At 58.9% G+C, this 93,241-nt stretch carries 81 protein-coding genes and 3 pseudogenes (1 of these 84 cut by a window edge); 23 read left to right on the top strand and 61 right to left on the bottom strand.

Translation table 11 applies throughout. The features are described 5' to 3' along the window. The first annotated feature begins 201 nt into the window (after nucleotides 1-201). The 5 genes and pseudogenes from AC13RC_RS26330 (at nucleotide 202) to AC13RC_RS26310 (ending at nucleotide 5,892) form a co-directional block, all read left to right on the top strand. Nucleotides 202-780 (top strand): hypothetical protein, encoded by a 579-nt coding sequence (locus AC13RC_RS26330; RefSeq protein ID WP_488558997.1) that lies wholly within the window; start codon nucleotides 202-204, stop codon nucleotides 778-780. Nucleotides 781-828: 48 nt separating this feature from the next. Further along, the gene (locus AC13RC_RS26325; RefSeq protein WP_488558996.1) at nucleotides 829-1,521 is read left to right on the top strand and encodes a hypothetical protein; all 693 of its coding nucleotides are present in this window, start codon (nucleotides 829-831) and stop codon (nucleotides 1,519-1,521) included. 239 nt (nucleotides 1,522-1,760) lie between these two features. Continuing rightward, complete coding sequence (locus AC13RC_RS26320; RefSeq protein WP_488558995.1) at nucleotides 1,761-3,239, top strand: tetratricopeptide repeat protein; 1,479 nt, start codon at nucleotides 1,761-1,763, stop codon at nucleotides 3,237-3,239. A gap of 359 nt (nucleotides 3,240-3,598) precedes the next feature. After that, nucleotides 3,599-4,765 (top strand): annotated as a pseudogene (locus AC13RC_RS26315) (IS110-like element ISRel9 family transposase). 389 nt (nucleotides 4,766-5,154) lie between these two features. Further along, nucleotides 5,155-5,892 (top strand): hypothetical protein, encoded by a 738-nt coding sequence (locus AC13RC_RS26310; protein WP_488558994.1) that lies wholly within the window; start codon nucleotides 5,155-5,157, stop codon nucleotides 5,890-5,892. Between the two features lie 6 nt (nucleotides 5,893-5,898). Here AC13RC_RS26310 and AC13RC_RS26305 read toward each other — a convergent pair whose 3' ends face one another. The 8 genes from AC13RC_RS26305 to AC13RC_RS26270 form a co-directional block, all read right to left on the bottom strand. Then, nucleotides 5,899-7,320, bottom strand: coding sequence for an ISNCY family transposase (locus tag AC13RC_RS26305; RefSeq protein WP_488558993.1), 1,422 nt, complete (start codon nucleotides 7,318-7,320; stop codon nucleotides 5,899-5,901). Nucleotides 7,321-7,591: 271 nt separating this feature from the next. Next, nucleotides 7,592-8,563 carry an alpha/beta fold hydrolase gene (locus AC13RC_RS26300; RefSeq protein WP_488558992.1) on the bottom strand — a complete coding sequence of 324 codons (972 nt, stop codon included), beginning with the start codon at nucleotides 8,561-8,563 and terminating at the stop codon, nucleotides 7,592-7,594. Nucleotides 8,564-8,901: 338 nt separating this feature from the next. Next, a complete protein-coding gene (locus tag AC13RC_RS26295; protein ID WP_069613480.1) occupies nucleotides 8,902-9,792 on the bottom strand; it encodes a LysR family transcriptional regulator in 891 nt (296 codons plus the stop codon). 33 nt (nucleotides 9,793-9,825) lie between these two features. Continuing rightward, a complete protein-coding gene (locus tag AC13RC_RS26290) occupies nucleotides 9,826-10,167 on the bottom strand; it encodes a hypothetical protein (RefSeq protein WP_488558991.1) in 342 nt (113 codons plus the stop codon). Between the two features lie 23 nt (nucleotides 10,168-10,190). Further along, nucleotides 10,191-10,655, bottom strand: coding sequence for a nuclear transport factor 2 family protein (locus tag AC13RC_RS26285; RefSeq protein ID WP_472517239.1), 465 nt, complete (start codon nucleotides 10,653-10,655; stop codon nucleotides 10,191-10,193). 69 nt (nucleotides 10,656-10,724) lie between these two features. Next, nucleotides 10,725-11,273 (bottom strand): carboxymuconolactone decarboxylase family protein, encoded by a 549-nt coding sequence (locus AC13RC_RS26280; RefSeq protein ID WP_488558990.1) that lies wholly within the window; start codon nucleotides 11,271-11,273, stop codon nucleotides 10,725-10,727. Nucleotides 11,274-11,397: 124 nt separating this feature from the next. After that, nucleotides 11,398-13,455: a 2Fe-2S iron-sulfur cluster-binding protein gene (locus AC13RC_RS26275; protein WP_488558989.1), complete on the bottom strand. Its 2,058-nt coding sequence runs from the start codon at nucleotides 13,453-13,455 to the stop codon at nucleotides 11,398-11,400. Between the two features lie 59 nt (nucleotides 13,456-13,514). Beyond that, nucleotides 13,515-14,126: a glutathione S-transferase family protein gene (locus AC13RC_RS26270; RefSeq protein ID WP_069613476.1), complete on the bottom strand. Its 612-nt coding sequence runs from the start codon at nucleotides 14,124-14,126 to the stop codon at nucleotides 13,515-13,517. Between the two features lie 269 nt (nucleotides 14,127-14,395). Here AC13RC_RS26270 and AC13RC_RS26265 point away from each other — a divergent pair. After that, nucleotides 14,396-14,540, top strand: a pseudogene (locus AC13RC_RS26265) (aldehyde dehydrogenase family protein); the annotation flags it as partial. 21 nt (nucleotides 14,541-14,561) lie between these two features. On the opposite strand, the gene AC13RC_RS26260 reads toward AC13RC_RS26265, so the two are convergent. From AC13RC_RS26260 to AC13RC_RS26240, 5 genes are all read right to left on the bottom strand, one after another. Next, on the bottom strand, nucleotides 14,562-15,029 hold the full coding sequence (locus tag AC13RC_RS26260; protein ID WP_245300432.1) for a zinc-binding dehydrogenase: 468 nt from the start codon (nucleotides 15,027-15,029) through the stop codon (nucleotides 14,562-14,564). Between the two features lie 507 nt (nucleotides 15,030-15,536). Next, entirely contained in the window at nucleotides 15,537-15,776 is a 240-nt protein-coding gene (locus AC13RC_RS26255) for a tautomerase family protein (protein WP_069613475.1), read from the bottom strand. A gap of 12 nt (nucleotides 15,777-15,788) precedes the next feature. Further along, complete coding sequence (locus AC13RC_RS26250; protein WP_488558988.1) at nucleotides 15,789-16,439, bottom strand: DsbA family protein; 651 nt, start codon at nucleotides 16,437-16,439, stop codon at nucleotides 15,789-15,791. A 62-nt stretch (nucleotides 16,440-16,501) separates the two neighbouring features. Next, entirely contained in the window at nucleotides 16,502-17,215 is a 714-nt protein-coding gene (locus AC13RC_RS26245; protein WP_488559004.1) for an SDR family NAD(P)-dependent oxidoreductase, read from the bottom strand. A gap of 136 nt (nucleotides 17,216-17,351) precedes the next feature. Then, on the bottom strand, nucleotides 17,352-18,284 hold the full coding sequence (locus AC13RC_RS26240) for a LysR family transcriptional regulator (protein WP_069613474.1): 933 nt from the start codon (nucleotides 18,282-18,284) through the stop codon (nucleotides 17,352-17,354). Nucleotides 18,285-18,476: 192 nt separating this feature from the next. Here AC13RC_RS26240 and AC13RC_RS26235 point away from each other — a divergent pair. After that, nucleotides 18,477-18,738, top strand: a pseudogene (locus AC13RC_RS26235) (epoxide hydrolase N-terminal domain-containing protein); the annotation flags it as partial. An 8-nt stretch (nucleotides 18,739-18,746) separates the two neighbouring features. On the opposite strand, the gene AC13RC_RS26230 reads toward AC13RC_RS26235, so the two are convergent. Next, nucleotides 18,747-19,586, bottom strand: coding sequence for an SDR family NAD(P)-dependent oxidoreductase (locus AC13RC_RS26230; RefSeq protein WP_488558987.1), 840 nt, complete (start codon nucleotides 19,584-19,586; stop codon nucleotides 18,747-18,749). Nucleotides 19,587-20,624: 1,038 nt separating this feature from the next. Between AC13RC_RS26230 and AC13RC_RS26225 the strand changes: the two genes are divergently transcribed. The 6 genes from AC13RC_RS26225 to mug all read left to right on the top strand — a co-directional run bounded on the left by AC13RC_RS26225 (nucleotide 20,625) and on the right by mug (nucleotide 26,094). Beyond that, nucleotides 20,625-21,638 (top strand): HlyD family secretion protein, encoded by a 1,014-nt coding sequence (locus AC13RC_RS26225; RefSeq protein ID WP_488558986.1) that lies wholly within the window; start codon nucleotides 20,625-20,627, stop codon nucleotides 21,636-21,638. Then, the gene (locus tag AC13RC_RS26220; RefSeq protein ID WP_488558985.1) at nucleotides 21,631-23,181 is read left to right on the top strand and encodes an MFS transporter; all 1,551 of its coding nucleotides are present in this window, start codon (nucleotides 21,631-21,633) and stop codon (nucleotides 23,179-23,181) included. The genes AC13RC_RS26225 and AC13RC_RS26220 overlap by 8 nt, the downstream gene beginning before the upstream one ends. Before the next feature lie 220 nt (nucleotides 23,182-23,401). Then, a complete protein-coding gene (locus AC13RC_RS26215; RefSeq protein WP_488558984.1) occupies nucleotides 23,402-24,334 on the top strand; it encodes an aldo/keto reductase in 933 nt (310 codons plus the stop codon). Between the two features lie 110 nt (nucleotides 24,335-24,444). After that, nucleotides 24,445-24,819 carry a nuclear transport factor 2 family protein gene (locus AC13RC_RS26210; protein ID WP_488558983.1) on the top strand — a complete coding sequence of 125 codons (375 nt, stop codon included), beginning with the start codon at nucleotides 24,445-24,447 and terminating at the stop codon, nucleotides 24,817-24,819. A 47-nt stretch (nucleotides 24,820-24,866) separates the two neighbouring features. Then, entirely contained in the window at nucleotides 24,867-25,481 is a 615-nt protein-coding gene (locus tag AC13RC_RS26205; protein ID WP_488558982.1) for a TetR/AcrR family transcriptional regulator, read from the top strand. Nucleotides 25,482-25,524: 43 nt separating this feature from the next. Beyond that, nucleotides 25,525-26,094 carry a G/U mismatch-specific DNA glycosylase gene (gene mug / locus AC13RC_RS26200; RefSeq protein ID WP_488558981.1) on the top strand — a complete coding sequence of 190 codons (570 nt, stop codon included), beginning with the start codon at nucleotides 25,525-25,527 and terminating at the stop codon, nucleotides 26,092-26,094. 302 nt (nucleotides 26,095-26,396) lie between these two features. On the opposite strand, the gene AC13RC_RS26195 is transcribed toward mug, so the two are convergent. Further along, nucleotides 26,397-27,617 carry an ATP-binding protein gene (locus AC13RC_RS26195; protein WP_488558980.1) on the bottom strand — a complete coding sequence of 407 codons (1,221 nt, stop codon included), beginning with the start codon at nucleotides 27,615-27,617 and terminating at the stop codon, nucleotides 26,397-26,399. Nucleotides 27,618-28,141: 524 nt separating this feature from the next. After that, nucleotides 28,142-29,746, bottom strand: a complete 1,605-nt coding sequence (rtcR, locus tag AC13RC_RS26190; RefSeq protein ID WP_488558979.1) for an RNA repair transcriptional activator RtcR — start codon at nucleotides 29,744-29,746, stop codon at nucleotides 28,142-28,144. 302 nt (nucleotides 29,747-30,048) lie between these two features. Here rtcR and AC13RC_RS26185 point away from each other — a divergent pair, with 302 nt between their 5' ends. Then, a complete protein-coding gene (locus AC13RC_RS26185) occupies nucleotides 30,049-31,455 on the top strand; it encodes an RtcB family protein (protein ID WP_488559003.1) in 1,407 nt (468 codons plus the stop codon). Between the two features lie 771 nt (nucleotides 31,456-32,226). Here the strand turns inward: AC13RC_RS26185 and AC13RC_RS26180 are convergent. Together AC13RC_RS26180 and AC13RC_RS26175 are read right to left on the bottom strand one after the other, a co-directional pair. Then, nucleotides 32,227-32,760, bottom strand: coding sequence for a hypothetical protein (locus AC13RC_RS26180; RefSeq protein ID WP_113408901.1), 534 nt, complete (start codon nucleotides 32,758-32,760; stop codon nucleotides 32,227-32,229). Nucleotides 32,761-32,846: 86 nt separating this feature from the next. Next, nucleotides 32,847-33,713: an MBL fold metallo-hydrolase gene (locus AC13RC_RS26175; RefSeq protein WP_488558978.1), complete on the bottom strand. Its 867-nt coding sequence runs from the start codon at nucleotides 33,711-33,713 to the stop codon at nucleotides 32,847-32,849. 182 nt (nucleotides 33,714-33,895) lie between these two features. Here AC13RC_RS26175 and AC13RC_RS26170 point away from each other — a divergent pair, with 182 nt between their 5' ends. The 4 genes from AC13RC_RS26170 to AC13RC_RS26155 all read left to right on the top strand — a co-directional run bounded on the left by AC13RC_RS26170 (nucleotide 33,896) and on the right by AC13RC_RS26155 (nucleotide 37,561). Beyond that, entirely contained in the window at nucleotides 33,896-34,510 is a 615-nt protein-coding gene (locus tag AC13RC_RS26170; protein ID WP_113408903.1) for a TetR/AcrR family transcriptional regulator, read from the top strand. Between the two features lie 430 nt (nucleotides 34,511-34,940). Beyond that, nucleotides 34,941-36,383: an amidase family protein gene (locus tag AC13RC_RS26165; RefSeq protein ID WP_488558977.1), complete on the top strand. Its 1,443-nt coding sequence runs from the start codon at nucleotides 34,941-34,943 to the stop codon at nucleotides 36,381-36,383. Continuing rightward, nucleotides 36,380-36,925 carry a DUF302 domain-containing protein gene (locus AC13RC_RS26160; RefSeq protein ID WP_368518438.1) on the top strand — a complete coding sequence of 182 codons (546 nt, stop codon included), beginning with the start codon at nucleotides 36,380-36,382 and terminating at the stop codon, nucleotides 36,923-36,925. Before AC13RC_RS26165 ends, AC13RC_RS26160 begins: the two co-directional genes overlap by 4 nt. A 63-nt stretch (nucleotides 36,926-36,988) precedes the next feature. Next, complete coding sequence (locus AC13RC_RS26155) at nucleotides 36,989-37,561, top strand: TetR/AcrR family transcriptional regulator (protein WP_069613541.1); 573 nt, start codon at nucleotides 36,989-36,991, stop codon at nucleotides 37,559-37,561. A 233-nt stretch (nucleotides 37,562-37,794) separates the two neighbouring features. Here AC13RC_RS26155 and AC13RC_RS26150 read toward each other — a convergent pair whose 3' ends face one another. After that, the gene (locus AC13RC_RS26150) at nucleotides 37,795-38,493 is read right to left on the bottom strand and encodes a GntR family transcriptional regulator (RefSeq protein WP_488558976.1); all 699 of its coding nucleotides are present in this window, start codon (nucleotides 38,491-38,493) and stop codon (nucleotides 37,795-37,797) included. A gap of 90 nt (nucleotides 38,494-38,583) precedes the next feature. Here AC13RC_RS26150 and AC13RC_RS26145 point away from each other — a divergent pair, with 90 nt between their 5' ends. Then, the gene (locus tag AC13RC_RS26145) at nucleotides 38,584-39,693 is read left to right on the top strand and encodes a mandelate racemase/muconate lactonizing enzyme family protein (protein WP_488558975.1); all 1,110 of its coding nucleotides are present in this window, start codon (nucleotides 38,584-38,586) and stop codon (nucleotides 39,691-39,693) included. Between the two features lie 85 nt (nucleotides 39,694-39,778). Then, nucleotides 39,779-41,101: an MFS transporter gene (locus tag AC13RC_RS26140; RefSeq protein ID WP_488558974.1), complete on the top strand. Its 1,323-nt coding sequence runs from the start codon at nucleotides 39,779-39,781 to the stop codon at nucleotides 41,099-41,101. A gap of 265 nt (nucleotides 41,102-41,366) precedes the next feature. On the opposite strand, the gene AC13RC_RS26135 is transcribed toward AC13RC_RS26140, so the two are convergent. From AC13RC_RS26135 to AC13RC_RS25985, 31 genes are all read right to left on the bottom strand, one after another. After that, nucleotides 41,367-42,152, bottom strand: a complete 786-nt coding sequence (locus AC13RC_RS26135; RefSeq protein ID WP_113408910.1) for an SDR family oxidoreductase — start codon at nucleotides 42,150-42,152, stop codon at nucleotides 41,367-41,369. 47 nt (nucleotides 42,153-42,199) lie between these two features. Next, nucleotides 42,200-42,973 carry an SDR family NAD(P)-dependent oxidoreductase gene (locus AC13RC_RS26130; RefSeq protein ID WP_488558973.1) on the bottom strand — a complete coding sequence of 258 codons (774 nt, stop codon included), beginning with the start codon at nucleotides 42,971-42,973 and terminating at the stop codon, nucleotides 42,200-42,202. 11 nt (nucleotides 42,974-42,984) lie between these two features. Further along, nucleotides 42,985-44,319 carry a dihydroorotase gene (locus AC13RC_RS26125; RefSeq protein WP_488558972.1) on the bottom strand — a complete coding sequence of 445 codons (1,335 nt, stop codon included), beginning with the start codon at nucleotides 44,317-44,319 and terminating at the stop codon, nucleotides 42,985-42,987. A 12-nt stretch (nucleotides 44,320-44,331) separates the two neighbouring features. Beyond that, entirely contained in the window at nucleotides 44,332-46,035 is a 1,704-nt protein-coding gene (locus tag AC13RC_RS26120) for a thiamine pyrophosphate-requiring protein (RefSeq protein ID WP_488559002.1), read from the bottom strand. Continuing rightward, nucleotides 46,028-46,969 (bottom strand): allantoinase PuuE, encoded by a 942-nt coding sequence (locus AC13RC_RS26115; RefSeq protein ID WP_368518436.1) that lies wholly within the window; start codon nucleotides 46,967-46,969, stop codon nucleotides 46,028-46,030. Before AC13RC_RS26115 ends, AC13RC_RS26120 begins: the two co-directional genes overlap by 8 nt. Beyond that, a complete protein-coding gene (locus tag AC13RC_RS26110) occupies nucleotides 46,969-48,009 on the bottom strand; it encodes an NAD-dependent epimerase/dehydratase family protein (protein ID WP_488558971.1) in 1,041 nt (346 codons plus the stop codon). Before AC13RC_RS26110 ends, AC13RC_RS26115 begins: the two co-directional genes overlap by 1 nt. Nucleotides 48,010-48,044: 35 nt before the next feature. Beyond that, nucleotides 48,045-48,818, bottom strand: a complete 774-nt coding sequence (locus AC13RC_RS26105) for an SDR family NAD(P)-dependent oxidoreductase (RefSeq protein ID WP_488558970.1) — start codon at nucleotides 48,816-48,818, stop codon at nucleotides 48,045-48,047. Beyond that, on the bottom strand, nucleotides 48,815-50,248 hold the full coding sequence (gene hydA, locus AC13RC_RS26100) for a dihydropyrimidinase (protein WP_488558969.1): 1,434 nt from the start codon (nucleotides 50,246-50,248) through the stop codon (nucleotides 48,815-48,817). The genes AC13RC_RS26105 and hydA overlap by 4 nt, the downstream gene beginning before the upstream one ends. Next, complete coding sequence (locus AC13RC_RS26095) at nucleotides 50,245-51,516, bottom strand: MFS transporter (protein ID WP_488558968.1); 1,272 nt, start codon at nucleotides 51,514-51,516, stop codon at nucleotides 50,245-50,247. Before AC13RC_RS26095 ends, hydA begins: the two co-directional genes overlap by 4 nt. After that, nucleotides 51,513-53,609, bottom strand: coding sequence for a dipeptide ABC transporter ATP-binding protein (locus AC13RC_RS26090; RefSeq protein ID WP_488558967.1), 2,097 nt, complete (start codon nucleotides 53,607-53,609; stop codon nucleotides 51,513-51,515). Before AC13RC_RS26090 ends, AC13RC_RS26095 begins: the two co-directional genes overlap by 4 nt. Continuing rightward, nucleotides 53,606-54,481, bottom strand: a complete 876-nt coding sequence (locus tag AC13RC_RS26085; RefSeq protein ID WP_488558966.1) for an ABC transporter permease — start codon at nucleotides 54,479-54,481, stop codon at nucleotides 53,606-53,608. The genes AC13RC_RS26090 and AC13RC_RS26085 overlap by 4 nt, the downstream gene beginning before the upstream one ends. A gap of 3 nt (nucleotides 54,482-54,484) precedes the next feature. Continuing rightward, entirely contained in the window at nucleotides 54,485-55,498 is a 1,014-nt protein-coding gene (locus AC13RC_RS26080) for an ABC transporter permease (protein ID WP_488558965.1), read from the bottom strand. 76 nt (nucleotides 55,499-55,574) lie between these two features. Next, nucleotides 55,575-57,248 (bottom strand): ABC transporter substrate-binding protein, encoded by a 1,674-nt coding sequence (locus AC13RC_RS26075; RefSeq protein WP_488558964.1) that lies wholly within the window; start codon nucleotides 57,246-57,248, stop codon nucleotides 55,575-55,577. 251 nt (nucleotides 57,249-57,499) lie between these two features. Further along, nucleotides 57,500-58,501, bottom strand: a complete 1,002-nt coding sequence (locus tag AC13RC_RS26070; RefSeq protein WP_488558963.1) for a GlxA family transcriptional regulator — start codon at nucleotides 58,499-58,501, stop codon at nucleotides 57,500-57,502. Nucleotides 58,502-59,087: 586 nt separating this feature from the next. Then, complete coding sequence (locus AC13RC_RS26065; RefSeq protein WP_488558962.1) at nucleotides 59,088-60,029, bottom strand: ABC transporter permease; 942 nt, start codon at nucleotides 60,027-60,029, stop codon at nucleotides 59,088-59,090. 24 nt (nucleotides 60,030-60,053) lie between these two features. Continuing rightward, entirely contained in the window at nucleotides 60,054-61,565 is a 1,512-nt protein-coding gene (locus AC13RC_RS26060; RefSeq protein ID WP_488558961.1) for a sugar ABC transporter ATP-binding protein, read from the bottom strand. Between the two features lie 88 nt (nucleotides 61,566-61,653). Then, on the bottom strand, nucleotides 61,654-62,961 hold the full coding sequence (locus AC13RC_RS26055; RefSeq protein ID WP_173004636.1) for a sugar ABC transporter substrate-binding protein: 1,308 nt from the start codon (nucleotides 62,959-62,961) through the stop codon (nucleotides 61,654-61,656). Between the two features lie 332 nt (nucleotides 62,962-63,293). Then, entirely contained in the window at nucleotides 63,294-63,806 is a 513-nt protein-coding gene (locus AC13RC_RS26050; RefSeq protein ID WP_488558960.1) for a VOC family protein, read from the bottom strand. 100 nt (nucleotides 63,807-63,906) lie between these two features. After that, nucleotides 63,907-66,423, bottom strand: coding sequence for an ATP-binding cassette domain-containing protein (locus AC13RC_RS26045; protein WP_488558959.1), 2,517 nt, complete (start codon nucleotides 66,421-66,423; stop codon nucleotides 63,907-63,909). 70 nt (nucleotides 66,424-66,493) lie between these two features. Then, a complete protein-coding gene (locus AC13RC_RS26040) occupies nucleotides 66,494-67,561 on the bottom strand; it encodes a substrate-binding domain-containing protein (protein WP_488487304.1) in 1,068 nt (355 codons plus the stop codon). Beyond that, nucleotides 67,558-68,583: an ABC transporter permease gene (locus AC13RC_RS26035; protein ID WP_488558958.1), complete on the bottom strand. Its 1,026-nt coding sequence runs from the start codon at nucleotides 68,581-68,583 to the stop codon at nucleotides 67,558-67,560. The genes AC13RC_RS26040 and AC13RC_RS26035 overlap by 4 nt, the downstream gene beginning before the upstream one ends. Before the next feature lie 342 nt (nucleotides 68,584-68,925). Then, the gene (locus tag AC13RC_RS26030) at nucleotides 68,926-69,210 is read right to left on the bottom strand and encodes a YciI family protein (protein ID WP_488558957.1); all 285 of its coding nucleotides are present in this window, start codon (nucleotides 69,208-69,210) and stop codon (nucleotides 68,926-68,928) included. Between the two features lie 169 nt (nucleotides 69,211-69,379). Further along, a complete protein-coding gene (locus tag AC13RC_RS26025) occupies nucleotides 69,380-70,453 on the bottom strand; it encodes a maleylacetate reductase (protein ID WP_488558956.1) in 1,074 nt (357 codons plus the stop codon). A 9-nt stretch (nucleotides 70,454-70,462) separates the two neighbouring features. Next, nucleotides 70,463-71,344, bottom strand: a complete 882-nt coding sequence (locus tag AC13RC_RS26020; RefSeq protein WP_145324153.1) for an intradiol ring-cleavage dioxygenase — start codon at nucleotides 71,342-71,344, stop codon at nucleotides 70,463-70,465. 15 nt (nucleotides 71,345-71,359) lie between these two features. Next, entirely contained in the window at nucleotides 71,360-72,418 is a 1,059-nt protein-coding gene (locus AC13RC_RS26015) for an SDR family oxidoreductase (RefSeq protein WP_488558955.1), read from the bottom strand. A 4-nt stretch (nucleotides 72,419-72,422) separates the two neighbouring features. Next, nucleotides 72,423-73,406, bottom strand: coding sequence for a zinc-dependent alcohol dehydrogenase (locus tag AC13RC_RS26010; protein ID WP_488558954.1), 984 nt, complete (start codon nucleotides 73,404-73,406; stop codon nucleotides 72,423-72,425). A gap of 10 nt (nucleotides 73,407-73,416) precedes the next feature. Beyond that, nucleotides 73,417-74,430 (bottom strand): Gfo/Idh/MocA family protein, encoded by a 1,014-nt coding sequence (locus tag AC13RC_RS26005; RefSeq protein ID WP_488558953.1) that lies wholly within the window; start codon nucleotides 74,428-74,430, stop codon nucleotides 73,417-73,419. Next, nucleotides 74,427-74,711 carry a YciI family protein gene (locus AC13RC_RS26000; protein WP_112343044.1) on the bottom strand — a complete coding sequence of 95 codons (285 nt, stop codon included), beginning with the start codon at nucleotides 74,709-74,711 and terminating at the stop codon, nucleotides 74,427-74,429. Before AC13RC_RS26000 ends, AC13RC_RS26005 begins: the two co-directional genes overlap by 4 nt. An 18-nt stretch (nucleotides 74,712-74,729) precedes the next feature. Further along, nucleotides 74,730-75,497: an SDR family NAD(P)-dependent oxidoreductase gene (locus AC13RC_RS25995; RefSeq protein ID WP_488558952.1), complete on the bottom strand. Its 768-nt coding sequence runs from the start codon at nucleotides 75,495-75,497 to the stop codon at nucleotides 74,730-74,732. A 2-nt stretch (nucleotides 75,498-75,499) separates the two neighbouring features. Then, on the bottom strand, nucleotides 75,500-76,573 hold the full coding sequence (locus AC13RC_RS25990) for a zinc-binding dehydrogenase (RefSeq protein WP_488558951.1): 1,074 nt from the start codon (nucleotides 76,571-76,573) through the stop codon (nucleotides 75,500-75,502). 58 nt (nucleotides 76,574-76,631) lie between these two features. Continuing rightward, entirely contained in the window at nucleotides 76,632-77,432 is an 801-nt protein-coding gene (locus AC13RC_RS25985; RefSeq protein ID WP_152096339.1) for a glucose 1-dehydrogenase, read from the bottom strand. Between the two features lie 348 nt (nucleotides 77,433-77,780). Here AC13RC_RS25985 and AC13RC_RS25980 point away from each other — a divergent pair, with 348 nt between their 5' ends. Further along, a complete protein-coding gene (locus tag AC13RC_RS25980) occupies nucleotides 77,781-78,707 on the top strand; it encodes an NAD(P)-dependent oxidoreductase (RefSeq protein WP_488558950.1) in 927 nt (308 codons plus the stop codon). A 69-nt stretch (nucleotides 78,708-78,776) separates the two neighbouring features. Further along, the gene (locus AC13RC_RS25975; RefSeq protein WP_152096341.1) at nucleotides 78,777-80,498 is read left to right on the top strand and encodes an extracellular solute-binding protein; all 1,722 of its coding nucleotides are present in this window, start codon (nucleotides 78,777-78,779) and stop codon (nucleotides 80,496-80,498) included. Between the two features lie 65 nt (nucleotides 80,499-80,563). Here the strand turns inward: AC13RC_RS25975 and AC13RC_RS25970 are convergent, their stop codons facing one another. The 6 genes from AC13RC_RS25970 to AC13RC_RS25945 are packed head-to-tail and all read right to left on the bottom strand — an operon-like array spanning nucleotide 80,564 to nucleotide 87,468. Then, complete coding sequence (locus AC13RC_RS25970; RefSeq protein WP_488558949.1) at nucleotides 80,564-81,544, bottom strand: ABC transporter permease; 981 nt, start codon at nucleotides 81,542-81,544, stop codon at nucleotides 80,564-80,566. A gap of 50 nt (nucleotides 81,545-81,594) precedes the next feature. Further along, entirely contained in the window at nucleotides 81,595-83,115 is a 1,521-nt protein-coding gene (locus AC13RC_RS25965; protein WP_488558948.1) for a sugar ABC transporter ATP-binding protein, read from the bottom strand. Next, nucleotides 83,112-84,137, bottom strand: coding sequence for an ABC transporter permease (locus tag AC13RC_RS25960; protein WP_488558947.1), 1,026 nt, complete (start codon nucleotides 84,135-84,137; stop codon nucleotides 83,112-83,114). Before AC13RC_RS25960 ends, AC13RC_RS25965 begins: the two co-directional genes overlap by 4 nt. A 15-nt stretch (nucleotides 84,138-84,152) precedes the next feature. Beyond that, complete coding sequence (locus tag AC13RC_RS25955; protein ID WP_488558946.1) at nucleotides 84,153-85,259, bottom strand: sugar ABC transporter substrate-binding protein; 1,107 nt, start codon at nucleotides 85,257-85,259, stop codon at nucleotides 84,153-84,155. A gap of 55 nt (nucleotides 85,260-85,314) precedes the next feature. Beyond that, complete coding sequence (locus AC13RC_RS25950) at nucleotides 85,315-86,376, bottom strand: ketopantoate reductase family protein (protein WP_152096346.1); 1,062 nt, start codon at nucleotides 86,374-86,376, stop codon at nucleotides 85,315-85,317. Between the two features lie 57 nt (nucleotides 86,377-86,433). Next, complete coding sequence (locus AC13RC_RS25945) at nucleotides 86,434-87,468, bottom strand: ketopantoate reductase family protein (RefSeq protein ID WP_488558945.1); 1,035 nt, start codon at nucleotides 87,466-87,468, stop codon at nucleotides 86,434-86,436. Nucleotides 87,469-87,886: 418 nt separating this feature from the next. Between AC13RC_RS25945 and AC13RC_RS25940 the strand changes: the two genes are divergently transcribed. After that, entirely contained in the window at nucleotides 87,887-88,981 is a 1,095-nt protein-coding gene (locus tag AC13RC_RS25940; protein WP_113408944.1) for a LacI family DNA-binding transcriptional regulator, read from the top strand. A 28-nt stretch (nucleotides 88,982-89,009) separates the two neighbouring features. Here the strand turns inward: AC13RC_RS25940 and AC13RC_RS25935 are convergent, their stop codons facing one another. The 5 genes from AC13RC_RS25935 to AC13RC_RS25915 all read right to left on the bottom strand — a co-directional run. Then, nucleotides 89,010-89,783, bottom strand: a complete 774-nt coding sequence (locus AC13RC_RS25935; RefSeq protein ID WP_488558944.1) for an SDR family NAD(P)-dependent oxidoreductase — start codon at nucleotides 89,781-89,783, stop codon at nucleotides 89,010-89,012. Between the two features lie 285 nt (nucleotides 89,784-90,068). Then, on the bottom strand, nucleotides 90,069-90,710 hold the full coding sequence (locus AC13RC_RS25930; RefSeq protein ID WP_488558943.1) for a flavin reductase family protein: 642 nt from the start codon (nucleotides 90,708-90,710) through the stop codon (nucleotides 90,069-90,071). A gap of 19 nt (nucleotides 90,711-90,729) precedes the next feature. Further along, nucleotides 90,730-91,698 carry an ABC transporter ATP-binding protein gene (locus AC13RC_RS25925; RefSeq protein WP_488558942.1) on the bottom strand — a complete coding sequence of 323 codons (969 nt, stop codon included), beginning with the start codon at nucleotides 91,696-91,698 and terminating at the stop codon, nucleotides 90,730-90,732. Next, nucleotides 91,695-92,708, bottom strand: coding sequence for an ABC transporter ATP-binding protein (locus AC13RC_RS25920; protein ID WP_488558941.1), 1,014 nt, complete (start codon nucleotides 92,706-92,708; stop codon nucleotides 91,695-91,697). The genes AC13RC_RS25925 and AC13RC_RS25920 overlap by 4 nt, the downstream gene beginning before the upstream one ends. Then, nucleotides 92,705-93,241, bottom strand: the final stretch of a protein-coding gene (locus AC13RC_RS25915; protein ID WP_488558940.1) for an amidohydrolase family protein. It continues 969 nt past the right edge of the window; only the last 537 of its 1,506 coding nucleotides appear in the window; the start codon falls outside the window, past its right edge; its stop codon occupies nucleotides 92,705-92,707. The genes AC13RC_RS25920 and AC13RC_RS25915 overlap by 4 nt, the downstream gene beginning before the upstream one ends.

Raw genomic sequence — 93,241 nt, 5'->3', positions numbered from 1 at the left:
AGTGGCGTATTCAAAACCGCCGGGGCTCTAGTCGCCGCTGGGTGAAAGTTCAGTGGCAGGTCAGGTCGGGGAAATCACGGAAGAGCAACGAAAATTGCCGATAAAAGGAATATGGAACGATACCTTCCTTATTAATCGCATTGAGGAGGGATGGCTTCCGGAGAAGGATCTCCGCTGAGAACGAGGCCCTAGATAGAACCCATGCTGGGAATTTTTAAGAAAAAGAAGCCCGGAGTCGTCGTCGCAACATTGAACGCGCGCCTTCAACCAAAGGATCGCGCTGATATCGAAGACGCCTTGAATGCGGCCATGGTCAAAAACCGGTATGGCGTACGCGTGGCCGGCGGCGGTACCTTGATGGCGCCCAATGGAGAAGTCAGTGCTTGCGATATCGAGATCGAGCTGGATGATCTCTCCGACAAGATGATCGGTATAGTCATTCGCACTCTCGAAGCGATACTGGCTCCCAAGGGCTCCCGTCTGCTGATCTCCGACGAGGAGCGGCGGGTCGATTTCGGGGTACAGGAAGGATTGGCCTTGTATTTGAATGGAACCGACCTGCCGGATGAGGTCTACCGGGATTGTGACATCAATCATGTTTTTGCGGAATGCCAACGACTGCTGGAAGGCGTTGGAGCGGTAAACAGTCATTGGCAGGGGCAGCAAGAAACGGCCTTGTATATGTACGGATCGAACTTCACGATCATGCGGGAACGGCTGACATCCTTGTTGGAAACATATCCGCTGTGCCGACAATGCCGCGTTGAACGGGTTGCATGACGGACGGAGAAGGCTCCAAAGCCAAGCGAAGATCATAGGAACTTCAGCATGCATGCAAAACTCTTTGCCGCTATCGGGCTCGGCCTGATGACTGGCCTCCTAGCGGGATGCGCCGGAGGCCGCGATCCTGGCAAGGCGGCGGCTGAACATAGTGCCGCTGTCGCACAGATCGCATCGAAGAAAAGCCAGAAGGGAGCCTTGCTGCTCATCCGGATCGTGGATGGCAACATGATGGGTGACCAGTATTGCTCCGGCCATATTCGCCTGCGTCGGATCGACAATGGCAAGCCTGACAAAAATACGCCGTTTGAAGACATCTATTCCGCCGATCGGTGGCTGCTGCCCAATGAAAAGAAACCGAAGGATATGCGGGCTACTTTCCTGTATCGGGTCGCGGACGCCGCCTCCTATGCTCGGTCTTTCAGACCCATCGCCCCCGGCCGCTATGCCATTACCTATGCGGATTGCCAGTACGGCATCAGCCAATTCAGCAATGGGGTTAAGCTGGAGGCTGGAGGTGATCACAACTTCCTATTCAGCTACGTCAGCCCAATTGGAGGCGAGAGTACGATTACGATCGGTCAAGGTCAGATTGTCGATGCCGGCTATGTCCGTATTGCCGGGCGGCCTAGCAATCCGACCATCCTAGCCTCTGGGGCATCGGCTGCGGAGCGCGAGGTCATGCAGGAAGTTCTCCCAGAGATTTACACGTCAATCACATTCACAAAATTCAGCCAGTAGCTATCGGAATGCGGTTGTTGGAGAACAAGATTGTGGTCCAGTCAGACAACCGATGGATCAACGATCCAAAACAACTCGACCCAATCGGCTGAGGTTGACGAGGGAAGGCACTGAGACGGATCTGAAATATGGGTTCGTCGGGGTGCTCACCTAATTTTGGACCAAGGCCGACTTTCAACTTCCTGCCAGCTGAACAATCTCCATAAGGCTAAAGCATGATCCTGCGAAGATTATCCCTGATGTCCCTTGCCATCGTCCTGCTCGGGTGGAGTGACGCCTATGCCGGAGCGGATGACCTACCAACGCCGCAGCTCTGCTCGACAATGGATGATTGCACAAAGCTGATCGACAAAATAACGGACTCGACCCAACTCGCGCAGGCGCTTGCCGACCGATGCAGTTTGCAGTTCAAGCCGCTCTTGTTTCTATCTACCAAGGACTGCGACAGGGCGATCGCAATCGAGCCCAACCTCATCTCGGCCTACGAAGCTCGATCCCGCATCAATGCCCTTGTGGCGGTGACGGCGTCGGATCCGGCCAAGAAGCAGTCTGCTGCGCGTCAAGCTGAAGCAGACTTCGACAAGATCGTCGAGTTGGCACCCAACCAGGCTCGCTCCTATCTGCTGCGAGGCCGGTATCTGATGCTCGCAACGCGCTATGATTTGGCCTTGCGCGATCTTGATAAGGCAGCCTCCCTCAGCCCCGAGGAACCCCTTGTGTATTTCCAAAGATGCAGCGTTTACAAGAGCCTCGGCAAAGACGACCTTGCCCTGAAAGATTGCGAAAAATTTCTTTCAGTCGCGTCGCCGCAAACTGCAATCCTTACGACGATGGCCGAGATCTATCTTGCACGCCATCAGCTTGAACGGGCACTGCCTCTTACCAATCAGGCGGTGGAATTAGGTGTGGCCAAGGGCGACGTCGAGAATTTTGATCTGAGCAAAGCCTTGACGATGCGTGGGCGCATATATCTTGAGATGGGGGATCGGGAGAGAGCGAAACAGGACTTCGCTGCGGCAATTTCCGCCGCGCCGAGCGGCACGGAAGCCCGGGAAGCACTCGGAGCACTTCTCAACAAACATATTCCTTCGGACATGGACTGCAGTTTTGCCGCGGTCAATCCGAGCCGGGAATCCCAGTTGAATGCAATAAAGATCTGTACGGATTTGTTGGATGTCGCCGAGAGCACGTTGGCAAGAGATCAACGCGCCAGACTTTACATGGCGACGAAGCAGTATGATCTCGCTGCTGCTGATTTCAGCAAGCTGATCGAGGCAGATCCCAAAAATATCAGCAATTATCTGTTCACAGCGCAAGCCTATTACAAAGCTGACAAGCAGGATTTGGCCCTGGCTGACATCAATAAATCCCTGGAGGCGCAGAAGAGTGTCAAAGTATTGGATCCCGAGGCATCACGGCGCATGAATTTAATCCTTCGGGCGGAAATCGAAATGGCTTTAGGTCATCACGCCGAGGCTCTGCAGGATGTCTCGGAAGTGCTGGCGAAGACGCCTCAAGTTCCTGAGGCATTGGCGATTCGAGCTTGGCTAAAAACGCGACAAGGTGATCTGGCGGGAGCGAAGCATGACCTCGACCTTGCGATGGGAATAGAGACATTCATCTACCGCACGCGGTTCACGAAGGTGCAGGATGCGCTCGGACGGGGAGCACAAGCCGAAGCCGATGCCGCTTTCCACGATGCGTTTCGGGATATCTAGCGCTTGCAGACGGGCGACCTTTCTCCTTCAAAATGCTATTGGATTGTTGGAGGATCCGCTCAAAATGCATCGCAGCAGGGATTAGGTATGTCGCACTTTACGTCAACGTTCATCGTAACGTTATAACTGTCAAAGCTGGATAGGGCTGCGACGTGGTCAGCCGGTTAGAAACGCGACAACAGGGTCTTCTTGTTCTGACGATCAGCCCCCGGTCCGACCGGCTGGGCCGGGTTGAAAGGGCGGAGCGGGGGCGGGTAACGAAGCTCCCCTTCGGCTTTAGATCCCATGAGGAGTGAACAGCGGCCGCCGCTCTGGCAGAGTGAGGTTGCATCAAAACACTCGCTCAGGAGGAGCAGTTTATGGAACCTGCATCCATTCATCCGACCGCTGTCCGCATTGATCTTGGCGCAATTTTTGTATCATTGGAACTGAGCCGATCGACCTGATTGATCACTTCGTTGTCGCCGGGCAGTGGCGAGAAGATGTCGAAGCACGTAGTGGCCGGTGGCAATGTAGCCGAGCTGCTGGATCGATTTGAGCAGCTACAACAGAAGGCGCGGTTGAGAACAGGGAAGTTATTTCCCATCGTGACGATCCAAGAGGCAGGATTGGACGGCTTCTGGATCCACCGCGTGCTGGAGACTCACGGCATCGAGAGTTACGTCGTCGACGCAGCTTCGATCGCGACTTCCCGTCGACGTCGGCGTGCGAAGACCGACAAGATCGATGGAGAGGCTCTGACGCGCACATTGCTTGCGTTCAAGCGCGGCGAGCCTCGCGTCTGTGCGATGGTCAGAGCGCCAGATCCGAAGGACGAAGATCGGCGTCGGATTTGCCGGGAACGCAAAGTTTTGATTGCTGAGCGGGTCAGGCATGTCAATCGCGTGAAGGGACTACTCTTCGCTCAAGGCGTCAGCGGCTATCAACCGCTCCGTAAGGATCGCCGTCAGCGGCTGGAGGAACTCCAGACCGGAGATGGGCGCGAGTTACCGAAACACCTGAAGGCTCAAATCAATCGCGAACTCGACCGTCTCGAGTTGCTGCTGGAACAGATCGCTGCAGTGGAGAGCGAGCGTAATTCGCTCCTATCGATGGACGAGCAGCCAGCGGTTGAGGCAACCTCGCCCGCAGCGATGCTGCTGTCCTTAAAGGGTGTTGGCGCTGAATTTGCCGCCGTTCTTTGGACCGAAGCCCTGTCCCGGCATTTTGATAATCGGCGGCAGATTGCCGCCTATGCAGGTTTGACACCAACCCCATGGATGAGCGGGACCATCGACCACGAACAGGGTGTCTCAAAGGCAGGAAACCCTCGGCTGCGCACTACGATGATCCAACTGTCTTGGTTGTGGCTACGCAATCAGCCAGCATCAGCGCTTAGCCGTTGGTTTGTGGATCGGGTTCAGTCGAATGGTGGACGCTTAAAGAAAGCCGCGATAGTGGCCCTGGCGCGCAAACTCCTTATCGCGCTGTGGAAGTTTGTCACTGCGGGTGTTGTCATCGAGGGGGCTGTCATGAAGACCGCCTGACGACCCCAAAAGATTGCCGAATACACAAATCTTCCAGGACTGATCACTCCTGGCGGATCCAGGTGAGCGAACCGCCTCAAAGTCGGGCTTTAAATGCCGCGCTTTAGATTGGTCCCGTTCTCCTGAGCCTTGCCGCTACGAAAGCGGGATAATGGTGCTGCCGGGCAAAACGGCGACCGTATGTGAGTTTGAACCGGTGACGGAAACGTGCCGCGTCATGCAAGGTGGCTCAGACCATGGGTTCGATACAAAATCGAAAAGGCAAGCTATGAAACTATGATTGAACTTGACGGCGAAATCCTCATGTGAGCTTTCTCAGTAGCAATTCTTCTATCGCCGGCTGATACTCGTTTGCACCGCATGGGGCGAGTAGGGATCAAAGCGCAACGATGCTTCCGGAAATCAAGTTGCAGGGTGACGTCGATGTCGCCGCGCTGTCGCCACTTCTTCGCGGCATGCTGCTTGCGGTTGCTTATGCTGACGGTGAAGGTGGCATAGGATTGACGGCAACCGGCGCCATGAACCGCAAGTTCGTGCATTGGGCCGCTGTGAACTTCCTCTGGCCCGACTTTACAGCCGAAGACCTCTACAGCATGAACAAAGTGCTGAACGAAAGCGACATGCCGCCGCTCTGGGTCGTGCGGGACATGACCCGCCATCTGAAGCTTCTTCGCCGGAAAAAGGATGTGCTGCTGCCAACCAGACGTGGCCGCGAGTTCCTGATGAATCCGCAAGCCTTCTTCGATCGCGTCGCCACGGATTATCTCTATTCCTATGTCCACACCACCGAGCGCAAAGAAGAGGTCCAAGCTCGGTTACGTTGGTGGCGCATGTTCCTCAATCTTCTCAATATCAAGACGAGAGAGGGCTGCACGCCATTGGAGGTCGTGAAGATCCTCTATCCAGACATGGCACCTCTGTCCGACACCGAAATGACCCTGGAAGCCTGGGAGCTAAAATCCGATCTCCAATATGGTGTCCTTCGGCGCCTGTGCTGGCTGGGCCTGCTTTATGAGGCACGAGAAGGGCTCACGCTTCTTCAAGACGGAGCCTTCCACAAGACGCCGCTTTGGTCCGCCTGCCTGCAGCTGGAATCAGATACACAAAGCGACATCGGCGTGCACTGACGATCTTTATTCCGCCGTTGGTTGCCGCAACAACGCTTTCTCTCGCCGCGCAATCACCGCCGGATCGTTCATGTAATCTGTCCTCGGCTTGCGGCCTCGCTTCTGATAGCCGTTGGCTGTGCTGCCGTCCCGAATGCCGAACATATGATCCGTCTGTCCGGTGCGGCGAGGGCCGCTCTTGCTCCGCTGCTGTTGTCGTCCAGCCTGCATCTCGGCGACGATTGACAGCATGTCGTCCAGACGCTTGTTGTCGACGACTTCCGGCCGATGGACCGACCGCAGCTTGTCAAAGGTTCTGTAGGGTAGGGCAAAGCTCTCGTGCATGATCTCGAGGCGACCGTCCGGATAATCGCAAACAATCACCTTTTGGCCGGCCAAGGGTCTGGAAACGTCGGTCGGATCGAGAATGAATAGCACCTTGTCGTAGCGTAGCGTCAAAGCCTGCGACAGCGTGCGGACTTCCTTGCGGCACATGGCGCCATCAAGGTTCTCGTGATCGGCCAACGGCCGGTGCATGTCCTTCGGATTGCGCGGCTGTTTGCCGAAACGTGCGTTGAAATCCGTAATGAACTCAGCCGCATAGCCGTTGGCTTCCTCGATCGTGTCGATGCCGCGAAGCCGCATCTCCTTGACCAGCCGATCCTGCAATGTCTGGTTCGCACGTTCCACACGGCCTTTGGCCTGCGGGGTATTGGCGCAGATGATGTCGATGTTCAGCTCATAAAGCGCCCGGCCGAATTGTGTCAGGCCGCTCGTCCGGTCCTTCTCCGACACATGGGTCGAACGAAAGACGCCGTGCTTGTCACTGTAGAAGGCCAGCGGTTTGCCCCATTGCTGCAGATAAGCCTTCGTCGCATGCAGATAGTCGAACGTATTCTCCGAGCCAGCAAAGCGAAGATGTAAGAGCTTTCCAGTGGCATCGTCGATATAGACGAGCAGGGCGCATTTGGGGCCGCGGTTCTCGAACCAACAATGATGAGACCCATCGATCTGCACCAGTTCGCCAAAGCAATCACGTCGGCCGCGCGGCTGGAAAATCCGTTTTTTGCGTTCTCTGCGCGAGACCCAGATACCAGCCTCGGTCATCCATTGTCGCAGCGTCTCCTTGGCGACAGAGATCCGATGCAGCTCGATCAGCTTCTCACGTGCCAGCGTCGGACCGAAATCCAGATAGCGTTCGCGGATCAGATCCAGCGCCGCATTGCGAAACGCCTCGCTATGGCGCCGGTTGCTCGGGCGCGATCGCTTCTTGGAAACAAGGCCAGCCGGACCATCCCGGTCATAGGCCTGCAGCAGCCGATGGACCTGACTTCGACTGAGGTCGAGCTGTTCGGCAGCCTGGACAACGCTCAGGCGTTCGTCGCGGATCTTCTGGATGAGTTCGAGGCGATGCAATTCTTTCTGCGACATGGTGATCATAAAGGACATGACGACTCCGACCGCTCATGGTCTCGACCAGGCTGAAGGTCGTCATCCTTGCTCCCGACGTTGGCTTTGACCAGTGCGTCGATACACCAGAAGACTGCAGCAGGCGAGTTTGGCCCACCACCTCCCTCTCAAGACAAACGAAAATGCCTGCCGCGGGAGGAGAGATGCGGCAGGCGTATAGAAACAACTGAATAGCGATGGAAGCAGTTTGAGAGCTGCGGAGGAGGCTTCCTGAACCGCTTTCGGCCGGTGCGGGAGCCTCACTCCGATTTCACTTTGCAATCTTACGATCCAGGAAGCTCCTGATCAGCGGAGCCATCTCGTCCAGCTTGTCCTCAAGCGCAAAATGGCCTGTATCAAGGAGATAGAACTCTGCTTCGGGAAGATCGCGAAGATATGGGTGCGCACCTTCTTCCGGGAAAATCTTGTCGTTCTTGCCCCAGACGATCAACGTCGGCGGCTTGCGTTCGCGGAAGAATGCCTGGAATTGCGGATACAGGGGCAGATTGGTGCGATAGTCGTAGAACAGGTCGAGCTGGATATCCTTGTTGCCCGGTCGGTCGAGCAGCGCCTGGTCGTGAACCCAATTGTCGGGGCTGATCCGCGTCAGGTCTTTGACGCCATCGGTGTACTGGAATTTGGTCGTTTCAGGTGCAACGAGAGCAGAAAGCGCTTCCCGGTCCTTCTTCGCCCCCGACTTCCAGTAGGTGCGGATCGGGTTCCAGAAATCCCGGATGCCTTCGTCATAGGCATTGCCGTTCTGGACAATTAGTCCGGTGACGCGATCCGGATGCTTGAGCGCCAGCCGGTAGCCGACCGGTGCGCCGTAATCCATGACATACATCGAATACTTGGCGGCACCGAGCTTGGTCAGCAACGTATCGACGATATCGGCATAGTGGCCGAAGGAATACTCGAACTTGGTGTGATCGGGCGCGTCGCTCTGACCGAAGCCCGGATAGTCAGGGGCGATGACCCGGTAACGGTCAGCGAGCAGCGGGATCAGGTTGCGGAACATGTGCGACGATGTCGGGAAGCCGTGAAGCAGGACGACGACCGGACCGTCGGCCGGTCCGGCTTCGCGATAGAAGACGTTGACACCGTCGATTTCCACGGAGCGATAGTGAACCGTTGCAGATGCCTGCTGGGCGATCGCCGGCGTTTCGGCGAAGACTACGTTTGCGGGCGCGGTAATAAAGATGCTGGCGGATGCGAAAAGCAGGGCGGCAAGAGTACGAGACATTGTGGTTCTCCTCAGGAACGGTTGTGGGCGGTTTGTTGCCTGCAGCCAACATCGCTCTTTCAGCCTGGAAGGAGAATGTTCGTATTCGACAAGGGATTATTGCGTCTGGTGATATGAGTGCGGCAAAACAGGCGACCATTTGGATGAGCCGCTACGGTGGCGTCGGCGTGGTTAACGCCCTCCGACAGATCAAAGCTCAGGGGATCGACTTGCGGTGCGACCATCGCGCTTCGAAGCAACGCATGTTTGTTTCTTCGAACGGCGGTCCCACGCAAAGAGACGGGGGGCGGAAGCAGTTCGCTCCACGAGCATAGGCCAAGCTTGGTGATATTGAGGGGCTAGTTGAGAAGGCGGTTCTCGCGCAGCCTTGCTGCAGCCATATCGACGAAGGCGCGCACCTTTGCTGGAGCGTGCCGACCCTCCGGATGAAGGATATGGATGGGTAAAGGTGGTTCTTCGAATTCACTGAGGATGATCTGGAGCTCTCCAGCAACGAGGGCTGGGCCGATCTGGTAATTGAGAACCCTGGTCAGGCCCCACCCCTCGCGTGCCGACTGGATCGCCGCTTCGTTGGTGTTGCATTGCAAAGTCGCGTCAACGGATACTCGCAGATCGTCGCCAAACTTCCACTCAGGTGAAGCCCAGGCTGCAGTGGAAGCCGCGATACGGTGATCTTTCAGGTCCGCTGGCGATTTGGGGACACCAAAGCGCTCAAAATACTTCGGAGAACCACACATGACGCGACGGACTGTACCAACTTTCACGGCAGAAAGATTAGAGTCGGGGAGATGGCCGATGCGCACAGCGACATCGATGCCTTCCTCGACGATGTTGACCGGTCGGTCGATGAACAGCGTCTTCGCTTTCATCGTCGGATAGGTATCGAGGTAATCCGTCACGACCGGAAGAACGTACATTTGCCCGAACAGCGCGGACGCGGTTATGGAGAGAGTCCCCGTCGGCGTCGCGTAGGAACCGCCGGCAGCCGCCTCTGCTTCTGCGATATCGGCAAGGATCCGGCGACAATCTTCAAAATAGCGAACGCCCGCTTCGGTCATCTTCACCGAACGGGTGGTTCGCACGAGTAGGCGCGCGCCAATAAGGTCTTCGAGTGAGGCAACGGCACGTGTGACAGCCGGTGCGCTCATGAACATCTGGCGTGCGGTATCAGCGAAACTTTCGGTTTCGGCGACCTTTACAAAGATCCTCATTGCTTGCCAGCGATCCATCCATTCCCCCGAAGCACTTCAGTTTCCAAGACCTTAGGGGCTTGAAAACGTAGCCTCAAGAGGCACGGGATCATCCAATTGAGAATGGTAAGCCTGCGACATGAATTCTATCTCCGCACAGGCTTCCTCGGAAAGACCGGCCCGCAGTGCGCGCTGGTGCGTCTCCTGACAAACATTCAACGCAAGGGATATTGCGATCGACGTCTCGAAGTCGAAGCTTGAGCCCCGACGCGCCACGTCCATCTCGGCACCGGTCATGCCAAGGGCACGACCGGCTTCTTCTTGTTTTACAAGCTGCGATTTGCCCGCGTTGGTTCCCGTGAGAGCAAGCTCTATTGAAAGCCTTATGCGAGCATCGATTGACGAGCCGGCCATTTTTCCATCTCCTGCTCAGCCGCCTAAAATCCGAAATCGCTGAGGCCAGGATGGTCGTCCGGCCGGCGGCCCAGCGGCCAATGAAACTTGCGATCTGCCTCAGTGATCGGGTGTTCGTTGATGCTGGCATGGCGTTCCCGCATCAAGCCGTCTTCGGCGAATTCCCAGTTCTCGTTGCCATAGGCGCGGAACCACTGGCCACTATCATCGCGATATTCATAGGCATATCGGACGGCAATGCGGTTGCCAGTGAAAGCCCAGAGTTCCTTGATCAGGCGATAGTCGAGCTCCTTGTTCCACTTGCGGGTCAGGAAAGCCTCGGCCTCGGCGCGGTTCTTCGCGAACTCGGCGCGATTGCGCCAACGGGTATCGAGCGTATAGGCGAGCGCCACTTTGGCGGGATCGCGGCTGTTCCAGCCATCCTCTGCAAGACGGACCTTTTCAATGGCGCTCTCTCTGGTGAATGGGGGAAGCGGCGGACGGGACATGGTAAAATTCCTCTCAGGATGATGTGGAGCGGGAGGCGGTACGTCTGGCACCGCCTCCGGAGCCCGGCCTCAGGCAGCCGCGCGTTCGATGCGCGGGAAGTCAATCTCGGTGTCGAGGGCCTCGTTCACGTAGTTCGTGAAGGTGTTGAGGGCCACATGGGCGATGATCTCGAGGATCTCGGCATCGCTGTAGCCGACGTCACGGACCTTGGTAATTTCGGCTGGCGAGACGGAACCGCGAGCCACGGTCAGCGCCCGGGCGAACTCGACTGCAGGTGCCGCCTTGGCATCGTTCGATGTACCGCTCCGGTTGGCTGCAATCTCGCTCTCATCGAGCTTGGCGAACTTCGTGCCGGTGAAGGTGTGGGCCGACAGGCAATAGTCACAGCCGTTTGCTTCAGCCATGGCGAGTGCGACGCGTTCGCGAGTTGCCGGCGGCAGCTTGCCTTTGCCGAGTGCGCCCTGGAGCGACGTCAAGCCCGCCAACGCGGCTGGGCTGTTGGACACCAGCCGAAAGATGTTCGGAACGGAGCCGATCTGCTTCTGGATCGTCTCGAGGATCGGACGAGAGGCTTCTGGCGCATCGTTGATGGTGGCCGGTGTGGGAATGCGTGACATTGTATTCTCCTTTTTGGGTTGAGAGAGACGTCGCTCCCTTGAGATTGAATATGACCTGGTGGGGCGACTTGCTGAACATCGAAAGGGAACAAGGGACCGTTACGTTGGACGCAGCAATCGGCCCTTAGACAGCGAGCTGCAGGCCGCCTTCCTGGTCGGCAGGAACAGCGCAGCACAGGAGCACTTCGTCGGCGTCGATCTTCGCAGTGGGCTGCTTGACGTAAGCGACGGCGCCCTTGACGAGCTTCGTCCGGCACGTCCCGCAGTTTCCTTCCCGACAACTGAACTCGGGTTCGAGGCCGCGCGCCTCAGCGAACTCCAGAAGAGTGCCGGAACCAGGTGTCCACCGCGCCTCTTTCATGGAATTCGTGAACACGACGGACACAGGTTTTTCGGACGGCTGCACGGCGGGAGACATCAAGGCTGGCGACGGTTGCCCCGTGCGGACCAGCGACGACGGACCGAAGGCTTCAGCCTGAATGCGATCGTCAGCAATGTTGAGAGCCCGCAGTCCGTCATAGAGTCCTTGGGTGAACTGGGCAGGTCCGCAGAGGTAGAAATCGTAGTCGTTGAAGGGAAGGAACCGCGTCAGCATCGCCATATCGATCCGCCCGGCCGCGTCGAAGTCCCTGCCCTCTTCAGCATCGGTGGTGTCGCTGAGGACCCTGACCAGACGTGCGACGCCCTTGGTCGCAGCAATTAGTTCGGCGATCTCCTTGTCGAACGGTCGATCGGCCTTGGAGCGAGCCGCGTAGAATAACGTGACCGGACGTACACGCTGCTTGCGGAGCCCTTCATATACCACGTGCCGGAGCATTGCGAGCATGGACGTGATGCCGACGCCGCCTGCCAGAAGAACCGCCGGGCGTGTCGAGCGGGCGTCGATGCTGAAGTCGCCGGCCGGCGCGCGCGCCTCGATGACATCGCCAACGGCGATGCGATCATGGAGGAACTGAGATACCTGACCATCGCGCTTGACGCTGATGCGGTAGATCCCGTCGGACGGCGCGACCGAGAGCGTGTAGGTCCGAATGGTCGACTTTTCCTCGCCGGGCAGCTTGATGCGGATGGGCAGATGCTGACCGGCCGCGTGCGGAAGGAGCCCTGCGCCATCGCCTGGCCGGAGGTGGAAAGACTTGATCGTCGCGCTTTCATCGACGATCGCGGTGACGGTCATTGGCCGCCAGCTTTTAGCAAACTCTGCGGCGCGGAGACGGTCGACCACTTCGCTCCAGCTGCCCGTCATCAGGGAACTCGGGGACCAGCCGTCCTTCTGAAAAGCCCACCTCAGAGCCAGCGCATTGCGGCGCCGAACAATGCGCGTCGGCTTGAAGGTCCAAAACCGCTCTGCCCCCTGGAAGGCGGCGATCTCGGGCGAATCGAAGATGACTTCGGCTTTCCCCGTCATCTGGAGCATATCGCCGGTGGTGAAATCGACGAACAGCAGTCCTGCCTTTCCGTTCAGCAGGATATTGCCAAGCGTTGCGAAGAAGAGATTGCCGTCGAAATCCGGGATCGTCAGGACGCCGTCGTCACCGACGCGGACAAACCCGGCATTGCCGCCGCGGTGGGATACATCCACCTGACGCCGGTCCTCGCGATCCACGTACGACGTGACAAAGAAGGCGTCGGCTTCCCGAATGATCGCGCGCGCTTCGTCATCGAGGGCGGGCAGTTCCTCGACCTCACCGGTAAACGGTTCGCCTGGCTGGCGCTCGAATGCGAAGTCGCGCAGCTGAATGTAGCGTGGGCAATTTCCAAAACTCTGATCGACATCGATGCGAAAGCCTCCGTCGATTGTCGAGACATAGCCGTTCATACGGTTACGACGACGCGTGTGCATCTCGATGCCAAGGAGGCCAATCGGCAAGCCATCCGCCAGTCCGCCGCTCGCCGGGTCACTTGGATCTCGGGTCGCGCGGATGTCCAGCACGACAGGCGACGGTGACGACATGAACCCGGGTTGGCCCTCGATAAACGTCGCCCAGGCGTCACCCCTCCGATCGACACTTCCCAGGACAATAAACGGGAGTTGAGCGTAGAAGTCCCGGTGCTGGTCCGGCACGAAATCGCGAATGACACGTTGACCAACTGCGGCCATGCGTTCCTTTACGCCGAGCTTTTCCTGAATAAAGGTCTCGCCTTCATGCCACGTCGGCAGTTTTGTGAGCTTCACGGACATCTGCGTTCTCCAGAGAAAGAGGCGAAGAGCGTGCAAGGTGTCGCACGCCCTATCGTGGCTCAGGCGGCAAGGCCGACCGGCGTTTTGACGAAATCGACGAAACCCGGAAGTTGCTCGACCCGGCGCAGCAGAGCATTCACGGACGGATAGGGGCTGAGGTCGACATTGCCTTCCGGAGCGCGCGCGACATAGCTGTAGATCGCGACATCGGCGATCGTCGGGCGGTTGCCCGCCAGCCATTCCCGCCCTTGCAGATGGCTCTCGGTCCGGCCAAGGATGGTATGTGCACGCCCGATGACTTCTTCGGGATTGAACTTGGCGCCGAAGACCGTCACCAGACGCGCAGCTGCCGGTCCATAAGCAATCTCGCCGGCTGCAACCGAGAGCCAGCGCTGGACGTCCGCGGCCCCTTTTGCATCTTCGGGAAGCCACTCCGTCTGGCCCGACTTCTTGGCGAGGTAGACCAGGATCGCATTGGAATCAGAGATGAAGACATCGCCATCCGCCAGAACCGGGACCTGCCCGAACGGGTTCATTTTGAGGAAGTCGGGCTGTTTGTGGGCGCCAGATTTCAGATCGACTTCGACGAGCTCGTGGGGCATCCCGATCAGCGAAAGGAAGAGCCGGGCGCGATGTGCGTGACCTGACAGCGGATGGTAATAGAGTTTCATGTGATTGCTCCTGATTGAAGGCCGGGTTCGTTCCCGATCCGTGAACACAGGATGCAATGCCCGATCGCGCAGCTGAATACTCATGTTCGGCACTGGACTGTTACGCTGAGTGGAACAGTCCAGTAGCGCCATGATACTAGGTGAACTTGACATCCACCCCGTTGGGCGATCCCCCAGCTGAAGAGCGGGTCACGTCATTCCCGTTGCCCGCAGCTCCTTTATCAAGTCGATGAACCGACGCAGCTTTGCGGGGATATTGCGCCTTCCGGGATAGCGGCCGCGTCGTGATCAACGGGTGCAACCAGTGAGCCCCTCGCTCCATGCGGTGGCTTCAAGCAGCCGGGTGTCGGCCGCGAGCACGGCGTGTTCGGCCTCGAGTCGTTCCTCGAGCCAAAAGCCATCATCGCCTCATAAGCTGAGCTTGATGGGATCGCATCACGAGTTCTGAATTCGCAGCAGAACCTCACCGACAGCTTTCCCGCTCTCCTGCAACTCGTGTGCCTCGACCACTTCGTCGAAGGCATATGTCTGCCCGATCCGCGGAGCGCATGCGCCCGATGCGGCGCAGGCCGAAACCTCTTCGGCTGCCTGCCTCATCGCGGATTCCGGCATGGTGTGGACATAGACGAACCGGAATGAGAAACCGCCCAGCAGCGCCGGAAAGAACGGGATCGTCAGCTTTGCGTCTGGCGATTCCGTCGAATAGGCCGACACGACACCGTTGCGGGCGAGACAGGCGCTTGCTACGTCGATGTTCGCGGAGATATCGACGTCGACGATACGGTCGACGCCATGGCCGCCTGTCGCCGATCGTACTCGCTCTGAGACATCCTCGCCATGCCGGTTGAGCACAAGATCGGCGCCGGCCGCACGCGCGACCTCCGCCTGCTGCTCACAGCTCACCCGCGCTATTTGATGATAGGGTAAACGAACCGCTATTCATCTGTTTTGCATCCACGACAATAATAACACTTTCGTCGGTTGCCTGCAGAACGTGGTCAAAGCCGTTGTTGCTGCCATATTTGCCACCGTTCAACACAGTTAGCCCTGATCGACAGCAACGGAATCGACGAGTCGCTCAGTCAGCTGTCCGGTCAGATCCCCGTTCATCGGCAATGGCATTGGCCTCAACCACCTGAGCGGGGGTAAGACTAACGATGCCGAGACCACGATCGGTCGCTACAAATCCATCGTTGGCGGCCGGCTAAGAGGACGGTCGTTCGCAGCACAGCAGACGGAAATCTACCTCGGCTGCTAAGTGCTCAATCGAATGCTGGCATGCGCACGCCCAAAATCCGTCCGCTGCAGAAAAGCTGCCGCATACCAGCAGCATCAAAGATGGAAATCCCTCCTATCATTGATCGATGGCACCAACGCCGTCACAGTAGCGTTGCGGAGGAGCTAACGATCCTAGGAAGGCTTGGCGGCGGAAAGTTGCTTTCTGTATTCTTCGACGGGGAGGCCGCCCCAGCCCCAGTTTTCAAGATCGATTTCCTCGATGACAACGAAGGTCGATGCCAGCGGCTTGTTCAGGACTTCGAGCAGCACATTGCTGACGCCAGCAATGATCCGGGCCTTTTCCTCAGCCGTCACCGAGTTCGTGCCCGGCGTGTTGCCTTCTCGGGTGACTTGAATATTTACGATAGGCACGTGGACTTCCTTTCAATTGAGCGGCCGGGCCTGGAAGCCCATTGCCGACAGATGATGTTCTAGTGCGTCTACCGGGGCATACCCTGCCCCGACCCGCGCAAGCCTTCCATCCTTTTGAACGAAGAGGGTCGGAAAACTTGTCACGCCCAGTGCGCGCGCGGTGGCAAAATCCGTCGCCGCTTCGTCAACAGTGCTCTCACGGCGCCAGGTTTTTAGAAATTCCAACGCGGAGACCGAATGGTCGAGCGAGGTGAGTGCGACGCTGGCAACTGTGGCGAGAACTTCGCCGTCTGTTGTATCGAGAGCGTCGACGTAGAAAGCGTGCTGGAACGCGCGGAATACGCTCAGTATGTCCGCATCAGGCTTCAAGATTCGGGCCGCTACAACTGCTCTGCACACAGGTTCCGTGTCATAGATAAATCTTTCGCGGGCCAGCAGACCCTCCCGATTGAAAGGTAGACCGCTTGCTTCTTCGACTTTTGCCCAGTGATGCAGCCGGAATTGCTTGCCTGCGTCGTCCAGCAAGTCGGTCGCGCCTGCTCGCAGACCTCCAAGGATGATCCTCAAGGACGCTTCTGGGTGCCTCGCAAGTAGCAGTTCCATTTCCTTGCCGAAGCCGTAGCACCAGGAGCACATCGGGTCGGCAGCAAGAACAAGTTCCATGATCAGTCGCCTTTCGCAGGTGGACCCGGCGATCGGTTGCCGGATCCACTCCCAAACCTCGTTCACCAGCGACCAGCGTTCTGACCGCCGTCGACATGGAGGATTTCACCAGTTACAAATCCAGCGTCCTCGAGGAACAGGACCGCCTTGACGATGTCGCTGATCTCGCCCATGTGAGCCACGGGATGAAGACCGGAGAGGAACTCGTGCGTCTCGGGCGCATGCATGGGGGTCTTGATGATGCCAGGGGAAACAGCGTTCACGCGGACGCCCGACTTTGCATACTCAAGCGCTAGGCCCTTGGTCACGGAGTTAAGACCACCCTTTGTGAGCGACGCCAGGGCGGCAGGTACGCCTGCGATGGGCTGATCGACCAGGCTGGTGGTGATCGAGACGATGTGCCCTGCACCCTGCTTCAGCATCTGACGCGCGACGCGCTGTGTAATATGGAAGAACCCGGCGATGTTGACGCCGAAGTTGAGGTCGTAGTCCTCTTGAGTGAAGTCGATGAACGACTTCGCCGTGAACACGCCGGCGTTATTGACCAGCGTATCAATCCGGCCGAAACGTTCCAGCGCCTCTCGTACCACACGCTCTGCGGTTTCTTGCTTCGCGATGTCGCCGGCGATGGCGTGGACTCCTGAGTCAGCGCCAGCTTTTACCGACCGGGACGTCGCAACGACGTTATAACCTTTCTCGCGGTAGCCCCGCACCAAGCCCTCGCCGATGCCCTGTGACGCGCCGGTGATGATTGCAACTTTCTGAGTGCTCATGATGTGCATCCTTCTCATATCCACGGCCGTTTCTTTCGGTCGTGCAACGCCCTCGGCGTCGATGAATATGATTTAGATGTTCTCGCAGACCGGGAGAATTGCCACCATCAGGGCGAGACTGTGCCGCTATACGGCATAATCATGCCATTCCTTCAGCTTCGGAGGCAATGCGTCCTAATTCTGTCCTCAGCCGCGGAGCCGCGAAATCAACGAAAGCGCGCACCTTCGGGACCGTCATTCGGCCGGGAGGTGACAGCAGGTGAACGGGAAGCGGAGGAAGTTCATCGTCCGCCAGAACGATTTTGAGGCTTCCGTCTTTGACAAGATGAGAGACGTGGTAGGAATAAAGTCTCGTAAGACCTAGGCCGGCCGCAGCCGACGCCGCAGCCGCTCTCACGCTGTTTACAACGTATCTCGGCGTGAAATGAACCGACCTCGGAATCGAGGATCCTTTCGGGGGCGAAAAGCTCCACGATTCCAGTCCGAAATTGCTGAACGCGATGATGCTTTGCGCCGCTAGATCGGGAGGATCTTCGATGGCAGGCCGCCCAGCTAGATAATCTGGCGAGCCGACGACTACCCGCCGCACGTCGCCACCAATCCTGGTCGATATGTTCGACGAGTCCGGCAGATTGCCGATGCGCAGTGCGATATCGACGCCCTCATCCACAAGATTCACAAAGCGATCCAGCATTAGCAGCCTGACGGAAACTTTTTCGTGTAGGCGCAGAAAGTCGTCGAGGATAGGCCGTAGAACCTCCTCCCCCAATATTGGTGGGGCGGAAATTGTCAGCATACCCCGAGGAGAAGCTTGCTCGCCGACTGCGACAAGGAGAGCTTCTTCGAGATCAGAAAGAATTCGCCTGCAAACGACGACGTACCGCTGGCCCGCTTCGCTCAAATGCAGGCTCCGGGTAGTTCGATGAAGCAACTCGGTTCCGACATGCTTCTCGAGCATGCCGAGTGCACGGCTGATCGCGGTCGGTGAGCGCTTCAGCTTGCGGGCTGCTCCGGCGAGGCTGCCTTCATCTACGGCTGCAACGAAAACCTTCATCGCGTCAATGCGATCCATTCCTTACCCCGTGTTCTCCATTTGCCGTCCCCGGCCAGAGCATGGTCTTGGGATCGAGCACCTTGTACGAACGTATTGCCTCACCTTGGTGCAATGGAAGAAGTTTTGTCCAATGCAACGATGATTGATGTGACTAGAATAGCTGCCGAACGGGAGATCGCCAGCGACTTCAGCCAATGAATACAAGCCTGAACGATTGAGAAGCCAGCAAAATATTGGGTGGCGAGCACGATTGGCGGAAGGGCGAGGCTCGCCTTGCTGCCATGCTCCAATCCATCACGGAGATCGATTGGGTAGACATTCACTTTATCCACGGGAAATCGAAACGCGCGGGAGCCCTTCCGATCATCATCACGCACGGTTGGCCGGGATCGTTGATCGAGCGATGAAGATCGTCCGACCGCTCACCGGCGCCGCTGCTCACGGAGGCGACGCGGATGACGCGTTCGATGTCGCCAGCATTCATAGCTTGGCTTGTTCGACGGCGCTGAAGCGTAGCGCTCTGCCGTCTGCCGCGACTATGGCGTCCATCTCTTCTGCAAGCGCGTCGCGATCATCGACACCGCGCAGGAGACGGCCGGCAAGGGCATCGAAACGCCCAACGGCGATATCGGCAATCAAGAGAGCAGCCCGCGACGGTTCGATGTCGACACCGTCGTCAAAAAGCTTCTGGATCCCTGGCAGGTAGGTCTTCCCTGCCTCCGACGATAGCTGCAGTTCGGTCATTGCAGTCCGAACAAGACCGGGATCGACGGCAAAGGCGCGCACCCCGTGGCCGATGGTTGTGTCATTGAGACACTCCGTGAGACGCATGATGGCGGCTTTGCTGGACGCGTAACCGGAGCCGTGAGGAAAGCTGTTGCCCGTTCCGCCACCAACGACGTTCACGATTCGGCCGCTCCGCCGCGCCAACATCGTAGGAGCGACCGTGCGGCAGGTGTTGAATGTACCTCGCAGGTTGATCTCGACATCCCGCCACCAAACGTGGGGATCACAGTCCCAAATAGGACCAAAGCCCTGAAACGAGCCGTGGTTGTTGATGAGAATGTCGACCGGGCCTAATTCGGTTGCTACGCGAGCAAAGGCTTTTTCAACGGCGGCGAGGTCAATGATGTCCGTCGAAACAGCGATCGCTTGCCCGCCGTCTCCCTCGATGAGGGAGGCTGTTTCTTCAATCTCCGTCGCTGTTCGAGCCAGCACGGCGACCTTTGCCCCTTCCCTTGCCTGCTGTAGAGCGATCTCTCGACCTATTCCCCTACCGCCGCCAGTTACGATGGCGACCGTGTTCGAAAGGCGGGTCATGCTTGCTCCTATGGCGTTGTGAAATTGATCTGGATACACAAAACTATGCGTGCCTCGGTGGCTATGGCAATGAAGCCCTCCGTCATTTTTGGCTTGGAGCTAACCCAGTTATCGTTTCGAACCACAAAATCGCATAGCACTAGGCAGCGAGCGGGAAGCGCGGCTCGCGGGCGCGATCGTTGAAATCAGGAGCCTATTCGGTCGCTGCTGCTATGAGTTGACACGCCTAGTTGAGGTTTAATCCGTCCCTACCGTGGGTAGCGCCTACAGTCGGCGTCCTTCAACTAGCCGTTCTCTCCTTGAGCGGTTCTTTCTTGAGTTCGATCCAAACCGATGCATGGTCGCTGCTGTGAAGTGGTCGATCCACCGTCCGCTGTCGCGGACGTAACTCTGTGGGGACGCACTGGTAATCGAAGAATTTCGTTTTTAGATCACGCCAACAAACGCATACCTTCGACGGTTATCTCCGGGCATACATGCGGGTTTAGCCCGTCGGCAAAACGGACGTGGCTGAAGCGCTTGAGCGGCATGGGGCCGCGAGACCGGAGATAGTGGAGGTACCCGCGGGTTCCATGCGTCCGCATGTGAGGATCGATCTCTTCCGAGGCGTAGCAAAAGCAAACCAAACCACCTCCCCCGCGGCCAAACATGCGAGAGGTTTCGAAGCCTCTTGTATAAACGATACGTATCGTTTATATAGAATCTACACACGAGCTGCTTGGAAGTTCGATCTCTACAACGCACCAGATTGCCGCCCTTTCGAAAGCGCGCACGAATGAGAGAGACGTTCTCCAGGATTGCGCCCTCATCGCAGATGCGCGGAAAGGGCTGTGTGACGACGTTCTGTAAAGCGGACGCTGAGTCCGGACGGTGGAAAATATGATCAGGTTGCTGAGCAGGAACCAAGTAGACAAACGATCGGAAGAGCCGGCCATGACTGTGCCGGCCAATTCGCAGGCGAGCACACCAGGCGCACCGCCGTTCGCTCCGCAGGAACAGGCAAACTTGCGGACATTAATCGTCCCCGCAACCGCTATAATGATTGCGTTCGTTGCCGTCGCTGCTTCATCAACGCGCTGGGATACATGGGTAGCGACGAGAAGCGTTCAGTCCACGGACGACGCTGCGGTCTACTCGGACATATCCGCGGTCAGTGCCCGTGTCAGCGGCACCGTCGAGACTGTCTCGGTCGAAGATTACGCCCAGGTCAAGGCGGGCGATCTGATATTCTCCATCGACAGAAAGCCGTACGAGGTCGCACTTCGTGCCGCAAAAGCGAAGCTTGCTGCCGTCAGCGCTCAACTGGACGATAATGACATCGAGCACGCGTTTCAGCTTACGCAGATTGACGTCGCCATTGCGCAGCAGCAGGCGGCAGCCGCCGATGAGGTTGAGACGGACAAGGAGCGCCAGCGACAGACGAGGCTAGGCATTGATGGGAGAGTGAGTCCGGTCCAGAGTTTCGAAAAGGCGAGCGCCGCCCACGAGCGGGCACTTGCGAACGTGGCTGTTGCGCGTGCCAACGTCGCCGCCCAGAAGGTCAGGCTCGACGTCCTCGCCAGACAACGCGATATACTGAAAGCAAATCTCGATACGGCAGCATCAGATCTTGCCGCTCGCCAACTGGAACTCGGATACACAAACGTACGGGCACCAGTCGATGGTATCGTCGCCAGGCGAAACGCGCAGGTCGGCAATTATGTTGTCGCGGGCACGCCTCTGATCTCGATCGTCCCGCTTCCGAAGATCTACATCCTCGCGAATTACAAGGAGAATCAGCTGTCTAGGGTTAACGAGGGGCAGTCGGTCGATATCTCTGCCGATTTGCTGCCGGGCACGGCATTCCATGGAACAGTCTCAAAAATATCCCCTGCGACGGGATCAACCTTTGCCTTGCTGCCCGCCGACAACGCGACCGGCAACTTCACCAAGGTCGCGCAGCGTCTCACAGTTCGGATCGAACTCGACCCGGATCAGCCAAATTTCGATCGGCTTCGGCCCGGTATGTCGGTCACGACGCGCATCGACACCAGGGGTAAAGACCATGTCTGAGACCTTGCGTCGGCGTGACCTCCCTCGCCAACGCTACATTGCCGTGGCAATGATCATGGCATCGATATTGACAGCCTTCGACGTCCGCGCCGCCGGCATTGGGCTCTCGGATCTGCGTGGCGCCTTCGGGCTCGGCTTCGATGAGGGTGCGTGGCTGAGCACCTTCTCAACGGCACCCCAGATCCTCGTTGCTCCGTCGATCGGCTGGCTGATTGCGGTGTTCGGGGTGAAGCGGGTCATGATCGGTCCGACCATACTCTACTCAGTGATCTCAGTGGTCATTCCCTTCGTCCACGGCTTCGACGTCCTGGCCGCGCTCCATGCTTTGAGGGCGGCTTTCTTCGGCATGTTCGTCGGCGCAACACTGCTGACTGCGTTCCGCAACCTTGACCGCAAGTACTGGATCCTCGCCCTTTCATTCTACGTCCTGCGGATCCTGTTCGCGCAAAATCTCGGCCTCTATACGGCCGGCAGCTATTCACAGACAATCGGCTGGCAATGGCTGTACTGGCAAAGCGCTATCGTCTCCGCTATGATCGGCATTCTCTTCTGGTATGGGGCCAAGCCGTCAGCAACTGACCATACGCTTCTCAAACGCGCCGATTGGGGTGGCATGGCGCTGTTCGGGGTCGCGCTCACGACGCTCTATTTCGCGCTTGATCAGGGCAATCGGCTTGATTGGTTTCAGTCGGGCCTCATCGTATCCTTGCTGGTCGCGGCTGTTTTTCTGATAGGCGCGTTTCTGTGGCACGAGTCGTGGACCGAATTCCCGTGGGCGCATGTCTCGGTTCTTCGCACGCGAAACATCGCACTCGGGTTCGCCGCCATTGCGTGTTTCATGACGGCAAGCCTCGGCAGTTCGCTGATCGAACCGAACTTCCTTGTTTCAGTAGCGAGACTGCGCCCCGAGCAGATCGGGGATTTCGAAATACCGTATGCGATCCTCCTGCTGGGCGGCGCGACCTTCACTGCGGTGACGCTCGTGCGCAAGCTCAAGCAGCGCGCCGCACTGACGATAGGCTTTACGTGTTTCCTGCTGTCCGCATGGCTTGGTACCGAGTTGACGAGCCAATGGTCACCACCCGAATTCCGAATGATCATGATCCTCCAGACGTTCGGCGAAGAAATAGTCTTTCTTGCAGCAGTCGCGACCCTCTTCAGTAATGTCGACCCGACCCGAGCCATATCGTTGACGGCCTACGTCCAGGTCATGAGGCTGATTTGTTCGGAGACCGTCGCGGCGATCATGGTGACCTGGATCAGACAACGCGAACAATTGCATTCCTATCTTATCGGCCTGCACGTGACCGGCACGACGCCGGGATGGGGAACCACGCTGTCGCAACTTGCGTCCAGTACAAGGACAGGATCGCCGGCAGACGTTGCCAAGCGCGGGATTGGTGTTCTCGCCACGATCGTGCAACGAGAAGCCAATGTCGCGGCCTATATCGACGGGTACTGGATCACGTTCGCGGCCGCCATCACCGGATTGATCGTAGTTGCCCTCATGAGGCCCTCCCCTGCCCATCCGCTGACCACGTGACGTGAAAATGACGGCGTCCTGATTAGCGCGCAACGCTCGGGTTTCGAACCTGCGTCAACACCTGAAATCGTGTTAAGCTTGGCCAAGGAGCCATCGCTAGCAATCAACCAAGAAACTGAAGATGCGATGCCGTTCGTCCAGCTTTTGCAGGACGACAGACGATCTCAGCCATTCAATTTCGTTCTCAAATCGAAGGAGTAGGCCAATGGAAGCCCCAGACATGCTGCGCTGCAAGACGATCCCCCTTATCACAGGCGGTAAAGAAATGCCTGCCGTCGGGTTCGGTACCCTCATTCCCGACCCGGTCGCGACGAAGCAAGCAGTTAGGAAGGCCATATCCGTTGGATTTCGTCATTTCGACTGCGCCGAACGATATGGCAACGAGGAGGCGGTCGGAGAGGCAGTCGCCGAGGCGGTCGCCGGCGGGACCGTTCGACGCGAGGAGCTGTTCATCACGACGAAGCTATGGAACACGAACCACCGCCCGGAACGGGTGAAAGCCGCGTTTGACGCAAGTCTTCGACGCCTGAAGCTTGATTATTTGGACGCCTATCTGATCCATACGCCTTATGCCTTTCTTCCGGGCGAGGAACAGGATCCTCGAGACGAAAACGGTCAGGTCATCTATGATTCAGGGATCAGCCTGATCGAAACCTGGAACGCACTTGAAGAGCTTGTCGATAGCGGTCGTTGTGGGTCGATAGGCCTTTCGGACATCACCCTGGACAAGCTGAAGGAGATTGTCGCGAACGCACGCATCAGGCCGGCGATCGTACAGGTGGAAGCTCATCCCTACCTGCCCGAATGGGAGCTGCTCGACTATTGCCAGGCTAACGAGATCGTGCTGCTGGCATTTGCACCGCTGGGCCACGCGATGGAGCCCAACTTGCTTGCAGACCCTATCATCACCGGGATCGCCGAACGCCTCGGCAAGACACCGGCGCAAGTAGCGCTCGCCTGGGCCGTACAGCGCGGCACCGCCTTCCTGACGACGTCGACCAAGCCTCTCCGCATCGAAGAGAATTTCTCCATCTCAACCATTCTCGATCAAGAAATGACGCGGATCCGTTCCGACATCTCGACGAATATCCGGTTCAACAATGTCGTCGAAACAGGCGTTCCGGGTTTTATCCCTCGTGCAAATCCAAAATAGGCTACAGGCTAGGGAGGAGCGAGAATCGCCAGTCTTTCTACGGCGCGTCAGGCTTCGATGACCATCGGAGCCGATTTCAGGTTGTGCTACAGCAGGTAAAGGAGGCCAGAATGAATGACCAAACAGTGAGACTGGCGCTTGAGCGGCATTGGGCTGCTTCCGACGCTGGCGATTTCGATCACGAGCATGAAATCTATCGGGACGATGCATTGCTCGAATACCCGCAGTCCGGCGAGCGTATCCATAGTCGCTGCAAAATCCAGGAAAGCCGCTTCGTTCAGCCGAACCAGAAGCGGTTCAGCGTGCGCCGGATCACCGGCAGCGGCGACTTATGGGTTACGGAGTTCGTTCTGACCTATGACGGCAAACCGTCCTACGCAGTCAGCATCATGGAGTTTGATAGTGGGCTCGTTGCGAGGGAAACCCAATACTTTGCCGATCGGTTTGAGCCCTCTCCCTCTCGGGCGCATTTGATCGAAAGATAGATTGCCCGCCATTGATCGATGGTGGCGAGTTGGGATAGGTGCTGGCAATGACCACGAAGACAAAGACCCCGACAGCGAAAAAACGAACGTCGATCGGAGCGCGCCGCAACCCCGACGCCGAAGCGGCGGTGCTTGCCGCCGCCCGAGATCTGATTTCGGAAAGGGGTTATGCCGGGTTTTCGGTCGATGAGGTCGCAAGACGCGCCGGCGCCGGAAAAACCACTATCTATCGCTGGTATCCAACAAAGGCCGATCTCTTCATCGCCATCTATACGACCGAACGCTCGGCTTCCGTGCCTGTTCCCGACACCGGAAACCTCATCGACGATCTCGTGCAATACACCACGAGCCTCTGGCGATTCTGGGCATCACACCCGGCAGGAGCCGCACTGCGCGGACTGATCGCCGAGGCACAAGGCACTTCGGAAGCGCTCAGCGCCTTGCGTGATAGGTTTCTTCCGGAAAGGACGGCGGACGTCAGACGAATTTTGACGGACGCGGCAAACCGGGGTGAACTGCAGGCGCAGGAGGTTGATGACAAGATTTGTTTATGGGTTGGCTTCAGCTGGCTCAAGCTGCTGATCGGAGAGCTCCATAACGAGGAGGTTATCAGCCGGACCATGATGCAAATTGTCGGCCTTTCGAGCGGTACGAAGCAGTAATCGACATTATTGAGCGCAACCTACCGACTGGAGAGACTTAACGATGTCCTCGGCTACGGATCGTCAGCGGGATGAAGAGCCGGCGACAGTAGGGCTGTCCGACGTTCTTGACCTTCATCTTTCGGTCGTATTCTGTGGCCTGAACCCCGCGCTTTCGGCCGTCCGGGATGGCCACAATTTCTCGTCTCCCAGCAGCCGCTTTTGGAAGGTCTTATACCTTTCCGGATTCACGCCGCGCCTCCTGCGGCCCGAAGAAGAGGGGGAACTGCTCCAATACGGATGCGGCATTACCGCCGTTGTCTCCCGCGCAACCCGGAGTGCCAACGAGTTGACGGGAAGCGACTACAAAGAGGCAGCGCCTCTTTTTGAAGCGAAGATGAGGGCATTCGCACCGGCCAACCTTGCCTTTCTCGGGAAAGCCGCTTTTTTAGCGATCACATCGAAGCCCGACTGCGATTGGGGAAAGCAAAGCGGCCTTTTTGCCGAAGCACAAACTTGGGTCCTGCCTAACCCCAGCGGGCTCAACCGAGGTTTCAGCCTGGATCGCTTAACGACGCATTACCTTCAGTTGAGAGCGGAAATGGGGCCAGCGCGCCGGTGTGGAGACCTGTGAGCCCGAAACGAAATACCTTGTAGCGTGTGTTGCTCTTGATTAGATTCGAACCCACGGCGACGTGTATCATTTCTCTTTGCTGAGGCGACGCTATTGTGGATACGATCCTATTAACCAGCCTGATTCAAGCGCTGCCAAGTCTTCCAGTTTGGGCAGTATTCACCGCCTACGTGGCGATTGTCGGAAATCAGATCTGCTTTGGCTTGCTTTAGCACCCCTTACGGCAACAGGTCCATCTCAAAACAGGTTTGATGGACAGGCTGTGCCTTGTGCGCGATGATTTGCAGATTGTCGGATGATCATCAGCCCCATAAGGCGGACAATGGCGCTGCGGCCAACCTGTCGCCGAAGGGAACGAAATCGGTGCTATCGTACAGCACTACACCGTAGGCGAACCGGTCCTTGCACGCTTCGGCCAGGGTCCGCAGTCCGGCGAAGTCACCGGACTTCACCGTCGCTGAGGCCTTAACCTCGATCCCCACGATCATGCCATCATCGCGTTCTAGGACGATGTCCACCTCATGCATCTGTTGATCGCGAAAATGATATGGCGTCAGGCGTAAGTCGGACGCATCCGAGAGCTTCAGGATTTCGGCAAACACGAAGCTTTCCAGAAGCGCGCCAAATACGCTGCGGTCCGCCTTTGTGCGATCGAACGTCAACCCGCGCACCGCTGCGAGAAGGCCGGCATCAAGAAAATGTAGCTTCGGCGTCTTGGCGATCCGCTTAAGCGTGTTTGTGTACCAAGGCTGCAATGTCGAGACGAGGTAGACCTGCTCCAACAGTGCCACATAGCGCTGCCCCGTCTTGTGGCTGACATGGATGCTGGAGCCGAACTGCGAATAGTTGACCAACTGCCCCGAATGCTCCGCCAGCAGTCGAACAAATTTCGGCAGCTCGGTCAGCTTCTCGATCTCGGCGATGTCTCTAAGATCGCGGGTCAGAACAGATGTCAGATAGGACCGAGCCCAATCTTGTCGTCGCCGTTCGCTCTCGCGGCTAATCGCCTCGGGAAAACCTCCTAACAGCACGAGCTGGATGAGGTCGTCGCCGACAATCGCCTCTCGGTTTCCCTGAAGCTTCCCCTCAAATAGTCGTTCGAGGAACGTCGGCGTCTGACTTTTTATTTCAGCGCGAGCAAGTGGCAGCATTCGAATGGTTTCCATTCGTCCCGCTAGACTGTCGGCAACTCGCGGCAAGGTGAGCACATTGGCCGAGCCAGTCAGGAGGAAGCGCCCGGGACGATAGCCCTCGTCCACCGTCTTTTTGATCGCAAGCAGCAGATCGGGCGCGCGCTGGACCTCATCGATTATGGCGCGATCGAGGCTGCGAATGAAACCGGTCGGATCGGATTGCGCGGCATCGAGCGTCGTCTGATCGTCGAGAGTAATATAGGTCCGACCGGCCTCCCCGATTTTCCGGACAAGTGTGGTTTTGCCTGCCCGGCGCGGTCCTACGATCAGGACCACCGGGGTATCTGAAAGGGCTTCCTCCACCCGGTGCGCGACGAGACGTTCGTACATGCTTTCTCCGAATCTCTGACAGTTGGAAATTTGCACCATGATAATTGGAAGTCAACGTCATCACGATTGGAAATTACTAAACCGTGATCTGGGAATGACGTACGTCGAAAGTCTTCCCCTGACGCGTCGAAATTTCCACTGTGCTGACCGCCGTTCAGGGAGTCCCCTTGATCGCTACCCTGCCTACAAGGATCGTCAAGCGATACGCAGGGCATTTAGCCTGGCACCGGTAGAAATCCCCTTAGTCGTCTCCCGCAAGCGACAACGATCCGGCCAATCGTTGGAAGTGATCTCAGATGGCGCAGCTTGCTTCTTCTTACTGCTAAGTTAGCCGATAGCCCTGAAATGCCTCTGCCTTCAGTCCCTCCTACTTTTGCTCTTGAATGGATGCGAACCGTCGGCCCGGCTGCTTCGAACAACCATAAGCCTGCTAAGCCTTTGAGAATGTTATGTTTCCGACGAGGCGGACTTATGCAACTCGTCTTCCGGCTTTCAGATATAAGCACTGACGATCCTACGGTCGGTCACCGCCGTTTGACGTCCTCAAATCTGAGATCGAAGCGCGCAAGATATTTCGTCAGACGATCAGCGTCATTGCTGCTTTTCTTTTCCAATCGCGAGACCGCAAACAAGGCTCTGCCGGCAGCGCTCGCCGTCGCGTGCTCGCGGCAGGTCTGAAGAACGCTTGCAAGCTGCACTGCATCAAAACGATCGAGGCGGGCGGCAGCTTCTGCGCCCAGCACATCTTCGATGATCGCATCGGTCCCATTATTATCGGTCGCGCGGCGCCAAAACGCATTGAGGCGCTTGATTTCGTCATCGACGACTTCGGTGGTAATACGCCCGTGTGGCGCAAGCGTTGCCATACGCGTCACCGAGGCCGATAGATCGCGAAAATTGGCACTCCAGATGGCTTGTGCGCTGGTGGCAAACGCCAGATAGCGCTCCCGCGCCTCCTTGTTGAAGGTGACGTTCTCGCCTTCGCGCTCCAGATAGCGCCTCAGTTCGAAATCGAGATTGGGTTCTATGTCCTCCTTTCGTTCGCGCAGAGCCGGCAGCTGGAAGGTCCACAAATTGAGCCGCGCGTAGAGGTCCTCACGGAAGCGTCCGTTGCGAACATCTTCGCCGAGATCGCGATTGGTGCCGGCAAGCAACTGGAAGTCTGCCGCGACCTCGCGGTCAGCGCCGACGGGCAAGAATCTCTTTTCCTCGATCGCGCGCAGGCACATGGCCTGCTCGTCGAGACCGAGTTCGCCAATCTCATCGAGGAACAAGACACCCTTATCGGCGGATTTCAGGAGGCCCGCACGCTCACTGGCGGCACCCGTAAAGGCGCCCTTCACATGGCCGAACAAAGCTGACATGGCCTGATCGCCACGCAATGTCGCACAGTTGACTTCAACGAAAGGTCCGCTGATCTTCCTTTGGCTCTTTTTCAATTCGTAAATGCGGCGGGCAAGCTGCGACTTGCCGGCGCCGGTCGGTCCGGTGAGAAGGACGGGTGCGGTCGATCGGATCACCACTCTCTCGATCTCGTCGATCATCCTGTTAAAGGCGGCATTGCGCGTCGAAATGCCGGACTTCAAGAAGGAGGCTGCATCCTCCCGTTCCGACGCGAAACGTTTGGCGATCTCATCGTAACGGGAAAGGTCCAGATCGATGATCCGGTGCGTGCCGACAACATCCTGTTCCCCCTCCCGATCGCGCGGCGGCGAAAGCTGCAGCAGCCGGCCGGGAATGATGCGCGCTTCGGTCAGCAGGAACCAGCAGATCTGCGCCACATGCGTGCCAGTGGTTATGTTGACGAGATAGTCTTCCGTGTCGGGATCAAAACTGTAACCGCGGGCAAAGTCCCTGAGGTTTGTGTAGACCTCGGAAAAATCCCAGGGATCACGGAAGTTGATGACATTGCTGCGCACTTCCGTTGCCGGCGAGACGGTTCCTATGTCGCTGATAATGCGATGGCTGAGGGGCTGCGCATGATTGTCGTGGATCAGCTCCAGCCGGTCGATGAAAAGACCTGGCTGCTGACAAAGCGCGACCGTGGGTCGCCACCGGCTCCAGCGATTGTCCCATTTCCCGGCATCCAGTGTCGTTCCCAATATGCTGATGGCGACGCGCCGCTTCATGGCCTATCCAAAATTATAGATTCCTAGATAACAGGATAATATTCTTCCAAGGTCAGAATCCACAACCGTAGACTTCTTCAACGGAAGCAGAAATTTTTTCTCATTTAAAACAAATAGATATAAGAATTTCTAACGGCGCTTACGTTCATTTCCTCAAATTGGCACGCCTCTTGAAATGTATCTGGCACGAACCAACAGGAAGCGACTACCACGATCCCTGCAGGTTCATCACCCAAGCGGTGTCTGAAGAGAAGCAACCTAACAGAAGGACTGCAAACGCAGAAAAGACAATGACAACGGTAATGAGCGGACAGGATTTGATCGATGCCGGCATGAGCCAGGGAAAATGGTTCCGCCCAGCCCTCGACGCCGCCAACGCGGTGTTGAGCAAGGGCGGCTCGATGGCGGATGCGCTGGACGCGGCAAAGGCTTTCCAGCCGGGGCCAACGCTCGCCCTCCGGGCCGATAACGACATCGAGATCTATTCGAACATCCGCGCCGAGAACGCTTTTGAGCAGGATAATGTCGAAAAGGTCCACGCAACAATGCGGGCACTGGTGCGCACGCCGGTCGTCCGCTCCGCGGCAATCATGCCGGATGCCTGCCCGGCGGGTCCGGTCGGCACGATCCCGGTCGGCGGTGTCGTGGCGTCCGAAGCGATCCATCCCGGCATGCATTCAGCCGATATTTGCTGCTCGATGGCGATCTCGATCTTTCCAGGCATCGATCCGAAGTCGCTACTGGACGCTGTGCATACCGTGACGCATTTCGGCCCGGGCGGCCGTCCGCGCGGCGCACAGCTCAAGCCTTCGGAAGCGACGCTGTCGGCTTTCGAGCAGAACCCCTATCTACGCGATGGAGCGTTGAGCGCCGGCATCGAACACTTCGCGACCCAGGGCGACGGCAATCATTTTGCCTATGTCGGCACGATGAAGTCGACCGGCGAAACCGCGCTTGTCACTCATCATGGATCGCGAGCTCCGGGTGCACGCCTCTACGACAAGGGCATGAAGATCGCCAACCGGTTTCGCGGCCAGCTCTCGCCCGAGACCCACCGCGAGAATGCCAGGGTCCCAGCGGATACCGAGGAAGGCGACCTCTACTGGTCGGCCTTGCAGACGATCCGTCAGTGGACGAAGGAAAACCACTATGTCCTGCACGACATGGCGGCGGAAAAGCTCTCGGCCAAGATCGCCGATCGCTTCTGGAACGAGCATAACTTCGTCTTCCGGAAGTCGGACGGGCTATTCTATCACGGCAAGGGTGCAACGCCGGCGTTTGATAACTGGGCACACGATGCAACCGATCTGACCATCATTCCGCTCAATATGGCGGAACCGGTGCTGATCGTTCGCGGGACGAATGCCGCTCACGGTCTCGGCTTCTCGCCGCATGGCGCCGGCCGCAATATCTCGCGCAGCGCGCATATGCGGCAGTTGGCGGCGGAGTATGGGGCGGATTCGCGCGGGCTCAGCCCGAACAACATCGCGGCAATCCTGGAAAAGGAGACAAGCGGCCTCGATGTGCGCTTCTTCTCCGGCTTTGCCGACGTGTCGGAACTGCCGAGCGCCTACAAGAGCGCCGCCAACGTGCGGGCACAAATCGAACATTACGGCCTTGCCGAAGTGGTCGACGAAGTGATCCCGTTCGGGACCATCATGGCGGGTGACTGGCAGAAGAATGCGCCCTGGCGCAAGAATCGCCGGTAAGAATCGGGAAGGTAACCAGGTTTGGTTGCCTTCCCTCGAACGCAAACTGTCCGCGACCGCCGCAATGGACTGTGTTTATCGTCTGGCTCGTTGGTGGTCTCGGTCGCATCAGAGTATATCGCATTCACGTAAACGCGGGCTGCGGGTGGCTCACACTCTTGATGTGAGGGGAATCAAACCTCAATTTTCGCGTCGCATCGCGCATTATCAATGACTTAGGCATCCGATCCGGCATAGTCGGATGTATGGAACTTGCTGAGGTGTTGAATTGCGGCATGATTTAACCCACTTTTTCATTTCGCGTTGGCCCACAATATGCGAGCTATCATATTGTCGGCGAACATCATTTAAAGGTCCGATTGGACCACCGCGAAATGAAAAATGGGTCAGATTCTCGCGGTAATCAATACAATTGCTTGAGGGCGCGCCGAGTTCAGTTCCGTGCGCCCGACCAACCTCGGCCTTGGCTGGCAAACTCTGCTCGGGGAACTATGTTGCCACAGCCGGCCAGTCCTTCGTCGGATCCGCGACGTGCAGCTCATATTGTTTGGCGAATTCCATTTCAGTTGCCCTTTGCGATGGACCAAGCGACCAGCTCAAAATACCACAGGCTTACTTCCGCAAAAGAGATCAGTGTTGGACCTGAAAAGGCGCAAACCAGAACCGAACTCACCACCCATTCGTTCCACTCGGCAGGACTGCACCCGATGTTTCTGCCGTTTGATCTGGAAGGAGGCTCAAGGCTGACCGATACGACACGTCAACGGCCTACTATCCCCGATGAACGGCCCCAGGCGCAGGGCTTGCCGGTATGGGCAATATGATTTCCGAGGCGACTTTCCAGTCCTTCGCGACTTTCTTCCAGGTGATGATCATAAGGAATGGCTTGGGCGTTCCGTCCTGTCCAGCATAGGAGACGGTGATGTCCATAGGCGCATAGGATTCCGCGATATCGGGGGTCAATCCAATGATCTTAAGCTTCGAGAGATCAGGGGTCAGCACGACCGGACCCGAGGCGGCTATATCGTGCAGTTTCCGATCGATTGCATCATTGCCCCAAAAGCCTGCCCAGTTTCCTTCGGATGGAATGGCACTCTTCGCGACGAGAAGAGCGGACGGCGATTGCCAGAACATCGTGTGCAGGCTGCTGATGTCATGCTTGTTCGCCAGCTCCATGAGCTTATTGAAGCGCGATTCGATCGTGCTGACGGTGCGGCTGTCCAGCCGGTCCTTATTGTTCGCCGAAGCTGCAGTCGCGAAAACAGTTGCAAGAGTAACGGCAACTGCCAAGAGCATATTTTGCATTGGATATTCTCTTTTCGAATTGAGGTAATTGGACGTGTCTTGGATCACAGGGAGAGGCGGGCACGACGACCTACCCGTCTCCAGCCTCAAGCCTGCTTCTTCGCAATGTTCGCGGCTCCCCAGAGCGAGCCCACATTGACGCGATTGGGATAAAGCTGCAGCATTGCATCATAGAGTTCGCGCGCAGTCGTCGTCGCATCGTTCAGGCGATTGAAGTCGTGGATATATTGCCGCGTCTCACCGATGATGCGCGGGTCGTCAGGATTTTCCGGTACCTTGTGTCCTGCGATCACCGTACGAGGGGTAAGGGCTTCGAGCCGATCCAGCGCCGAAATCCATTCGATCCGGCTCTCGGTGGTGGTTTCGCCGAGATACAGGTGAATTCCGTTGTAGACGACGTCGCCGCCGACGATCAGACCCGCCGACGGCACATATAGGCAGGTCGACACCGCCGTATCGGTCCGCCCCGCGTTCACCGCCAACAGCTTATGCCCTTCTAGGTCCAGTTCATTGTTTTCCAGTGGTTGAGCCGCAAGCAGCCGATCGGGGATCTGTCCTGGAAAAAGCCTGCGCCAAAAATTCTCGACTGAAGCCGGCGACAGATGTTCGTGCATGGCCTCGACCACGGCGGGCGTCGCAACGGCCCTGGCGTTCGGAAAACGTTCGAGCAGTGGCGCCAGTCCGAAGAAGTGATCGCCATGCCCATGAGTGACATAGATGGCGGTCAGATTCTTGCGGCTGGCGGCAACCCAATCCGACAGCGTCTGTGTCTGTTCAATGGTGAGGAAGGTGTCGACAAGGACCGCATCGCGTTCGCCGCAAATCAGCGTTGATGAATTTGCCACCCACAGCAGTTCTTCGCGGCCGGGTGGTACGTCGCGGCTGAGGCCCGGGCGTTTGATATTAAGGGTCCTCCAGGAAAGTCCATCGTCTGAGGGTGGGTTTGCGGTCATGTTTCTCTCCATGATTTGAGGAAGGCGGCGGTTCTCGCTTCGAGTGTCGTGGACAAGGCTGCACAGTTATGCGTCAGGCACGGCGGGATGCTCTGTAGGAGATTGCGTTTCTTGACACCGGCTTGCCAGGTGTATTAATTACAAGGTGACCGGTCGGAATTAATTAGTCAAGGATGTATCGGATGAAATCTTCGTCACCCGGCCGGAGGGGCCCCAAACCGAAGCCCGGCATCCGCGATAACCTGGTTCAGGCAGGTTTGCGGATGTTTCATGCCGACGGATATGCCGCGACAGGTGTCCAAGGCATTGCCGAGAGCGTCGGCGTCCCCAAGGGATCGTTTTACAATCACTTCGCCAGCAAAGAGGTTTTCGGCGCCGAAGTCCTCGATGCCTATTTCGATCGAAATGAAGACAAGCTGCGCAGCATGCTTTGCGATGCGACAATTGCTCCCCTTGCCCGCTTGGCGGGTTATTTTGACGACAGGATCGACGCATTCAGGGCAGCCGGCTTCGTGAGAGGGTGCCTTCTCGGAAATATCAGCGCCGAGGTCGCGGATCACAGCGCCCTGATGCGCGAGCGACTTTCAATGCATTTCGGATCGTGGACGCGGTTTTTTGAGGCTTGTATCGCACAGGCACAGGATGAGGGAACCGTCGGTCGTGCCGTGCCTGCGACGCTTTTGGCCCGGTTTGTGTTGAACAGTTGGGAGGGCGCATTGCTGCGCATGCGGGCTGAAAAAAGTGATAAGCCTCTACTCGATTTCAAGACGGTCGTATTCGATCTTCTCCTGAAATAGCGCGCCGACCTCTGGCCCGCCCCCACGTACGCGTCAGGCGTCCAAATTGCAGGGTGGCGCACAGGATGTTTTGCAACTATTTGGTCGGACATCGCGGGCGCAGATGCCGCCAAGGTCCTCCCTTTGCTCCACCATGCCTGCCGCCAAAGGCGATGCAAGCCTGTCTCGCGTCATAGGTTGACGACACTTTCAACAGAAATCTTCGCATCTCCAGCACCATGCAGCACCTTTCATCGGGAGCGCCGCGGAAACAGCAGCCCCTAAAATCGCGCTCACGGAGGCACATGAGTTCATCGCCTCAACGGCTTATCTGAATAAATTTCGACCGCTATTGTATTACGATCATAATTCTATATTATGATCGTAATTCCATTGACTGGCGCTCTCATCCAGTGGGCGGCGGAATCAGACACTTAACGAGGAACTTTTCATGCAAACGGAAGTAATTTCAGGCGAGCCGAGCGAACTTGGCTTTACGGCAATCGGCGTCGTGCAGGCTGCTCGGGCAATGAGCGACGGCGACTTCTCAGCGGAAACCTACGCCGAAGCCCTTATGGCGCAGGCGCGAGAGAAATCGGAGCTCAAGGCATTCATCACGATCGATGAGGAGGCTGTCATTAAGGCGGCATACGCTGCTGACAAGGCACGATCTGCTGGCGCGTCCGACCCTTTGCTTGGTGTCCCTCTCGGTGTGAAGGACAGCTACCTGACGAATGGGTTGCGCACGACGCTCGGTGTCAACAATCTGAAAGACTTCATACCCACTCATGATGCGGGCGTGGTCAGTGCCATAAAAGAGGCTGGCGCAATCGTATTTGGCAAGAATAACCTCGTTGAAATGTCCTATGGTTTGACCGGAGACAATGGTCCCTACGGGCAGGTGAAAAACCCCCACACCCTTGATCGGGTGAGTGGTGGATCATCGAGCGGATCGGCCGCGGCTGTAGCCGCGGGAATTGTCCCTGCGGCCTTCGGAGGCGACACCATCGGTTCGATCCGAGTACCGGCATCACTTTGTGGTGTGGTGGGATTTAAGCCGACGACTGGTCGCTGGCCACGGAACGGTGTCGCTCCGATTTCACATGTTCTCGACACGACCGGTGTTTTCGCCCGCACAGTGGAAGATTGCGAACTGATTGACCAGATCATAACGAAGACTCCGCAATCGGCGGGGCTTATGCGCGGCGATCTTAACGGAGTGAGATTTGCATACGCCCCGAAGCAATATCTCGACCTGATCGACGCCGATGTCGGAGCGCGGTTCTACGAGGTTGTGCGTCGACTGCGCGATGGTGGAGCTGAAGTTATTGAGATCGATTTTGGCGACGAGTTTGCGGCGCTCGCCAACACAACGACCTGGAACCTTTTCTTCCGTGAAACAAGGGAAGCGATCGTCGGCTTTCTTCGCGACAACGATATTCCAACCTCGTTTCAAGAAATCTACGACGACCTGAAGCCCGGTTTGAGGGACGTCTGGCAGCATTTGGTGCTGCCGACCGGATCGAAATGGCTGGCTGCGGATGCCTATCACAAAGCCCTCACTATCGACCGGCCGCAGATCCAGCGACTGTTCACCGACGCTTTTACGAAAAGCGGTGCTGAGGCACTTATTCTGCCAACGACCCCGTGCACGGCACCAAAGATTGGAAAGGAAAATGAGTTCCTGATCGGCGGCAAACAAGTGACCTTCGCGGCGCTGGCGAAAAACACCATCCCGGCCAGCGGAGCTGGTCTCCCGGGCATCAGCCTACCCATGGGCAGAGTGAGCAACAACCTTCCGATCGGCCTTGAGATCGATGCTCCCGCTGGTGGCGATCGTCGCCTGCTGACACTGGCTCGCCGGGTTGAAGCGCTCGGTATCTCGTCTCTTTGAAGCGCGAACTCGGTCAAGGCGGCGCGCTTCGACCCACCACTGAAAAGGTTAAGCAAATGACGATTACGACAGACATCAAGACGATCAGCATCGACCATGTCACGATCCGTTCCGAGAAAGATTTCAGTGCCGTCAGGTCAAAGCTGGAGTCGCTTATCCCTCGCATTGACGACGGTATTTTCACCCTCTTGCGTTATCGGCAAACAGAGCGTGCGCTTCAAGAGCTCGAGGCTCTCCCATCTCTCTCGATTTTCGGCTTCAGGGATCATGGTGCGCTTCTACAGGTGGCAGGTCTGGAGCGTCAGTCGGTCCAGTACGACATTGGAAATCCGTTGACGGCATCGAAGATGACGCGGCATCGCATATCTGCGGGCCTCTACGCACCCGTCCGAGTCCTTCTGCGCGACGACACGGGCGGCGTTGCGTTTGAATATGATCGCCCGCTCACCGCCTTCGGTCAGTTCGAAGATTTACAGGTGGGCGAAATCGCCCAACAGCTCGACCGAGACCTGCTGGTTGCTCTTGAAACGGCAGCCTCCTGACGTATGAGAACCATATGCAGATCGCGATGAATCGCGTAACGCAAGCACTTCGGGAGACAACAGATGCGGTTTGAAAAGGGCCATAAAGAAAGCACGAGACGTCGCATTGTCGAGGTTGCGGCCAGGCGATTTCGCCACGATGGCGCGGCCGCCTCCGGATTGGCTGGGATTATGACGGAGGCCGGGTTAACGAATGGCGCATTTTATGCGCATTTCGATTCAAAAGAAGCACTCGTGAAAGAAGCCATGGTGAGTGCGTTGACACATCAGCGGGAAATTCTCGAGAAGGCTCTAAACGACCAGGTAGGTCTTGAAAGCATCATCCGCAGCTATCTCAACGTCGACCATATGCTCCGCCGCGAAACCGGGTGCCCATCGGCTGCGCTGTTGCCCGAACTCGCAAGACAACCGGAACCGACTCGCGAGGCCTATGAAGTTGAACTGAGAAAATATACTGATTCCCTCGCATCAGGACTTCCCTCTTCGTCTTCATCTCTCGCCCGTGATAAGGCAAGAGCGATTTTTGCGCTCATGGTCGGCACCCTGCAGATTGCCCGTGCTGTTTCCGACCCGTCGCAGGCGGCAGCTCTTTTGGAAGGCGGTGTCCAAGCAGCCCTTACTCTGGCAAAATCCTAAACGGGCCTTTCGGTGGCATCACTCCTCAGTACAAGCGCGGCTGTGCTCTCCACCATCTGGCCCCTATCGTCGTTGCGTCGCAACGACTGCCGCGCAAAGGGGCATGGCTCTACGAAGCACTGGGTATATCGTCATGGCTGGTTACAGCGGTCTCCGAGCCAGCACACCCGGTATGACGAGGCGCTGCTCGAAAAGATCAAGAACAGCGAGCGCAAGACCGCCGTGCAACGCAATTATCTTGCCTCGACATTTCGTGCTCGCCACAGCTGAAGCAGATCATCCATGGCGTGGGCAATATGTTCTCGCGAAATTTGCTCGGCGAGCGGTCCGTTATTAGTGCGAAACGCATCAATCAAACGACGATGTTCCTCAGCAATCTGGTGTGGTCGGTAGTTGCCATAACCCCATGCAGTGCGCATCGTGTTAAAGAAGATGCTGTGGCGCTGCATCAGCACCCCAGCTTCCTGATTGGGACGGATTGCCTTAATTGCATCGTGCAGTTGCGCATTCAACTGGACGAGGCGAGCAATGTCCATTGCACCTGCGTTGGATAGCGTTTGCTCATACCGGCTTTCGATTGCTTCGAGCGCCGCGACCTGATCCGCCGTCGCGACGGCAGCCGCCTGGCCAGTGATGTAAGATTCGAGCGCGATCCTGATCTCATTGAGATCTCTGAGGAACGCCTCGTCGATTGCTCTCACCCAGGCGCCTCGGTTGGGATGGATGACGATCCATCCCTCTGTTGCCAATTGCGCCAGTGCTTCGCGAATCGGTGCCGGGCTGAGCCTGTAACGTGCGGTCAGATCACTGATCTTCAAGCGTGCGTTCGGCGCGAGGTTTCCCTTCGCGATGTCCGAACGCATCGCATCGCGTACCCGATGATAATTGGGCACGCCCATCGCGTCGAATTCCGTCTCGGCATTTTCCAGCACAAGAATCTCCTATTTGCCGGTTGATATAGCCCGATGCTTCAGTTACGTTGCAATAAAAGATTATATATAATCTATAATGCGGAGCAATGTATGAAGATTGATCGCGTGGAAACCGTCCAGGTGCAGTGGTCGCCCTCCGACACGCCGGCAATGCGTAGCGCCTTCGTGCGTATCTATACTGATGACGGCCTTATGGGGCTCGGCGAAGCTTCGCCTATGCAAGGCGGCCGCGCCTCCCTTGCTATGATCGAGCATGACATTGCGCCTTCCCTTCTTGGTGCCGATCCGTTGGATCATGCCGTGCTTCAGGACCGTCTGGTGCACGGGCTGGTCAAGCTTGGTCCCGAGGGCGCCCTCGCCGGCGCGCTTGCGGCGATTGACATCGCCCTATGGGACCTTAAGGGGAAACTTCTCGGTCAGCCGATCTACAAGCTTGTCGGAGGTGCCTGGCGGACCACCCTGCCCTTCTACGCCTCGATCGGACGCAATAGCGTCGGTCAGCGCACCGTCGACGAAGTCTGCCGGGCTGTCGAAGAACGCATGCGCGACAATCCCGCGGCCATCAAGATTCGGTTCGATAATGATCGAACGCAGCTCGATCAGGATATTGCCGGCGACATTGAAAAGGCCCGCGCGGTACGCCGTTTGGTCGGCGACGGTTTCCCCCTGGCGTTCGACGCCAATAACGGCCTCTCCTTCGGCGGAGCAATCCGAGTCGGACGCGCTTTGGAGGAGCTTGGCTATTGGTGGTTTGAGGAACCGTTGCAGCATTATCATCCCAGAGAGCTCGGAGCGCTTGCTCAGAGGCTCGACATCACCGTATCTGCCGGCGAGCAAAGCTATACGACCTCAGCCATCCTGGAGTTGATCCAGTCGGGTGTTCGTATGGTTCAGCCCGATATCATCAAAATGGGCGGCATCACCGGGCTATTGCGTTGCGCGGCCCTCTGCAACGCACATGGCGTCGAACTCGTGCCGCATCAGACACAGCCAACCGTCGGCCATCTTGCCAATTTGCATGTCTGCGCCTCCCAGCTTCACGCGACGAAGCCTTGCGAATTGGACGATCCGAGCACGCGACGTCACACGATCTTCATCAATGCGCCCAAGCCAATCGCAGGTGTATTTCACCTGCCCACCGCACCGGGTCTTGGAATTGAGATTAACGAAACTGCGCTCGAGAAACTTCGAGTGCGCTAAAGACGGAAACCGGCACGTCCTTAGAAAAAGCAGCAGCGCGATCGAGCGCTGCGACATGAACATATGTGCCATATGGGAGGAAGATATGGATTCGGCCACACCGCCTGACACCCTAGCCATTATTGAACGCGAAACGATGCGCCGCGTCACTTGGCGGCTCGTGCCGATCCTGATGCTCGGCTATTTCTGTGCGAGCCTCGATCGAGCCAATATTGGCATGGCGGCCACCACAATGAGCCCTGCCCTCAATTTCTCGAATGCGGAGTTCGGCTTTGGCGCGGGCGTCTTTTTCTTTGGCTATCTACTTGCGGAGATCCCTAGTAATCTCATTCTCGAACGCTTCGGCGCACGCGTCTGGCTGACCCGCATCCTCGTCACCTGGGGCATTGTCTCCGCGCTGACGGCATTCGTCTGGGATAATTGGTCATTTTACGCGGTCCGCTTCTTACTCGGACTCGCCGAGGCTGGATTCTTTCCTGGGGTCCTGATCTACATCACCTGGTGGTTTCCGGCGCGATATCGCAGCCGCATCGTCGCCTGGTTCATGTCGGCCGGCGTCATTTCGCAGATCCTCGGACCGCCAATCGGTGGCGAGCTCATGCATCTCGACGGGGTTCTTGGCTTAGCTGGATGGCAGTGGCTGTTTATCATTGAGGCCGTGCCATCGATTATCACGGGCGCGTTGATCCTCTGGCTTCTGACCGACCGACCTAGTCAGGCACCGTGGCTCGGCACTCAGTCACGAGATTGGCTCGAGGGGCGCCTTGCTGCCGAACGGGCACAGCAGGAATCAGTACGCCATTTCACGCTCGGCGCCGCCTTTGGCAGCATAAAGGTGTGGCTCCTGACATTCGTTGAACTCGGCCACCAGTATGCTGGTTACGGCCTGGTCTTTTTTATGCCATTGATCGTCAAGGGCCTGGGTGTCGATCGCGACTGGATCGGACCGGTAGCGGCAATCCCTTACATCTTCGGTTTTGCCGCGATGATCTTGTGGGGCTACAGCTCCGACCGCACCGGCGAGCGGGTTTGGCATGCCAGTTCGACGATGTTCATCGTCGCGGCCGCGATGGTGATCTGTAAATTCGTTGGCGCCGATCATCCCGTGATCCTGATGATCGTCCTGACCATCGCTGTCATGGGAAATCAGTCCTTCGCCCCATGCTTCTGGTCCATTCCCGGCACAATGTTGACCGGTACGGCGGCGGCCGGCGGTATTGCTATGATCAATGCGATCGGCAACCTCGGCGGCTCGATCGGACCCTCAGTCTATGGTGCCGTCCGCGATGCCACCGGCAATACGAGCATTGCACTGCTTGCTCTGGCTGCCGGCCCGCTCCTCGGCGGGATTGTTCTTGTATTGATCGGCCATGACAAACGATTGGAGCAAGTACCCATTTCGCGCTGAGAACGATTCCGCAGGCTCCAAAGGGTCGACGCTGCAAGGCTACAAGCTCCGGCCTTGCAGGAACGTCCATCATTATTCGTTGGCGCAATATTGTCGTAGCAACGCTGAATGATTGCAAATAGCGGGATCTTTCCCAGATTGGCAGTAGTGGCGACGGCCTGTGCGGCGCTTCTCATAGCCAAAAGGATATAAGAGCTGGCGATATTACCCGATATAACCAGCCTTTTAACATAGCCAGCCGATTGGAATGCCGGAGCTACCGCATCTAAACGCTTGCAATCAGACCGCCATCGATCCTCAAAACACTTCCAGTAACATAAGATGCACGCGCACTCGCCAGGAAGGCGACGACATCGGCGTATTCCTGCGGGTCGCCGTAGCGACCGACGGGGATGGAGGCGGTACTTTGCGCCGAGACGTCCTCCACCGACCGGCCTTCGCGCTTGGCCTTCTGCTCATCGAGGAAGGTGATGCGCTGAGTGGCGATGCGGCCAGGCAGTACGATATTGACCGTTACGCCATCACGGCCGACCTCGCCGGCAAGGGTCTTTGACCAGCCCAGCAATGACATGCGCAATGCATTCGAGAGCCCGAGATTCGGGATCGGTGCGACGACGCCTGACGACGTCGAGGTGACGATCCGGCCCCACTTCTTCTCGCGCATCCTCGGCAGCACGGCATCGCTGATCGAAATGACCGACAGCACCATGCTGTCGAAATGCTTGCGCCAGCTCTCCGCGCTCTGGCCGGCAACGAGCGTCGGCGGCGGGCCGCCGGTCATGTTGACGAGGACGTCGACCGATCCGAACCGGGCTTCGATCGCTGAAAGGTTCGAAGTGATGATACTAAGGTCGGCAAGGTCCCAAGCGATCGCCACGGCGCTGCCGCCACGTGCTTCGATCTCTGCGACCGTCTTTTCAGCCGCTTCCCTGTTGATATCGGCCACAGCGACGCGGCTGCCTTCGGCAGCCAATGTCTTGGCAATCGCGCTCCCGAGGCCACCACCACCGCCGAGGACGAGCGCCGTTTTTCCCTTCAGTCCCAAATCCATATGTGTTTCCTTTCATTCTCCGGCAGACAGCCGGTTTTCGTTGAGGGTCAGCCAGCCATCCAGCCGCCGTCGACCATGAGATTGATGCCTGTCATATAGCTCGACATGTCGCTTGCCAGGAACAGAGCCGCGCCGGCGACATCCTCCGGGGCGCCGAGACGCGGCCAGGGCGTGCGGCGGCGTGAATAGTCGAGCGCATCGGGATCGTTGGCGACCCCCGGCTTGCCGGTGACGATTTTGCCCGGGGCAATCGCATTGCAGATAATCAGGTCGTCGGCATGATCGACCGCGATCTGGCGGGTCATCTGCACGATGCCGCCCTTGCTCACGCCATAGGGAAAATCGCCGGGGCAGGCGACCATGCCATGCTGCGAGGAGATATTGATGATGCGGCCGCGCACCTCGCCGACGGGCTCCTGGGTCAGGAATTGCTGCGCAGCTCGCTTGCAGCAATAGAAGAAGCCGGTGAGGTTGACAGCGATGACGCGAGCCCATTGCTCCGGTGTCGTTTCCAGCAGATTGGTCGATGTGTAGGTCGCCGCGTTGTTGATCATCACATCGAGGCGACCGAAATTGCGAACGGTTTCGCTGACGAGATGACCGACCGCATTCCAATCAGAAATATCAGTGTGCACAAACAGCGCGTTGCCGCCGCCGGCGCGAATGCGCTCCAGTGTCGTCTCGCCGCCCTCGATCGGCGCTTCGATCGTATCGGCAATGACGACGGAGGCGCCTTCAGTCGCGTAGCGTAAGGCGATGGCGCGACCTAGACCGGAGCTGGCGCCGGTAACGATGGCAATTCTGCTCTGCAGCATGGGCATCGGCTGGTTCCTCAGGATTCACGGGTGACGACGCTCCCGCGTCTTTCGGAGATAATTTTCCCGTCGCGAACGATCTCTTGGCCTCGTAGGAAAACGTGTGCAAGCGTCCCCGGTACGCTCCAGCCATCGAAGGGCGTATAGCCGGCGCGCGAGACCTGTTGGCCATTTGTAATCCAACTCGGCCGGCGGCGGTCGAGCACCACAATGTCCGCATCGAAGCCTGCGGCAATCACGCCCTTGGAACGACGCAGGCCGAAACGTGCGGCTGGATTGAAGGAGCACATGCGCACGAGGTCGCAGAGCCCGATGACGCGCTCCTCGACCAGCCGCAGCATGGTCGCGAGCAGAGTCTGAAGCCCCGGCATTCCGCCGGGAATGTCGGCGAATGCGGCGTAGGCCGCCGCCTTCTCGGTAGGGCTATGCGGCGCGTGATCGGTGCTGACGATATCGATCAGCCCCTCGGAAAGAGCGGCTCGCAGCGCCTCGACATCGATTGGGGTCCGGAAAGGTGGCGAGCCCTTCAGCTTGGCACCTGCCGTCTGGTATTGTGCATCGGTGAAGAAGAAATTCTGGGGCGTCGTCTCGACCGTTGCGTCCGCCATGTCGCGCAGCCGCCGCCAGGTAGACATACCGAGCGCCGAATTGACTTGTCGCACATGGATTCGGGCATTGGTTCCCGCTGCGGCCAGAATAGCGCGGGCCACGCCCGATGCCTCCGCTAGAGGCGGGCGGCTTTCCAGAAATGCTGCAATATCGCCGACATGATTGCGTACGCCGCTGCCGACCAATATTGATTGATCCCCAGGCGAGATGCCGATCAGTGTATCGCAGCCGGCAAGACGCCTGACGATCTGGGAGACGGCGTCGATGCTGTCGAAGAGGAAAGCGTCGGGAACGTCAGCCGTGAAGAGCTCCAGCGACACGGGACGCAGGTCCAGCAATCCGTCTAGCAGGCCGATATCTTGACTGATGACGGCCTGAAAGCCGACATCCACATGGATGCGTCCCCTAGCCATCTCCATCTTCGCGGCAAGCTGGTCGGCGGCCGCGGTCCAGGGATTGTCGGTCGGCATGTCGAGCACGGTCGTCACGCCGCCCAAGGTGGCGGCACGCGTGCCGCTATCGAAATCTTCCTTATGCGTCAGCCCCGGTTCGCGCAGGTGGACATGGGCGTCGACCAGACCAGGCAGGAGATCGGAGCCCTCGGCGTCCAGAACGGTGCGAGCCTCGGCCGTCTCGCCGGGCGAAAGAATGGCTGCGATCCGGCCGTCGCGGATGGCGACGTCGCACCTTGCCTCACCGTCCGCATTGACGATGGTCGCGCCTGATATGATCGTATCGAACATACCGATCACCCGTCAGCAGAGGCCCGGCAGGCGTGGTTCTTCATGGGTCACGACCTCGATCAGCGCCGCTTGACCCGCGCGGACCCTGGCAAAGGCACGCAGAAGCCCTGGACGAAGGTCCGCCGGTGACGTGATGCACTCGCCATAGCCGCCCAGCGCTTGCGCGATCGGCGCATAGCCGCCCGACATGCGATTGGCGCCGTATTTCTGAGTGGCGATCGGCATGCTGGCCGCGTAGCCGCCGAGCACGTTGTTGCGCATCACGACAGTCAAGATCGGCAGATTGCAGCGGATCGCAGTCTCAAAATCGATGCCAACCATGCCGAAGGCGGCCTCGCCCATCAGGTTGACAACGGTCGCCTCCGGCCGTGCCAACTTGGCGCCCAGTGCGAAGCCGAGGCCGCTGCCGAGCTGCGTCGTCTTGCCCCAGCCGACATAGCTGCCTGGCACGGTCGCCTCATAGAAAGGGCTGAACTGATCACGCGGATTGCCGGCGTCGTGGGTCACGATGGTCTTGGCCGGATCCACGGCGCGCATGATTTCCCAGACGACACGATAGGGCGAGATCGGCTCGCTGTCGGCGGTCAGGAAGGGCGTCCAACGTTCCATGAAGGCGGCGCGTATGCTGCGGATCTCTTCGGCAATATCGCCGCGATCCGGGATGGCCTGCCTCTCGCTTTTTACGTGCTCGATCATCTGTTGCAAAGCGGAGCGGGCGTCGCTGATGACACCCTGCGCGATCGGATAATCCTTGCCGAGATCGCCTTCATCGATCGTGACCTGCAGCAGCACTTTGTCCTTGGCGATCGGCAGGATGTAGTGAGAGCGGGTAAGGCTTGTGCCGAGCGCCAGCACCACATCAGCCTTGTCCATGAAGTGATCGACCGTTGCCGGCCGCGCGCGCCCCGCCGTGCCGAGCGCCAGCGGATGGTTTTCCGGAAAGCCGCTCTTGCCATTCGGCGTCGTCATGACAGGGATGCGCAGCAGCTCCGCAAAATCTACCAGCTCTTTCGAGGCCGAGGCAGCAAGCACACCCTGGCCCGCGAAAACGACCGGATTCTTTGCGGCGAGCAAGGCGGCAACCAGCTCGGCAATCTCACCGGCATCGGCCTGCGGCACGCTGCGGCGAGGCTTTTGATAGATATCGTGGGATGGATCGAGCTTTTCCGCCAGGAGATCGACGGGCAATTCGAGAAGCACGGGGGCCGGGCGACCATTGCGGAGACGGGTGATTGCCGAGTGCATCAGCTTTGGCAAATGCTCGACACGGGTCACCGCCTCGCACCATTTCGTGATGTGCCGAAAATTGCGGCTCGCCTCGAAATTCGGCGCCACCGCTTCCGATCCCCGCGGATAGCCCGTCGGCAGGAAGAGGATCGGCGCGCGGTCGTTGAAGGCCTGGGCGATGCCGCCGAAAGCGCTCTCCGCGCCAGGACCGTACTGTACTGTGACCACGGCGAGTTCTCGCCCCGCCGTCGTGCGAGCATAGCCCTCGGCAATATTGACAGCCACACGCGGCGTCCGGGTTATGACAGGCGGAATGTCGAGATGGGCTGACGCATCGAACAGTTCGCTGTTCGGAAAGCCGATGATCTGCTTGACGCCTTCCTGTTTCAAGATCGAGGCGACGACCTCAGCACCGTTCATGTCTTTCCTCCAACCGCTCACCGGTTCGCTGGGGTCCGCCAGCGGCACTGCTTCGGTTCCATCACGCATGACAGCCAAATGTTTCATGGTTTTCGAGCCAGTAGCGGGCAATATCCTCGCGGCGCATGAAGGCAGCTCCCGGCGTCTTCTGGACATGTTCGATGACATCGCGCAGGCCGGAGGCTCGGTTCGGCTGTCCTATCCAGCGCGCATGGATACCGATCGTCAGCATCCGCCCGCCGGTCTCGTGCGCTTCGCCGATCATGTAGTCGATGGCGGAGCGACAATCCTCGGTGAAATCGCGCGGATTGCTGTAGCCGGGCGCGATCAGATAGCGGCTGTCGTTCAGCGTCTTGGAATAGGGAACGACGAGCAGGCGCGTTCCGTCATGATCGATGAAATAGGGCAGATCGTCGTTGCAGGGGTCGGAGTAATAAAGGAAACCGCCCTCCTTCACGATCAGATCGCGGGTGTTGACGCTCGGGAAGGACCGGCAATTCCAGCCCATCGGCCTTCGGCCGGTCAGCTTCTTGTAGAGGGCGATCGCCTCGTGCAGCTGACGCTCCTCATCCTCGCGCTCGATGGTCGAATATTCGCTCCAGCGCAGACCGTGTCCAAGCAGGTCATGGCCGCGTGCATTCATCCATCCGACGACGGCGGGGTTTTTTTCCAGCGCGATGGCGCAGGCTGACACGGTGATCGGAACGTTGTAGCGATCAAAGAGGCGCGCCAGCCGCCAGACACCGGCGCGGCTGCCATATTCGAAATGCGTCTCGGTGCCGAGATCGCGCACCGGCGGGCTGTTTGGAATATTGTACTCGCCCCAATTGTCGTTGCGGCCGTCTTCCAGCCAGGAATATTCCGAGCCTTCCTCGTAGTTCAGCACCAGGTTGATCGCGAGCTTGACGCCACCGGGCCAGCTCATGAAGGGGGGCTTCGGGCCATAGCCAATAAAATCGCGCGCCTGGCGTTCCGTGTTTTCGGGTTTGACGGGTGCCGACATTATTTCGTCTCCTCGGATGCGCCTTCATTCGCGACGATCCAGTCCATGTAGTCGTGGAAGGCTTCCCTGGCGGGGCGCGGGCGCCAGTCCGTGTCGCGCTCGATGCGGGCGAGATCATATTCGCCCCACATGCCGTCCTTCAGCGTCGCGTCCTGGACGACGTTGGCGGTGTCGTGCGGGCTGACCTCGACCTTCAAATCAGGCACGCGTTCGCGTGCCCATTCGACGATGTCGCCTGTGGTCGAGGTGCGGCCGCTACCGATATTGTAATGGCGATAGCGAAGCCGCGGCGCCGTCAGCAGTGCCACGACGGCATTGCCGACGTCGGCGGAATGGACGTAGTCACCGACCGATTCCAGGCTGTTCGGCCGGATCACCTCGCCCGCGAGCGCCATATGTGCCACCTTGTTCGGAACATGGCGGAACTTGCGGCTCTCTGTCGCCCGATCCATCGTGCCATAGACCGAGGCGAGTCGGACGCTGAGCGCCGACAGGCCGAAGAGATCGGCATAGCGGTTGACCACCATTTCGGAGGCGAACTTGGAGATGCCATAAAGCGTCAGCGGCGCGACATAGCCGTCTTCCGGCAAGGGCTCGCCGGCCCAGTCCGGCCCGTGATGACGATAGACCGAGCCGGAGCTGACGTAGATGAAGCGCTTGACGGAGGGGCGGCTGCGCGCCCATTCGAGCATGTGAACCGTGCCCATCAGATTGACATCGACGATCCTGGCCGGCTCCTCGGCTTCCGGCTGACGCTTGGCCTCGGAAGCGCTTCCGCGCGAGATCGGCGTGATCGTCGCGCCATGCACGATGACGCTGATGCCGTGCTGATCAAGCGCGGTCGACCACTGCAAGGGGTCGCAGATATCAGCGGTGATGACCGAAAGACGATCGCGCACCGGCGCAAAATAGCGCTCGGCCATGGCATCGAGGTCGGAGCGATCGAGAATGACGGCGCGGGCCGTGGGATCGCGATCAAGCCAGGTTCGTGCCACGACGCTCATGACGAAGCCTGTGCCGCCTGTGACGAGAAGGGTCATTTCAAAATCCAATCCAGATCATTGCATTCATGGGTTCAGCGCACCGCATAGCCGCCATCGACGAGCAGGTCGGTGCCTGTTACGAAGGAGGCGTCGGCGGAGAGCAGGAAGGCGGTCGCGGCGGCAATCTCGTCGGACTGGGCGATCCGGCCGAGCAGATGCGCCGGGCCGAGTTGCCGGTCGGCGGCCTCGAGATCCGGCCAGCGCTGTAGAAGCCGGGGCGTTGCGACCGCGCCCGGCGACAGGCTGTTTACCCGGATGCCCTCATCCGCATGATCGATCGCCATGGCCTTGGCGAGATGGACGAGGCCCGCCTTGGCGGCGCAATAGGCGACCGCCTTGCCCGTTGCTACATGCGCGAATTGAGAAGCGATCAATACCACGGAGCCGCCACCGCCTGAGATCATCAGGGGCAATACGAACTTCGATACCAGGAAAGCCCCCGTCAGGCTGACATCGAGCTCGCGGCGCCATTGCAGTTCGCTGAGATCGACCACCGTCCCATCCAGCGATGGCGCAGCGGCATTGTGAACCAGGCCGTCCAGCCGGCCGAACCGGCCGCGGACCGTATCAACTGCGCGCTCCATCGAACGTCCGTCGGTGACGTCGCAACGCACGGCAAGCGCGCGCGAGCCGAGTTCTTCGGCCAGATTGACGGCGGCATCCTCCGCATGGTCGGCGCAGACGACGCTGCCGCCCTCGGCAAGGCAGCGCCGCGCGATGGCCGCGCCGATGCCGCTGGCGGCACCCATGATCAGGATGACCTTGCCGGCAAGTCGTGCCGTCATGGGATCGGAGTCCGAGGTCATGACGCCAGCACCCTGGAAAGCCCCTGCTGCGGCGGGAAGGGACGCAGGCGCGGGATGAACCGGCCGCGGCCGGGCCGCGACAGAACCTCGCCGTCGTTCCAGACAAGCTCACCCCGCGAGATCGTCATGACCGGCCAGCCGCGTACCGTCTGCCCCTCATAAGGCGTGTGATCGGTCGCGTGATGCAGCATGTCGTTGGTGATGGCGACGACGCGATCCGGGTCCCAGATGGCGATATCGGCGTCCGATCCGACGGCTATCAGGCCCTTGCGCGGATAAAGGCCGAAGAGGCGCGCCGGCGCAGCAGAGGTCAGGTCAACAAACTTCTGCAGCGAGATGCGACCGCCGTTGACGCCGGCCGAAAACAGCAGCGCCAGCCGCGTCTCGATGCCGGGAATGCCGTTCGGGATGCGGTTGAAGGGTGTGTCCGATCCGCCGGCGATCTTGTCGGCGTAGTTCCACGGCGAATGATCCGACGAGAACACCTCAAGCGTGCCGTCGAGAATGCCGCGCCAGATCTCCGGCTGGTTCGACCTGTCGCGCGGCGGCGGGGTGCAGACGCATTTGGAGCCCGAGAGATCATGCGTGTCGATGTCTTCGGCCGAGAGGAATAGATATTGCGGGCAGGTCTCGGCATAGACCGGCAGTCCGCGTGCCTTGGCGCGGCGAATTTCCTCGACCGCACCGCCTGCGGCGACATGGCTGACGAGGATCGGCGTTTCGACCAGCTCCGACAGGCTGATGGCGCGATAGGTCGCCTCGCGATCACCGATCTCCGAATGGGCCTTCTCGTGATAACGCAGCTGCGTCTTGCGGGCGGCGATGAACTTTTCCGTCAGCCAGCGGATGCAGGCATCGTTTTCCGCATGCACCATCACCATCGCCCCATGCGAGCGGGCGAGATCCAGCACGTTCAGGACCTCGTAGTCGTCGAGCTTCAGCCCGTCATAGGTGAGATAAATCTTCATCGAGGTGCAGCCCTCGGCGATCAGCGCCGGGATTTCGTCGCGCAACACCTCGGGCGAGGGATCGCCGACGATCAGATGAATCCCGTAATCGATATGCGCCTTCGGCCGAGCTCGCTCGTGATAGTCGTCGACGATGGCGCGCAGCGACTGGCCGCGCATCTGCATTGCGAAGGGGACGACCGTGGTCGTGCCGCCGCAGAGCGCCGAGAGCGTACCGGTATTGAAATCGTCGGCAGTGGCCTTTCCTTCCCAGGGCTGCTGATCCATGTGGCAATGGCTATCGACGCCGCCCGGCAGGACAAGCCTGCCCTCGGCCGAGATCTCGCGCTTGCCCTCGGGCAGACCCTTGGCGATGGCGGCGAATTTGCCATCACGAATGCCGATATCGACTTCGCGTGTCTCATCCGAAAGCACGACCCGGCCGCCGCGAATGACGAGATCGAAGGGAACATCTCTGCTCATTGGTTCACTCCGGAAGCAAGGCCATCGGGCGTCGCCTCCATAATTTGCGTGACGGCTTTGCGCCGAAGGTTGAAGCAGGCGCCGACCGAAACCAGCGCGGCGCCGCTGCCGAGCATGATGAAAAGCGCATAGGGCGCGACGTAATCCATGAGACCGGCGGCAATCCCCGGCGTCATGACGTTGCCGATCGAATAGAGCAGCAGCAGGCCCCCCGACGCCGACACCATATGACGGCTATCGATCTGCGAATTGGCGAATGCGATGCCGACGGGATAGATCGTCAGGGCGGTCGCGCCATAGAGGAAGAAAAGCATGAAGAGCAGCGGCACATAATGGTTGGCGAGCAGGATGATCGCCGCGCAGAGCGCCGCGGCAAGGATGCCCTGGACCAGCAGCATCCAGCGGCGATCCAAGCGATCCGAGAGCCAGCCGACCGGTGTCTGGGCTAGCATGCCGCCCATGCTGAACGCCGTCACCAACCCGATCGTGGTCCATGCAGGAAGCGCGATCTTGGCGCCATAGAGCGGCGTCAACGCAAAGACGTTCATGTTGGTCATGCCCGCCTGGAAGACGGCGATGATCGTGACCGGGGCCAGAACGGCGAGCTTCCACAGGCCGTAACGCTGATCAGCCGCGGTGACATCGGCCTGCAGGGGGCGAACGGGTCGCATCGGAAGCCCCGGCCAGGGACGTCCCACAAACCGGCAATAGAGCGTGCCTGCCGTAATCGTCAGGGCTCCCATCAGAAAGAGGTGCGGCGAATGCGGGCCTGCAGCCTCGACCAGCAGTTGGCCGAAGAGCACGGCGAGCGAGGTCATCATCATGTAAAGCGAGAAATAGGCGCCGCGATTGCGCTCATCGGCATAGAGATTGATCCAGCTCTCCGAGACCACGAAGAGGACGGCCATCGAGAAACCGCTGAGAAAGCGCAGGACAAGCCAGACGGGCGTCGCCATCGTCGCCATATAGCCGAAGCCGGCAAAGGCCGCGAGGAAGCTGACCGCAAGAAATGCGACGCGATGGCCGAGGCGGGCGACGAGAAGACGCGCCGCAAGGCAGCCGGCCAGAAATCCGATGGGGAAGCCGGTCAGGAGAAGCTGCACGACGCCAGGATCGATCCCGGGCTGGCTGAGGCTTAGCGAAACCGCGGTCGTCAGCAGGCTGTTTCCGGTGCCGATGACGCAGATCGCCACCATGACAGGCACCAGCGCGCGAAAACGCGCCGCCCTCTTCCAGAAGCTCGCCTCGATGGAGGTCTCGGAGCTCATCCCCCCTCCCCCATAGCCGAAACATAGATCGGCAGTTCGGCGCGCAAACGATCTTCCTCGATGTGGCAGGCGATCTGATGCGTCTCAGACATCTGCCGGATCGGCGGCGCGACCGTGTCACAGATGCCGCCGACCTTGCGATGACAGCGGGTGGCAAAGCGACAGCCTGCCGGCACCTTGACCGGGCTCGGCGTTTCGCCGGTCAGCCGTATCCGGTCGCGCGGCGCCTCGTCGAGATTGGGGCTGCGGATCGCCGAAATCAGCGCCTCGGTATAGGGGTGCGTGCCGCCGCCGAAGACTTCTTCGACAGTGCCCTGCTCCATGACCTTGCCGAGATACATCACGACGACCTTGTCGGCGACATGCCGCACCAGCGCCAGATCGTGGCTGATGAACAGCATCGTCGTGTGCTTCTCCTTCTGGATATCGAGAAGGAGCGTCACCACCGCCGCCTGCACCGAGACGTCGAGTGCCGAAACCGGTTCGTCGGCAACGATTAGCGACGGATCGGCGGCAAAGGCGCGGGCGATCGCGATGCGCTGCTTCTGACCACCGGAGAGCTGGTTCGGCTTGCGGTCGGCGACCGCGGGCGACAGGCGCACCATTTCCAGAAGCTCGCGCACGCGCTCCTCGATCGCCGCCTTGCCCTTGCGAATGCCGAATTTCTTGATCGAACGGCGGATGGAGAAGGCGGCCGAATGCGAGGGATTGAGGGTGCTGTCCGGATTCTGGAAGATCATCTGGATCGACTGCAGCATGTTGCGTGGTCGCTGCCGCGCCTGCAGCTCGGCAATATTCTCGCCTGCCATGCGGATCGAACCCGAGGTCGCACTGTCGAGACCGGCAACGATGCGGGCAAGGGTCGATTTTCCACAGCCGGACTCCCCGACAAGGGCGACGATCTCAGCCTTGCGAGCACCGAATGAGATGGCTTCGTTGGCCTTGACGGTCTTGTCAGCGCCGATGCGATAAAGCTTGGTGACGTCGGAGAGCGTGATCGCCTCCTGCTTCGGTACGACCTGGCCGACTTCCGCCGGCAGCCTTCCGACCGGCCGTTCCATCTCAGGCCAGCGGGCGCAACGGACCAGATGGTCGGCGCCTGCCTCGGTCAATGCGAGGCCCGGCCTGTCGCAGAGGCCGGCGGTGAAGCCGGCGCAACGCGGCGCGAAGAGGCAGCCCTCCGGCCGCTCCTGCGGCAGCGGAATATGGCCCGGGATGGCGGCGAGCGCGCGGCTGTGCTTGTCGCTGCCGATATCCGGGATGCAATCGATCAACCCCTGCGTATAGGGGTGGCGCGGGCGGCGGAAGAGATCGCCGGTCGTGCCCTCTTCCACCATCTCACCGGAATACATGATGCCGACACGGTCGCAGGTTTCGGCGATCAGGCCGAGATTGTGGGAAATGAACAGCAGGCTGGTGGAATAGCGACGGCGCAGCTCGCCGATCAGGTCAATGACGGCGGCTTCGACCGTCACGTCGAGGCCGGTCGTCGGCTCGTCGAGCAGAAGCAGCGAGGGGCGCGCCAGAAGCGCCATGGCGATAACGACGCGCTGCTGCTGGCCGCCCGACAACTGATGCGGATAGCGCTTCAGCATGTCGCCGGCGTCGGGCAGGCGGACGTCATCGAGCATGGCGGCGGCCATCTCCATGGCTTCCGCCTTCGTCGAGCCGAGATGCAGCAGTGGCACTTCCGCAAGCTGCGATCCGATCGTCTTGACCGGATTCAGCGCGCTCATAGGATCCTGATAGACCATGGCGATACGCCGGCCGCGGATCGTCCGCAGCTGCTTCTCCCTGGCGCCGACGAGCTCCCCGCCATCGAAGCGGATGCTGCCGCCGGCGATCATGCCTGTGTTTCCAAGATAGCCCATGATCGCCATGGCCGTCGTGCTTTTGCCACAGCCGGACTCGCCGACGAGGCCGTAGCTCTCGCCCGGGCGAACGGAGAAAGAGAGATTCGGCACCGCGACCACTGTCTCACTGTTGCCGCGGAACTCGATCCTGAGATCCCTGATATCGAGTAGCGGTGCCAGATCAGTGTTTGGAGCGTCGGGCATGGCGGCGCCTTGCAGGTTGGAGACGGACAGGTTCATGGCTTCCATGCCTCACGCATGCCATCGGCCAGAAGATTGAAACCGAGAACGAGGCTGACAAGTGCGGCGGACGGAATGAGCGACATCAGCGGCCAGACATTGAGAACGGTGACGCTCTCCTTGACCATCCCGCCCCAATCGGGGTTCGGTGGCGGCAGACCGAGACCGAGGAAGCCGAGAATGCCGATGGTGATGATCGTGTAGCCGATGCGCAGGCAGGCATCGACGATCAGCAGGCTGCGGCAATTGGGCAGGAGCTCGACGAGCATGATGTAGAGCGTACTTTCGGCCCTGAGCTTTGCCGCGGCGATATATTCCTGCTCCTTGAGGCCGAGGACCAGTCCGCGGGTGATGCGACCGATACCTGGCGACGAGGCGATCGTCGTCGCGATGACGATATTGAGCACGGATGGCCCGATATTGGCGATCAGGATCACGTAGATCACGAGCACCGGGAAAGCGAGGACGATGTCGGAGACGCGGCTGATCAGCGTATCGATCCAGCCGCCACAATAGCCGGCGACCATGCCCATGGCGATGCCGACGACCATGGCGACCACAACCGATAGCGGAGCGACGAAGAGTACGGTGCGCGCGCCGAAGATCAGGCGGGAGAGTACGTCGCGGCCGAGGATATCGGTGCCGAGCCAATGGGTAGCGGACGGAAAAGGATTGCCCATCGCCATCACATCCGAATCTGTCGGTGACGGCAGCGGCAGGAGCGGCGCGAGAATGGCTGCGGCCACCCAGAAGACGACGAGGAAGAGGCCAACCACGGCCGTCTTCGAATGGAATATCCGCATCCAGTTCGGCCGCGCCGCGCGCTTGGCCGATGTAATCTTGATGCCGGCGATATTGTCTTGGAGTGCCATGGCTTACCTCACCCGGATGCGTGGATCGAGCAGCATGTAGCCGAGATCGCCGAGCAACTGCGTCATGACGGCGACGGCGACGGTGATCAGCGTTGCGGCTTCTAGCGTCGCGATATCGCCGAAAAGGCTGGCATCGAGGATCAGCCGGCCGAAGCCTGGATAGGCGAAGACGAGCTCGGTGACGACAACGCCGCTGATGAGGAAGTTGATCTGCAGAAGAAGTACGGTGAAAGGCGCGATCATGGCGTTGCGCAGCGCATGGCCGAGCACCATACGGCGGGTGCTCATGCCCTTCAGCACGGCGGTGCGGATATAGGGCCGCTCCATGACGCCGATCATCGAGACGCGGATCATGCGGGCGACATAGCCAAAATCGTAGATGACGAGCACGGCAACCGGCAAGACGAACTGATAAGGCACCGGCCATCCGCCATCGCTGCTGAGCGGACTCGTCCCCGGAAGAATTGGCCAGAGAATGACGAAGAGCGTTACCAGGAAGACGCCCGATGCGAACTCGGGGATGGAGGTGAAGGTGATGCAGATGATCGAGAGCGTTCGATCGAGCACTCCGCCCTCTTTCAGTCCCGACAGGATGCCGAAGATGATCGATAGTGGCACGATGAGCATAAAGGCGAGGCCGGCCAGGATCGCGGTATTGCCGAGCCTGTTCCAGATCACGTCGTTGACCGGCAGCTTGTTCAGCGTGGAGTAGCCGAAATTGCCGAAATATTGCGCTCCGCGTGGATCCGTGAAATTGAGGCCCGTGCCCGGATCCTGCAGCGGATCCGGAATGGCGCCGAGAAGCACGCCGAGCCAGCGACCATAGCGCACAAGCAGCGGATCATTCGCCTTCAGCTTTTCGGTCAGGATATCGACCTGTTGTTGTGTGGCAAAGGGGCCGAGCGATTTTCGCGCCACGCTGCCGGGCGTAAATTCGCAGACGGCAAAGACCAGGAAGGATGCGCACAACATGGTGAGGAGCATCATGATCAGCCGTTTGAGTAGGAATTTCGACATTGCACTCTCAGTCTGGTTTTCTCGCGGGCTTCAAGGGATCGCCCGGACGAAACCAGGCGATCATTGCGCCGCTTGATCAGGCGGAGATCGCGTATTGGTGCGCGAAGATGTACTGCGAAGGATGGAGCTCAAAGCCCTTCACCTTCTTGTCCATCACAGTCGAGAAGACGCGCCAGAAAGGTTGAACGATCGGCCCATCATCCTGCATGATCAGCTCGATCTTCTCGATCACCTTGCTGCGCTCCTTCGGATCAAGAATGCCCTCAGCCTGGGTCAGCAGTTGGTCGAATTCCGGATTGGCATAGTGGGATTCGTTCCAGGCGGCGTTCGACCGATAAGCGAGCGACAGCGTCATGATGGCGAGCGGGCGATGGCCCCAAGCCGTCAAGCTGAAAGGGGCGGAGGTCCAGACTTCCCAATATTGGGCGCTCGGCAGCGACTTTATGTTGATTTTGACGCCGATGTCGGCGAACTGCTGGGCGAGCACCTGTGCCGTGTTGAGCTCCCAGATAGGATCCGGACGCGTGACCATGTCGAATTCGAAGCCGTTGGGATAGCCGGCGTCGGCCAACAGCTTCTTGGCCTTGGCGATATCGCGCGGATATTTCGGCAACGCCGCATATTCCGGATGCGACGGGGCGACGTGGTGGTCTTCTGCCGGCGTGCCGGCGCCCAGCAGGGAGGTCTGGATAACCTTGTCGCGATCGATCGCAAAACGCATGGCCTGACGTACGCGCTTATCCTTGAACTGCTCCACGTCAGGATGCATGCGAGCAACGACGGTCTGCGTCGTCTCTACCTTGTATACCGCCACATGCGGGAAGTTCTTCATGGAGCTGATCTGCACGGCGTCAGCTTCCGACAGGCCGTCAACCTGCTTGGATGCCATGGCCGCGATGCCGGCACCTGGATTGTCGCCGAGGTCGACGAATTCGAAGGTCGAAAGATAAGGGCCGGTGCCCCAGTAGTCAGTGCGAGCTTTATATTTTGCGCCCTTGCCGACTGTGTACTGCATCATCTCGAACGGGCCGGTGCCATTTGCATCGGGGCCGAAGGAACCATTGTCGGCCGGGTCGAGGATGAACATTGGATAGTGATAGAGATGCTCTGGAACGGCAATCTGCGGCGCGAAGCAGTTCAAGCGAACCGTGTAGTCGTCTACCTTCTCGATCGCGTTATCAGACCAAAGCTTGCTGGACTTCTTCGGATTGCCCTTATCGTCCTTCTCGCCGCCGTCATACTCCTGCACGAGATAGCCAGTGAACAGGCCTAGAACCGACGAGCCGACCTTAGGGTCACTGACCCGCTTGAGGTTCCAGACGACGTCATCGGCATTGAGATCGCGGCCGCCCTTGCGCCATTTGACGCCCTTGCGGACATGCAGCGTCCAGGTCTTCAGATCTTCGCTGACATCCCATTTTTCGAGAAGATAGGGATGGGTGATGTTGTTGCGGTCGGTGAAGGTAAGGTATTCGCAGACCTGCCGGATGACATTCGACTTTTCGGCGAAGTCGGCAAGATGTGGATCCTTGATTTCCATGCAGCGCATACCAATGCGCAGGTTGCCGCCCTTCGGCATGTCGTCGGCCTTGGCTTCGCCGAAAGGCTGGGTAACGCCAGCGAGAGAATAAGCGGTGGCAGCTGAGAGGCCAAGAAGGGTCGACTTGCGCAGGAAGTCCCGGCGGTTGATGCTGCCGTCCGAAAGGTCCTTAATAAGTGTCGGAATATACGAATGCTGATTCTTATCCACGAGGATGGTCTCCTAGTTCGTGCAAACTGTTCCCATTATTGTCTGAATGCGAAGCGGAGCGGGCTTTCCCGCCGCTTCGGCCTGCGCGGATCTTGTGTCCGTTTTCGCCGTCGAGACCAAATCTAGAGGCAATATGAATGCGACAGAATGCATTCATCCGACATGAAATATGCGCCAGGCGACATATTGCTGCATTGCACCAGTAACGTTGTTCTTAGCCAAAAGACAGGCAGAAATTGCAGGCGTGCCGATCACGCGCGGCGGGTGGCAGCAGGGCTTTCCTTGAAGTGCTGGCGATAGAAGCGGCTGAAATGAGACGGGGATTCGTAACCGCAGACGCCGGCGATATCGGAGACGCTGAGATCAGTATGGATCAACAGTTCCTTAGCCCGCGCCATGCGCAGATCAATGTAGAATTGCGACGGGCTTTTGCCGAGATGTGTGCGAAACAATCGCTCTAGCTGGCGCGGCGAGACCTTGACGCTCGCGGCAAGCTCCGCGATTTCGATAGGTTCCGACAAGCTGCTTTCCATCCGACGGATGACGAAACCGAGCTTGGCGTTCCTGATACCAAAACGGTCCTCCGGCACCATGCGCTGAACGTCGTCTTGGCGACGCATGCGGGGATGATTGAACTGATCGGAAATCTGCTCTGCAAGGTCACGACCCTCGATCGCGGCGATCAGGTAAAGCATCATGTCCAGGGTGACGGTGCCACCGGAGGACGTAATCAAGCGGCCGTCGACGGCGAAGATATCGTCTGTCGCCAGGCAATTGGGAAACTCGCTTCGAAACGACGGCAGTGATTCCCAATGTATGGCGCAGCGGCGCCCCTCAAGAAGCCCAGCCCTCGCCAGATAGAACACGGCGGTGCTCACGCCGCCGAGAACGCAGCCCTCTGAATAGACGCGGCGTAACCAGGAAAACAGCGACGGATCGTAGCTCTCAGTGTAATTGACGCCGGCACACACGAAGAGAATATCGCATTTCGGAGCCTTTGCCATAGCATAGTCCACTGGGAAGGCCAGCCCGCTGCTCGACCTCGCCTCCTTGCCCTCGGCCGAGATTAGAACCCATTCGAAGGCCTTGCGCTTGAGCAGGCGGTTTCCCTGGCGCAATGAATCCAGTGCCGCCGAAAAGGTCATCAGCGGATAATCGGGCGCCAGGAAGAAGCCGATACGCACCGGCCGCTCGCTATGTTTCAGCTGTCCAAGCGAAAAGGATTGTCGCGTCATTCCCCAGCTATACTGCATGCGAAAGCCTCCGCCTATAACAGCGGCTCGCTGTTGCCGCCCGAAATGGCTCTTTGGCAGTTCGAAGCGTGTTGATGCTTTGGTCAGGACAGCCCGCTTCGTCTCGCGGCGCGGTTTCTGTACAGGATCAAACAGGAAGTTGGACGGGCTTGGCTTGTCCTCCACTCCATTCAAAGAGCCCCCTCACGAGCATTGCACCCATCGAGAGAATTGGTGGAATGACCGACATGCCTGAAACACCGGAAACGGTACCAGCGCGCCAAGTCGTAGCGTTGCGAATATTTGCTTGGCGAGGATCTCTCAGGTGAGGCGAAATTCGCTACCATGCTCTATGAAAGATGCACGGACCACCTCCCTCAAATCAGCGGCTTGTTCGCCCTGCATCGATCTATAAAACAGGCGCCCAACCATTGCCCGATAACAAAATTGGGAAAATAATAGGTGCTCAGAGGCGGATTATAGAAATCATACAGTTGGCTGCCGCTATATGTGAGAACTGAGAAATCTTCGTCCACCTTTCGGCCGAGAGCAGCCAGTCCTGCGACGCGATCTGGCAATTGGCTGACTTTCGAAGCGAAAGCATCAGTTATTTAACAACCTCGTCAAGCCGCCGGCGTCTTGTCGTGACAAGCACCGCGAGGATGACGACAGCGCCCCGGATACCGACCTGATAGAAGGGATCGACCTGCAGAAGGGTCATTCCGTTCGCAAGAATCACGATCGTCAGGACACCCAGAACAGTGCGCAACGGGCCGCCGACGCCGCCTGTCAAAAGCGTTCCGCCGAGGACGACAGCCGCGATCGTATCGAGGAGAAACGGATCGCCCATGCCTGGTGACGCCGAGAAGGTCCGGATACCAAGAAGGATGCCGGCCAGCCCTGAGATAAGCCCTGCCGCGACGAAGACAAGGATCTTCATCTTGGTCGTATTGATCCCGGACATCCTGGTCGTGCGCTCGTTGTCGCCGATGGCATACATGTATTGACCAAAACGGGTAAACCGGGCGACGAGCGTACAGATCACCAGTACACCCACTGCCCAAAGCCCGATCTTTGGAAACGAGCCGAAAGCCACGCCGCCGGCCAGCATGCTGGATAGAGGGGTATTCCAGGGCAACGGGCGGCCACCTGATATGATAAGCCCGAGGCTTTGGAATATGAACAGGGTTCCGAGGGTGACGAGAAAGCTCGGAAGTTTGAGGACGGCATTCAGAGCACCGTTGATTGCGCCGCAAAGCGCACCAACGAGAAGCCCGACAACAATGCCTGCCTCTCCCATCGTCGGGACCAGTGTGACCGCACATATGGCCGACAACGTCATGATCGATCCTACCGAGAGGTCGATCGAACCGATCAGGATAACGAATGTAATGCCCATGGCGGCAACCAGAAGGACCGATGACTGTCGGACAATGTTCCAGATATTTGGCCATGTCAGAAACGCGTCGTGCATGAACGAAAAGAAGATAATGAGCGCAAATGCCGCCAGGAATGGCGTCAATTTGCCGACGGCACCGAATTTAGACATCGTATTTCCTTAGTTGCATCCGCGTCAGAACATCATCGAAATGACGTCTTGTTCTTTTGGCTTGCTGTGAGGATCGGCAACGACCGCTTCCGATAGCTTGCCGTTTGCCATGAAGTAGATCGTGTTTGAGAGCTCGATCAGTTCGACAAGATCATCCGAGATCAGAAGCACCGCGCATCCGGTATGAGTGATGTCTCGGAGAAGACGGTAGATCTCTTCCTTCGCACCGGCATCTACGCCGCGGGTGGGATTGTCGATGACCATCAGCGCGGGTCTCCGCGCAAGCCACTTTGCAAGCACCACTTTCTGCTGGTTTCCGCCGCTGAGCGAGCCGACAAGAGCATCGCTGTCAGGGGCCTTGACCTTGAGTTCAGTCATGCGCTCCGCCGCGAAAACGCTGGCTTGAGAGACGGAAAGGAAGCCGAACTTGGTAAATCGCCGCAGCGACGGCAAAACGATATTGTCGCGGATCGAACGGCCAAGCATCACGCCGTCACGATGCCTATGCAGCGGGACGTAGCCGATGCCCATCTCAATCCGTGCCGACGCTGGAAGTGCCGAGACATCCCTGCCCAGAATCCGAATATCCCCTCGCCCGGCCTCGACCCCCAGGATCGTTCTGCCCAGCTCTGTCTTGCCCGACTGCACAAGGCCGCCGAGACCGACTATCTCCCCTTCTCGTACAGAAAGCGTGACATCGGAAAATGCCACCGAGTTTAGACCTTTGACTTCAAGCACCGGCGGTCCGAAGGCCGTCCGTTGCCTATCGGTAGCATAGAAATCGGTGAGCCGTTCGCGGCCGACCATCAGGCTGTGCAGCCGCTTCTCGGTCGGCTGCCTGACGTCGGCATCGATGACCTGGCCATCCTTGAGCACAAGGATCTGATCGCAGAGGTGCAGCACCTCGTCGAGCCTATGAGAGATGAAGATGATCGAGGCGTTGAACCGTGTCTTGAGAAGCGAAACGATACGGTAGAAAAGCTGCAGCTCCGGGCCTGATAACGAGGCGGTCGGTTCGTCGAGAAGGATGAGCGGGCGCTCGATCTTGAGAATCTCGGACTGCGCGACAACGCGGGCGATTTCCACCAACTGCCGAGTACCGAAATTCAGCGTGCCGGTGATGAGCCGCGGATCGATTGAAATACCCAGTTGATCAAGAATCCGGGCCGCGTGGTCCCTCATCCGGCAAAAGCGGATGACGCCATTACGGGTGAAATGTTTCTCTAGCCCCAGAAAAAGGTTCTGATAGATCGTATAGACGAGGATCAGCGCCTGCTCCTGGTGCACACGGAATATACCGGCTTTCGTAGCGGCCGCCGGGCCATGGAATGTCCGTAGCGTATCATGCAGCAGCAGATCACCGTCATCAGGGCTTTGAACGCCGCTGATGATATCGAGCAGTGTACTCTTGCCGGCACCGTTCTCGCCGACGAGACCGAGGGTGCGGCCGTGCTCGACCATGAAGCTGACACCCTGCAGGGCATTGACCCCGGGATAGCGCTTGGTGATCGACCGAAGTTCGAGATGTACAGTCATGGCCTCTTTGCCGTCCGCATGCAGCGATGATACGTATCCGCATTCCGGCCCTGTCAGCCGGAATGCGCTATCGTCTTGTGGGTGGCCGTTAGAAGCCGAGAACCGTCTTGCCGGCTTTTGTGTTCTGCGCGACTTCCGAGAGCGGTCCGGCTGCAGCGTGGTCCTTGAACATCTTGTTCAGCTTCTCGACATTGCCCGCCTTCAGCGAGGTGGCGACGTCTTCCGGTAGCGCCCAGTTCGCTGGCTTCAAGGATTGCATCGAATCGATGCCGCTCCAGAACTGAGACGGATCGATCACTTCCATGCCCCACTGGATCTTCCAGTTGTCGCCGTTCAGATGGCGCGACATCGATTTGAAATCGAACGCAAAACCGCCACTGCTGTCCATCAGTGAAAGATACTTCGCGGCAGCATCCGGGGAATCGAGGAAGAGGGAATCGAAGTAGCGCATACGTTCCAGCGGATCGTATGTGACGCCATTGAGCGCATCGAACAGGGTGACAACAGAATATCCCGTCATGAATGGCGCGTTGATCGAGACCGTGCCGAGCGCGCTCGGATCGTCTTTCATCCGCGTCAGCATCTCCCGGGTAGCATCGTTGCCTGCGGTCAGGATCTGACCGCTCAATCCGCGCTCTCGCAGAACATCCAGGACCGCGATCGCCGTATCGTCATTGTAGGAAATGATCGCCGCCACATCCGGATGCGCCGTGAGAAGATTTTCAACCACCGGGCGTGCGGCCACGCGATTTTCGCCGGCAGGCTGTTCGGCAACGAGATCGATATTAGGGTTGTTTTTCAGGGCGAGCTTGACGCCCGCCGCGCGGGTATCGGCCGAAAAGTTGCCGGGCATGCCGGCAGCATAGAGCACCTTGCCCTTGTTGCCGATCTTGTCGAACAACGCCTGCGCCATCGCCGCGATGCCACGGATATTGTCCGGCTGGCTGTAGAGCATATAGGCGTCTTTGAACGTCGGATCGGTGGGCGCAAGCCATGCTGCGGTGGAATGCGCATTTGCGATTTTCACGCCGACCTGGGATGCCGTGGCACAAAGCGCCTTTATGACCTCTGCATTCTGAGCGAATGTGACGACGGCATTCACACCGAGAGACGGCGCCTGCTCGATCTGGGCAATCTGCTTGTCGACGGAGTCGTCGAACGTCTGCGACATGTATTTGATGCCGAGCTGTTCGGCCGCGCGCTTGGCCCCGGCGTCCCATCCCTGCCAATATTCGTTGGCCAGCGTCGGGAAGGTGTTGAGAACCGTGATCTGCTGATCGGATGCGCGAGCGGTCTTGCGAAGCACCAGCGGGCTGGCAAGAGAAACGGCAGCGGCGGCACCCGCCACCTGCAGCAGCTTGCGGCGGTTGATTTCGAGATTTCCGATGTTACGCAAATTCAGATCCTCCTCGGTAGCCCCCTCCAGGGCTGTTGACGACGATCAGTGTAATGAATGTCAGCTACACAAGAACAAGAGATTTATCCACATTGGATAAATGTAAGTCACTGGATATACTGGATAATATGCAATTCCTGCCGGCAGGAATCCTACAGACGAACGGCGTTGACCACGCCGTTTATCCGCCACAGTCAGGCTATCGCAGCCGCACCGTTTCATGCCTCATCGACCGGTCAGATCAGTCGCGGGATGACTATCCGATAAGATGGAAGACGGGCCCAAATTGTCTTCCGGTTCACGTGGTAACGTGCTGCTCCGGCGCCTCGCGCTCAAGCAGTCTTGGCTCGCCAGAGTTTCGTCTGCGAACTGTCCTCGTAACCTAGCTTATCGAAGCTCGCGACCTCGAGCAGAAGTCCCCATGGGGCACGCAGGTAAATCCAGTCGAAACCGGCCAGCGGCCCCTCGGTGATCAGGTTCGGACCGTCGAGAAGGTCGACGCCCTGGGCTAGCAGCCGGTCGGCCGATGCATGCACATCCTCGACTTCGAAGCAGATATGCGCGCCCCCGACTTCCGACGGACGCTTCGGCGGAGACATTTCCTCGCCGCTATATTCGAACAGTTCGATGCTCGTCCCCTGGCCGCAGCGAAGAAACACGAGGTCGCGTATCGTCGATTGCGGAGCAGCGCCGATCTTCTTCGTCATGAAATCCTGGTCGACATCGAAAGGCCCCGTCCGGAACACCTCGACCGCACCGAAAACGGCCTTGAAGAAGGCAACGCCCTCTTCGATATCAGGCACCGTCAGACCGATATGATGCATGCCATGAACCCTGTTCGTCATGTTCTTTCTTCCTCCTTAGAAATTCGGGCCTACGCCGTTCCCACGATCAGCAGATCGCCCGAGCGTATGGGAGCGGGAGCCGGGATAGGCGTTGAATTTTTCAATGGCCGGTAGCGCGGCGGCCTCGAACTGCCGCGTAAATGAGTGCTGCAATGACGATCAGGATGCCCTGAAAGAAATACTGGTAGGTCTGCGACAGGCTCAGAAAGGTGACGGCGCTTAGCACTTCGGTCAGCAGGATGGCGCCGAGAACGGTTCCGATGAGCGTCCCGCGCCCGCCTGCCAGACTGGTTCCGCCGAGGACCACCGCAGTGATGCTGGAAAGCGTGTAATTGATGCCCTGGCGGGGATCGCCCACGCCGATCTGCGCCATCAGCATGACCGCGCCGAGGGAGGTCAATACCGAGCATGCCACGTATCCGGAAATGAATGTAAGATCGACGCGAATGCCCATACGGCGGGCCGAATCCTCGTTCGATCCGACGGCCCGCAGGCGCCACCCCGATCTTGATCTGCGGAGAACATACTCGCCCGCAAGCGTCACCAGCAAAAGCACAAGGAATACAACCGGGAACGGACCGCATTGCCAGTTGATCCAGTCTGTAATCCCATAGCTGATGTACCCGTCCGGATTTTCACGCAAAAGGAAACTGAAACCTTGTATGGCGATATACATGGCCAGTGTCGCCGCGATCGGCGTGAAATTCGCATACCGTATTAGCAGCCCGTTGACAGTCCCCACCGCGACCGCGCCGGCCAGCATTAGGAAGAACCCAAGTGCCATCATGTAAGCCGACATGTCGTCGGTCAGAAAGAATGATGCGACGACCACCAGAAAACCGGCCAGCGGCCCAACCGACAGATCGATACCGCCCATCAGCAGGGCGATGGTTTGCCCAAGTGCAATGAATCCGAGCGCCGTTGCCAGCAGAAATATGTTGTAGATGTTGTAGACCGACAGGAAGTTTTCGTTCTGCCCGTTGACATAAAGCCCGAGGACGATCGCAACGAGCGCCAGCGGAATGACCGGTGCGTTGTCCGATTGCAGCAAATGCTTAAAACCTTTGGCAGGGTCGGAAGCCTTGGCTGCGCCAGGCTGAACATCATGCGTTTCAGCATTGATGGCCGCGGCGACGATCTTCTCCTCGGTGACATCCTCTCCTGCGAGCGTTGCGACCACGTGCCCACGTGACATGACGATGACCTTGTCGCAGAGCCCTTCGAGCTCAACAGCATCGGAGGAATTGATGACGACGGGTGTGCCCGCCTCACATAGATCCCGCAGGATACGGTAGATCTCGAAGCGGGCGCCAACATCGACCCCTTGTGTCGGCTCGTCAGCGACAACCAAGCCCGGATCCGAAAGCATCGCCCGCGACATCACGATCTTCTGTTGGTTGCCACCCGAAAGCGACAAGATCGGTGCTTCCATGCTGGGTGCCTTGACCGCGAGTTCGGAGAAGATCGCACTGACTTTATCGAATTCGCGTTTCCGGCTCATGATCCCGGCGGTTGCAAATTTCTCAAGCGTCGAGAAGGTGGCGTTCTCCCGAACGGTGAGGCCTTTCGCCACGCCTTCCCGAAGCCGGTCCGATGGCATGAAGGCAGCCTCTTCGAGAAGCTCCGTATGGCCGAGGTTGCGTCCGCGCAGGTTGATCGATCCGCGTGAGATATTCAATCCCGCCAGGGCTCGCATCAGCGCGGCTTGGCCGTTGCCGGCAACGCCCGCCACGCCAATGATCTGCCCCCGCGGCACCTGGAATGTGACATCGTCGACGCCTTCACAGCTGAGACCGGTGACCGAAAGCCCAATTTCCCCGCTTTTGCCCGGCGCTTTCGGCGGGAAAGCCGCCGCAAGCGTACGCCCTACGATCATACCGACAAGCTCGGCGTCGCTGATCTCCCCGACCAGCGCACTGCCGCGAATTTTTCCGTCGCGCAGCACGGTCACTCGCTGTGCGATCTGCCTGAGTTCGGCAAGGCGGTGGGTGATGTAGACGACGGCCGTTCCCTCTGCTGCTGCCTGCCGCACAAGACCGAACAGCAGTTCGCTGGCCTCCTGGTCGAGTGAGGCGGTGGGCTCGTCCAGGATCAACAACCGCGGCTTGACGGCAAATGCCTTGCCGATCTCCAGCAGGTGTTTCTCCGCAACCGTCATTTCCCCGGCTCGCATATGCAGCGGAAGATCGAGGCTGACCGTTTGAAGCATCTGCTGCAGGGCATCGGACGATCGCCGCCCTGACGCGCCAGAGGCGGTGAGCGCCACGAGCAGATTTTCCTCGATCGAAAGATCGTCGAGAATGGCCGGATGTTGGAAACAGATGCCGATCCCGAGCGAGGCAGCGACCTCCGGGGTCATCTGCTTGACGGGAACACCGTCGAAAGTGATTTCACCCTCGCTCGGCTGCAGCGTGCCCGAGATGATGTTCATTAGGGTTGATTTGCCGGCGCCGTTTTCGCCCAGGATGGCATGCACTTCCCCAGGTCGGAATTTGACACTGACATCGCGAAGCGCTGGAATACCGGCGAAATATTTCGAGATACCATCGAGCCGGATGGTGACGTCGTCTTCGGTCTCCAGAAAGGGCGTATGGGAATGGATGTCTGCTGCGGCCATGACCTGATATCCGACTGAGGTTGCATCTGCCCAGGTACAGAGTCCCGGGCAGATCGACGAGACACTGCGATTACTTCGTAACGGCCTTGGCCTGATCCTCGGGCGGCAGCTCGGACGAAAGATAAATCGCGCCAGGCAGATCCTTGCGGCACTTCACAGCATTGGCGCCGCCGGCGACAGAATCTTCGAATGCTGGCGCCTTGAATGTTGTATCGGCCGGCGGCTTGCCGTCGGTTGCCAATGCAACGGCCCACTGAACGGCAAGACGAACGTTGTCATTGCCGGTCGCCACGGTGAAGAGCTTGAAATCAGGGTTGCTGGCCTTGTTCTCTTCGTAGAAGCAGCCGAGTGAATTGCCGTCGGAGGTCGCAAGCGCCGGGATCGATTTGCCCTGCTTGCCGAAGAGCGGCAGCGCGCCGACCATCGACGGACCGAAGTCGGAGATGATCACGTCGATCTTCGGGTTCTTGGCAATTTCCGCGGTCAACACCTTTTGCGTCAGGGCAGGATCCCAGTTGGTGACGGCGAAGGGTGCCTGATTGACGAAGACGTACTCGGCGCCCAACACCTTCTTGAGGCCCTTGAGCTCGTCAAGACCTTGACTGTTACCTGCAGGCCCGCTGAGGAATAGCAGATTTCCACCCTTGGGCAGGATCGACTTGATCCATTTGCCCCAGGTCTCGCCATCGTTCTCGAACGACGCTCCAACGAACTTGGAATAGTTTTGCCCATCCTTGCCGCCAACGGCCACACGATAGGGAACCACAACCTTGCCGGACTTGTAAACACTGGTCAGCGCCGGCAGGACCGCCGGTCCTGCATCGCCGAAGACGACCAACGCGTCGATGCCCTTCGCGGCCATGCTCTTGATATCGGAGATCGACTTCTGGGTATCGCCCTGACCGTCCGCATATTCGTACTTGGTTATGCTTGGACACAGCTCGACGGTCTGCTTACCGGAAGCGGTCGTCACTTGACGCCAGCTGTTGCCACCGTAGCCGTCGAGCAGCGCCAGCGTCGCCTTCTTGGGCCCGCACCAAGATGGGGTTTCCGCCCTGGCAATATCGGCGCTGGCGAAAACCGCCACCCCGAAAACGGCGCCAAGCGCCAATTGCTTCGCCATTGGATGATATCTCATTGTTTCTCCTCCACTTTTTTTACCCCGGTCGTCGATCTTAAATTTACCGTCCATCGGAACGAGTAAACACCGATGCCAAAACCCAGGGCGAGAGCCTGGATGATGGTCTGAGCGGAAAACGGCACACCGACTGTCAGTGCGAATTGGCTCAGTTGATTCAGGAAAAAGGCCGCTATGACGGTCGAAATCGGGAAGCCTCTGCCGCCGAGCAACGATGTGCCGCCAAGGACAACGACGGCTACGGACGGCAGCAGTAGGCTGTCGCCCTGGAAGGCTGTCGGCTCTCGCGTAATGCCGGCGATCAGCGTGCCGGCCAGACAGTAGAGTACTTGCGCCCACACATAGGCCATCATCTGGTGAGCGCGCACCCGCAGGCCGGCCGCCTGGCATGCCAGCGGATTGGCGCCGATCGCTTCGAACCTGCGGCCTGCGACCGTCTTCTTGAGCGTGAAGGAGACGACTACCATGGCGACAACCGCGAAGCCGACGGAGTTGGAGAGCCCGAACATCTGGCCTCCGGCGATCGTGGCCAGCAGGTTCGTCGTGATGGACGGAACGCCACCGGATACGGCAAATACGGCGCCGTAAAGCAGCGCGTTGGTTCCGATCGTAGCGATGATCGCATTTAGCCGGAAAAGGCTGACAAGAATGCCGTTCAGCAGGCCGGCAACGAGCGCAATGCCCAACGAGATCAGCACGGCCTGATAAAGCAACGCGTCGTCTTGCTGCGGGTAGTGCGTGGCCATAACCACAGCAAGAGACACGGCCCCTGGGAGGGAAAGATCGAAGCCACCCTGCTGCACCACAAGCAACTGCCCAAGACCGACGATCGCGATAATCGCGGCGAAAGGTAGGCTCCCAGAGAGGGCGCCGGATGACAGACTGGACGGCGCGAAAACACCGCAAAGCACAAGAAGAAGCAAAGTCGAGAGCATGACTGTCAGGAAGCTTCGCGCCAGCGGTATCGCCATGAAAGGCTCCTTGATCCGCTGGTTAGAAGCGATGGAGGTGATGTTCGTCATCGAAGCTTCTTTCCGCATTGTTCACGTCAGAACTCCCCGTTCCGCGACGGCCGGCGCCGCGGGTAGAAAGTCAACAAAGATGAATTTCGGCGTAGCGCTAGAGCTCGCGCCCCTTGATCGTCCGGACGACCCGTAGCGAGGAGTGGCTCAAATTTTTGTCGGCGAGGGAGTGCGGATGTGGTCTCGGACGCAAAGCCTCATACTCGGCATAATAACCGCTGCAGGCGCATCCAGCCTGCGCGAGCCAGTCTCGGACCTTGTCCCAATTGATAAATCGTACCGCTCTCATTTTCTCTCCTCCTTCGAAAACTGACCGGGCATCGAAATTCACTCGCCGCCGCGTCAGGCGTTGCCGCCTATCGTCGGGCGCCACTCGTAAATACTGACGGTCGAATAGACACCATGGCGCACGAACGGATCTTCAGAACTGAACCGGCGCATATCGTCCAGCGAGGCTACCTCGGCAATAACGACACCGCCGCTTCCCTTACCAGCGCCGTCCAGAATCGGTCCTGATTGAACCACGCGGATGCCTCCTGAGCGAAGATGACGTTTGTGATCTTCGAGATGAAGTTCGCGCGCTTCCGCCTTGCCTGGGTTGGATATTGCAACACGAACTGCCAGCATTGTCTCAGGCTCCTCACCAAACTCTCTATTCGCTCCTCCCGAGCGACCGGCGACTTGTAAATGTCGCGGCTATGATCGTACGCGGACCGAGAACAAAGGAAACAGAGGATTTATCCATTTTGGACCTCTGCTATTCCACCCTTCCACGTTTCTGCCAGGCAGCGCCAAGCTAGCTCAGATCACGCCCCAGGGGCGGCTTCCCTTGGAATGCACGATCAAGCAATGCGCTCAAAGCGGGCTCCTCAAGCTGGCGTGGATTCCAGTAAGCATTGGCCATTGCTTGTTCGACAGCGCTCTCGACACTGCCATCGGGCATTCCGAGGTCCTTCAGCGACATCGTCGCACCAAGTCGCTTCGCAAGATCAAAAAGACCTGTAGCCGGATCATCAACGGCCATGGCCCGCGACAAACGTTTCATGGCCGCTGGCGCAGCCGACGCGTTGTAGGCGACAGCATGCGGAAGAACTGCGGTGTGCAACGGGGCATGGGGCAGATTGAACATTCCGCCCAGCGTATGACAAAGCTTGTGATGTAGCGCCATGCCGACCGCGCCAAGGCAGACGCCGCAGAGCCATGCCCCGTAGAGCGCATCGGAGCGCGCGTTGCGGTTACCAGGATCGGCGTGAATAAGCGGCAGCGAACGAGTGACCGCCGATATTCCCTGTTCGGCCATCAACGAGATGATCGGGTTCGCTTCCCTGGCATAAAGCGCTTCCACGGCGTGCGCGACAGCGTTGATGCCGCTGGTCACCGACAGCGCGACCGGCAGGGTCAGGGTCAGATCCACGTCATATATGACGACTTCGGGAAGAATGCGCGGATCGGACTTGGTGACCTTGCGACCACCTTCAGTTTCGCCCAGGATCGGCGTTGCTTCCGAACCCGCATAAGTCGTCGGCACGACGATCTGAGGCAGATCGGTACGAAATGCGATTGCTTTTCCAAGTCCGGTAGTCGACCCGCCTCCGACCGAAAGCACGGCATCGGCCGAGCACTCCTTGAGGGACTGCATGGCATCCGCAGTCACCTCCACGGGAGTGTGCATCTGCGCTTTCGAATAGGTTCCGACGACGCGCGATCCCAGATGTTTGGCGATGCTAGCCGCTTGTCCAGCCTGCTCAGGCGTCGAGAGCACAAGAATTCGCTTTGCCTTCAGCCGGTCTGCCTCCTCAGGGAGGCGGGCAATCGTGCCGCTGCCAAAGACAACGCGACCGGGATTTCCTGTATAGACGAAATCTTCCAATGCTGGCTCCTAACGCGTCTGATCTGGTCTTGCCAGAACGAAATCGTAATCGGATCGCCAGAGCGTTTCATCGCCTTCGACCCGCGTGAACGGCGCGACAAGGGTCTTCTTGACGCCGAATACCGTGTCCGACTCCAGATAGGGATCACCGCCGACGAAGGTATGCGTCACCAACTTCTGGAAGCCCTCTGCACGCACCATGTAATGCATATGCGCCGGGCGATACGGATGGCGGCCGAGGCTTGCCAGCATCTTTCCGACCGGCCCATCGTCGGGGATGGGATAGGACACCGGCTTGATGCCGATGAAGCTGTAGCGTCCGTCTTCAGCAGTCACGAACACGCCGCGATTGTTCCATTTCGGCTGGATATCGGGCTGCTGAACGTCGTAGTAGCCCTCGGCATTGTCGGACCAGACATCGATCCTCGCCCCGGCGACAGGATTGCCGTCGAGGTCGAGCACGCGCCCGATGAAGAGACAGCTCTCGCCCTTACCATCCAGGCAGATCTGATCGCCCATCTGGCGAACGGGGCAACCCTCGACATGGAAAGGACCGAAGACGGTGTTTTCGGTCGCACCTTGCGGCCGCCTGTTGTTAATGGCGTCGACCAGCATGGAAAGACCGAGTGTATCCGAGAGCAAAATGAATTCCTGACGCTCCTGCGTACAGATCTGCCCGGTGCGCGTCAGGAAATCGATGCCGAATTCCCATTCTTCCTGCGTGAGCTCGGTCTCGCGCGCGAAATTATGGAGATGCTTCACGAGAGATGCCATGATCTCGGCAAGTCGCGGATGGACAGTCTTGGCCATGCGGGCGTTAACGGTCTCGATCGAGTTTTCTTCGGTGAAATATCCATCCGGCGAAGCCGGCGTGGTGAGGTCGGCATTCATGCGATCCTCCTTCAATTAGGGTATGATGCGATCCGCGCGCAGGCGGTCGAAAGCGTCGGTGAAGGATTCGGTCGTGTCCTGATAGTCCATGAAGCCGAGTTTGCGGCTACGGCCCATGTCGTTGAAAGTTTCGACCTGACGTCCGAGATCTGCGTCCGAGTGCCAGAAGGACGCGACCCGTGACAGCGCGTTGGGCTGCAATTTGTATTTTCTTACCATCCCGTTCCAGAGCTCGTCCGCGCCTGCCATTTGGATTTCTAGGGGATCTGGCGCACCTGAGTAGGGTGCCGCCTCAATGCCGAAATAGGCGGCGATCCGAGGCCAGAGCCATTTCCACCGGAAAACCTCGCCGTTGACGACATTGAAGGCGAGATTGGCGGCATCCTTCGTGGTTGCGGCCCATCGAAGATGACGGGCAAGCAGGCGCGCATCGGTGACATCGGTCGCCGCCTGCCATTGCTGCGGCGATCCCGGGAATATGAAGGGTCTATCCGTCTCCTTGCAGATCGATGCGTAGACAGCGAGCGTTGCCGCCATATTCATCGCGTTTCCGACGGCATAGCCGATTAGCGTATGCGGTCGGTGGATTGACCACGTAAACCCATCGCGGGCGGCGGCGGCGAAAACCTCGTCTTCCTGGACGTAGTAGAAGTTGTCGCCCGGCAGACGGGCCTGCTCTTCGCGAAACGGTGTTTCCGGTTGCGTCTTCGCGTAGGTTTCGAACGGACCGAGATAGTGCTTGGTCCCGGTCGTCAGCGCGACATGTTTGACGCTCCCGCCTTGCAATCCGTCGAGCACATTGCGGACGATCGCTCCGTTCACCTTGCAGTTTTCCGCTTCCGTTTCCCGGCGCGACCAGGCTGTGATGAAGACGTGTGTCGGCCGCAAGCCAAGCAGCGCGCCGCGGACGGAATCCGGATCGACGAGATCGCATTGAAGCGTTTGCACGCCTGCAACAGGGCTGACGGATCGGGACAAGCCCGACACACTCCAGTCATCGGAGGCCAGCAGGAGTTCAGCGAGATTGCTTCCAGTAATGCCGGTCGCGCCGACAATCAGGGCATGCTTGCTCATGTGTTCAACCGTTCAACAGGGTGATCTTGATACTCTTCGTAGGGTCCTGACCGAACGAGAAGGCCTGGACTGCCTCCGTCAGGGCAAAGTCATGCGTCTGGATCGGCGACAGATCGATGCCCGTGCGTTCCAGGAAGCGAATGGCGGCAGGCCAGACGCCCGGCGAGCCAATACAGCCGCGCACGGTTAGGTTCTTCATCTGAATCTGGCCGATCGTGACCGGCACCTTGCGGCCGATATTGATGCCCACCATCGACATGCGACCTTCCTCACGGGCGTAGTCGAAGGCCGCAGCAAGCGACGCGTCGTGGCCAGAAGCCTCGATGACAAGATCGGCGCCATGGCCACCCGTCAGCTCGCGAATCCTATCGGCGGCACTACCGTCGGTCGGATCGATCGCCTCGTCGGCGCCAAGGCGCCTTGCCACCTCACGGCGCGAGGCCAGCGGATCGACAACGATGACCCGGGCACCCATGCCGATCGCCGCCGCGGCCGAGACGAGGCCGATCGTGCCGCCGCCCGAGACGACGACGGTCTCGCTGGCATTGGTGCCGCCGGAGCGCAGCACCGCATAGAAGCCGCAGGTAAAAGGCTCGATCAGAGCCGCCTTCTTGTCATCCACCGCATCGGGTAGTTTGTGCAGCCATTCCGGATTGACGGCAAAGAATTCGCGGTCCGCGCCGCTCATGGAAAAGCCGAAATGGTGCAGCCGCTCCGGCGTCTTCACCACGCATTCGCCCACAACCCGGTCCCCCCTCTTGAAGCCCTTGACGTTGCGTCCGACCTCGACGATCTCCCCGCTCCACTCGTGGCCCGGGGTCACGGGATAGGAAATCGGGATGATGTAGCGCCCCGCCAGAAGCTCATAGTCGGAGTGGCAGATGCCGACGGCCTTGGTGTGAACCAGCACTTCGTGCGGCGAAAGGTCGGGCATGCCGACATCGGCGATAACAGGCTTTTCGGGTGCCTCGAAAACCAGAGCTTTCACGTCGTCCTCCCTAGACCTCGACCAGCGCGCCGCTCTTCGATGAGCGCACGATGGCTTCGAGCAATGCAATATTGTTGACCATGTCCTCGCCGGTGATCGGATAATCCGCCTCGCCGCGAACCGCCTTGGCAAAAGCTCTGAGATTGTCGCGGACCGGCTCGGCCGGCGGCACTTCCCGCATCATGATTGGCTTGTTCTTCCAACCCTCCGTGACGATCCAGCCGTCGGGTGCTTCGACATGCGCCTTGTCGCGTACCTCGATCCATCCATTCGTACCGAAGATAGCGAAACGCGAGATGAAGGGCGTCGCAAGCGTCGCCGAAATATAGGCTGAACCACCATCGGCAAAGCGGATATGCGCGCTCATCGTATCGCCCTGCGGAATATTTGAAGCGAGGTTTTCGCAAACGACGCGGACATCCTTTGCCAGGCCCATCAGCTTGACGGCAAGGTCGGTCAGATGGATGCCAGTTGCGGTCATGCCGCCGGCAGGAGCCTGATTGGCCTTCAGCCGCCAGTTCGACGCGTCGAGGCCGAGGAACTTGTCGTGGCTGAAATTTGCCTCGATCTGCAGCAGCCGGCCGAGCCTTCCCGATTTGGCTGCCTCCAGGATCTCGGCGATCGGCGGCTCGAAACGACGCTCATGGCCCATGCCAAGAACGAGGCCTGCCTTGCGGCAAAGTGCAACGGAGGCTTCGGCGCCGGCTCGGGTCAGATCGAGAGGTTTTTCGCAAAAGACATGCTTGCCAGCGGCAACGACACGGGCGATCTGCTCCCGATGCAGCGAATGCGGTGTCGCGAGCACGACCGCTTCGATGGTCGGGTCGGCCAGAGCCTCATCCATGTCGGGCGAATATTGCAGACCCATCTGGACGGCAAAGGCGGCCGCGTCAGGGCTGGGATCGACCGCGCGCACGAAGTGCATCTTCGCGCCGCCAGCATTGACGAGGCTCGCCATCTTGCGACCCCACCAGCCGAGGCCAACGAGCGCCGCCACGACCGGCTTTTTCTCGATCACCGTCATCGATTGTCGACCCGCTTGCTGAAGGGATGGATGTTGACGGACTTCCAGACGCCGGCCTTGGTAAAGGGATCGGCCTTATTGAAGGCGACGATCTCTTCCTTGGTGTCGGCTTCGAAGACGAAGAGAGAGCCGATCATGGTTTCGTTATCATCGGCGAGCAGTGGGCCGGAAATGACGGTCTTGGTCTTGCCGGCCGAAAGATAAGCCTTGTGGGCATCGTAATTGGCAAGCCGCTTTTCGACAGCGCCTTCGTGATCGAGGCAATGAACTGCATAAAACATCGATTATTCCTTTCGAATTCAAGCGATAGAGTAGCCGCCATCGACCATCAGCAGCTGGCCAGTGATGCCGCTCGCCGCATCGGAGAGCAGGAAGGCCACGGTTGCAGCAATCTCTTCGGGTTTGATCAGACGATTGACCGGCGTGTCATCAAGCCACTTCTGCATGACGGCAGGCTGCGTGCGGCCAACCTCGGCCAACATCACGGTATCGGTGTATCCTGGGCCGACCGAGTTGACACGTACGCCTGAGCGCGCCCATTCAGCCGCCAGAACCCGGCACATGTGAGCGACGCCAGCCTTCGAAACATCGTAGCCGACATGTAGCTCCGGCCGCACGGCTTTGACGCCGGCAATCGACGCCGTCATCACCACCGAACCACGTCCGGCCGACACCATCGAGCGCGCGAAAGCCTGTACCGTCCAAAAGACGCCGTCGAGATTGACGGACATGACCGTGCGCCAGTCTGCCTCACTGTGCTCCAGCGCCGGGCGTTCATACGACATGCCGGCATTGGCGAAGATACCGTCGAGAGGGCCGAAACGCTCACCGACCTTCGCCGCCACAGCCTCAACCGAACTCTTGTCGGCAACGTTGAACGTGACGGCCTCGGCCTTTCCTCCCGCCGCCCGAACGGCGTCGCGCGTGTTTTCGACCGCACCATCGCGATCGGCGGCCACGATGGTTGCGCCGAGCGAGGCGAGATAAAGGGAAGTCGCGCTGCCGATGCCGCCGGCGGCACCCGTGATCAGAAACGTCCGACTGCTGAGATCCATCGGGTTCATCATGATCAGGCCTTCATATTGACGAGGATTTTCATGTGGGTGGCCTTAGGGTCGAGCAGCGCCTCGAAGCCCTTTTCCACCACGTCTTCGGGCGCGATCTCGGCCGTGACAACCTTTTCGACCGGGAAAATGCCGGCGCCGATCATCGAGGCAATGCGGGGCCAGATCGTCACCGGGTAGCACCAGGTTGCCTCGACCGTGATGTCCTTCAGCGCCCAGAGCATCGCATCGATCGCAGCCGGCTTCACATGTAGGCCGACCTGCACGACGGTGCCACGACGACGCACGGCCTTGGCGCAAAGGTTCAGCGATGCTTCGGCGCCGACGCATTCAAGCGCGACATCGACACCAACGCCTTCTTCGGTCTGGTCGCGGAACAGCTTCTCTGCATCCGTTTCGCGCGGATCGAAGACGATCGCCTCGGGCACCAGCTGTTGTGCCAGCGCGCGGCGGTTCGGATTGAACTCGGAGACGAAGATCTTAGTCCCGCCGGCAGCCTTGGCCGCGAGCAGAACCAGCGCGCCGATCGGCCCGACACCTGACACGAGCACACTGCTGCCGCTCGTCACGCCACCGCGATCGACACCATAAACGGCTACGGCCGCCGGCTCGATCATCGCGGCTTGAACGTCCGAGACCGTATCCGGCACCGGAATGGCGTTGTAGCCGTTGACGACGGCGCGTTCGCCCATGCCGCCCCAGTCCCAGGAGAGCCCGACAACAGCCATGTTTTCGCTGAGATGGAAGAGGCCGCGACGACCGTAATAATCATCGCGTGGCGAAATCAGCGGCTGGATGGAAACGCGCGAGCCGGGCGAGACATGCGTGACGTTCTTGCCCACCTCCAGAACGCGCGCGGAAAACTCGTGGCCCAGGATCTGCGGAAGGATAGCGCCGGAATAGGAGTTGGGGGTTGCCGGCGTGACGATCGGGCCTGCGATATATTCGTGTATGTCCGTGCCGCAGATGCCACAGACCAAGGGCTCGATCAGCACCATGTCGTCGCCGAGCGGGCCGCTGGGTGCCAGCACATCTTCGACTCGGATGTCTCTCTTCGCGTAATATCGTACAGCCTTCATCGCAATGCCTTTCGTGATTGCAGTTGGTGGCCGCAGTCGCGGACCAGTCGCATGTGTTTCAGATCAGGACCATGCCGCCGTCGACCATCACCGTTTGTCCGGTGACGTAATCCGATGCATCGGAGGCGAGGAATGTCGTTACGCCTGTGATATCTTTGGGAAGCGAGACGCGCCCGAGCAGGATGGACTGGGAGAACTCGTTGAGCGCCTGTTCCGGCTTCTCGGTCAGCCCATGCTCGATGAATTCACGGTCTAGCTGCTCCCAAAGCTCCGTCTTAACAACGCCAGGGCCGAAGCAGTTCACAGTGATCTTATGCTCAGCCAATGCGCGGGCCGCAGCCTGTGTAATGGCGACGACGGCAAATTTCGACGCACAGTAATGCGCAAAGAGCGGATAGCCCTGCTTGCCGGCGATCGACGCTGTATTGATGATCTTTCCGCCGCCGCCCTGGGCGATCATCTGCTTTGCCGCTTCCTGCGTCCCGATCAGCACACCTCGGCCGTTGATCGCCATGATGCGGTCGAAGTCCTCGTCGGTGACTTCAAGGAATGGGCAGGTCTGGCTGATGCCGGCGTTGTTGAACATCACGTCGAGCCGGCCGAAATGCGAGACGGTCGTTTCGATCAACGCCCGAACGTCCTTACGGCTCGATACGTCCACCCCGACGGCAATGGCGCTGCCGCCCTGCGAAGAAATCTTTGAGGCGGTCTTCTGCGCAGCCGCCGCGTTCAGATCGGCGATGACGACATGGGCGCCCTTGTCGGCAAGGTCCGAAGCTATGCCAGCACCGATACCCCGTGCTGAGCCGGTTACGATAACCACCTTGCCGGCAACGGCTGCAACGACGCTCGATCCCATTTCATACTCCTCCGACATGCCGGCAAACCGACAAAAAGATATCGTCCGCGGCAGCGCTGAGCTTCCGCGTTTTCCTTTTTTTTCTGACGGCTTATTCCTCCCGAGGAACCGCCGTGCGATCCGGGATTGAAGCTACGGGTGAATACGCGCTTCGACAAATCTTTAATTATCCGAAACGGATATTTTCAATACAGCAAACGATCTGCCTGCGGCGTTAGTATTTCAGCAGGAGGAGAGTGCATGCACCGAGCGGTCCGACGGCCCGATTGGCTTGTTCGCGCTCCTTCGTGAAATGACGGCATCGAATATTTCTGGATCGCACCTGCTTCCAGGCAAGAAAGGTTATGCATGAGCGACACGTTGAGAGTGGGTTGGGCGGGCATCGGAAAGATGGGGGCCCCCATGAGCAGGCGCGTTCTGGAGCGCGGATATCCCCTGTCCGTCTATGAACCGCTGCCGGAAAACCGCGCGTCGGTCGTCGCCCAGGGCGCGAACGTCGCGTATAGCCTCGAGGATCTCGTCGAGGCCTCGGACGTGATCATACTCACGATTCCGAACGATGCCATTTTGCGCCAGCTGACGCTCGGGCCATCGGCACTCGTCGATCTCCTCAAGCCCGGCCAGATCCTGGTAGAGATGAGCACCGTCTCGCCCGAACTCTCGGCCGAAGTCGCCGAGGCACTCGTCCGCAAGAGGGTCGCCTATCTTCGCGCGCCGGTTTCAGGCAGCACCGTCACGGCATCGGCAGGGATGTTGTCGGTGATGGTTTCGGGACCCGAAGCGGACTACCGCAAGGTCGAGCCGATTCTTGCAAGCTTTGCGGCGAAGCAGTTCTATCTCGGCGAGGGTGAAGAGGCTCGTTATCTGAAACTCGTCCTGAACGCCCTGGTCGGTGCGACCGCGGCCCTGCTTGGAGAGGCCCTGACGCTCGGGCTCAAGGGAAATCTCTCAGTCGAGACGATGCTGAATGTCATCTGTGAAAGCGCCGTTGCCTCGCCGCTGATCGCCTACAAGCGGGACCTGCTGGTGAAACGGAATTTCGATCCGGCATTTTCGGTTTCGCAGATGATGAAGGACTTCGATCTCATTCTCGGCGCTGCGAAGTCTGACCACGTACCGATGTATCTCGCCTCTATGATCCGCCAGCAATATGAGGCCGCCTTCGCCGATGGTCTCGCCGAAAAGGACTTCTTCGTTCTCTTCGAACAATACGAGCGCCTTGCCGGTTTGAAGCGAGATCAATCCGGATCATCGCACGTACTCAAGGCCATATAGGCAGACTGGTGAAAGGACGACTTGCCAGCTAGTGTGATCGTCGGAAACGCGACGGTTTGGGAGGCCGACGTGAACGAATATGAGATGTTACGCGTCATCGATTTCATCGAGAAGACGCGCCGGCCCTTTCGAGAGGTTGTGGCGGAGGCCGACGATGATGCCATCTGGCTTATCGTCACCTTCCTGGTCAAATCGCATATTCTCAGCCAGACGGTTTCCATTTCGACCCTTGGGCAGGAATCCGGCCTGCCTTACGCGACGTCGATGCGGCTGATCAACAGGCTGATCGACAGCGGTTACATCGCCAAGGTTGCGAAAGGTTCTTCGGGCAAGAGCTTTGCGCTGCAGCCCAGCGAGCAGCTTCTCCGCTCCTTCGAAGTCTACGCGCGAAAGACGAAATCCCTTCTTGCGCAGACCCTTGGCCTGCGTGCCGGCGAAGAGGAAGACGAGTATTATTTCGGCGGGACTCCCCTGGGGTCGCAGATCATTCCGCCAATGCGTCTCGTCCAGAAGCGTGCTGAATCGCAGATCGAACTGCGCTTCCTGCTGAACGACGACAATTACTTCTCGGCCATGCGCAACATGTGGGCCGACTTTCGCAATAACCTCGCCTCGCGCAAGAATTTCGATCTGCTGCCGCTTCCCGAGCTCTATCGCCGGGCGCGTGAGAATGGCGCCAAGCCCCGCTCCGATTACGACGTTATCGCGATCAACATGCCCTGGCTTGGCGAGTTCGCAGAAAGCGGCGTCATCCGGCCGATTGACCAATATGTCCAGAAGACCGGCATCAATCCGCTCGACTTCCACCCGTCGATCTGGTCGGCCGCGACCTGGGAAGGCAAAGACTACGGCGTCCCGGGCTATTGCACGGTCGAGTTCCTGGCTGCCCGCAAGGACCTATTTGCCGACGCAGGCCTGTCCTTCCCCAAGACCTTTGACGACGTCATCAGCGCCGGACGCAAATTCCATGCACCTGATGACGGGATGTACGGCGCCGTCTGGGATGGCGCACGTGGCATGCCGATCGCGTCGAGCTTCCTGTTCTTCATGGGCGCCTGCGGCCATCCCGCCATTTCGCTTCGCAAGACGCGTTCTGGTTTCACTCTCGATGGAACCAATCTCGAGGAACTGAGCTGCACCATCCTGTCCGATGCCGGATTTGCGGCACTCGATTACATGCGCCGGCTGGTGGAGATATCACCGCCGACGATCCTCGAGATGGCGTGGGACCAGACACTCGAAGTGTTTTTGAAGGGCAAGGCAAGCCTTGGTTACTTCTGGACCATGCGCGCGGCTCGCTTCGAATATGACGTCCAGTCAGTGGTCAAGCGCCGGGTCGAGTATCTGCCGCAGCCGTTCGGACCTGGAGGCACCCGCGCCTCTCCGATCGGCGGCTTTCTCTTCTGCATCCCGACCAATCTGCCCGAAGAGCGCGTCGAACTGGCCGCCGACGCGATCGCTTGGATGGCGTCGCGGGAAGCTATGAAGGCGCATGTGAAGAACGGCTTCCCGGTCGCGCCGCGCTTTTCTGTCAGCGCCGATCCGGAAGCGGCTGCGAGCTCACCGATCGTGCGCTTCGTCGACCAATTGGCAAAGAAGAACCTTCTTCATACCTGGCAGCGCCCCAATATTCCGCAATACACGACAATTGAGAAGGTTCTGGGCGTAGAGATCCATGACGCCCTGCTCGGCAACAAACCGACAAGACTTGCTCTCGAGGACGCGTCGGCCCAGATCGAAGCCAGCCTCAAATCCACGCAAAGAGACTGGGTCAGGCGAAGCGCGGTCTAGCGCAACGCAAAGGGGCGGTCCGAACGAACCGCCCCTTGATCTCTCATAACCGGCCGCAAGCGGCACTATTTGATGATGCCGAGCTTGCTGCGGTCGGTCGTCAGCGCCACTGCAATCAGCGCAGTGAGACCGAACACGATGTTTTGCGCCGTCGGCTGCACGCCGATGATGACTGTCACGATGCGCAGCCAGGACGTGATCAGGCCGCCGACGACCGCCGGAAGCAGCCCGCCGACACCGCCCGAGATCGCAGTGCCGCCGAGCACGACACCGACGATGGACAGAAGCAGCAGGTTGCCGGCAAGAGTTGGCGAACTGAATGTGGTGATGGAAATCAGGAACAGACCCGCGACCGCCGCACAACCGGCCGAAATTGCAAAGATGACGGTACGGACGGCGACGACATTGACGGCAGACATGATCGCGGCCCGCTCACCGGTGCCGAGCGCGTAAATATCCCGTCCAAACCGCAGATATCGCATCAAAAAGCCGAGCACCGCGACAACGACGATCAGCGCAATTATCGTGTTCGGGATCTCTGCGGTGTTGTTCGAGAGATAGGCAACGAAAAAATCATTTTCGGGGATCGGCTCCGCCGTCGCGTTTGAAAGAAGCAAAGCAAGCCCTGACAACATGCTTAGCGTACCGAGCGTGACGATGAAAGATGGCAGCTGGAGCCAGGAATGCAGAAAGCCCTGGGCCGCACCGAATGCCATGGCGAGCAGGATGACGACGAGCGACGTCCATGGGCCAAAGATCGGATTGAGGACGACGACAAGGACGCCGGTGAGTGAAGCGACGCCGGCGACTGACAAGTCGATACTGCCCGCCAGGATCGGCAGCGTTCCGCCAATTACCAGCGCAATGATCGGCGCCGCATCGGACAGGAAGCTCAGGAGCGAGTCCAGCTCGATCACGCCGGGGGCAATCACCGCGCTGATCGCCACAAGCGCAATCAGAACGGCCAGCGGTCCAAGCGATCTCATCAAGCCCGGCCTTTGGCTGCGGAGCGCCGAGATCACCGCGCTGTCCAATGTATTTTCCATGATCGTCAATCCCTTATCCGAAGTCCAACTTGGGCGCCGTCACGTCCGGCTCAGACCATGGCCGCGACGACTTCCTCTTCTTTCGGCAATGCGCCATTGGCGAGGTCGAAATGCGCGGTGATCTCACCATCCCGCATGACCAGGATGCGGTCCGAGAGCTCAACCAGCTCCGAGATCGTGTCGCCGACGAAGACGATCGACAGACCTTTCTCCGCCTGCTGCCGGATAACGGCAAACAGATCGTCGCGGGCGCCGGGATCGAGTCCACGGCTGGGGTGGTCGAGGAAGAGAACCTTTAACCGTTTCGCCAAAAGCCACTTTGCCAGGACAGTCTTCTGCTGGTTGCCGCCGCTCAGGCTCGATATCGGCGCATATGGCGTGTGCATCTTGACGTTGAGGCGCTTCATCCACTCGAGAGCCGCCGGCCGTTCGCTGCTTCGCCTCAGGATGACCGAGCGCCAGCCATAGTCGAGGCCGAACGTAAGAACTGCGTTCTCGAAAAGAGACCGGCTCGGCAGCATGCCCTCCGCCCGGCGGTCAGCCGGCAGATATCCAATACCCTCGCGTACCGCGTTTCGCGGACTGCCCGGGGTCATCGCCCTGCCCTCGATCGCAATCCTTCCGGAATCGATCCGCTCTGCGCCAAAGACGGCTCGGCACAATTCCTCGGCGCCTGAACCCAGCACTCCGGCGATGCCCAGAATCTCGCCGCGGCGAAGTTCGAAACCGACATTGCGGAAATGCTGTGCGCTGCCAAGCTGCTCGATCTTCAGCACCGGCTTGTCATCGGATGCCGCAGCAGGCCCCCGGATAGATCGCGCGTTGCTCAACCGCTGACGTCCAACCATCAGCTCGTAGAGCTCATTTCGGTCGACTGAACGGCTTTCACGTTCGGCGACCTTGCGGCCGTCGGTCATCACGACGATCCGGTCGCTGATCTCCAGGACCTCCTCAAGCCGATGCGAGACGAAGACAATCGTCGCATTCCCACGCAACCGGTTTATCTGCTTGAAGAGCAGCTTGATTTCTTCAGGTGTGAGAACGGAGGTGGGCTCATCGAAGAGAATGACCGGAGGGCGATCGACGAGTTCCTCGATCGCGAGAACCTTGGCGAGCTCCACCTGCTGGCGTTCGGCGAAGCGCAATTCCTCGACGAGAGCCTTCACCGGCAATTCGACCGAGATTTTGCGCAGTTGCTCCTCAGCCGCCTTGTTCAGCGCTCCCCACCGGTAGAGACCGTTCTTCATGGCCGGGTGTGGCTTGTCGAGGAAGATATTTTCCGCAACTGTCAGATTCGGAATGAGAGACTGCTCCTGATGAACCATGCCGATGCCGAAGCTGCCGGCGGTGGACGCCGAATCCAGTACAATCGGTTCGCCATCGAGAATGATCTGCCCGTCATCGGGCATTGCCAATCCCGCCAGGATCTTGAGAAGCGTCGACTTGCCCGAGCCATTCTGGCCAATCAATCCGAGAACCTGGCCAGCCGGGATTTCGAGATCGATCCCTTCGAGCGCAACGACGCTGCCATAGGTCTTGCGGATACCTTTGAGAACGAGCGAGCCTGTCATTTTACGACCCTCAGTTTGCGACGGCGATGCCAGCCGCCTGCAGCAACGGCGACTACGATGACCGCGCCGCTGATGATATGACGCGTATAGGGACCTGCGCCGATCTGGATCAGGCCGTTGTTCAGCACCTCAAGCAGCAGGGCGCCCAGTGCGGATTGAACCGCGCCGCCACGTCCACCCGTCAGAACGGTGCCGCCGAGAACAGCAGCACTGATCGCGGGAAACAGAAGTCCGTTGCCGATATTCGCGTTACCGGTGCTGAGCTGAGCGGAAAGCAGCACGCCGCACATGCCCGCGAGCAGACCGCAAATCGAAAAGGCCGCGATCCTTACCCACCGAATGCGCAGACCGGATGCGACCAGCAGGCCTTCGTCTCCACCGATCGCGTAGATCATGCGGCCTAGCCGCGTGAAATTCAGGACCAGCTGGCTGACGATGATGACGGCGAGCGCGATGTAGACGATAAGGCTCAGATCGAAGATTCGAACACGGGCTAGGTTGAGAATGAGCGGATCGTTGATCTGCGGCACGCGCGACGGAAAGAGAACGGCGGCAATACCGAGCCCGACAAACCAGGTTCCGAGCGTCACGATCAGCGACGGCATCTGCAACACCGCATTGAGCACAGCGTTGAAGAAACCGAAGCCGAGGCCGACCGCCAGCGCCGCCAGCAGGCCGACCAGGCCGTAGTCGTTGCCGTTGACGCCGTTTGCGACAAGCAGGGCAACGATCATGCTCGTCGTCGCCATGGTGCCTTCGACCGACAGGTCGATGGAACCCATGATGACGACGAAGCTGATGGCAGCGGCGAGAATGGCTGGAACCGCCGCTGCCTCAATCACGGATTTGAGGTTGTCGATCGTAAAGAAGCTACCGCTGACCAGCTGGAAGCCTACGGACAGCACGATGAGCGCCACGATCGGGCCTGCAAACTGCGTCCATGACGACTTGCTTCCGATTTCGCCAAAAAGCGCCAGCGAGCGAGCGCCGGTTTTGGAGTTCATACTGGTAGCGGCGTCCATCGACCCCTCCTCCGATTACTTGTTCTCGTTTGCGCCTTCCGGAATCTGGCCCGCAGAGTCCTTCCAGAAATCTTTCTTGATTTCATCGTAGGTGTATTTCGGCGCGTTCTTCTTGAGATCGAGATACTTGTCGACGTTATCTTTCGTCACGACATCCTGCTTGATGTAGAAGTCGCGCTGGGCATGCGTCAGCTTTTCCGGGTCGATATCGCCGACAGCAGCGGCATAGGCTAGAGACATCGAAACGGCGCCCTGAAGAACGGGATCGTTCCAGACGGTGGCGAGCATATCGCCGCTCTTGACCATTTCGAGGCCAATGTTCGACCCATCGGAACCAGTGACCAGAACCTTGCCGTTCAGGCCCTTTTCCTTGAGTGCGGCAACAGCGCCGCGGCCCATGGCATCGTTCGATGCAAAAATACCCTGAAGTTGATCGCCGTAGCGAGCAAGCCAGGTGCGCGTGATGTTCTGAGCCTTGGTTTCCTGCCAGTCACCGACCTGCGTGTCGACGAGCTCAAGCCCCGGGCATTCCTTCAGGCCCTTCTTCAGGCCTGCAATGCGCTGGAATGCCGGCGGCGTCGACGGGACGCCCTCGATGGCTGCAATCTTGCCTTTGCCGTTTAGCGCCTTGCATAGCGCCATGACCTGATAGTAGCCGGACATCACGCCGTCGAAGGATGTATGAGCGACCCAGTACTTGGAATCCGTATCCCAGGGGTGGATGTCCTCGGGCCGGTTCCAGATCGTTACGACATGAACCTTCGACTTGGCTGACCGGTTCACGACGGCCTTTACGAAGGCGTTAGACGACGGATCGGTGGCAAGCGCGCACTGGTTGCACCCGGCAGAATAGGTCGCGCCGAGCTGCGCCAGCAGCTGATCACCCTGGTAGTTGCTCGTCAGCACGACGGGCTCCTTGCCGAGCGATGCACCGATATCCTTTACACCTTGCAGATACTCGGACCAATATTCGGACGCGGTCTCGTCGATGCCGACAATCAGCTTTCCTCCCTTGGCCTCATCGGCATTCGCCGGCGCGGCCGAAAGAGTCACGCTGGCGCAGAGTGCCGCTGATGTTAAAAGCCACCGCGCGACGGCTCCGAATTTCAAACGCGATTTCATGCCATTCTCCTCCTCAGGTTAGATGATATCTCGCCTTTCCGTTCGCGCCGGGAGTTCATCCGCGATCGCTGACGGCCCGGTATGTTTCGATCAGTAGAGCAGCGTTCTCCGGACGCGCTTCGAGACGGCCGGCCTCAATGTCGTAGGCGACTTCCATCACCCGCTTGTTGACCGGTGCCTCTTGCCCGTGGGCGCGCAGGATGTCGACGACAACACCGTTGACCTCCTGCACTTCCGCCCGGCGCCCCTTGCGCCAGTCCTGCAACGACGTCGTCAGCGTGTCTTCGCGCGAGAAGGTCTTCAGCACCTCCTCGAAGATCTGGTCGACATATCGTTCCGGATGGTTGGTGGTGACCGGCGGCATACCGATGATCGGAATGATCTTGGCACCATCTGCCAATGCCGCCTGCATCGCCTCGTAGCCGGCGGCACGCATGACTTCGAGCATGCCGGGGGCACGCGCCGCGTCGTTGAGCGGCAGGTTGATGATGGCCGATGGAATGAGCTCGGCAGCATTGACGACCAGCTTCATCCACTTGGCGGACCGGATATCCTCCATCACCTCGACGGTGCCGGAGTTCCTGAGCAGGTTGGCGACGTCTTCGACGCGCTTCTGCGTCTTCGGATCGAGCGCGCCGAGCGCAAACCAGGACTCATCATGGTCGTTCTGCCGGTTCGTAATGCCGGGAATGAACATGTTAGAGGCAATCTCAATGACCGCACCGATGGTGCGCTCGCGCCCCACTACCGCAGCGATATCCTCATGCGTCATGCCGTTCTGCAGGCCAACGATAAGCCCATCGGGGGCGAGGCAGGGCTCGATCAGCTGACAGGCCCATTTCGTGTCGTAGGCCTTGACGACGAGGAAGACGACATCGAACGGTTCCTTGATCTCGGCGACCTGGCAGAGATGAAGCGCGGGCACCTTCGCATTGATGGTGCGCGTCGGCAGATTGACGGTGATGCCATTCTGGCGGATCGCATTGACGTGGTCCGGCCACTGTTCGATGAAGGTGACATCCAGTCCGGCGAGCGCAAAGTCCGCGCCGATGGACGCACCCTGCGCTCCGGTGCCAACAAACGCGATTCTGGGGCCGCGCGCGTTATCCCAACTCATAGACTTCTCCTTTTCCGTGACGCAGCTTGCGCGCCTTGCTTTAAATTCCGTCGCCGCTCACGCACCGAAAAGCGCGCTGTTCGACGGCTGCGGGACAAGCCTGCCGCGCTCGATCGATCGAGCGAGTTCGACAACCCGCTGGTTGACAGGGGCGCTCTGCCCCGCCTTTTCCAGCATCGCGACAACATGCCCGTTGATATCGAGGACCTCGCTTCGCCGCCCCTTTCGCCAGTCCTGCAGCACCGTCGTGAGGGTGTCCGGCATCATGAAGGTCCTCAACACCTCGTCGAAGATTGCATCGACATAGCGCTCGGGGTCATTCGTCGTGGCCGGCGCCATGCCGAGGATCGGAACGATGGTGGCGCCATCGGCCTGAGCTGCGCGCATCGCCTCGTAGCCGGCGCTTCTCATGACGGCTTCCATTCCGGGGACCTTAACAGCCTCGCTAAAGGGCAGATCCAAGATCGCAGACGTAACCAACTGCGCGGCATTGACGATCAGCTTCATCCACTTGGCAGAGCTGATATCGTCGGACACCTCGACCCGGCCGCTCGCGCGGAGCAGTTCGGCGATCATCTCGATGCGGTCTCGGTTGGCCGGATCGAGCGCACCGAGCGCGAACCATGACGTGTCGTGATCGTTCTGCCGGTTCGTGACGCCCGGGACAAACATGTTCGACGCCATATCGAAGACCGCGCCAACGGTTCGCTCGGCGCCGACTACCGTGGCAATCGCATGTTGCGTCATACCGTTCTGGATACCGACGACGAGCCCATCAGTGGCGAGAACCGGTTCGATCAGCTGGCAGGTCCAGGAGGTGTCGTAGGCCTTGACAAGGACAAAGATCAGATCGAAACGCTCCCGAATTTCAGCGACTTGGCAAAGATGTTTAGCACAAACGTTTGCATGAATTGAGCGAGCCGGGAGGTTCACCGTGATACCGCGAGCGTTCATGGCGTCAACGTGCTCGGGCCACTGCTCAATAAACGTCACATGCAAGCCTGCCTGTATGAAATCCGCGCCGATCGAGGCACCTTGGGCGCCTGTCCCGACAAATGCAATTTTCAGATCGCCCCCTGAGGACCAAGCCATTGTGCACTCTCTTCACAACCAGCACCGACAGTGCTGCTCCATCCGGGTAACATGCTTAGGAGGCGCACAAGTTTGAGTCAAGAGCAAACGTTTGCTCAGTTCTGGCACGACGATTATGGAGATGCTTCATTTCTGCTATGCAAAGCTAATGTTTTCAGTCTCTTGACTACCGCCGGATTGAGCAATCGATTTCGCGATATATGGGAAAAAACATACCGCGCTGGCCAATCTTCCCACGCAAAAACTACCTTTGGTGTGCGAAGCATACGAAATGACGCGCTCAGATAGCTGATCTTTGGTTCGCCGAGAGGCTTGATCATCTAGAACGCTGCTACTTTCGCCGACCAATCCGCACCTTGTGCGCAAAGGTTTGATCGAATATTTTCCCGGGTACACGGGCTAAATAGCGGGCATCCTCATGAGCGAAAATCCAAAACATCCCGGCAGCAAGCGTCCACGCGCGACGATCGTGGATGTCGCCAAGAGCGCGGGTGTCCACGTCTCGACGGCTTCACGCGCCCTCAGCTCTGGCGCGACGCATCGCATATCCAGCAAGGTGGTGCGAAAAATTGAGAAGGTGGCCGAGGAGCTCGGATACACACGGAATTCGCTGGCCTCGAGCTTGCGCACCCAGAAGACAGGAACCATTGGCCTCATCGTTCCCAATCTGAGCGACCCGCTGTTTTCTCCGATTATCGCCTCTGTGGAAGAGCGCGTGGCCAAGGAAGGATATGTTACCTTCGTCGCCAATTCCGACTATAGCGTAGCGAAGCTTCGCTCAATAATTGAGCGCATGAGTGGCCAGTTCGTCGCCGGTCTGGTCGTCGCCAGCTTCGAGCTGAACGATCCCGCCGTCGATCTCTGCCTTGAGTTGGGTATACCAACCGTCGCCGTTCTTCGGGATCCTCGCGATAGCCGCATTTCTTCTGTCTGCATGGACGACGCGACCGGTGTTCAGGCGATGGTCGAGCATGTTCTCGACCTCGGCCATAAGGATATCACCTATGTCACACCGCCATTGGCGGCCTCCACCGCCCAAAACAGGCTCGCCGGGTTCAATGCGGCGATGCGCCTTCCAAAAGCAGCCGGCTGCCGTTTCGAAGTCGTAGAAGCTCGCGCCTACGACGTCGCGGAGGGCGAACGGATCATGGCGCATATGCTATCGTCCGGGCTCACCAGTACTGCCGTGATGGCATTCAATGATCTTCTCGCCGTCGGCTGTCTTACCACAATGCGGGCAGCTGGCGTCAGCTGCCCGCAGCAGATATCGCTGACCGGTGTTAACAACCTGCCCTTCATGAACATGCTCTTTCCTCCGCTGACAACTCTTCATACGGCGGGAGGTGATCTCGGATTCGAAAGCGCCGATCTGCTCATGAGCCTGATCAAGAACGGCTCACAGCCAGTGAAGCGGATCCTGTTGACACCGCACCCAGTGATCAGGGGCAGCACCGGGCCGGCACCGCGAGCCTCATTGTCGAGTGGCGCAGGTAAGACACCCGCGGTCGTATAGCCGCGGCTTGCCCGTCTGGCGCCGACCATCACGTTAGTCGGCAGCCACCATTGACATCGAGGGTCGCACCAACGAAATAGCTTGCATCCTCTGTCGAGAGGAAATGGATCGCCGAAGCGATCTCCGTCGTGGCGGCGGGGCGGCCCATTGGTATCTTGGCCCATTCGATTTCGCGCATCGCTTCTGCTGAAATGCCGCGCTTCTCCGCCTCGACCGCCAGGGCATTGTAATGCATCGGCGTATCGATATTGCCAGGCGCAACGCAATTTACCCGGATTTCAGGGGCGACTTCGATCGCAACGCTTTGCGTCAACGAAATCAGCGCCGCCTTGGAAGCACAGTAGGGACTGAAGAAGGCGTGCCCTTCTCGTCCCCAGTAACTACCCACGTTGACGATGGATGCATCACCCGCCGCTCGCATCAAAGGCACGGCCGCGCTGATGAACTTTACATTCGCCCGCAGATTGATGTTCTGCACCTTGTCCCAGAGGGACATGTCGATGTTCGCAATGCTGACGGCAGGATGATTGATCGCCGCGATCAGTCCGAGGAAGCGCAACGGAATACCTGTTTGTGCTGCCCTCTCTATCACCCGTTCGATTTCCGCATCGCGCTCGAGATCCATCTGCATCCCGATACTGGTCCGACCAAACTCGGAAGACAGCGCCTCTGCTACCTCAACGACTTGCGAAGCACGGTCACACAATAGAAGCGACCAGCCACTTTCGGCAAAGCGCCGCGCAGTAGCTCGGCCGACTTCACCCGACGCGCCGGTTAGAATTGCCAGTTTTGTGTCCGACATAGATTTTCTCCTCCCGATAATCGACGTCGCTGACGATCGTACAGGAGAGATCGGAAATATGAACGAGAGTATTGTCCATTTTGGACTTCAATCTTCGAAATCCTCGAATAATGGCCACACAGTTTCCGACAAGTCTTAGCTACGGCGACGGAATTGAGTGAGTGCTCTTGAAACGATTGGAACCGTCCGCACCGCCTCGATCATCAAAGGCTCGTACAATCACCTAATGGGCGTCGTCGAAAACCGAAGCGATGTTAGGGTCTCCGTCTACTTCGAGCGACAGTATCACAACTTCGGCGTCAACATCTCGAACCGGTCCCGAATCGTGCAGCAGGTATCGCCACCGAGCCGCGCGATCGCATCGATGCCGGCCGGATCCACATGAAGGTTATCATCGACAACGCCATCCTGATAATGCGCGAACAGGATTTCGCCCATGATGATCTGGCGCGATTTTCCGAGTTCAAGCGTGATGTGGCGGCGGCATTCGAAAGCTGCCGGAGCTTCCTTGATGTAGGGAGCAGCGATTTTCGTTCCCGGCAGGGCCATCAGCCCGGCTTCCTCCAGCTCATCGACCCCGCGCGGATATTTCGCAGCACATTGATGCATTGCCTCAGCGATGGCGAAGGATACGATATTGACCGTGAAGACTTCGGTCATGCGGATATTGTGGCCGGTATCCTTAAACGACATGTCGGGATTGTTCTCGACACCAAGTGCGAGAATCGGCGGTTCGGCAGACAGGCAGTTGAAGAAGCTGAACGGTGCTGCATTGATGCGGCCATCCTCATCGACCGTCGTGACAAGGGCGATCGGCCGTGGGATGATTGTCCCGATCATCAGCTTGTAGCGCTCGCGTGCCGTCAGCGCGGTGAAATCGAAGCCGGTTCGTTCGCTTCCGATGGCTACATCAAATGTCATCGTCATTGGTAAATTCCTTCAATATTCAGTCCTTTGGCGCCAGATGACAGGCAATCGTGCCGCCGCCCTGACGCAGGCGTACATCAGGCGCAACCGATTGACAGATCTCGGTTGCTAGCGGACAGCGGGGATGAAAGGCACATCCTTTCGGGGGATCAAGGGGGCTTGGTGGCTCACCGCCCATCATCTGACGGTCGCGGTTGGGCGACACCACGTCCGGGATCGTCTGGAGCAGCAATTGCGTATAGGGGTGCTGCGGATTGGCAAAGAGCGCCTCCGTTTCCGCCGCCTCGACGATACGGCCAAGATACATGACGGCAATCCGGTCAGCCATGTGACGGACAACGGCAAGGTTGTGGCTGATGAAGAGATAGGTGAGGCCAAGCTCGTCCTGCAGTTCGCGCATGAGGTTGAGAATCTGCGCCTGAACAGAAACGTCGAGCGCCGATGTCGGTTCGTCGCAGACGAGAAATTCCGGCTCGCTTGCCAGCGCGCGGGCGATCGATATGCGCTGACGCTGGCCGCCGGAAAACTCGTGCGGAAAACGCCTGGCATCATCGGGCGAAAGACCGACGGTGCGCAGCAGTTCCGTAACACGCTCGTCAATGCCGTCCTTTCCCTCACGCAGGCCAAATTCGCGGATCGGCTCCGCAATAATGTCGCCGACCCGCCAGCGTGGATTGAGGCTGGCATGCGGATCCTGAAAGATCATCTGCGCCTCCATCGGGCGGCCGTCTGATGACGGCCCGAACACGATGGCACCTTCACTGGGGGAATAGAGCCCGGTGACAAGTCGCGCCACGGTGGATTTGCCGCAGCCGGACTCACCCACCAGCGCCAGGCATTTGCCCCTCTCGACGACGAAAGTGACATCCTGCACGGCACGCAGATAGCGCTTTGGCTTGCGATCGATCATCCGGTTGAGCCAGGGAGCCGAAACGTCGAAGACACGGCTCAGCTGATCAACTTCCAGCGCATTTCTGGCGCTTCTCATTGCACACCTCCATCATGGACCAGACAGGCAACGCTACTCTCGGCCGCGCCGTAGCCTTCGGCCACCATCGCCGGGCGCACCTGCCGGCAGCGCGGTCCGGCGTCGAGACAGCGGGGATTGAAGGCACAGCCTGACGGGATCGCATTGAGACGCGGCATGGCGCCATCGATCTGGGCAAGCCTTTCCACCCGTGCGCCAAGCGCCGGAATGGAGCCCATCAGGCCCCGCGTGTAGGGATGTTTCGGCCGGCTCAGCACCTCTTCCACCGGGCCGATCTCGATCACGCGACCGGCATACATGACTGCGACGCGATCGGCCGTTTCAGCGATCACCCCCATATCGTGGGTGACGAGCATCACGCCGGTACCGTGTTCGCGGCAAAGTCTTCGCAACAGCGCAGTGATCTGCGCCTGGATCGATACATCGAGCGCCGTGGTCGGTTCATCGGCGATGATCAGTTGCGGGTTGCCTGCCAGCGCCAGCGCTATAACAACGCGCTGGCGCATGCCGCCGGAAAACTGATGCGGGTAGTGATCGATCCGCTCACCGGCGCCGGGAATGCCGACCTGTTTCAGAAGGTCGACCGCATGAGCCTTCGCCTCCGCGCGGCTGCGATCCGAATGCAAGCGGATCGTCTCGATCAATTGCTGGCCGATGGAGAAAAGTGGATTGAGCGAGGTCAAAGGGTCCTGAAAGATGGCACCGACCATACGGCCACGGATCTCCGCCATTTCGGCTTCACCAAGATTGTCCGTGCGCTTGCTGCCGATGCGGATCTCGCCGGCTGAAATGTGGCCCGGCGGTTCGAGAAGTCCCAGAACAGACATGCCAGTCATCGACTTACCGGCGCCGCTTTCGCCGACGACACCGAGAATTTCGCCGCGCCGGATGGTGAGGGACACGTCGGACAACGCGGTCAGGACACCCTTACGCGTGGGAAATTCCACCGAGAGCCCCCTAACGTCGAGCGCCGGCGCATCCGATATGGAGGGATGGATTGCGGTAGTCATGACGGGACCTCGCTGGTGACTGGATGCAAGGGATAGCTTGGCGGGAAAATCTCACGGACCGGCGGGTGGCCGAAGGTGCGTTCGGGATAGCGGGCGACAAGACCGTCGAACTGCACCTGAGCCCGATCACGGGCAGCAATGAGATCGATACCGGCTACCACACCATTGCGCATCGACAGGCGCCCGTCGACGATCGTGGCGCGGGTGACGCGGCCGGTCGCGCCGTAGACGAGTGTCTGAATGGGATCGATACGGGGCGCGATCATACGGTCCGTCATGTCGAATACGGCGATATCCGCTTTGGAACCGGGGAAGAGCCGACCGAGATCCGGTCGTCTCAGCGCATCGGCGCCGGCGATGGTCGCCGCATCGTAGAAATCTGCGGCTGAGCCAGCATCACCGCGGCCTTCAGCGATCCGGTTGGCGATCAGGCCGGTCGCCATGTTCAAGACCATGTCCGGCGGCGCTGTGTCGGTTCCCAAGCCTATGCGAATGCCCAAGGCCTTGAGCCGCGAAAAGGACTTGAGCATCGA

The organism is Martinezella sp. CNPSo 3890, assembly GCF_057784455.1.
This window is presented reverse-complemented; position numbering and strand designations above follow the sequence as displayed.

Bases quoted from the DNA above. Each gene is read 5' to 3' on its own strand.
- AC13RC_RS26330 (WP_488558997.1), top strand. From the start codon at position 202: ATGCTGGGAATTTTTAAGAAAAAGAAGCCCGGAGTCGTCGTCGCAACA.
- AC13RC_RS26325 (WP_488558996.1), top strand. From the start codon at position 829: ATGCATGCAAAACTCTTTGCCGCTATCGGGCTCGGCCTGATGACTGGC.
- AC13RC_RS26320 (WP_488558995.1), top strand. From the start codon at position 1,761: ATGTCCCTTGCCATCGTCCTGCTCGGGTGGAGTGACGCCTATGCCGGA.
- AC13RC_RS26310 (WP_488558994.1), top strand. From the start codon at position 5,155: ATGCTTCCGGAAATCAAGTTGCAGGGTGACGTCGATGTCGCCGCGCTG.
- AC13RC_RS26305 (WP_488558993.1), bottom strand. From the start codon at position 7,320: ATGTCCTTTATGATCACCATGTCGCAGAAAGAATTGCATCGCCTCGAA.
- AC13RC_RS26300 (WP_488558992.1), bottom strand. From the start codon at position 8,563: ATGTCTCGTACTCTTGCCGCCCTGCTTTTCGCATCCGCCAGCATCTTT.
- AC13RC_RS26295 (WP_069613480.1), bottom strand. From the start codon at position 9,792: ATGGATCGCTGGCAAGCAATGAGGATCTTTGTAAAGGTCGCCGAAACC.
- AC13RC_RS26290 (WP_488558991.1), bottom strand. From the start codon at position 10,167: ATGGCCGGCTCGTCAATCGATGCTCGCATAAGGCTTTCAATAGAGCTT.
- AC13RC_RS26285 (WP_472517239.1), bottom strand. From the start codon at position 10,655: ATGTCCCGTCCGCCGCTTCCCCCATTCACCAGAGAGAGCGCCATTGAA.
- AC13RC_RS26280 (WP_488558990.1), bottom strand. From the start codon at position 11,273: ATGTCACGCATTCCCACACCGGCCACCATCAACGATGCGCCAGAAGCC.
- AC13RC_RS26275 (WP_488558989.1), bottom strand. From the start codon at position 13,455: ATGTCCGTGAAGCTCACAAAACTGCCGACGTGGCATGAAGGCGAGACC.
- AC13RC_RS26270 (WP_069613476.1), bottom strand. From the start codon at position 14,126: ATGAAACTCTATTACCATCCGCTGTCAGGTCACGCACATCGCGCCCGG.
- AC13RC_RS26250 (WP_488558988.1), bottom strand. From the start codon at position 16,439: ATGGAACTTGTTCTTGCTGCCGACCCGATGTGCTCCTGGTGCTACGGC.
- AC13RC_RS26240 (WP_069613474.1), bottom strand. From the start codon at position 18,284: ATGGATCGCATTGACGCGATGAAGGTTTTCGTTGCAGCCGTAGATGAA.
- AC13RC_RS26230 (WP_488558987.1), bottom strand. From the start codon at position 19,586: ATGACCCGCCTTTCGAACACGGTCGCCATCGTAACTGGCGGCGGTAGG.
- AC13RC_RS26225 (WP_488558986.1), top strand. From the start codon at position 20,625: ATGATTGCGTTCGTTGCCGTCGCTGCTTCATCAACGCGCTGGGATACA.
- AC13RC_RS26220 (WP_488558985.1), top strand. From the start codon at position 21,631: ATGTCTGAGACCTTGCGTCGGCGTGACCTCCCTCGCCAACGCTACATT.
- AC13RC_RS26215 (WP_488558984.1), top strand. From the start codon at position 23,402: ATGCTGCGCTGCAAGACGATCCCCCTTATCACAGGCGGTAAAGAAATG.
- AC13RC_RS26210 (WP_488558983.1), top strand. From the start codon at position 24,445: ATGAATGACCAAACAGTGAGACTGGCGCTTGAGCGGCATTGGGCTGCT.
- AC13RC_RS26205 (WP_488558982.1), top strand. From the start codon at position 24,867: ATGACCACGAAGACAAAGACCCCGACAGCGAAAAAACGAACGTCGATC.
- mug (WP_488558981.1), top strand. From the start codon at position 25,525: ATGTCCTCGGCTACGGATCGTCAGCGGGATGAAGAGCCGGCGACAGTA.
- AC13RC_RS26195 (WP_488558980.1), bottom strand. From the start codon at position 27,617: ATGTACGAACGTCTCGTCGCGCACCGGGTGGAGGAAGCCCTTTCAGAT.
- rtcR (WP_488558979.1), bottom strand. From the start codon at position 29,746: ATGAAGCGGCGCGTCGCCATCAGCATATTGGGAACGACACTGGATGCC.
- AC13RC_RS26185 (WP_488559003.1), top strand. From the start codon at position 30,049: ATGAGCGGACAGGATTTGATCGATGCCGGCATGAGCCAGGGAAAATGG.
- AC13RC_RS26180 (WP_113408901.1), bottom strand. From the start codon at position 32,760: ATGCAAAATATGCTCTTGGCAGTTGCCGTTACTCTTGCAACTGTTTTC.
- AC13RC_RS26175 (WP_488558978.1), bottom strand. From the start codon at position 33,713: ATGACCGCAAACCCACCCTCAGACGATGGACTTTCCTGGAGGACCCTT.
- AC13RC_RS26170 (WP_113408903.1), top strand. From the start codon at position 33,896: ATGAAATCTTCGTCACCCGGCCGGAGGGGCCCCAAACCGAAGCCCGGC.
- AC13RC_RS26165 (WP_488558977.1), top strand. From the start codon at position 34,941: ATGCAAACGGAAGTAATTTCAGGCGAGCCGAGCGAACTTGGCTTTACG.
- AC13RC_RS26155 (WP_069613541.1), top strand. From the start codon at position 36,989: ATGCGGTTTGAAAAGGGCCATAAAGAAAGCACGAGACGTCGCATTGTC.
- AC13RC_RS26145 (WP_488558975.1), top strand. From the start codon at position 38,584: ATGAAGATTGATCGCGTGGAAACCGTCCAGGTGCAGTGGTCGCCCTCC.
- AC13RC_RS26140 (WP_488558974.1), top strand. From the start codon at position 39,779: ATGGATTCGGCCACACCGCCTGACACCCTAGCCATTATTGAACGCGAA.
- AC13RC_RS26135 (WP_113408910.1), bottom strand. From the start codon at position 42,152: ATGGATTTGGGACTGAAGGGAAAAACGGCGCTCGTCCTCGGCGGTGGT.
- AC13RC_RS26130 (WP_488558973.1), bottom strand. From the start codon at position 42,973: ATGCCCATGCTGCAGAGCAGAATTGCCATCGTTACCGGCGCCAGCTCC.
- AC13RC_RS26125 (WP_488558972.1), bottom strand. From the start codon at position 44,319: ATGTTCGATACGATCATATCAGGCGCGACCATCGTCAATGCGGACGGT.
- AC13RC_RS26120 (WP_488559002.1), bottom strand. From the start codon at position 46,035: ATGCGTGATGGAACCGAAGCAGTGCCGCTGGCGGACCCCAGCGAACCG.
- AC13RC_RS26115 (WP_368518436.1), bottom strand. From the start codon at position 46,969: ATGTCGGCACCCGTCAAACCCGAAAACACGGAACGCCAGGCGCGCGAT.
- AC13RC_RS26110 (WP_488558971.1), bottom strand. From the start codon at position 48,009: ATGACCCTTCTCGTCACAGGCGGCACAGGCTTCGTCATGAGCGTCGTG.
- AC13RC_RS26105 (WP_488558970.1), bottom strand. From the start codon at position 48,818: ATGACCTCGGACTCCGATCCCATGACGGCACGACTTGCCGGCAAGGTC.
- hydA (WP_488558969.1), bottom strand. From the start codon at position 50,248: ATGAGCAGAGATGTTCCCTTCGATCTCGTCATTCGCGGCGGCCGGGTC.
- AC13RC_RS26095 (WP_488558968.1), bottom strand. From the start codon at position 51,516: ATGAGCTCCGAGACCTCCATCGAGGCGAGCTTCTGGAAGAGGGCGGCG.
- AC13RC_RS26090 (WP_488558967.1), bottom strand. From the start codon at position 53,609: ATGAACCTGTCCGTCTCCAACCTGCAAGGCGCCGCCATGCCCGACGCT.
- AC13RC_RS26085 (WP_488558966.1), bottom strand. From the start codon at position 54,481: ATGGCACTCCAAGACAATATCGCCGGCATCAAGATTACATCGGCCAAG.
- AC13RC_RS26080 (WP_488558965.1), bottom strand. From the start codon at position 55,498: ATGTCGAAATTCCTACTCAAACGGCTGATCATGATGCTCCTCACCATG.
- AC13RC_RS26070 (WP_488558963.1), bottom strand. From the start codon at position 58,501: ATGCAGTATAGCTGGGGAATGACGCGACAATCCTTTTCGCTTGGACAG.
- AC13RC_RS26065 (WP_488558962.1), bottom strand. From the start codon at position 60,029: ATGTCTAAATTCGGTGCCGTCGGCAAATTGACGCCATTCCTGGCGGCA.
- AC13RC_RS26060 (WP_488558961.1), bottom strand. From the start codon at position 61,565: ATGACTGTACATCTCGAACTTCGGTCGATCACCAAGCGCTATCCCGGG.
- AC13RC_RS26050 (WP_488558960.1), bottom strand. From the start codon at position 63,806: ATGACGAACAGGGTTCATGGCATGCATCATATCGGTCTGACGGTGCCT.
- AC13RC_RS26045 (WP_488558959.1), bottom strand. From the start codon at position 66,423: ATGGCCGCAGCAGACATCCATTCCCATACGCCCTTTCTGGAGACCGAA.
- AC13RC_RS26040 (WP_488487304.1), bottom strand. From the start codon at position 67,561: ATGAGATATCATCCAATGGCGAAGCAATTGGCGCTTGGCGCCGTTTTC.
- AC13RC_RS26035 (WP_488558958.1), bottom strand. From the start codon at position 68,583: ATGACGAACATCACCTCCATCGCTTCTAACCAGCGGATCAAGGAGCCT.
- AC13RC_RS26030 (WP_488558957.1), bottom strand. From the start codon at position 69,210: ATGCTGGCAGTTCGTGTTGCAATATCCAACCCAGGCAAGGCGGAAGCG.
- AC13RC_RS26020 (WP_145324153.1), bottom strand. From the start codon at position 71,344: ATGAATGCCGACCTCACCACGCCGGCTTCGCCGGATGGATATTTCACC.
- AC13RC_RS26015 (WP_488558955.1), bottom strand. From the start codon at position 72,418: ATGAGCAAGCATGCCCTGATTGTCGGCGCGACCGGCATTACTGGAAGC.
- AC13RC_RS26005 (WP_488558953.1), bottom strand. From the start codon at position 74,430: ATGACGGTGATCGAGAAAAAGCCGGTCGTGGCGGCGCTCGTTGGCCTC.
- AC13RC_RS26000 (WP_112343044.1), bottom strand. From the start codon at position 74,711: ATGTTTTATGCAGTTCATTGCCTCGATCACGAAGGCGCTGTCGAAAAG.
- AC13RC_RS25995 (WP_488558952.1), bottom strand. From the start codon at position 75,497: ATGATGAACCCGATGGATCTCAGCAGTCGGACGTTTCTGATCACGGGT.
- AC13RC_RS25990 (WP_488558951.1), bottom strand. From the start codon at position 76,573: ATGAAGGCTGTACGATATTACGCGAAGAGAGACATCCGAGTCGAAGAT.
- AC13RC_RS25985 (WP_152096339.1), bottom strand. From the start codon at position 77,432: ATGGGATCGAGCGTCGTTGCAGCCGTTGCCGGCAAGGTGGTTATCGTA.
- AC13RC_RS25980 (WP_488558950.1), top strand. From the start codon at position 77,781: ATGAGCGACACGTTGAGAGTGGGTTGGGCGGGCATCGGAAAGATGGGG.
- AC13RC_RS25970 (WP_488558949.1), bottom strand. From the start codon at position 81,544: ATGGAAAATACATTGGACAGCGCGGTGATCTCGGCGCTCCGCAGCCAA.
- AC13RC_RS25965 (WP_488558948.1), bottom strand. From the start codon at position 83,115: ATGACAGGCTCGCTCGTTCTCAAAGGTATCCGCAAGACCTATGGCAGC.
- AC13RC_RS25960 (WP_488558947.1), bottom strand. From the start codon at position 84,137: ATGGACGCCGCTACCAGTATGAACTCCAAAACCGGCGCTCGCTCGCTG.
- AC13RC_RS25955 (WP_488558946.1), bottom strand. From the start codon at position 85,259: ATGAAATCGCGTTTGAAATTCGGAGCCGTCGCGCGGTGGCTTTTAACA.
- AC13RC_RS25950 (WP_152096346.1), bottom strand. From the start codon at position 86,376: ATGAGTTGGGATAACGCGCGCGGCCCCAGAATCGCGTTTGTTGGCACC.
- AC13RC_RS25945 (WP_488558945.1), bottom strand. From the start codon at position 87,468: ATGGCTTGGTCCTCAGGGGGCGATCTGAAAATTGCATTTGTCGGGACA.
- AC13RC_RS25940 (WP_113408944.1), top strand. From the start codon at position 87,887: ATGAGCGAAAATCCAAAACATCCCGGCAGCAAGCGTCCACGCGCGACG.
- AC13RC_RS25935 (WP_488558944.1), bottom strand. From the start codon at position 89,783: ATGTCGGACACAAAACTGGCAATTCTAACCGGCGCGTCGGGTGAAGTC.
- AC13RC_RS25930 (WP_488558943.1), bottom strand. From the start codon at position 90,710: ATGACGATGACATTTGATGTAGCCATCGGAAGCGAACGAACCGGCTTC.
- AC13RC_RS25925 (WP_488558942.1), bottom strand. From the start codon at position 91,698: ATGAGAAGCGCCAGAAATGCGCTGGAAGTTGATCAGCTGAGCCGTGTC.
- AC13RC_RS25920 (WP_488558941.1), bottom strand. From the start codon at position 92,708: ATGACTACCGCAATCCATCCCTCCATATCGGATGCGCCGGCGCTCGAC.